A 108667-nucleotide genomic window follows, 5' to 3' on the forward strand; every position below is an offset into this window, starting at 1 on the left:
AGTCTCGCCACATCGTCCCGCGTCACCTTGGCCACGCGCGGCAGTCTACGCGGATCGACCTACCGCTTGGCAGGCCGGACCGGGGCTTCTTCGGCTGTGTCCGTCTCGGCGGACTGCTCCGAACGGGTGACCGGCTCGCCCACGGGCTCCGACGCCGCCCTGGCCTTGGCCTCCTCGGCTGAGCGGTCCACCTTCTCGGGTGTGACGAAGCGGTAGCCGACGTTGCGTACGGTGCCGATGAGCGACTCGTGCTCGGGGCCGAGCTTGGCCCGCAGCCGCCGCACGTGGACGTCGACGGTGCGGGTGCCGCCGAAGTAGTCGTACCCCCAGACCTCCTGGAGCAGTTGGGCGCGGGTGAAGACCCGGCCCGGGTGCTGCGCGAGGTACTTGAGGAGCTCGAACTCCTTGAAGGTCAGGTCGAGGACCCGGCCCTTGAGCTTGGCGCTGTACGTCGCCTCGTCGACCGAGAGGTCGCCGTTGCGGATCTCCATGGGGGAGTCGTCGGCCGTGATCTGCTGGCGGCCGGTGGCCAGCCGCAGCCTGGCCTCGACCTCGGCGGGACCCGCGGTGTCCAGCAGCACGTCGTCGATGCCCCAGTCGGCGGTGACGGCCGCGAGGCCGCCCTCCGTCACGACGAGGATCAGCGGACAGCCCGGCCCGGTGGACCGCAGGAGCTGACACAGCGAGCGCACCTGCGGGAGGTCGCGGCGGCCGTCGATGAGAATGACGTCGGCACCCGGGGTGTCGACGAGCGCGGGTCCCTCGGCGGGGGCGACCCGCACGCTGTGCAGCAGAAGGCCGAGGGCGGGGAGCACCTCCGTCGACGGTTGAAGGGCATTCGTCAGAAGCAGCAGTGAACTCATCGCCGCCCACCTGCCTGGGTCGTCGGTCGATCGTGCACGTTCAGCTCGCCCATTACGTCGGTCCTCCTCGTTCCCTGCGAGAGGGGCACTCCCGGGTCGGACCCGGGGGAGTATGCGGCACTGCTTCGTACTCCCGTACGGCCATCACCTGCGACGGCCGTCATACGGTTTTCACTGTGCGGTCCCGCGCCCCGGGGACCGCTGAGCTTGCCGAAACGCTGCCGTAACAACGCTCGGAAAGCACAAAAGGATCCGGGGGCTGCTTTGCCCGGATCCTCTTCGCAGCAGAATAGCCCACATGAGTTCGTTGTCCGAGGGCCGATTCCCGAGTTCTTCTGTTCCCTCGATCACGCGGGCGCCCCGGCGCGCCAGGTTGCTGACCGGTGACGGGGTCCTTATCGAGGCGGTGTACACCCCGTGTACGGCGGGTTCCGGGGCCCCCGGGGGCGCCGTCCCCGCCGGGACCGCCGTGGTCCTCGCGCACGGCTTCACCGGCTCCGTCGACCGGCCGGCGCTGCGGCGGGCGGCTGAGGTGTTCGCCCAGCGTGCGGCCGTGATCACGTTTTCCTTCCGTGGTCACGGAAGGTCCGGCGGACGGTCCACGGTGGGCGACCGCGAGGTGCTGGACCTGGCGGCCGCGGTCACCTGGGCGCGGTCGCTGGGACACCGGCGCGTCGTTACGGTCGGCTTCTCGATGGGCGGTTCCGTGGTGCTCCGGCACGCCGCTCTGTATACGGCGCCGGAAACCGGCGGATCCGGGATCGAGGACGAGAACGCGGGCTTGGTGGCGGGGGCCGAACGGGTGCAGCGGCGCACTGAGGCGCACAGGGCGCATGAGGGGCGCGCGGAGGCGCATTCAGGCGCGTATAACGACGCGCATACGGACGCGGTCGTCGCCGTGAGTGCACCGGCCCGCTGGTACTACCGCGGCACCGCCCCGATGCGCCGCCTGCACTGGGTCGTCACCCGGCCCACGGGCCGGCTCGTGGGCCGCTACGGCTTCCGTACGCGGATCCACCGCGAGGACTGGGACCCCGTGCCGCTCTCGCCGGTGGAGGCCGTCCCGCTGATCACCGCACCGCTGTTGATCGTGCACGGCGACCGGGACCCGTATTTCCCCGTCGACCACCCCCGGATGCTCGCGGAGGCTTCGCGGGACGGAGCGGAACTCTGGCTGGAACACGGCATGGGGCACGCCGAGAACGCCGCTGACGGGAAACTGCTGGCCCGTATCGCCGACTGGACGGAGTCGGCGTGATCCATGATGGACAGTCGACGCACGACGAAAGGGGTGCCGCCATGGCAGCGGGGACGATCCGCTACTGGGCCGCGGCCAAGGCCGCCGCAGGGACCGCGGAGGAGCCGTACACGGCGCGGACACTCGCCGAGGCGCTCGACGGGGTGCGCGAACGGCACCCCGGTGAGCTGACGCGCGTACTGCTCCGATGCTCGTTCCTGATCGACGGGAATCCTGTGGGGACCCGTGGTCATGAGACCGTACGGCTTGCCGAGGGCGGCACGGTCGAGGTGCTCCCGCCGTTCGCAGGAGGGTGAACCGCAGACCATGAGCAACAGCGATCAGCAGTATCCGTACGACCCGGGACACGCGCAGCATCAGGGACAGCAGTCCTACGACCCGTCCCACGGGCAGCAGGAACACCGCCCCGCGCACGACGCTCGGCCCGCGCAGGACGCCGCGTACGACGGCCGGCCTCCGCAGCAGCCGGTGCACGGGCAGCAGTCCTACGACCCGGCGCACGGGCAGCAGGGGCGGTCCGGCTACGACCAGGCCGCGCAGGCCGCCGCGTACGGGCAGCCCGCTCAGCCCGCGTACGGGCAGCAGCAGCCGTACGGGCAGCAGCAGGGCCAGCAGCGGCCGTACGCCCAGCAGCAGTCGTACGGGCAGCAGCAGGGCCAGCAGCGGCCGTACGCCCAGCAGCAGTCGTACGGGCAGCAGCAGGACCAGCAGCAGCCGTACGCCCAGCAGCAGCCCGCCGTGTACCCGGAGCAGGGAGTTCCCCGGGCCCCGGCGGACCAGGGTGTGACCCAGACGTGGCAGGGCCAGACCTGGGACACCCAGTACCAGCCGACGGTCCAGCCGCAGCACCGCGCCGCGCCCGTCGCCCCTGCCGCGCCCGCAGCGCAGAGCTCCCAGGGCGCCTATCCGCTGCCACCCGAGGCCCCGGTGGCCCCGGCGGCACCGCCTGCCCCGGCGACCCCGGACGCCCGGGCGGCAGCCTCCGCCCACGCCGACTACAGCGCGCCCAGCACCCTGGGCAACAGCCGGATCACCGACGCCCAGCGGGCCCGCGCCGAGGGACGTTCGCCGATCATCGCGCCGGGGATGCAGCCCGCCGCGATCACCGCGGGCCTCGGCCTGCTCCTCGCGCTCGGCGCCGCGATCGGGGCCTACGCGCTGCTCGTCCCCCTGGTACTGCTCCAGGCCGTGACGGCCGCGGGATGGTTCCGGCTCAACGGCATGTGGCCGGCCAGGCAGGGCATCATGCTCGCGTTCGCCGGCGGTGTCGTGGCCGACGCCGCTCTGCTCGCGGCGGGCCGGAGCAACGCCCCGGCGGCCATCCTCGGCACGCTCGGTGTCTGGGTGCTGCTCACCCTCGTCCTCCAGCTGCGCAGCCGCGCCGGAGCCGACGAGCGGATGTACGGCCTGACGGCGACCGTCGCGTCGGCCGCGCTCGCCGTGCTGGCCGCCGGGCACCTGGCGGCCGTGCCGGACGCGGTGACGGTGGGCGGCGTCGCGGTCGCGGCGGCCGTGCTCGTCAGGGCCCTGCCGTTGCCCGGACCGGCTTCGGTCGTCGTGGCGCTGCTCGCCTCGGCGGGGGCGGGCCTGGCCGCCGGGGTGTTCACGGACTTCGGCGCGCAGTCCGCGTTGCTCGGGTTCGCGGCCGGCGGCTGCGCGCTGATCGGGCTGCGGGTCGCGAGCTACGACTACCCGTCCCGCTTCGTGCACATGACGGCAGGAGTCGCACTGCCGCTCACCGCCGCGGCTCCCGCCGTGTATCTGATCGGCCGTGCGATCGCCTGACGACTCCGACGCTCCCCCAACTCCCGCCCCGCAGCAGCCGGGGAACCGGCCGGGCCTTCCACTCGTCGATCACTGCGGGCACACCGCGCGGCGGCAGTAGCCTCACGTGCAACAGGGTCCGGCCGGTCCGAGTAGGGGGAACAACACACATGCGAGCACTGCGCGTACTGCTGATCATCGCCGTGGTGCTGGGCGGCGTCTTCGTCGCCGTGGACCGCGCCGCCGTGTACTTCGCGGAGTCGGAGGCCGAAGGGCGGGTCGCCTTCGGAGGCGCCGAGGCCGGTTCGACCGAGGTCTCCATCAAGGGCTTCCCCTTCCTGACCCAGGTGGCCGACTCGAAGTTCGACCGGGTGGACGTCACGGTGAAGGACATCCGCGCCAGTGCTGCCGGGCGTGAGATACGGATCAGCGAGATCCAGGCCCAGCTGCGTCAGGTCACGCTGGGCGCCGGCTACACCAGCGCGACGGCCTCCCGGGCCACGGGGACGGCCGTCCTCTCGTACGCGGCCCTCACCGAGGCGGCCGACGAAGGTGTCACGGTCGCCTACGGCGGCGACGGCAAGGTCAAGGTCACCGGCTCGGTCCGGATCCCGCTGGTGGAGCAGACGGTCACGCGCAGCGTGCTCTCCACGGTCACCCTGGTCGACGGCGACACCGTCCGGGTGCGCGCCGACGAGGTCCCCGGCGAGGGCATCCCCGGCCTGGAAGGGCTGGTCCGGAAGAAGACCGACTTCGAGCGCGGGATCGGCGGACTGCCCGACGGCCTGAAGCTGGAGAAGATCGAGGTGACACCCGGCGGCCTGGAGATATCGATGTCGGGTGCCGACATCCGGCTCGCGGGATGAAGACCTGACCTGACCTGACCTGACCTGACCTGACCCGGCCGCGGACCGCACCCGGCCGGGCGGGGGCTTCGCGCGGGGGCGGGCCGGACGGCGGATCCAGATGTTGAGACGCCTGGCCCGGCCCGCGGGAGACCGGTGTGCGCCGACCGCCGGATTCCGAGTCACCGAGGCGGTCGATCGCGTCAGCATCTCGCATGACGGACGATCGTGTCTCATCATATGACACGACGGTGACATCTCCGCCCGTACCTCCCTACGATCGGAGGCATGAAGCGACAGGCGGACCTCACGAAGCGGCGGGCAGTAGACCTGTGCCGCGTCGCCGCCATGCTCTGTCGCACCTTCTGAGCGGGACACCCTCCCGTTTCCCCCCGGCCCTTCGACGCTGTCAGGGCCGCACCCGTGCCTTCCGTACGCGTTCCGCCCGAAGCGCCTGCGCGTACACCTCGCACTCCGCTCCATCGCACCACCCCGCCGCAGACTGCCCCGGAGGAGAATCACATGAGCCGCGCAGACGTTCTGGTCGACGCCGACTGGGTCGAGGCCCACATCGACGACCCGCAGGTCGCCATCGTCGAGGTCGACGAGGACACCTCGGCGTACGAGAAGAACCACATCAAGAACGCGATCCGGATCGACTGGACCACGGACCTCCAGGACCCGGTCCGCCGTGACTTCGTCGACCAGGCCGGCTTCGAGAAGCTCCTGTCCGAGAAGGGAATCGGCAACGACACGCTGGTCGTCCTCTACGGCGGCAACAACAACTGGTTCGCCTCGTACGCGTACTGGTACTTCAAGCTCTACGGCCACGAGAACGTCAAGCTGCTCGACGGCGGCCGCAAGAAGTGGGAGCTCGACTCCCGCGACCTGACCGACGCGGTCCCGACGCGCACGGCCACGCAGTACAAGGCCAAGGCCCAGGACGAGTCGATCCGGGCCTACCGTGACGACGTCGTGGCCGCCATCGGCAGCCAGAACCTCGTCGACGTGCGGTCGCCCGACGAGTTCAGCGGCAAGCTGCTCGCCCCGGCGCACCTCCCGCAGGAGCAGTCGCAGCGCCCCGGCCACGTGCCGAGCGCCCGCAACATCCCGTGGTCGAAGAACGCCAACGACGACGGCACGTTCAAGTCGGACGAGGCGCTCAAGGCCCTGTACGAGGACGAGCAGGTGGACCTCTCCAAGGACACCATCGCGTACTGCCGCATCGGTGAGCGCTCCGCGCTCACCTGGTTCGTGCTGCACGAGCTCCTCGGCCAGGAGAACGTCAAGAACTACGACGGTTCGTGGACCGAGTACGGCTCCCTCGTGGGTGTGCCGATCGAGCTCGGCGCCAACAAGTAGTCCCCGCAGTCATTCGTACCGCAGGACCCCGACCAGAAGGACAGAACACCATGTGTGGAGCACAGGCCGGTGGCCCCGACGCTTCGACGATCAAGCCGGGCGAGACGACCATCCAGGGCAGCGTGACCCGCGACGGTGAGCCCGTCACCGGCTACGTCCGTCTGCTGGACTCGACCGGTGAGTTCACCGCCGAGGTCCCGACCTCGGCGACCGGACAGTTCCGCTTCTACGCGGCCGAGGGCACCTGGACGCTCCGCGCCCTGGTCCCGGGCGGCACCGCCGACCGTACGGTCGTGGCGCAGACCGGTGGCCTCGCCGAGGTCGCCATCGCCGTGTAGTTCACGCGCACCGACGGCCGGAGGGCCGCACCCCAGGGGGTTGGACGCCACCTGAGCGGGGTGCGGCCCTTCGTGCCGTCCACATGCGCTCCGGCGCCGGAGCGCTCTACGCTGGACACATGTACGCCCGGCGTAGGCGCGCCTATTTCCTGATGATGGGCGGATGCCTCTTCCTCTTCGTCTCCGCCTGGGCCTTCGTGCGTCTCTGGTCGATTCCGGCGGCCGTCGCGATGTGCGTGGTCGCCATGGTCATACCGCCCGTTGCGGCGATCGTCGCCAACCGCCGGGGGCCTGAGGACCGTTGGTGGGACGACCCGCCGCAGGAGTCCCGGCGCCCCTCGGACTCCCCGCCCTCCCCGTCGTCGGACTCCCCGTCCTCCCCTGAATCCCGGCCACGCTCGCCACGGGAGGAACCCACGGGCGACCCGACGTCCGACGCGTGGTGGGACGAGCTGGACGGCAGGAAGCGCCGCAGGTAGGACGGCGGGCTTCCGAGGGTCAGTAGACGAGGGCCTGGGCGCCGTCCGCCATGGCCTCCTGCACGAAGACCTGGGCCCCTGCGATCCGTACGCCCTGCAGGACGTCCTTCTCCGTGATGTCCCGTCGCGCCGCGCACTGGGTGCAGAGGGTGACCCCGCCACCGGCCAGGATCGAATCGATCAGATCGGGCAGCGGCGCCGCGTGGGGCAGTTCGAACTCGGCGGCGCGCCCCGGCAGCGCGAACCAGGCGGACTCGCCGGTCAGCCAGAGGGAGACCTCCACCCCGCTGGCGACGGCCACGGCCGCCACGGTGAAGGCCTGCGAGCAGCGTTCCGGAGCATCGGCCCCGGCGGTCACCTTGATCACTAGCTTCTTCGGCATGTGCCGAACTGTAATCCGCGGATGGGCAACCTCCCCTGTGACCTGTGGGTCAGTTGTGTGCGCAGGTAAGGGAATCTGCGCCTCAGGTCTCTTGGGGGGACCCTTTTGGAACCGAACGAACCCATTTCCGGCTCGCCGGATGATGAGCAGTCCTCCGCCCCGGGACGCCCGCGTCCACGGGGTCGTACGACCCTGTTGATCGCCGCCGCCGCACTGCTCGGGATCTCCGGCGGCACCGCGGTCGGCTACGGCATCCAGGCGGAGAGGCCGCCGACACCTCTGCCCGCCCTTTCGCAGACGGAGCTGGCGTACCCCGCGAAGGCGCTTCCCGAGGGCGAGGCCCCTGCCCCGCTGCCCGCCTCGCAGGACCGCCAGGTCCGGACCGACGGCGATCTGCGAGAACTGCTGATCGACCGCCCGGCGGGATGGAGCGAGAACGAGAAGGCCGAATGGCTGGACGACGGCTGGATGAGCGTCGGCGCCCTCGCTCATTGGTTCGAAAACGAAGGCGACACGTTCGAGTACTTCCTGGAGTCCGACGTGCGTCGCATCGCAGGGGCTGCCTGGAAGAAGGGCTCGGACCGTGAAGCTACGATCCAGCTCGTCCAGTTCGCCTCCGGGGTGGACAACGCGGCAGCCGAGTTCGCCGACGGTCAGCGCTGGTACGCGTCCGAGACGGAGGGGGGCGGCGGCAACGAGGGCGACCTGGTCAAGGGGAGCGGAGAGGGCCGCTACTACGTCTACGACGTGAACCGGCAGCAGCCCGGCCTCCCGCTCCTCTACCAGGCCAAGGCTGTCATGCACCGCGGCGACATCATGATCGACATCAATCTGTTCGACACCAGGCCGATCAGCAAGAAGGACATCCGGACGCTGGCCGAGCAACAGCTGGAGCGCCTGTGAACGACATCTCCCCTCCCGGGACCTCCGAGGCGGCCCCGCTTCCGGAGACGGCGGACGTCCCGGAGGCGTCCGGCTCTCAGGACGCCCCCGCGCGTCCCGGGCGCGTCCGGCGGAAACTGCTCACGGCCCTTCCCGCCGTGCTGGTGCTCGGCGCCGTCGGCGTCGCCGCCGGTTACACGCACGCCACGGTCGACGAGGCCGACCGCAGCGTGGAGACGACCGTGTGGAGGGTGTCCGCGCGTGAGCCGGGCAAGGACCCCGCGCGGGACACCAGTCGCGGCAAGGCGGACACCGCGCTCAGCAGGCTGATGCTGCCCGTGCCCGCCGGCTACCGGCTCGGCCCGGACGACGGTGAGCACGGCAACGACGGCGAGATGGACGGTAAGCGGGCCGTCGCCGCGATGAAGGAGGGCAACCGCGGGCTCGCGGGCAAGGAACGCCGGGATTACGACAAGCGGATCGACAAGCTGCGGGTGCAGGGTCTCGCCGTCCGTTCGTACACCACCCAGGAGAACGACCTGGAGGTGCACGCCCAGGTCATGCGGATGAAGGACACGAAGGCCGTGCGGAGCTTCTACACCTTCCGGACGGAGCTGTTCGACATCCTGGGGACCTTCCGGAAGGGCCCTGAGATCAAGGGCCACACTCGAAACGCGACCTGCTATCTGCAGCCCGAGGGCGACAGCGAGATCGAGGACATGGTGTGCGCGGCGTACGACGGGGAGCTGAGCATCAGCGTCTCGGCAACCGGCGTCAAGCCCGTCGACAAGGCGGCCGTCGCCGAGCTGCTGAAGGACCAGCTGGAGCACATCAAGTCCCCGGGGGAGTACGTATGACCGAGCAGACGGCCGAACCGGTCGACAAGGCCGCCCCCGAACCGGCGCCCGCAGCGGCCACCCTCCTCCCCCCGGTCCCGCCGCAGATCCCACCGGTCCCTGCACAGGCACCCGCACCCACCACGCCGAGGCCGCCGCGCCGCGTCCTGCGGGCGGCGCTCCGGTGGACGGCCGCCGTGCTGGTGCTCGGCGGGCTCGGCGCGGGGACGGCCGTGGGCATCGCGTCGATGGAGCGCACCGACGTCCCGGGACTCGGCACGCGCGACGACGGGCGCTGGGACTACCCGGAGCTGAGCCTCCCCGCCCTGCCCTCCGGTGCGCCCCGCCCGTTCAGCGACTTCAACACCGCCGAGGTCCACCACGCCGACCTGCGGCGCCTGCTGCTGCCCGCGCCCGCCGGTGCCACCGTGGACAAGAAGCTCGACGGCGGCTGGGTGGACATCGCGCGGTACGCCGCCGAGTACGACAAGGACGAGCGGGCCGCAATGACCCAGCGCCTGGGGGACTCCGCCCTGCGGCACATAGCGGCCCGCGGCTGGACCATGCCGGACGGCACGTCGTCCCGGATCTATCTGCTCCGGTTCAACTCCGTGGCGTACTCCACCGCGTTCCGTGACGAGCTCCTCGAGGACGCCTCCCGGCCGCTTCCGCTCGCCGGGGCGGCCGAGTCCTCCCTCGACGAGGACTGGAGTGTCGTGGACGGGCCCGAATTCACCACGGCGCGGTCCTTCGTCGAGAACGAGGACTACGGGTCCGAGCACGTCCGTCACGCCTATGTGCTGGCCGGGGACACGGTCGCCCTGGTCGTTCAGGCACGCAAGGGTGCGGACGGCACGGAGGCCGTTCCGTTCCACCAGACCGTCGTCCTGCAGAACCAGCTCCTGGGCTGACGCGACCGGCCCGGGAAACCCCGGGCCGCCGTGCCGGGCCCCCACCCATTAGGCTGGGGGCCCGGCCGCCTGCTGCCGTCATGTCGTTCGTTCCGAGGAGCTCCCGTGCTTGAGGCTTTCTTCTCCGCCCTGCTGGTGCTGGTCTGCGTCGGCGTGCTCGCCTTCGCCGCCGTGACCGTGAAGAAGCTGTACCAGGGCCAGCGCTGACCCTCGCCGAACACCTTCCGTACACCCTCACAGATCGTCTGAGCCGCTCATGATCGAGATTCCGTCCGACCTCCACCCGGACCTCGTACCGCTGGCCTTCCTCCTCGGCAACTGGGCGGGCGCCGGCGTCTCCGACTTCCCCGGCGCCGAGAAGTGCAACTTCGGCCAGGAGGTCACCTTCAGCCACGACGGCCGCGACTTCCTCGAATACGTCTCGCACTCCTGGGTGCTGGACGCCGAGGGCAACCAGGTCAAGCCGCTCGAGTCCGAGTCCGGCTACTGGCGCATCGACAAGGACCGCAAGGTCGAGATCGTCATGGTGCGTGACCAGGGCATCGTCGAGGTCTGGTACGGCGAGCTGGCGAAGCAGAAGCCGCAGATCGACATCGTCACGGACGCCGTGGCCCGCACCGCCGCCTCCGGTCCGTACAGCGGTGGCAAGCGCCTCTACGGCTATGTGCACAGCGACCTGATGTGGGTCGGCGAGAAGGCCACCCCCGACGTGGAGCTGCGGCCGTACATGTCGGCGCACCTGAAGAAGGTCGTCACCCCCGAAGAGGTCGCCGCCATGGCGAAGAGCCTCGGGGACATGCCGGACGACGGCATCGCGTTCTTCAAGTAGCCGGTCCGGGCCGCCGCCCGTCCTGCCTGAGCCCTTGGCAACCTTCCCGGTGCCAGGGGCTTTCGCGTGCCCGCGGTGGGGACGAACCCGGTGCCAGCCGGACGGGTGGGGGTTAACAGATATACGTGCACTGCAATGCGCTTGCATCGCCGGGCGGTGCTCGCTACGGTAGGAACACCGCTGCGGAGCCCGTTATCCGGTCTCCCCGGACAACGCGGAACCCCCAGTCGCATTGCGCGCGACTGGGGGTTCCGTAAGCCGTGCTTCGGGCGGCGTGTAAACAGAGGCGGACCCAAAGCGTTCGTCGCCCACCGTACCACGATGGGTGGCGACGCAGTCCAGAGGTGCGCGGCGACAATCCACGGCAGGGGCCGGGAAACAGGGGGGCATCATGGCGGACGCGTGGCCGGAATGGATGGGGCGGGCGTTCTCGGAGCCGAGGATGGAGCCGTACCGGGACGCCTGTGGCGGCGATGCCTCGCGGGCCCTTCGGCTGTACTGGTGGAACGTCGAGGCGTGTGCGGCGCTCTACGGACCGCTCCACTGCCTGGAGCTCGCTCTGCGTAACGCCCTGAACGTGGTGCTGACCGAGCACTACGGGAGGGCGGACTGGTGGGAGGCCGCGCCCCTCAACGCGCAGGGCATGAGGCTCGTGGCCAAGGCCCGCGCGAAGTGCGCCGGCCGCCGGGGCCGCGGACGGCGTCACGTGGGGACGGACAGCGTGGTGGCGGAACTCTCCTTCGGCTTCTGGGCCGCACTGCTCAGCGGCGGCTCCGGCTACGACCGTACGTTCTGGGTGCCGGTGGTCCACAAGGCGTTCCCCCACTACGGAGGGCGACGTGACACCCTGTACGACGAGCTGTGGTCCCTGGTGCTCCTGCGTAACCGGGTCATGCACCATGAGCCGGTGTACATGCGGCACCTCGCTGCGGACCACGCCAAGATCTACCGCCTCCTCGGGTACCTGAGCCCCGCTCTCGTCCCGGAGGCGCGGGCGATGGACCGGTTTCCCGCTGTGCTGCGCCACCGTGGGGCGACCTGTGACGGCAGCCGCCGTCCCCGGTTCTGAGCGACCGGTCCGACCGCACCCGACCGCTCCGGGTTCACCCCGGGGCCACACTGGAGGACTTCGTGGCGCCCACCACCGGACCCCTGGTCACGCGCGCGGACATCGCCCGCCGCACGGCGGTGCGCCGCCCGGCCGTCAGTAACTGGCAGCGCCGTTACGCCGACTTCCCCGAAGCGGTGTCACGGAGCGACGAGGACGTCGAGCTGTTTCCCGAAGCCGAGGTGCAGACCTGGCTGGACCGCCGGATGATCCCCGCCAACGCCCGCCGGGCGGGGGAGGGAGCCGGGGCGACCTACGGTGACCGCTTCCGGCGGAAGGACGCCACGGAGGGGTTCGTCGCCGCGGTCCGCGCGCTGGCGGGAGATCCGCGGCACTTCGGTGACCACATCCCGCACGATCACTACCTGCTGTTCCTGATGGCCCTCGTCCATGTGCGTCAACTGCGTCCGGAGGTGTGGCGCGGCTGTGCGGACCGGCCGGGGGACGTGGTCGGCGCGGTGCGGCACGTCCTGTGGGAAGACGGCGCGTACCGCCTGGCGGACCTCCTCGGCCGGTCGCTCGACAGGTGCCCGCCACACCTGGTCGGGGAACTCGTGGCCGCTCTCGGCACCGCGGCACCGACCGGTGCCTCCGCGCCGGAGGCCGAGGCCGGCGCGGAGGCGTTCGACCTGCTGCTGGCCGCTTACGGCGACGTGGCCGGCGGAACTGCCGGTGAGCTGCCGACCCCCCCGTCGGTGGCCCGCGCGGTGGCCGGGATGCTGATGGCCGGACCGCCCTTCGACGACGGCCCGCCCGTGCGCCTGCACGACCCCTACTGCCGGGCCGGGGAGATGCTGGCCGCTTCGGTCGACGCCGTGCGAGCCTCCGCCCCCGTACCCCCGTCTCTGTCCGTCAGCGGTGCCGGGACGCAGGCCGTGCCGTGCGAGCTGGCGGGCATGAATCTGGCGCAGCGGCACCAGCCGGCCGACCTGCGCACGGAGCGGGGCGCGGACACGGGGAGCCGGTTCGACCGTGTCCTGACGAACCCCCCGTTCAACGCCCGGCTCACCAGGGGCTCCGGGCACGTCGCCCCGCACTGGAGCTACGGGGAACCGCCGGCCCACAACGCCAACTACGACTGGCTCCAGTCCGTGGTCCACAGCCTCTCCGAGCGGGGCCGGGCCTGTGTGGTGATGCCCACCAACGCGGCTTCCTCCGCGCACTCCGGTGAACGGAGGATCAGGCGGGGCATGATCGAGGACGGCGCGGTCGAGGCCCTGGTCGCCCTGCCGCCGCAGCTCTTCCCCGCCACCGCCGTCGCCGTGAGCGTGTGGATCCTGAAGCGTCCGACCGGCAGCTGCCGGGACGTCTTCTTCCTCGACGCGACGGGCCTGGGATCCATGGCGTCCCGCACCCGCCGTGTGCTCGCGACCGAGGACACCGACCTGCTGGTCCGGATCACCGGGTCCCGGGAGGAGCGGAAGGGTCTCAGCCGCGTCGTCGGCATCGACGAGATCCGGGCGCACGGACACTCGCTGAGCGCGACCGCCTACCTGACCACCCTGGCCACCGAGCCGTCCCGGGAGGCGACCGGCGGCCAGGTGCGGGCGCTGGCCGGACGCCTGGCGGAGCTCGGCGACCGTGCACGCGACGTCGACCGGCACATCGAGGCCCTGTTCAAGGAGTACGGACTGTGACCACGGACATCGAGGAGGGCCTGCCTCAGGGCTGGAGGGTCGTCCCCCTGTCGCAGTTGTGCGAGCTGCGGTCCGCCGGGGCCCCGGTGAACGTACTGAAGGAGGTGGAGCCGGGCGCGGTGCCGTTGGTGAGGCCCGCCGATCTGCGGGAGCGCCGGATCGTCCACTCAGGCACCGCCTTCGTCGGCGCCGAGCAGGCCGAGGGGCTGACCCGCGGACGCGTCCGCGCGGGGGACGTCCTCGTCACGCGCACCGGCACGGTGGGGCGCGTCGCCCTGGTCACCGATGCGGAGACCGGGTGGTTCCACAACACCCACGTGCTCTGTCTGCGGCCGGCCGACACGGCGTCCGCACCCTACCTGGCGGGCTTCCTGGCCGGACCCGGAGCCGCGGCCTGGATGAACGGCCACGCTGCCGGAAGTGCCATCCGCTCGATCACCGTCGGCACGCTGGCCGGTCTGCCGGTCGTGCTCCCCCCGCCCGGTGAGCAGCGGCGGATCGGCGCCGTGCTCGGCGCTCTGGACGAGAAGATCCGTGTGCACGAGGAGATCGCGCGTACGACGGGACTGCTGCGCGAGTCCCTCGCCGGTCTGCTGATGGGCGGGAACCCGTCCGTGCCCCCGAAGTGAGCTCGACTCCGCCCTACACTGGGCCTGTGGTGAGCACCGACTGGAAGACCGATCTTCGGCAGCGCGGCTACCGGCTGACGCCGCAGCGTCAGCTTGTCCTGGAAGCCGTCGACACCCTGGAGCACGCGACACCCGACGACATCCTCTGCGAGGTGCGCAGGACGGCGTCGGGCGTGAACATCTCCACCGTCTACCGGACCCTGGAGCTTCTGGAGGAGCTCGGGCTGGTCAGCCACGCCCACCTCGGGCACGGCGCCCCGACGTACCACCTGGCCGACCGCCACCACCACATCCACCTCGTCTGCCGGGACTGCACGAACGTCATCGAGGCCGACGTCGACGTGGTCGCCGACTTCACCGCGAAGCTGCGGGGTGCCTTCGGCTTCGAGACCGACATGAAGCACTTCGCGATCTTCGGGCGCTGCGCCGACTGCACGGCGAAGGCGGCAGAGGCCGGGCCGGCGGAAGGACCCGGGAGCGCGCGGTAGACACGGGCGCCCGGGTCGTACGCTGGTCGCATGAAGAGCCCACTGCTGTCCCTGCCCGGCGCCGTCCCCGCCGAGGGGCGCGACGAAGGCGTCGCCGCGCACTACGGCGACCTGTTCCGTGAGCAACGCGCACTCGCCGACGGCAGCGGTCTCGTCGACCTCTCGCACCGGTCGGTCGTCACGGTCACCGGTGACGACCGGCTGAGCTGGCTGCATCTGCTGCTCACCCAGCACGTCAGCGACCTCGCGCCGCACCAGGCGACGGAGGCGCTGATCCTCTCCGCCAACGGGCACATCGAGCACGCCCTCTATCTGGTCGACGACGGCACGACGGTGTGGATGCACGCCGAGCCGGAGACCAGGGGCGAGCTGATCGCGTACCTGGAGTCGATGAAGTTCTTCTACCGGGTCGAGGTCGCCGACCGTACGGAGGACTTCGCCGTCGTGCACCTTCCGGCCGGTTCCATCGCCGAGGTCCCGGACGGTGCGGCCGTGCGGGAGACGGCGCACGGCCGTGACCTCTTCCTGCCCCGGGCCGACCTGGAGGAGTATGCCGCCGAGCACGGACCCGTGGCCGGGATCCTGGCGTACGAGGCGCTGCGCGTGGAGGCGCACCGCCCGCGGCTCGGCTTCGAGACCGACCACCGCACCATCCCGCACGAGCTGGGCTGGATCGGTACCGCCGTGCACCTGCAGAAGGGCTGCTACCGGGGCCAGGAGACGGTGGCCCGTGTCCACAACCTGGGGAAGCCGCCGCGTCGCCTCGTCTTCCTGCACCTCGACGGCAGCGAGGTCCATCTACCCGGCCACGGGACGCCGGTCCGGCTCGCGGCCGACGGTGAGGAGGGCCGCCAGCTCGGCTTCGTCACCACCTCGGCCCGCCACCACGAACTGGGACCGATCGCCCTGGCACTGGTGAAGCGGAACGTAGCGGTGGACGCGGAGCTGATCGTGGGGGACACCGCGGCGGCGCAGGAGACGGTCGTCGAGCCGTAGGGGGAGCCGCGCGTGGTGCACCCCGCCACCACACCTCCCCGCCGCTGCACCTCGACAGGGGTGCGCCCCGCCGCTACACCTCGACCAGCACGGTGAACGGGCCGTGGTTCGTGAGCGAGACCCGCATCTCCGCCCCGAACCGGCCCGTCTCCACCTGCGCGCCGAGGGCGCGCAGTCGTGCCACCACCTCGTCGACCAGCGGCTCGGCGATCTCGCCGGGCGCGGCGGCGTTCCAGGTGGGCCTGCGTCCCTTCCTGGCGTCCCCGTAGAGCGTGAATTGCGAGATGACGAGAAGGGGCGCGTTCACGTCCGAGCAGGACTTCTCGCCCTCCAGGATCCGCAGGGTCCACAGCTTGCGGGCGAGCTGCGCCGCCTTCTCCGCGGTGTCGCCGTGAGTGACCCCCACCAGCACACACAGGCCCTCGCCCACGATCTCGCCGACCGTCCCGGTCCCCGACGGATCGTCCGCCGCGCCCGCGACGGTGACGCTCGCACCGTCCACTCTCTGTATCACTGCACGCATACAGACCAACCTATCTTGGGCCGAACGGGTACAGAGCACCTGCATGAACACCGTGCGTAGTGGCACCATGCACGATGTCGGTGTGCCGACGCACCGGTCGAGGGGACGGAACAACATGACGACACGTGGAACCGGGCCATCACCCGGTGCCGTACCAGTGACACGGGCGGCCGCCGGCCGGCGGTCCCCGGTGCAGCGGACCGGTGAAGCCCCCGGCCAGCCGGCCGCGCCCCCCGCGCAGGTGCCGGGATCGGTTTCCGTGCCCGGGCAGACCGCGGGCGGTGCGGTCGAAGGGCTGGCCTCCGTGCGTCCCCAGCCGGAGTTCGGCGGGCTGCGGCTGCCGGACCTGCGCACGCTGCGCCGTGACGCCCAGCGCGACGAGGCGGACCTCAGCTACGTACGCCGTCTGGTCCAGGGCCGCATCGACATCCTCCGGGCCGAGCTCGCCCGCCGGGCGGGCCCCGAGTCGCCCGTGGTGGACCGGCTCTCGGAGATCCTCGCCGACACCCCGTCCGTCCACCGCTCCTCGGTCCGGCACGTCACCCTCACGACGCCGCGCAGCGACGAGTACCGGCAGCTGGCGGCGGACACGCTGGCGGAGGTCGAGCTGTCCGACCTCGGTGCCCGGACGGACGAGGAACTGCTCACCGCCATGGGGCGGCTCGTCCGCTACGAGCGGCAGGTGTCCCGGCGCCGTCACCGGCTCCAGCGGACCGTCGACGATTGCAGCGCGGAGATCGCCCGCAGGTACCGTGACGGGGAAGCACAAGTAGAGGACCTGCTCGCCTGAAGCGACCCTTCCGGGGGCGGGTCACGCCCGCCCCCGGAAGGCCGCCCACCCCATGACCTCCTCCATAGCCCCGTCCTCGTCCTCGCCCTCCGTGCATCCGGTCCTGGCCGAGGTCGTGCGGTCCGGTTTCACCGAGGGCAGCCACCGGGGGTCGCTGGTCGTCCTCGCCGCCGACGGGAGCGTGGAGCTCGCGCTCGGCGATCCGGCGGCCCCGGTCTTCCCCCGTTCGTCGAACAAGCCGATGCAGGCCGCCGCGATCCTGCGGGCCGGTCTCGACCTCTCGGGGGAGCGGCTGGCACTGGCCGCCGCGAGCCATTCGGGGGAGCCCTTCCACCTCGACCTGGTGCGCACGATGCTCGCCGAGCACGGGCTCGACGCCGATGACCTGCAGACGCCGCCCGATCTTCCGCTGGACCCGGTCGAGGCCGAGGCGTACCTCGCCGCCGGGGGTGTGCGGGAGCCGATCACCATGAACTGCTCCGGCAAGCACACGGCGATGCTGGCCGTCTGCCTGCGCAACGGATGGGACACGGCGACCTATCTCGATCCGTCCCATCCGCTGCAGCGCCTGGTCGGCGAGGTCGTCGCGGAGGCGGCGGGCGAACCCGTCGCGGCGATCGGCACCGACGGCTGCGGCGCCCCGCTGATGGCGATCGGGCTGGTGGGGCTGGCCCGCGCGTTCCGGGCGTTCGTGCTGGCGGAGCCGGGCACGGCGGAGCGCCGGGTCGCGGACGCGATGCGGGCGCACCCGGAGTACGTCGCCGGCACGCGGCGGCCGGACACCTGGCTGATGCGGGAGGTGCCGGGCGCGCTCTCCAAGATGGGCGCGGAGGCGGTCCAGGCGGTGGCGCTGCCGGACGGACGGGCGCTGGCCTTCAAGATCGACGACGGTTCCACCCGCGCCCTGGGACCGGTCCTGGCCCGTTCCCTCGAGCTGCTGGGTGTCGACGCCCCGGTGGTGTCCCGCATCGGGCGGGCGCCGCTGCTGGGCGGTGCCGTGGAGGTGGGCGGGATCCGGGCGGCGTTCTGAGCGACGCCGGGGCTGCGGAAATGCGGGCGACATTCCGAACTCGCTGCGCCTAGCGTGGGCGGCATGAGCCTTGATCCACGCATCGTCTCCGCAGCCGAATTCCCCGACTGGCTGCGCGCCGTGGGGACCGGTTTCGTCAGGGCGTCGGCCGGGGTGCCCGGTGAGGAGGAGGTCGCGTTGCGCCTGGCCCATACCGATCTCGACCGTGTCCAGGGCGTGTTCGACGCCGGGCGCTGTGTGGCGACGTTCCGGTCCTTCGCGCAGGAGCTGACCGTCGTCGGCGGGGCGAGGGTGCCGGCCGACGCCGTCACCGCCGTGACCGTGACCCCCACGCACCGCCGCCGGGGGCTGCTCAACCGGATGATGGCCGCGGACCTGGCGTCGGCGAAGGAGCGCGGCGACGTCTTCGCCTCGCTGATCGCGGCGGAGTACCCGATCTACGGGCGGTACGGCTTCGGTCCGGCCGCGTGGATCACCGAGTGGGAGATCGACGTTCCCCGGGCGGGCCTGGATCCGCGCGCGCCGGTCCCGTCCGAGGCGGACGGCGGCCGGATCGAGCTGGTGGACGGAGCCGACGTGCGCAAGCTGGGCCCCGAACTCCACGGCCGCGTCGCCGCCCGGCAGCACGGCGTGGTCTCCCGCGACGAGCGCTGGTGGCAGCGCAACACCGGCGTGGACGTCCCGGAACACGAGACGTGGAGCGAGCCGTTCTACGCGGTGTACCGGTCGCCCGACGGGGAGGTGGACGGCCTGGTCGTCTACCGTGCCGACGACCACTGGGGCGACCGGAAGCAGCCGCTCGAGACGGCGAAGGTGAGCAGCCTGATCGCGGCGACCCCGGCGGCGGAACGGTCCCTGTGGCGGTTCGTGTGCTCCATCGACTGGATCACCACGGTCCGTACCGGCTACCGGGCCCCCGACGACCTGCTCCCGCTCCTCCTCCCGGACCCGCGCGCCGCCCGCGTCGTGACCCAGGCGGACCGGTTGTGGCTGCGCGTCCTTGACGTCCCAGCGGCACTGGAGGCGCGTACGTACACGACCGGCAGCGCCCTGGTCCTGGACGTCCATGACGCCGCGGGCCTTGCGGGCGGCCGGTTCCTGCTGGAGGTCTCACCGTCCGGCGCGTCCTGCGTCCCCACGGCACGGAACGCCGACCTCACGCTGGACGTGGCGGAGCTGGGCGCGCTCTGCCTGGGCGACGAGTCGCCGGTGCGGCTTGCCGCACTGGGCCGGCTCGACGAACACCGCGCGGGCGCGGCAGCCGAGGCGGACGTGGTGTTCCGGGCGCCACGGCGTGCGTGGTGCCCGGACGTGTTCTGACGGGCAGGCTCCTGCGGGGCGGTGCTCCTCAGGGGCGTCACCGACTCCACCCACGTCAGGGCCGCGGTGCGTTCCTGACCCGCCTGGAGCGGCACGCGCTTCCCCGGGTGGTGCGACGGGCCCGGCCGGCGCCGGCCGCCGCGCAGGAGATGCCGGGGATGCCGGCCGCCCCCACGCTCCGGCAGGTCGCGGGTGCCTACGCGCAATGGTTCAGGAGGCGTCCGGGGATCACCGCGTCCGCACCCTGAACAGCACCCTCGACAGGGCCAGGGCGACCACCAGGATCCCGGCCGCCCAGGCGAGCGCGGTCCAGGGCGCGTCGCCCACCGGCTGGTCCAGCAGGAGACCCCGGAGCGATTCGATGGCCGGAGTGACCGGCTGGTGGTCGGCGAAGCCGTGGAGCCAGCCCGGCATGCTGTCGACCGGGACGAAGGCACTGCTCGGGTAGGGCAGGAACGACATGAAGAAGGTGAACCCGCCGGCGGCTTCGGGGGTACGGGCGAGCAGGCCGATCGCGGCGGAGATCCAGGACAGGGCCACGATGTAGGCGAGCAGTACGGCGGTGACGGCCAGCCAGCCCGCAGGGGTGGCGGCGGGGCGGAAGCCGATGAGCAGGGCGACGGCGAACACCAGCGTGGTCGAGACCAGGTTGCGTACCGTGCTCGCCACGACATGGCCGGCCAGGATCGGCATCCCGCCGATGTCCAGGGAGCGGAAGCGGTCGATGATTCCGCCCTTCATGTCCTCGCTCACCGCCACCGCGGTGGTGGCCGAGCCGAAGCCGGCGCAGAGGAACAGGACGCCGGGGACGACGTACATGACGTACGAGTCGTATGCCGTGCCCGTGTCGATCGCGCCGCCGAAGAAGTAGACGAAGATCAGCATCAGCATGATCGGCAGCATCATCGACGTGATGACGGCGTCGACGTTGCGACGGCTGATGAGCAGGCTGCGGCCGGTCATGACCGTGGCGTGGGTCAGGGCTCCGGGTGCGTCAGACATGGGCCGGTGCCTCCGTCCTGTCGGCGGTGAGGGCGAGGAAGACGTCGTCGAGGGTCGCGCTGTGCACGGAGAAGCGGTCGATGTCGGTGCGGTGCGGGTCGATCTCGTCGAGCAGGGTGCGGGCGTGGGTCGCGGACCCGTCCGTGGGGATGCCCACGGTGAGGGTCTCGGGGGAGTGGTGGACGGCGCGGGTGGCCAGCCGGAGGTAGGCCTCGCGGCTGCTGAGGACGAGGTCGAGACGGTGTCCGGCGACCCGTGATTTCAGGGTCTCCGGGGTGCCTTCGGCGACGGCGCGGCCCTTGTCGAGGACGGTGATCCGGTCGGCCAGCTGATCGGCCTCCTCCAGGTACTGGGTGGTGAGCAGGACGGCGGCGCCCCGGCCCGCGAGGTCGCGGACCACCTGCCAGAGCTCGCGGCGGCTGCGCGGGTCGAGGCCGGTGGTGGGCTCGTCGAGGAAGAAGACGCCGGGCTCGGGCGAGCCGACCAGCCCTGCGGCGAGGTCCAGGCGGCGTCGCATCCCGCCGGAGTACGTACGGGCCTGGCGGCGGGCCGCTTCGGTGAGGCCGAAGCGGACGAGTAGTTCCTCGGCGCGCCGACGGGCCTGGCCGCGGGTCAGGCCGGAGAGGCGCGCCATCATCCGCAGGTTCTCCTCGCCGGTCAGGGTCTCGTCGACGGCGGCGAACTGCCCGGTCAGGCTGATGGCTCGGCGTACCAGGCGTCGGTCGGCGACGACGTCGTACCCGGCGACACGTGCCGTGCCGGAGTCGGCGGTGGCGAGGGTCGCGAGGATCCGCACGGTGGTGGTCTTGCCCGCGCCGTTGGGGCCGAGCAGTGCGTGGATCCCGGCGCGGGCGACCCGGAGGCCGACGCCGTCGAGGACCCGGACCCGGGTGCCTGGCCTTCCGTAGGACTTGGTCAGGCCGTGCGCCTCGATCATGACGTCGTTCATGGCCGTACTCATGACGATCCCCCTTCTGCGTATGTCGTACGCGTTACTGCGTAAGCATTACGCAAACCTAGGATGGTGGCAAGCCAGTACCGGGAAAGGCGGCTTCGGGTGACGGAGAACAGCAGTGCGTCGTCGGGCGGTACCGGCCTGCCGGCCAGCATCGAGGCCGCGTGGGGACTGCGCGAACGTCCGGTCAAGGGCCCCAAGCCCGGCCTGACGCTGGACCGCATCGTGGCCGCGGCGGTGTCGGTGGCCGCGGCGGAGGGCCTTCCGGCCGTTTCGATGGGCAGGGTCGCCAAGGAACTCGGCGCCTCCACGATGTCGCTCTACCGCTACGTCTCCGCCAAGGAGGAGCTGTACGTCCTCATGCAGGAGGCGGCGATGGGCGCCCCCGAGCCCCTGGCCGCGCTGGAGGAGGGGGCGGGCTGGCGGGAGGGGCTGCGTCAGTGGGCGTGGGCCCAGCGCCGGATGTTCCGGCGCAACCTGTGGTCCCTGCGCATCCCGATCGCGGGGCCGCCGGTCAGTCCGCACTCGGTCGCCTGGTGGGAACAGGGCCTGCAGGTGCTGGAGGGCAGTGGGCTGCGCGAGGGGGACAAGATCTCCGTCATCCTCCTCGTCTCAGGATTCGTACGGAACGAGGCCCTGCTCATGAGTGATATCGCCGCCGCCGTCGCGGCGAAGGGCGCCTCGGCCGAGGAGGTGATGGCGCAGTGGGAGCGGACGGTGCAACGGCTCATCGACCCCGTCCGCCATCCGGCGCTGTCGAGGCTCCTGTCCTCCGGTGCCATGGGTGAGCCGGACGAACCCGACTACGACTTCGTGTTCGGTCTCGAGCGGGTGCTTGACGGCGTCGAGGTGCTCATCGAGAGGGGCGTGGACCAGTGAGCACAGGGGATCTGGGACCGCGCGAGCGCATGAGCGGCATGTCGCCGAGCCGCTTCCGGCGCGGTGGCGCCGGCCGGACCCGTCTGCGTGTCGGCAAGTTCGCTGGTCACCGCCCGGACGAGGAGACCCCGCGGTCAGCCGGGCCGGGGTAGCCCAGCCCGGACGAGGGCGTGCGCGAACGGCTCTCCGGTGCGCTGGGCGTGCGCCATCCGCTCCTTCACCTCGCGCAGCGTGCGCGGCCGGTAGCCCGGGCCCCCGCCGCAGCAGTTCTTGTGGAAGCGGACGCCGGCGTGCAGCAGCACCGACAGCGCACGCCACGCCGCGGTGTCCCGGCGGCGTGGCGCCGCGAAGGCCGACCCGACGTGGATCAGCGCCCCTGTGCAGCGGGGACAGGCGCGGTCCGCCCTCTCCCTGCCGTAGGGCTGCTTGTACGAGGCGCGGCACGGCAGGCAGACGTACGAGGTCCTGGGCTCCGGCATGCGGCAAGGGTAGGCCGCGGGCCCGGGCTGTTCGATCGGGTTTCACGCGGCACCGCCCCGGGCGTCCGCGCCACGGACGCCCGACCTGGCGTGGCGGTCCGGGACGTCCGCACCGCGGGCGTTCCTGCGGATACGACGTCCGTCGTCGCGCCGCCGTCACGCGTTCCGGTCGGCTTCGCGCGCCGCGTGTTCGAGCCGGCTCCGATGACCCTCCCAGTAGGCCGCGTCGCCCGGCGGCAGGCTGCCGTTGTCCTCACGCATTCCCGCGGCGCCGTCGATGAGTTCCCGGAGGATGTCGGCGTGCCCGGCGTGCCGGTGCGTGTCGGTGATCACGCGAACCACGGCGTGATGCAGCGTCACCTCGGCCTGGTGGGAGGGCCACCACGGCACCGTGCCGACCGTGTCGAGGGGCAGCGCCTCGATCGTGGCGTCCGCGTGCGCCCAGGCCCGGCGGTAGAGCCCCACGACCTGCTCACGCGACTCGTCGGCGGTGGCCCACATGTCGGCATTGGCGTCGGCCTCGTCATCGATCCACGGCAGCGGCTCGCCGGACGGCCGTGCGAAGGTGTCGCCGAGATAGCCCAGTTCCACACCGGCCACGTGCTTGACCAGGCCCAGGAGGTTCGTGCCGGTCGGGGTCAGCGGGCGCCGTGCGTCGTACTCCGAGAGCCCTTCGAGCTTCCACAGCAGGGCGTCGCGAGCCGACTGCAGATAGAGGCGGAGATCGGCCTTGGCATCGGGGGCGGTCATGGGACCAGTCTGCCCGTGGACTCCGAGCGCGGGAGCGCCGGTGGGGCGGCTCGTGCGAACCCGTTCGCTTCACGCCGCGCCCCGGCGGGAAACCGGGAGCGGTCAGCCGTTGTCCATTCCAGAAGATCTGGATCGAGGAGCGGTCTTTGACCTCGGCCTTGTCAGTTCGGGTGGATCTCAGCCCGTAGGGCGTCGTACGTCGAGAACGGTGTACGGATCAGTCATGCGCGTGCCGTTGCTGTGCTCGATCGTCGTTGTCCGTGGTGCTGCGATGTGGAAAGCCCCGAACCCGCCCTCACCGCTTCGGATCTGCACGTGGTGATGTGCTGTGCGATGTGCACCTTTACCTGTACGCCGTGCTGAGCTGCACTGTTGATGGGGAGTCGAACCCCCGCGTTGCTCTTCACGCGCCAGGAGTGGGCTGGAAAACCGCCGGCCCTCGGTGTGTGCACGCCTCCGAAGCTGCTACCTGCTCCACATCGTCTCCGCCCGCTGGACCACTCAGTCCAGCAGATCCACCTCCCAGTTGGTGCGCTGGATCCGCACGTCGATCTCGCGGTTCTCCCGCGCGAGCACATCTGCCTGACCGCGCAGTTCCGCGACCGGAAGCGCGGAAAGCATCATCAGCTCGGACCGGAGTTGCCGGCCGTACCCCCGCTCGCTGCTACCCGCCGCCGCGTCCGCCGCCGCGGTGACGACGGAGTGGCGCAACCGCAGGACATCCCGGCGGGCGAGGGCATCGGTGAGCGTGCCGTCGGGATCCATCTCCACGGTGGCGTTGGTCCGGTTGATCCGCCGGATCAACGTTTCCAGAGCGCTCAGCACCTCACCGGCGTCAGCCAGCAACTGGGCGGCATCCTCGGCGGGTGTCTCCCCTTCCTGGTACCGCGCACTGCTGACGACGCGCGCTCGCAACTGCTCTACGCGGCGCGTCGCCTCCGCACGTTCTGCCAGTGCCTCAGCAAGTTTCACCGTCTCTACCTCCCCCTCCGTGGACTCGTACAAGTATACGAATGCGAACCAGCTCACATGCACCTGGTTTTGACCCCAGGAGTCCTGGCCGGCCACTGGGGCGAGAGCGGACAGCCGCTCGGAGCGCTGCGAACGCGGGGGGACGGACGGCCGTCGTGCACGGGCCCAGTTCACCGGGCGGGTGGCGCGGAACACTTTTGCAAGCAGCCGCTTGCAAAAGTTAGCAAGGGTGGTGCACCATCGAGCCATGGCATCACTCAACGTCGGCAATCTCGGCGAGTACCTGCGTGAGCAGCGGCGTACCGCGCAGCTCTCCCTGCGGCAGCTCGCCGACGCCGCCGGGGTGTCCAATCCGTATCTCAGCCAGATCGAACGCGGTCTGCGCAAGCCGAGCGCCGAGGTGCTGCAGCAGGTCGCCAAGGCCCTGCGGATCTCGGCCGAGACGCTTTATGTGCGGGCCGGAATCCTCGATGAGCGGGAGCGGGAGGAGCTGGAGACGCGAGCGGTCATATTGGCCGATCCGTCGATCAACGAGCGCCAGAAGAGCGTGCTCCTGCAGATCTACGACTCCTTCCGCCGGGAGAACGGTTTCGAGGTCGCGCCCGACACCGGCAGCGAGTTCCACGGAGCCGCCGATGCGGAGAGCAGAATCGGTGCCGACGCGGAAAGCGGTGCCGGAGAAGCGAACGGCGCCGGTCCGGATGCCCGCGGCCCCCGCACGGCCGGCGGCAGTGATGCAGACCCACAAGCGAACTGACTTCTGATGATCCGGGAGGACCACAGTCATGGCCATCACCGATGACCTGCGCAAGACCCTCACCGACCCCACCCCCCTCTACTTCGCGGCCGGCACGGCGGACCTCGCCGTGGAGCAGGCGCGCAAGGTCCCGGGCCTGATCGAGCAGCTGCGGGCCGAGGCGCCCGAGCGGATCGAGGCCGTGCGCAACACCGACCCGAAGGCCGTACAGGAGCGGGTCACCACGCAGGCCAAGGAGGCCCAGGCCACCGTGCAGGCGAAGGTGACCGAGGTCTTCGGGACGCTGGACACCGACCTGAAGAAGTGGGGCGAGACGGCCCAGGACCTGGCGCTGCGGAGCGTGGGTGTCGCCGCCGAGTACGCGGTCCGGGCCCGGGAGACGTACGAGAAGGTCGCCGAGCGCGGCGAGCAGAGCGTACGGACCTGGCGCGGCGAGACGGCCGAGGAGATCGTCGAGATCGCCGCCGTCGTGGAGGCGGAGCCGAAGTCCGTGCCGAAGCAGAAGTCCGATGCGGCGGCGAAGCCCGTGACTCCCGCCAGGCCCGCGGGCTCGGTGAAGCCGGCTACCGGCGCGAAGCCGGTCGCCCCCGCCGCCAAGAAGCCCACGCCGAAGGCGGCCGAGTCCAAGGCCGCGCCCGGCGCGACGGCGAAGAAGTCGGCGCCCGTGCGCAAGCCGGTGGCGAAGAAGACGACCCCGCCGTCCGCGAAGTAGACGCAAGCGGTTCCGGGACCGCGGAAGCGGTCCGGGATTGCGGGGGAGCGACCCGGGCACCTTTGGGGGTGCCCGGGTCGTTGTCCCGGTACCTTTGCCGCGAGGCGCTCATCCACTGACTAGGCGGTGCTCACCGTGTTGCTCGAAGCATTCGGCTCGTTCCTCCAGCTGCTGTACCTGGCCATGCTCGTCCTGGCCGTGGTCGCGCTGATCTTCGCCGTGACGGCGCGCGAGGACGCCTACCGGGCCGCGGACAAGCAGAAGAAGTCCTTCTGGCTGATCATCCTCGGGGTCACCGTCTTCGTGAACCTCGTCATTCCGATCCTGTTCCTGCAGATCGCGGGCGTGATCGCGTCCATCGTCTTCATGGTGGACGTGAGGCCGGCGATCAAGGCCGTATCGGGCGGCAGCGGCGGCCGTCGCGGAGGTTCCAGCAGCGACGGACCGTACGGCCCCTACAACGGCGGGCGCTGAGCCCCCGCCGACGAGGCGGCATTGGGGCGGGAACGCGATGCGTTCCTGCCCCTGCGGTGTATCCGGGCCTCGTCGCGCTCCAGCAGCAGTACGGCCACGTCGTCGGTCAGCTCGCCGCCGTTCAGCTCCTGCACCTGCGTGACCGCGGCCTCCAGCAGGGCCTCGCCGCCGAGACCCTGGTCCAGCCGCCCGTTGATCATCGAGACCATGCCGTCCTGTCCCAGTCGCCGGGTCCCGTCGGGTCCGACACGACCCTCGATCAGACCGTCGGTGTACATCATCAGGCTCCAGGAACCACCCAGCTCGACCTGTCGGCGCGGCCACCGGGCGTGCGGCAGCAGGCCGAGGGCGGGCCCGCCGTCCTCGTACGGGAGCAGGTGCGCGGCCCGTCCATGGCGGGCGATCAGCGGCGCGGGATGGCCCGCGATGCACAGGCCCGCGCGGCGTCCGTCGGGGGCGATGTCGACGGTGCAGAGCGTCGCGAAGATCTCCTCGCTCTGCCGCTCGTGCTCGAGGACCTGCTGCAGCGTGGACAGCAGGGCGTCGCCGCAGAGCCCGGCCAGGGTGAGCGCCCGCCAGGCGATCCGCAGCTCGACGCCGAGCGCAGCCTCGTCCGGGCCGTGCCCGCACACGTCGCCGATCATCGCGTGGACCGTGCCGTCGGGCGTGCGCACCGTGTCGTAGAAGTCCCCGCCGAGCAGGGCGCGGCTACGGCCCGGCCGGTAGTGGGCCGCGAAGGCGAGGTCGGAGCCGTCGAGGAGCGGGGTGGGCAGCAGCCCGCGTTCCAGCCGTGCGTTCTCCTGGGCACGCAGCCGCGACTCGGTCAGCTGGTGCTGGGCGGTGTCGGCGCGCTTGCGCTCCACGGCGTACCGGATGGCGCGACTGAGGAGGCGCCCGTCCAGCTCGCCGCGGAAGAGGTAGTCCTGGGCTCCGACGCGTACGGCCTCGGCGGCCCGCTCGGCGTCGTCCTCCGCAGTGAGGGCGAGTACCGCGTGGCGCGGCGCGATGCGCAGGACGTGCTTGAGGGTGGCGAGGTCGTCGGGGAGGGCCGCCTCGCCTTCGGGCCGGGCGCCGGCGGGCAGTGAGGCCGCCGCCAGGTCGAGGTCGAGCAGGATGCAGTCGACGTCGTCGGTGAGCAGCCGGCCGGCCTCGGTGAGGTTGCGGGCGGTGCGGACGCGGATCCGCGCTCCGGTGGTGGACGAAAGCTCGGGAACGGCGAAGGTGCCCGCAGGGTCGTCCTCGATCACCAGGAGGGTGAGGTCGGCGCCATGAGTGGTTTCCGCAGCGGGAACGGCACGTTGCTGCGGTACGGGTACGGGCATCGGTTTCGGGTTTCCTTCCCTCCCCCGAGGGCGCGGCGGGACGACGGACGACGAACCGCCGACGGGGACGATAGCGGTCTGCGGCAGGGGAACGGAATGGCGCCTGGCGATCATCCTCAGCCATTCGGGCGGCCATAAGCCGCGTCCCACCACGGATCCGGCGTGATCGACGCGCATGAAACGGACATGAGGTCATGACGAACATCACGCGCTCGCCACGCGTTGCGCACATGTGCCGCGCCGGTCTCCGGCACGGGGTGCGGCGCGCGTCACCTGCCGCTCTCCACGGGGCGTCACGCGCCGTCCTCGGCCGGGCGTCGTGTGCCGCTCTCCACAGGCCGTCACCCGCCGCACCGCGGAGGGCGTCACGTGCCGTCCGTCACGGCTACCGCCACGCTCCCGGTGCCTACTTGTCCGGACGGACCACGCCCAGGATCCGCATCGTTCCCGCGCCCGTCAGCGTGACGTGCCGGCCGGGCCGGGGGGCGTGCACGATCGAGCCGTCGCCGACGTACATCCCGACGTGGCTGGCGTCGCTGTGGTAGATGATCAGGTCGCCGGGGCGCATGTCCTGGAGGGGAATGCGGGGCAGCTGCCGCCACTGTTCCTGCGACGTCCGGGGAATCGGCTGCTTCGCCGCGGCCCAGGCCTGTGACGTCAGCCCCGAGCAGTCGTACGAACCGGGTCCCTCGGCTCCCCATACGTAGGGCTTGCCTATCTGGGCGGTCGCGAACGCCACCGCCCGCTTGCCGGCGGCGCTCGCCTCGCGGTTGATGTCCTTGAGCGCGCCGGAGGAGAGCCAGGCCGCCTGCGCCGTGGACGCGGCGTTCCGCTCCAGCTGGAGGAGCCTGGTGCGCTCCTCCTTGGCCAGCTGCGATTCGATCTTCTCCGCCGCCGCGATCTGGGCGTCGATGCTCTTCTTGGACTTGGCCTGCTTGACGCGGTTGGCCTCGATCTTCTCCCAGTTGAGGCTCGCGTCCTTGGTGTAGGTCTCCAAGTCCTCCTGGGCCTGCTCCAGTTCCTTCAGCATGCCCTTGGTGGCCTGCTGCCCCTGCCTGGCCTGGTTGACGCCGTCCATGAAGAGGTCCGGGCTGCCGCTCAGCATGAGCTGGGCGCCCGGGGGGAGCCCGCCGGTGCGGTACTGCTCGCGGGCCTGCGCGCCGGCCTGGTCCTTCAGCTCGGCGATCTTCGCCTCGCCGTCGGCGATCGCCTTGGTCAGCCGGACGATCTCGCCGGACTGCTTCTCGGCCTGCTCCTCGGCGAGGTTGTACGCGTCCGTGGCGGCCCCGGCCTTGCGGTAGAGGGTGTCGATCTCCTCGCGGACCTCCTCGAGGCTCTTCCCGCCGGCGGCGGGCGCGGTGGCGGCCGGGCCGGGCTCGGGCACCGGGGCGGCCATGGCCTGGACCGGCGCTGTCAGCAGGGCCATTGCGCAGACCAGGGTGATCGCGGCAGCGGCACAGTGGCGTCGGTTCACAAGCTCCCCCTCCGGGCGAATGGCAACGAAAGCCGTATCGCACACATCTGACTTACCGTCAGTAACCTTCGCGTGACGACGCGATCGTGCCATGTTGTCCCGTAAAGCAACAGAGGTCCGCGCCCCTCTGCCCGTCACACAGGGGACGAACGGTGCCCCGTCGGCGTTCCCGCATCCGGTCAGGTCCCCCCGATCGATACCGCGTGGTGCAGCTCATCACGCCGCGGGCCGCAGCGCGGACCAGCGGACCGTGATCTCGCCCTGCCGCCAGCGCCGTACGCCGTCCGTCAGGGGCCAGTCGGCGGAGACCGCCCGGACCGCGGCGATCCAGCGCTGCCGCGCGCCCAGCGAGGCGTACGGGGAGGCCGTGGCCCAGGCGCGGTCGAGGTCCCGCAGGAAGGCGTGCACGGGTTCGCCCGGCACGTTGCGGTGGATCAGGGCCTTCGGCAGGCGTTCCGCGAGGTCCGAGGGGCGATCCAGGGAGCCGAGCCGGGTCGCGAAGGTGACGGTGCGCGGCCCTTCCGGTCCGAGGGCGACCCATACGTGCCGGCGGCCGATCTCGTCGCAGGTTCCCTCGACCAGCAGCCCCCCGGGGGCGAGCCGGGCGCACAGCCGTTGCCAGACCTCGGCGACCTCGTCCTCGTCGTACTGGCGCAGCACGTTCGCGGCCCGGATGAGGACCGGCCGGCCGGACACGGGGACCTCGAAGCCGCCGTGCGTGAAGGTGAGGCCCTCGCGCTCGTACGGCTTCGCCGCCGCGACCCGCGCCTGGTCGATCTCGACGCCCACGACGGCCGTACGCGGTTCGGCGGTGCGCAGCCGCTCCAGCAGTTCGACGGCGGTCCAGGGCGCGGCACCGTAGCCGAGGTCGACCGCGACGGGCGCCTCGCTGCGGCGGAGGGCGGGGCCGTGGGTGGCGGCGATCCAGCGGTCCATGCGGCGCAGCCGGTTGGGGTTGGTCGTCCCGCGGGTCGCGGTGCCGATGGGGCGCTGGTGCATGAGAGGGAGCGTATGCGAAGCGCCGACGGGCACACGCGGACCACCCGGGCGCCCTCCGGCGCACCGAGGTATCGCAATGATTTGGCAAAGTGGAAATGAAAGGCCGGGTTCCACTGTTCTGGCCTGTCGTGGGGCCCGTGCGCCCTGTACGTGCCATGCCCCGAGCGAGGAGGAGCGGACCTGTGAGCCAGTACGTCTCCCGGCTCGGCAGCAGTCTTGCGGCGCCCCGCATCCGCTTCCCGGGCGGCTTCGCCGGGCACCGCAAGCCACGCCGCGTCGCGATGCTCTCCGTGCACACCTCTCCCCTGCACCAGCCGGGCACCGGCGACGCCGGCGGCATGAACGTCTACATCGTGGAGCTGGCCCGGCGCCTCGCCGCGATCGGTGTCGAGGTCGAGATATTCACCCGGGCCACCACCGGCGGGCTGCCCCCGACGGTCGACATGGCGCCCGGGGTCCTGGTCCGGCACGTCGACGCGGGGCCGTACGAAGGCCTCGCCAAGGAGGAGCTGCCCGCGCAGCTCTGCGCCTTCACCCACGGCGTGATGCAGGCCTGGGCCGGGCAGCGCCCCGGCTACTACGACCTTGTCCACTCCCACTACTGGCTCTCCGGGCAGGTCGGCTGGCTCGCCGCCCAGCGCTGGGGCGTGCCCCTCGTCCACGCCATGCACACCATGGCGAAGGTCAAGAACGCCGCGCTCGCCGAGGGCGACGCCCCCGAGCCCGCCGCTCGTGTCATCGGCGAGACCCAGATCGTGAACGCCTCCGACCGGCTCATCGCGAACACGGCCGGTGAGGCGGACGAACTCATCCGCTTCTACGACGCCGACCCGGCGGCGGTCGCCGTCGTGCACCCCGGGGTCAATCTGGACCGGTTCCGCCCCGGCGACGGCCGCGCGGCGGCCCGCGCCCGTCTGGGGCTGCCCCAGGACGCACTGATCCCGTTGTTCGCGGGCCGCATCCAGCCGCTCAAGGCCCCGGACGTGCTGCTGCGCGCCGTCGCCGTGCTCCTGGACCGCGACCCCTCGTTGCGCTCGCGCATCGTCGTACCGGTCGTCGGAGGGCCGAGCGGCAGTGGACTGGCCAAGCCGGAGGGCCTGCAGAAGCTGGCCGCGCGCCTGGGGATCGCCGACGTCGTGCGGTTCCACCCCCCGGTCGGCCAGGACCAGCTCGCGGACTGGTTCCGGGCGGCGTCCGTGCTGGTCATGCCCTCGTACAGCGAGTCCTTCGGGCTCGTCGCCATCGAGGCCCAGGCCGCCGGCACACCCGTCGTCGCGGCGGCGGTGGGCGGACTTCCCGTCGCGGTGCGGGACGGCGTCAGCGGCTTCCTGATCCCCGGCCACGATCCGGAGGCGTACGCACAGGCGCTCGGCCGGTTCGCGGACAGCGCCGAGCTGGCGGGCCGGATGGGCGAGGCCGCGGCCTCGCACGCCCAGTCGTTCGGCTGGGACACGGCCGCGGCGGCCACCGCCGACGTGTACACGGCGGCCATGCACGACCACCGGCGCCGCGCCCGTTCGCACCACGGCTGAGCACCGGGGCGCGTTGTCGTACGCTCGCAGCATGGCTGACGTATCCGACGAGGCAGCAGCGGCGCAGGTCATCGAGACGACGCTGAACGACGCGGAGCTCGAATGGGAGAGCCCCGAGCCCGGCACCTACGTCGTGAAGCTGCCCGGTACGCGCAAGCTGTCCACGACCTGTTCGCTGCGTGTCGGGCAGCACTCCCTTTCCCTGAACGCGTTCGTCATCCGGCATCCGGACGAGAACGACGCGGCGGTGCACCGCTGGCTCCTGGAGCACAACCTGCGCCTCTTCGGCGTGAGTTACGCCATCGACCAGCTCGGCGACGTCTATCTCGTCGGCAGGCTCCCGCTGTCGGTCGTCACGCCCGAGGAGCTCGACCGGCTGCTGGGCGCGGTTCTGGAGGCGGCGGACGGGGCGTTCAACCCGCTGCTCGAACTGGGCTTCGCGAGCGCGATCCGCAAGGAGTACGCCTGGCGGGTGGAGCGCGGCGAATCGACCCGCAATCTGGACGCCTTCACGCATCTGACGCAGCGCCCGTCGTGAGCGGGCGGCCGTCCCGACAGCGCCGCGCGCAGTCGGCTACAGCCCTTCGAGCGCCGCGACGAGCCGCGGCGCCACCGCCTCCCACGTTTCCGCCGCGGCCTTGTAGAAGGTGACCTCGTTGACGAGCAGGTGCCGTTCGTAGCTCAGGCCGGTGCTGTGTGCCGGAGGGATCTTGACCACCCAGCCCGTGCCGTCCTCGAACGTCACACGGGTGACGGCGTTGTACGTGCCCCCGGAGAGGGGCGCGAGGGACGCAGGCTGCTGGACACCGACGTCTTGCAGTACGGCTGTTGTCGCGTCGACGGACACGGCGGGGCCCCCGAGGCTCGACTGCGGGGACGACCGCCACACAGGGGCTTCACAGAGTGATCACAGCGGAGTCACGATCACATCCCGTGACCGTCGGGGCGATCATCGGACAGGTGTCCGATCGTAGAGTGTGCGCATCGCGAGAGCCCTCCCGCTCCGTCACGCATCACTCGACGGGGAGAGGCTGTTGCTCCTTCGGACGGAGAGTTGAACGAACCATGCGCGCCACCCTCGCACGCCGCACCGCACTCGCCACCGCCGTGGCTTCCCTGACCCTGCTCGCCACCGCCTGCGGCGGCTCCGACTCGGACGCCAAGGGCGCCGACACTGCCTCGGCGGGGAAGGACGACTCCTCCTCCAAGCCCGCCGCGGTCAAGGCGCTGACATCGGCCGAGCTGGAGAAGGTGTCGCTGGAGCAGGGCGACGTAGCGGGCTACAAGGTCTCGAAGACCGGCCCCGAGGACATCGCGCAGCCCGGAGACGTCACCGTCGACAAGAAGGAGTGCGAGCCCATCGGCTTCGCCTTCTACGGGGTGAAGCGGGGGGACCCGGTCGGGAACGCCGGGCGCAAGGTCGTCCAGGAGCCCAAGAAGGACGAGTCGGCCGACCCCGAGGACCTGCTCGCGGGCATGCTCGACGTGACGTCGTCGCTGGTCACGCTTGCCTCCTACGACGGTGACGGCGCGGCGAAGAACTTCGCCGAGCTCCGCGCCTCCGCTGCCGAGTGCGCGAGCGGTGGGTTCACCATGGACATGAAGGGCTCGAAGCAGAAGATCACGAAGCTGACCGAGGAGAAGGTGACCGGCGGCGAGGAGGCACTCGCGTGGCGGGTGCAGATGGGTGAGGGCGACGAGGCGGCCCCCTTCAAGCTCGTGAGCGTGCGTCAGGGCGGCACGATCGCCACGTTCTTCACCCTCAACCTCGGCAAGACGGGTGCGGACGCCGACTTCGAGCGGCCGACCGCGGTGATCGACGCCCAGGTCGAGAAGCTCGGCTGAGACACCCGTCGCCTCTCCGGGTCACGGCAGCGGTACGAGCCTGACCACGGTGACCGTCAGCACGGACCCGGAGACGTAGTAGAGGACGATGGCGGCGGACACCGTCGCCTCGCGCCGGTCGCGTTCGCGCTTCACGGCGGTCGATGCGTGTCCGTAGGGGTCCAGGGCCAGGGTGCGCGCCATCTCGTCCCGGAACGAGTCGCCGTCGCGCATCTTGGCCAGGCTGTCGTCGGCGGGCGGTGCGAAGGAGATACGGAAGCTCAAGCGACGTTCCGCCTCTCGGCCTCGTCCTGCGCCAGCCGGTCCAGGATCTGCTCGGCCTCGGGATCGGGTACCGCCTCGAGCATCCAGTGCCGCATCACGGCCTGGATCTCGTGCACACCGGCCTCGTTGATCGCGTGGTCGAACTCCTCGCGTCTCTCCTCGGGCAGCGCGGCACGGATCGCCGGAATGCTGTTGGGCACCTCGACCTCGGTGCCGCCGACGAAGGTCTTCAGAGACTCGCCCATGACCGCTCTCCCCGATCTCCTTGCTTCCCGAGCCCGTCCGCCCGCCCCGCCGGGGCTGTGCACCCCGGGTAACGGGCGGGTGTGAAGGCCACGTTAGCCGGTGGCCCGATCCGGCCGGGTGCCCCTCCGAGCGGTGATCCGGGCGAGGTACGGACGGAAACGCGCGCCCCGCCCCGGCAGCGGAGTGCTGGGGCTCGCCCAACAGGCGCTTGATGGGACGTCGTTGGAGACGCAGGCGGCCGACGCCGTCGCTGCGGCCACTCGGTCCGTCGAACAGAGCGCCTCAACAGTGCTGTTGTCCGTACGCCAGCACAGTCCGCCGCCCGATCCTCGGCGGGGTGGGAGTATCCGTTGAGCTGTTGGAGAGAGTCGGCACGGAGGTCCGTACATGCCCGGTGCGCCGTAGATTCGTTTCCAGGGGACGGTGAGACATCCCCTCGGCCACTTCCCGGGGGTCTTCGTCATGGCCAACGAACTGGCGCGCCAGGGCAGGCTGTCCGAGGACCAGTACCGCTTCTGGCGCACGGACAACGACTGGTACGACACCAACTACACCAACCCGGCCCACGTCGACCCCGCAGTCTACGACCGTGAGCTCCACCCCGGCGCCGTGGCCTGGTTCAAGTCCTCCGCACACGATCTCGTCGAGCGGGTGGACGGGTATCGGGAGCTGCTCGCCGCACACGGCGTCGACTGCCAACGGCTGGAATCGGCGAGTCCCGGGCGGGTCATCTACGAGGACGAACACCAGGTCGTCGTCATGCCGCACGAGGAGCCGGGCGGGCGTACGCCCTGAGGAGAAGGCCTGCCGGAGCCGACCAGGCAGCTTGACGCTGAAGGCGTGCGCGCACCTCGTGCCGTGCGGCTGTGCCCGAGTCCGGAAAGCACTCGGGCAGGCACTCCGGCCGCCGCAGAATCCACCACGGTGGGCCCAGCCCGCGAAAATGCCCCCGCCCCGCGCCGTAAGCGCAGTCGGGGGCATGATCGTGAAGGCTATTTCTTCTTGCCCTGGGTCTTGCGGTAGATGTCGACGACCAGGGTTTTCGCAGGTTGGGACGCTGATCGACTCGGCGTGAGCAGTCGCCATTGGTCGTCATCGGGTGCCCTTGAGCAACCTCGGACGGCCCAGAGACGGCCCAGGAGCGGCCCGTCCTCCGCTCGCCGGGATCGTTACTGACGACCGATGGGGACCTCGTAAACGATCTCGCACAGCGCTGCGGGAAGCACGATGTCCGCCGTCTCCACCGGCCGCCCTGTGTCGCTGTAGTAGGTCCGCTCGATGTGCGTGACAAGAGCGGCTTTCTGAATACCCAGGAGCGACGCTTCCTCGGCGGTCGCCAACCGCGGCTCTGGCTGCTCCACGGCGTGGCTGACCGTGATGCCGATCTCGGCCATGCGGTTTACGACGCCTGCTCCCGCGTGTGGGCCTCCCTCGGGGAGGACGATGAGTGTGCCGGCGGTGAGGTCGTACGGCTCCCAGCTCGTCGACAACTGCACCGGCCTGCCGTCCGCCAGGAACTCGTACGTCGTGCGTACGCATAGCTCGCCCTCGTCGACCCCGAGCCGAGTCGCGATGTCTGCGGGGGCTGGCACCTTTGCATCCGTCCGGCTCTCCCAATCGCTTTGTCTGCCCACGGCCGTCATGTCGGCCCGAAAGGGCGACCCGGTCGGTTGCTCGCGTGCCGACGATCGCACCACCCGCACGCGCGGTCGGGGCTCGGCAACGTAAGTACCCGACCCGGCGCGGCCCTCCAGCACACCCTGGGAGATCAGCAACTCCTGTGCCCGGCGGACCACGTTCTCGCCTACGCCACACTCCTTGCCGATCTGGGCGCGGGAGGGCAGGCGGTCTCCCGGTTCCCACATGTGCTCCTTGACCCGCTGCCGGAGTTCATCGGCGACGCGGAGATAAGGCGGCTGCTCAGGCATATGGAAAATCTAGTCCACTAGCTCTAATCTAGTTAACTAGCTTCACTGAAAGTGATCGCTGGTGACGGAGGCCTGCCCTGTGCCCGCTTCGGGAGTGACCGCGGCGGCCATCGCCGCCCGGCTGTCCGCCCTCGGGCTGCCCACGCGAATGGAGGAACACCGCCGGCACACGTCGGTGGAAGCGGAGGTGCCTGAAGCGCTCTCCGCCGAGTCATGGCGGGAGGTCCTTGACGTGGTGGCTGAGGCCGATCGATTCGGGCTCCTCGCCACCAGCTTGAACGGGCGCACCTTATGGGCGGTCGTACACAAAGCGGTCCCCACGACGGGCGATGTCGGGGGACCGAGCTATCAGAGATAGGAGCTGAACAGCGTGCTTAACCGTATCCGCCGCGCCTTTACCCTCACCAGGGCGCGGAACTCCTCAAGTGGCAGACACCGAAGGGTGTTAACGCCCTCCTGCCCTCCAGCGTCCCCTGCCGCCTCCCATGAATCCGTTGGCGTGCCGACTCTTTTCCTGGGCCGGGCAGTCTCTGGTGCGGCGACCCACCGAAACCCGCTCTCGGGGGAGGACGTCGCACTAGTCCGCCCGTACGTGCTGGCGTCAGAAAGACGTGTTCGCGCACGTGCGATGGTCATCGCTCCTCACCTGCCATCGGTTGCCTGGTCGTTCCTAGCTGGGGGCCACTGATGCCGGCTCATCGGCAACTGCACATCTCGGAAGCCTCGGCCGTCCCCTACCGCTCGACCGCTTGCAGAATCGGGACACACTCCTCCTGCACGGAATCTTCCCCGGTCCCGATACCAGCTGACCTCCCGGTGATCCGCGAAGCGTGTGACTGCCCGTGCCACTCATCTGCCGACCCGTCCCTGCCCACGGAGGTGACGCAGTGAGCGCCTGGATCCCCGGCGGCGCGCTGGCTTCTAGCGTTGAGATCACCGCGGCCACCGTGCAACGCGGCGACGTCATCCAACTCGGCGGCCATGCCTGCCGGGTGGTAGACCTCTTCCAGCTTCCTCAGGGAGCGAAGCAATTGGTCTTCGAGTCGGGCGAGCTGCTGACCATGCACGCGCGTACCCGGTTCGTTGCCGTGCGCATGCCGAGACGGCGGTGACCGACTCGATGCGCTCACGTCACCACGATATTGCCGACGACCTCCGGCAGCAGATCACCACGAGCGGTCTTCAACCTGGCGAACGCCTTCCGTCCGAAGCGGACCTTGCCGAACGGTACAAGGTCAGCACGGTGACCTTGAGGAAAGCTCTCGCCGTACTCCAGGGTGAAGGCCTCGTTGCGAAGATGCACGGGAAAGGCAACTTCGTTAGTCGCCCTCACCGCAAGATCTTGTACGTCGGCGGCTGGGGCACCCTGGACCCGTGGGCCGCTGCTGAGCCGGCATTGCGCGTCACGGTCCGCAGCACCATCGTCCCGGCCCAAGCGCACCTCACGAAGCTGCTGAAGGTGCCCACGGGCAGCCCCATCGTGGAGACCACCTGCCTCAGCCACGAAGGTGAGTCGCCGCACGGCTTGGCCCACATCTACACGCCGCGGGACCTGGTCCCGGCCGGAGTACTCGATGAGGAATCCACGTGCCGAAATGCCGTTAAGAGATTCGCAGTGCTCGGCCCGCCGCCGGCCGCTCTCCGAGAGACGGTGCGGGCTCGCCCCCCGACACCGGACGAAGCATCGGCCCTCCGGATCGGCCACACGTCGGTTGTCCTCTCTATCACCCGCATTGCCACCGACCGCACCGGCCGAGTCGTCGAAGCCACGCTCCTGGCGTTTCCCGGAGACCGCGTGGACGCCGTCTTCACTACGCATCACGTGATCGATGAGAGGGAGACCCAAGGATGACAATGCCAAACGAACTGCGGCTCCTCCCGTGGGCGGGGCAAGATGGCAGGCCCTGCTACCTGAGCACCAGCGACCGGGGCGGCTACGTGTCCCGGCTGGCGGACAACACCGAAGCGGTCCAACTTGACACGGCCGCCGAGCTGTTGCAAAACGCCTCGGAATCTTTCACAGACTGGGACCTAGATCCCGACGAGATGCGGCGCCTGACGAAGGAACTGGCCGGGGCTCTGCGGGACGTCCTACGCGTCGCGACAAGCCGCGGTCACCAAGTGACCGCGAGTGAATCGCACGGGGTCTGAGGGATGTGACGCGAAACAGCTCCTTCTGAGGACAACCTCTTCCCACAGGGAGGGGATCCCAGGCACCCACCTGGGATCCCCTCCCTGTCGCGTGGCGGCCGGTCCACCACGCGTTTGCAGCGAGGAACTGCGGGCGACGTGGGATCCGTAGAGCCCTAGATCATGCGAAGCAACGCACACGACTCCGGAGGCCGATTGAGAATCCCGCTTCGCTGCTGGTCAAGGCCTCTGCGCTACGTAGGAGAGCTTGTTGGGTCCACACCTGGTCCACGGCCCACCGTCAGGCTCGCGAGTCCTAGGCGGCTTGTTCTGCCTGCTAAAGACGCGCCTCAATCCATCAATTTCCTTCACGTTCGGCGCCTTTTTCTTCCACTCGTGGCCATGAGCGGGGCGGTCAGCATAAGGTAGTTCGCGAAGAGGGCTTCCTGTCGCTCCAGCAGGTGAGGGCTGCTGCTCCGGATACCGAAGGCTCGGTCAATGAGCGAGTCCAATTTCTCGTGTGCACGCCGAACCTCGGGGTATGTACCGCCCGGCTTGTAGTGGTCTTCCAGTGACCATTCCTCCTCGAGCCTCCGCGCTTCGAGGATTCCGTGGCCCGCCTCGACGATTTTGTCTTTGGCCGCTGCTTCAAGTGCGGGTAGCGGAAAATTATTCCAAGTGATGGTGCTGGAGAAAGACGGATCGGACTTGAGGCGCCCGCCTACTGTCAGCATCCACGTAAGGAACATACTCGAGGAAGCAACGGCGAAGATGAGACCACTTGGGTCTACGGCACCGTAGACCTTGTTACTGATGATGGTTCCGGCTTCGAGGTATCCCACTGGGAGGTATTCACGATTTTCGCTGGAGACTTCGGGGATGCAGACGAAGGATGTGTCAGGCGCGACGCCAAACTGTCGGAAAAGATGGTGGTGCGGATAATTGCGCGTCGTCAAAGCCGTGCTGTCGAGGCGCGATTTTCGAACAGCGGCGATTCGGCGACGCAATTCTGCGCTCTCAGCCAACTCGGATGGTTTGGCATCCACAAGCCAAAGGCACCACCGCTTCCTACCTTTGATAAGTTCTTTCGATCCGACATAGGGCCGCAGGAAACGCACGGCAATCGGGTCTGCTGCAACCGCCTCGTACTGTTCTGGAGTGACCACGAGGTTTCCGCCGTCGGTGGGCATGGAACCTTTGGCAACCTCGGGAAGGTTTACCGAGATGGGACTTGTCCGCTTGTCCACCAGGACGTTGGGGCCATCGACAAGGTAAGCGTTGATAACGGAGACAGTTCGTTCTTCCGGCGCAGCTCGCAGAGAGGCATAGTCAAACAGGCGAGGTTTCTGAACGAGTTGGCGAGCAAAGCCAATGATTACACAGTGAACCGCTGCGGCCCCGGCTGCCTCCGACGTCCAAGCAAACGTTCGGTGTGCGAACTTGACATGCCACCCCGCGTGGAAAAGCTCCGAGAAGAGCCGATGCACTTGATCGCCCTGCGTGATGGAGTTAGTCGTGACAAATGCCCAGACTCCATCGTGTTTCGCGAAGTAACGGAGCGCTTTGGCATGCCAGCCGGTGACGTAGTCCATTCGGCTGATGGTCTTGTTTCCGCCCCACACGTTTTGTAGCTCGGCGAGTTGTTCCTGAGTGCGCGTATGGTCCCCGAGGAACGGCGGATTGCCGGCCACGACGACATTTTCGCTGGGCGGGCACACGGTAGCCCAGTCTAGTTTGAGGGCGCTGACACCGCTCCGGATGCTGGCATGTTCTTGAATTGGGAGGCGGTCCGGGGCCCAGCCGAGCCTTTCGGTGAGTTTGAGGTCACACTGTCGGTCAATGAGAAACATTGCAGTTTCGGCGATACGGGCTGGCCATTCGTCGATTTCGATCCCATAAAAGTGGTCGAGGCTGACTTTGAGGCCGACATTGGCGAGCAACATGGGGTCGTCGCCGCTAATCTCTTGGAGGCGTTCCATGATCGCCAACTCTAGGTCGCGCAATTCGCGATAGGCGACGATTATGAAGTTGCCACAGCCGCATGCGGGATCCATGTAGCGAATCCTGCCGAGCTTCTCTCGAAGCTTACGAAGTCTGTCTGCCTCGTATTTTCCGAGAGTTTTAATGTGCTCATATTCGGCGCGCAGTTCGTCAAGAAAAAGAGGATTGAGGGTCTTAAGGATATTCTCTTCAGAGGTGTAATGCTCGCCGAGTTCTCGCCGAGTTTTGGCGTCCCTTACAGATTGGAACATGGAGCCAAAGATTGCAGGGCTGATCGTCGCCCAATCCCGTTCGCATGCTTCGAGGATCACCGTGCGGAATTCTGCGTTTATCACAGGAAAGGTAAGATGTTCATGGAAGATGCCACCATTGACGTACCTAAAGCCCTCGAATCCGACTGGTACCGTTCCTCTCCGGGTCGGTGGAGTGTCGAGGTAATCAAACAGCCTTGTAAGGCGGTCACCTATATCCGAACCGTCCGGGGCGGTGTGCTGGTGGATGTAGTCGCGGAATAGGCTTTGTGGCCACATGTCGGTGTCATCGCCGAACATCAGGAAAAGGATTCGCGCGAGGGTGACGGAGATCTCGTGGTCACGCGTTTTCCGATTGTAATCGGAAGGGTATGCCTTTTCCATGGCGGTATACATGCGCGCCATCAGCTTCGAGGCGTGCTTGGTCTCGTTCTGCACTTCAACATCGAACGCAGATCGGACCTTCGCAAGGACTGTGTTTGTGTCGAGGGTGAAGTCCAAAGGAAGGCGGATTGCGTCGAGCTTTGCGGCAAACTTGGGGTTGAGATCGCCGGTGCGGTGCTGGTGTCGGCTCAACCTGGTTGTGGTGGCGGTTCCAGTGGCTCGACGAACGGGCCATCGCCAGGCCTGTTCCGCGTCGTCGTGAAAGATGACAAGGCGGTCTGTTGAAGTCTTGGAGATGAGCTGGTCGAGGGCAGCTTCGAGCTTGGAGCCGGGTTTCTGATCGCACACCCAAACGCGCAGTCCCTTGTAGGAGGAGACGTTGGTAGCGGTGAGAGTGTGCCCGTCCACGCTGTATGTAATCGGGGGATGGTCGGGCCGGGACCAGTTCAGCTCGTGAATAAACAACTTCTGGTAATCGTGCTGCTCAGCGCGGGCGATCAAGGGGTCGTTCATGCCTTCTGGACTCCTAGCGAGCAGACGATCTTAACGGTGTCGGCGTCTGTGGATTTGATGACGAGTCGGTCATCTGTATGCAGTTGGGCGATGAGGTCCGCAAGGTCGTCGAGTCCGTAGCGATTCCGTCTCGCTTGGCTGAGGCGCATGGTGGCGTGCTCGGTCAGCGGTCGCTCGTGCAGAGCACTGAGCGCATCAGCGGCGTGTTCTCCGTAGAGAGTGCCGCCGAGGCGCTGCCAGGCCCACTTGCGCACGCCCTTGAGGTTGCCCGCAGCGATTGTCTCAGTTCTGAGTGGGCCCTGGACAAGCGCCCTTTCCTTCGTGAAGTGGTCATGGCGCAATAGTGCGGTGGGGGTCTCGGGGTCAGCTCGGAATGTGCGTAGCGCTTCCAGTGGAGTGAGTAGCTGTTCGATGACTCCCTGAGGGGTTTCGATAGAGGTGGCGAAAGCGTCAACGCCGGAGGCAGTCGCGATGTAGCAAGTGACGCTGCCGTGATCCTCGTGAAGGTGCTGCTCGCGGGTGCTGTGCACCATGTCCTGCATGGTCAGGACTCGGTTGCAGGTTTCGGGGTGTTGCTCCTGGGCGTTGGACCACACCAACCAGGCTTCGCTGACGGCGTCGGCCTCCCCTTCCGCTTCGTCAGTATCATCGATGATTCGTCCGTTGTAGAGGTCGTCCAGAATTTTGATTTCTTGCTCGCCGCCGAAAAATTGTTCGTCGGAGCCGAATGCTTCGGCTGCGGCGCCAAGCCGAGCTTTGATGCGCTGCCGAAGGCGGATCTGCTGCTCGACCCTCTCATGGGTGATCAAGTAAACGTGGACAGTGTCGGACTTTTGCCCCAATCGGTCAACGCGGCCGGCGCGTTGGATGATCCGAATGATCGCCCAGGGCAGGTCGTAGTTGACGACGATGTGGGAGTCCTGCAGGTTCTGTCCTTCAGAGAGCACATCGGTAGCGACGAGCACATCAATGGGGTCGGCGAGGGCTTTCGGGTCTGGCTCGTCCTGTCCGGGGAGTTTATTCGAGGCCGGTGAGAACCGACGGGCGAGGCCGGCGGGGTCGTCAGTGCCGCCAGAGGCCAGGCCCACGTGTTCGATTCCCGCTGCTTCGAGCGCGCCAGCAACGTACGTCGCGGTGTCGACGTATTCGGTGAAGACGAGAACCTTTTCGTTGGGATGCTGGTCGCGCAACAGGTCGACGAGAGCGTTGATCTTCGAGTCGCGCGTTGAGTCCCAGCTGCCGAATCGATCGAGCAGTATGGTGATGACACGGTTGTCCTGCATCAGATCTTTGCGCAGTGAGGACTTGAAAACGGTGCTGTTGACCCACTTGGTCCTGGCTGGCAGGGAGGCGGCGAGCGCTTGGTAGCGTGTGGCGATAGTTCCGTGCACATCAGCGTCTCCTTCAACGTCCTCGTCGTTGATTGTGATCTGCTTGTCGCTGAAAGAGCCGAGTGGGATGGGTAGCTGATTATCGATGGCGTGCAGGAATAGTTCATTGCGAGCTCGCTGCCGCTGCAGTGAAAGGATAAATGAGTGTCCTGACGAGGACAGTCGCTTGAATAGCCCGACCCTGACGAAGCCACTGACGTTTCCACGACCGGAGCGGATGTCGTCTAGGTTACGCTTGTCGATCTCAGTGTGTGATGCCCTAGGATTGTCGTAATCGGCTAGCCGGTAGCGCGGCAGAATCAGGTTCTGAATGGCGTCGAGTGTGGTGTCGTCCTCCATCAACGTGGCTGCGTCGTCGGCGCTGAAGGCATGGCTGACAGGCGTGGCGATCCGGGTGGGGAAGAAGAACTTCTTCCCGTTGGCGAACGTCATATATTCCCGCTCGACTTGGCTGCCGTCTGATCTTGTAAATAGAGTGGTTTTAGCCGTGCGTTTAATGAAAGAGCGGGTGCGTCGTACGAGGTGGTCGCTCATTAGCCGCTTCCAGTCCTCAGGCTCCTCAGAGCGGCGGAACGCGGCCAGAGTGTTGATCTTGCCGTCGACCTTAGCAGTCAGGCCGGGATCCGCCCGGAGGGCTGCGGTTGGGACGATACCCAAGTCCTCGTCTTCGTCTATGTATAGGCCAATTTGGTTGGCGACATCTGTGAACGCGAGATTGTACGGGGTTGCCGTTAGCAGGAGAACCTTGGAGTTGTTAGCTCGGACGTACTGGTGGATCGCATCATGGGTGACGGAGTTATTGTTGCGCAGGTTGTGCGACTCGTCGCAGATGACAAGGTTGAAGCGTTTGAGCTCGGGCAGGACCTTGTCAACCATTGAGTACGGCACGACGCGACCGTTAATGTCGTATGCGTCCAAGTGCTCAACCCACATTGCCTTGAGATTCTTTGGGCAGAGCACGAGGGTGGAGTAGTCCTCTGCGGATTGCAGCATCAGTGCGGTAGCGACTGCCGTCAAGGTTTTGCCAAGGCCAACGACGTCGCCGAGCATTGTGCCGCCGCGTCGGACGATGCGACGTGCGAGGGTGCGGACTGCACTTTCCTGATAGTCCAGCAGCAGAGTGCTCATCGATTTTGGCAGCACGTAACCCATCCCATCGCGAGCGTCCTGCGCGAGGGAGTGGCAGACTTTCAGGTACACCTCGAATGGAGTGGGTTGTTGTTCGTCAGCCCATGAGTCGCCGATGAGGTCGATAATTTCTGCCGTGATCGGCAACGAAAACGAGTCGTTCCACCGTTCGTCGAACCAAGTGGCAAGCTTGTTGGTGGCGTCGGAGTCCTGAACATCGATATTAAGTTCGAGGTTGCGGCTTAGGCCAGCGCCGGTGAGGTTGGATGAGCCGACATAGCCCCAACGAGCGCCGTGCTTCTTATCGGGCGCGTGAAAGATATAGGTCTTGCCATGTAGCGGTTTTTCAGTAAAGACCTTCATCGCTACGGAGCCCTGGCGCAGCTGCCGTTTGAGGGTTTGCAGAGTGCGCTGCCCCTCGGGCGTCGCAAGACCGCGCATCAGCTGGGTACGCAGATGCTTGACGAGCTGGTCACGCCGGGCGAGGGCACGTTCTCGGTCATGGAGGTCGGCGCCGTATTCGGGGGGCTGGATCTGCTCCTGCAATAGATCTAGCAGCTGCTCGGAATCTGATGGCGCGACCATGCCGATCAGTACCCGTGCCGTGGCGCGGCCCCCGGGCGCTGGGCTCGCCTTTGTGTCGAGGATGTCGGCGAAGTGAGACCAGCCACGCAGGTCGAGATAGCCGGTGGCCACATCGACGGTGTCGAAGTCCTTGAGGGACTCGCGTAGGGCCAGCCCGAGACGGGTTTCGTCGGTGATGTTGTCGAAAATGTTTGGCACGGGCTGGTTCTTTCTGTTCAGGTTAGCGACGGGGCACGGGGCCGGTAGTCAGTGGTGGCACAGGCTGGGGCGGTGAGGATCGGCCTTACCTGCGGACCCGGCGTTGCCTCGCGGTGTGCCGTGGCGGGTGGGTCGTCCCGTAGGCGCTAGTCCCCCAAGAATCGGTCTCCCGGCAGTCGGGTTCGACTAGTGCGGCGTCATCGGACGCATCACGGCAGTCTCGCCGCACCAGCTGGCGGATGCGGGTCTCTTCGTCCGGCGCTTCCCAATCGGGGAACCAAGGCGCCCCCCCAGACACCACTCCGCTCGCAGTAGAGTCGACCCCCGCGATCATCCCGCGGGCTGCAAGGTTGCGCGCAGCCGTCTTGTTGCTCGCACTCATGCACAAGAGCATGGCACTAGCGACTAAAGAATGAGAAGGGTTAGTGAAGGTCGCCATCAGTCGTTGGTGGCGGTCCAGCTCCAACTTGGTGGGTAGGCAACTTTCACAGGGCCGTTGGGTGTAGTTGGAGCGACCTCTTGCTAGTGGCCTACCTGGCTGAGGGCGTGGCATGCAGTGCCGCACGATCTCCGCGAATCGAACAGGATCGTTTCCTGCCCGCAGTCGTACTTCGGAGTGATTCGCTGTCAGGTCGGCGGAACGGGTTTGGCCGGTGGCCTGCCCGGTTTGGGGTCGAGCATGATCAGGGGGCCGTACGCTGGCCGGCAACTCGGGCAGGCTGTGATCCTGCCCGGAATTTGAACGAGTGGTCCCCTGGTCTTGCTCGACGCGGGACCCGAACCGGGGAGGTGGCTAAAGCCGTGGAGCCGACCGCCCCAGCCACAGCGGGGTTCCCCACCTCCTACCCGCAGCACGTAGCGCGCCGCCTGGCGCGGCCAGCCGGGGCGAAGACAGAGGCAGGCCGCGCCGCTGAGGCGGCGCGCGCCCGCGCCGTGCGCGGGTCTTGATGAAGTAGAGAAAGTTCTATCGCGCCGACGTCAGGCGCTTGCCGTCATGGCTCCGCACGTGGGGCCCGTTCCCGTCGAGTGCGTCCAGCAGCCGGACCGCGTAGACCTCGGACATCCACTCGGTGACCTCGTCCGGCGTGAGCCAGCCAACCGCGGTCGATTCGCTGGACGTGCGCTCGCTTCCGCCGGCGGGCTTGCATCGGAAGACCAGGGCCACGATGCCGCGCATGGTGTTCTTGTAGACCCCTGTGAGCTCGTCCACCTCGACATAGATACCCGTCTCCTCCAGGACCTCGCGCTGAACGCCCGCCTCCGGGGTCTCGTCGAGTTCGAGTACACCGCCGGGGAGCTCCCAAGTGCCGTTGTCGGCACGGCGGATCGCCAGGAGTCGCCCGTCCTCGCGCACGACCACTCCGGCTACGGACACGGAGTGGAGCGGCGTTGACGTGCCTTCCTGCGCACTGTTACTCATGTACAGGAGCATAGGAGGAAGAGAAGGACTATGGAAACAGCGGTAGGAGGTGGGAAGTCCGTACCTCGGTACGTGCAGATCGCCGAGGAGATCGTTCAGCAGATTCGCGCCGGAATCCTCAAGCCCGGTGACATGGTGCCCAGTGAATCGGAGCTCGTGGAGCGCTACGGCGTCTCGGGAGGCACCATTCGCAAGGCCATGGTGGAGGTCCGCGCCAGTGACCTAGTGGAGACCCGCCAGGGCAAGGGGTCCACGGTGAAGGCTCGGCCCCCGGTACGGCACCGGTCCTCGGACCGCTTCAAGCGCTCCCACCGACAGGGCGGCAAGGCCGCGTACCTTGCCGAGTCGGAGCAGTCCGGCGCCAAGGCTGGCGTCAGCGTTCTCTACATCGGTCCGACGGATGCACCGAACGACATCGCGGAGCGGCTCGGCGTCCCGGCCGGCGCGCAGGTGCTCGCCCGGCGCCGCCTCTACTTCCGCAACGAGACCCCCGTGGAGACGGCCACGTCCTACCTCCCGTGGGACGTTGCAAAGGACATCCCCGAGTTGTTCGCGAAGAACCCCGGCGGTGGTGGCATCTACGCCCGCCTCGAAGACCATGGGCACGAGTTCGCGGAGTTCGTCGAGACGCTGCAAGCCCGACTGGCGACCAAGGCGGAAGCCTCCGAACTGGCCCTGAGCCCCGGTGCTTCGGTGGTTCACCTGATCCGTGAGGCACGAACGACGGAGGATCGCGTCGTAGAGGTGTGCGACACGCTCATGGCCGCTGACCAGTTCGTCTTCAGCTACCGGATCCCCGCCTCCGACTGACGCGCGCTCAACTCAGCTCAGCCCGCCGCGACTTCTTCGTCTCGGCGGGTTGACTCATGTATAGGAGTGATGCACTCTTCTTTATGTCACTCATGTACATGAGTGGCTGAGTCAAGCACATATATAGGAGTGATCTTCTGTGCGTACGATCCCCGTCGACACCTCCGCCGCGTCCGTGATGGTCGCCAAGCCCCCGCAGATCAAGGTCAAGGACCGCCGGACCGGCGAGATCGCCATGGACGTCGAGAGCGGCGCGAAGCTCATGACCGTGGATGTGATGTTCGCGGCGAACGAGGAGGTGGAGATCCTTTCGGTCACCGTCCCCGAGCCTGGCATCTCCGGTGAGCTGATGATGGGCACGCCCGTCGCCGTCACCGGACTGATCGCCCGGCCGTGGGAGAACGAGTTCAACGGGCAGAAGCGACACGGCATCGCCTTCCGCGCGGTGGCGGTAACCTCGCTCGTCGCCGCTGCCGAGAAGCCCAAGGCGGCCTGATCATGACCGGGTGCCTGGTCACGCTGCTGCTGGTCGTCGTCACCGCACTGATCCTGCGGTGGCGGCGTCCCGCCTGGTACTGGATGACCTTCGGGGTCACCCTTGCCGCGTTGCGAGTAGCTGTCCGATACGCCTCGGTCATGGACGCCTGCGGGCTCACCGTTCCGCCCGCCCGTTGGCGTCTCTCCCTCGCCCGGATGACGAACCGTCCCGTTCCTGAGTCGAGGGCCCCGCGCATTCTCCGGCTTCGGCCTACTCGTACCGGGCTGGTCCTGCGGATCAAGCTCCGTCCCGGTCAGGATGCCTTCGACGTTGCTTCGGCCACCGACCGCCTCCGGCACTCCTTCGGGATGTACGGAGTCACCTCCCGCGAACTTCGCTCGGGAATCGTGGAGTTACGGATGACGGGATACGACGTCCTTCGGCGGGTGCAGATGCCCGCCGAAACCGGCCCCGCGCCGATGCGTATCCCCGTCGCGCTGCGCGAGGACGGATCCGTCCACTACCGCGACTACCGGGCTGTGCCCCACGGGCTGACGCTCGGCGCGACCGAGTCGGGGAAGTCCGTCTACCAGCGCAACCTGGTCGCCGGCCTCGCGGCGCACGACGTCGCGCTCGTCGGGATCGACTGCAAACAGGGCGTCGAGCTCTTTCCGCTCGCCCGGCGCTTCTCCGCCCTCGCCGACAACCCGGACACCGCCCTCGAACTCCTCGAAGCACTCGTGCGGCACATGGAGGACGTCTACCAGCTCATCCGTTCCGCTCAGCGCATCACCGTCGACGTTCCTGACGCCGACATAGCTGCCGATATCTGGGACCTGCCGGCCGACATACGCCCGACTCCGGTCGTGGTCCTGGTCGACGAGGTTGCCGAGCTGGCGCTGTTCGCCACCAAGGACGAAGAGAAGCGCCGCGACCGGATCGTCACTGCTCTGGTCCGCCTCGCCCAGCTCGGCCGTGCCGCAGGGATCTACCTGGAGATCTGTGGCCAGCGCTTCGGTTCCGAACTCGGCAAGGGCATCACGATGCTCCGTGCCCAACTCACGGGTCGGACGGCCCACCGCGTCAACGACGAGTCCAGCGCCAACATGGCCTTCGGAGACATCGCTCCGGACGCCGTCCTTGCCGCGATCCAGATTCCCACCGACGTCCCCGGTATCGCGGTCTCGGGTGACTCGACTGGTGGATGGACCCGCATCCGAGCACCGCACACCTCGCTGCGCCAAGCCGTGAACATCTGCAACCGGCACGCCGACCGTACTCCGGATGTGCCCGCCCTCGCGGCCTTCCGGCCCGCCGTCACACCCCTGGCCTCGGCCTCCGCGCCGCTAACCAAAGCCGCGCCCACCACCGCTTGACCTCCCGCTCACCGGTCGGCGTGACCATTCCTGCGCCAAGTCCCTACCCGCCCCATGCCGAAATGGAGAAGTCCGATGGCCCGTCCCTCCGTGCGCGTGGACGCCGTACTGATCCAAGCCGTTATCGCTGGCGCGCTCTCCTTCGCCCACCTCCACGACCTCGCCGCCGCCGCGGGCCAGGACGGCTGGAAGGCATGGGCCTACCCGATCAGCGTTGATCTGCTCCTGGTCGCTGCCTGGCGGCGGCTACGCAAGGACGGCCCGTCCCGGCTCGCCTGGTGCTGGTTCCTGATCGCGCTCGTCGCTTCGCTCGGTGCCAACGTCGCCACCGCAGGATTCCTCGATCTCGCGCACCCTCCGGCCTGGTTGCGCTTCGGCATTGCTGGATGGCCCGCGCTCGCCTTCCTCGGCGGGACGCTCCTCGCCCACACAGAGACCTCGGTTGAGGACGGGACGCTCGTTCCGGCGGTGCCTACGGCTGATTCCTCAGCGCCGGAGCTCGTCACCGAGGAACAGGCCCCGGAGCTGGAACCAGCGCCGATTCCTGCCGCTGAGGAGTCTCCGGTCCTGCCTCCCGTCGACACATCTCCGCCCGTGCCGGCCGCGCTTGTCGACCACGCCCGGAAGGTCGCCGACGAACACCGCGCCCGTACCGGTTCAACGATCGACACCGACACGCTCCGCGCCCGCCTCGGAGTTCCGACCCAACTCGCCGCCGCGATCGCCGCTCAGCTCGCCTGACCCGAGAGGAGACCCACCATGCCCGCCCGCGACCACTTCCACTCCGTGATGCGGATCGGACCGGTGCAGATCGGTACCCACCGCGACCGGCACGGCCGCACTCAGCACGCCGCCGTGTGCACCGCCGACCGCTGCGGTTGGTCGTCCGACTTCAGCAGCCGATCCGCCGCCCAGCTCGCCGCCCGCACCCACCGCTGCAAGGTCCGATGAAGGGGACCCGCCATGGACGTACCGCTCTGGCTCGCCCTGATCGTCGTCGGCTGGCTCGGCGTGAAGCTGATCCGCCCGCCCTGGTGGCTCGTGCTCGTGCTGCTGCTCGGCGGATATCTCCTCGCCGACAGCCTCCTGACCCCTGTGATCGACACCGCCGTCAAGTAACCCCCACCGAAGGGAGAACCGCCATGCTCAGCCCGAAGATCCCCACCAACCCGTTGCCGACCGGAATCGTCACCGGAACCGCCCGGAGCGACGTCCCCGCCGTGCCCCACCAGAGCCCGGCCCCAGCCCCTACGGCTCCCGCACGCCCCACGGTTCAGCTCACGCCCGGTTCCGTCGTGGCCGTCATCGGTGGCGGCACCGCCGTGGTGCTGGTCGTCGGTGCGGTCCTGGTCTCCATGCTCCTCGCGGTCGCCGTCACCGCCGCGTCGCTCGCCATCAGCGCCCTGGTCATTCGGTCGCTCGTGGCGTCGCAGAACCATCGCTGACCGGCTTCCGGGCGGCCTCGATACCGCCAAGCATCCGCCGCCCGGAAGCCGTGCTCCTGCCCGAACCACAGATCCGGAAGGAAGCACCATCATGACCGACCGCACCGCCCGCCTCCGGGGGAGTGCACATGCCTGAATCGCAGCTCGACCGGCTCACCCTCGGTGACCTGCTGAGGGTGGCCTCGGCCCCCGAGTTCCACCGCTGGGAGGACCAGATCCGCCGCACTGGTGGCTGCTCCGACCCGATCCACCTGACCGGTTGGACCCTCACCAAGGACCAGACCACCGGCGTGACCCTTCACCACTACTCGACCGAGACCGAGCCCGGCGGACGTCTCCGCCTCGCCTGCGGCAACCGGCGCGCTTCCCGCTGCCCCTCTTGCGCCTGGACGTACGCCGGAGACACCTACCACCTGATCCGCGCGGGCCTGGCCGGAGACGACCGCCGCGATGTCCCTGCCACGGTGCGGGATCACCCCCGGGTCTTCGCCACCCTTACCGCCCCTTCCTTCGGCCCGGTCCACAACCGTCCCGAACGTGGCACTTGTCGATGCGGTAGTCGGCACTCGGCAGATGCATCCGAGCTCGGTACCGCCCTGGACCCTGAGACGTACGACTACGCCGGATCGGTCCTGTTCAACAACCACGCCGGCGACCTCTGGATGCGGTTCACCACACGCCTCCGACGGGAGATCGCGGCCCGCGCCGGACTCACGCAGGTGGAACTGAAGGAATCTGCCCGGCTCTCGTACGGCAAAGTCGCGGAGTTTCAGAGGCGTGGGGCGATCCACTTCCACACCGTGATGCGGATCGACGGACCGGACGGGCCCGGCACGCCACCTCCGTCCTGGGCCACCGTCGACCTGCTCACCGATGCGATACACGCAGCCGCTCAGCACAACTACACCTCGGTGTCCGCACCCGCCGTTGACGATCAGCACGCTCGTATCTTCCGCTGGGGCACACAACTCGACGTCCGCCCGGTTGTTGCCTTCGGCGACGGCTCCGATGTCACCGAACAGGCTGTGGCGTCCTACGTCGCGAAGTACGCCACCAAGGCGGCGGAGAACACCGGCACTCTGGACCGCCGCATCGGTGAACTCTCCGAACTCGATCGCCACGGCGTCCCTGACCACGCCCGCCGCCTCATCGCCGCGTGTCACCTTCTCGATCCGCTCTACCCCGAACGTCGGTTGTGGGCCTGGGCGCACATGCTCGGGTTCCGCGGTCACTTCTCCTCGAAGTCCCGCCGCTACTCGACCACCCTCGGCGAGCTCCGCCAGGCCCGCGCCGACTTCCGTGCCGCGCCGGAACGGCAGTCCCTCGGCCTGGAGGACGGCGTCCCGGACACGGTGCTCGTCCTGGCCGACTGGCAGTACGCCGGCCACGGTCACTCGCCCGGCGAATCCGTCCTCGCCGCGACCATTGCCCGTGGTCTCCAGCTCAACCGCGAAACCGCCCGTGCAGCCATGGCGGAGCTGGTCGACGAGGGGGAGTGGTGACCATGGCGCTCCCTCTGCCGAGTCGCTATCTGACGCCTGACGATCTGGTCGAGATGTTCGAGCTACCCAGCATCGAGACGGTCTACCAGTGGCGCCGGAAGCGGACCGGCCCCCGCGGCTTCCGTGTCGGCCGGCACCTCCGCTTCGACCCCGACGACGTACGGGCCTGGGTCGACTCCCGCCGGAGCGAGGCGGCTGCCTGATGGCCGGACACATTCAGGACCGCTGGTTCGTGACCGTGACCGGCCCTGACGGTAAGCCGCGCAAGGTGAAGTCGGATCGCTACGGAGTGGGGTCCCGCTACCGTGCGCGCTACGTCGGGCCGGACGGCACGGAGAAGTCGAAGAGCTTTCCAGACCGACAGAAGCGGCTCGCCGATCAGTGGCTGGCTCATACCGAAGCGGACATGGCGCGGGGACAGTTCATCGATCCCCGCGCGGCCCGAACCACCTTCCAGCAGTACGCGGAGGGCTGGGTGTCCACCCAAGGGGCGGACCCCAACACGCAAGCCTCGATGGAGTCGCAGCTCCGGCTGCACGCGTTCCCGCACCTCGGCACGCGTCCACTCGGTTCGTTCCAGCCGGCGCACATCCGCGACTGGGTGCAGCAGCTCCAGGCGAACGGTGTGCGTGGCTCGTACGCCCGGACGATCTACTCCAACGTTCGGGCGGCTCTCAGCGCGGCCGTGGATGACGGGCACCTTCCACGGAATCCTTGCGCTGCCCGCTCGGTACGGCCGCCGACCGTGGACACGAAGCGCGTCACGCCCTGGACGACGGAACGGCTCTTCGCGGTGCGTGCGGGCATGCCAGAGCGGTATCAGGCGATGGTCGACCTGGGAGGCGGCTGCGGCCTACGGCAGGGCGAGATCCTGGGCGTCGCGGTGGACGCGCTCGACTTCCGCTCGGACACGCTGCACGTCGTCCAGCAGCTCAAGCTGAGCCGCAGCAAGCCCGTCTTCGCCCCTCCCAAGGGCGGCAAGCTGCGAGACGTGCCGCTCCCCGGCCCGGTCGCTGAGGCACTTCGGGCCCACCTGAAGCAATTCCCGCCGGTCGAGATCACGTTGCCGTGGAAGGTCGCGGGCGGACCGCTGGTGACCAAGCAGCTCGTCTTCATGGGTCCGCGGGGTGGTCACGTCTGGCGAACCTCGCTGAACGAGGAGGCGTGGAAACCGGCCCTGGCCTCGGCTGGAGTAATCCCGACACCGGCGGCCGGCGCTCCGCACGCCGAGTCACGCGAGAACGGCATGCACGCCATGCGGCACTTCTACGCATCGGTGCTGCTGGACGCTGGGGAGAACATCAAGGCGCTTGCCGAGTACCTCGGGCACTCGGACCCTGGCCTGACGCTGCGGGTGTATGCGCACCTGATGCCGTCGAGCCAGGAGCGGACTCGAAATGCAGTCGCTGCTGCTTACTCAACGTCCACTCCGTTCTCTGTCAGCCCATAAAGCAGCGTCAAGGGACTTTTCGGCAAGCTGGTCGACGTTCCACTCATGGATGGTTCGTACCGCCCGTGGGTGGAACGTATCTGTCACGCAAGCAATTCTTTCTGTCGTGACAGAAAGCTAGCTAGGAAGCTCGCTGAAATCTCCCAGCAGAGGGCACCGAAACGTACTGGCTCCTCCCACCTGCGGGCCCACCACCTCCCACCCGGGACCACCACCCCACCTGACCCCGTCCCGCTGCTGGGATGATTCGTCCACAGCGCTGGACAGCAAGGGCAGCACCTTTCGCACGCATGCCGTTATGCATGTACAACTCGAAGGCTCCGCACGGTTTTTCTCCGTAGCGCCGCCAGCAAGCTGGGAGTTTGTCGCCGGAGCAATCTTCATGGGAAAGTCTCAGCGGCATAAGAATGCCGCCCGGCCAGGGGCGGCATTCGCCTCCGTGCCGCTTTTCAGTCATGACCTTGATCCGGTGTAACCGAAGCACAGCAGGAGAACTTCATGGTCCCACGTACGGGCATGAGCATCGACGTCCACCCACGTGATCTACCGATTGTTCTGATCGGCACGGGTGGCGGGGCACTCGCGCTGTGGGCAGACGCATCCCCTGAGATCGCCATCCCGGCGGCGCTACTGATCGTGCTCGACATCCGCGTGCGCTTCTGGCGCGGTCAAGTCTGACGGCCCACAGACGGCCCAGCGCACGAAGAAGCCCCCCACCACGCGGAGAACCCGCAGGTGGGGGGCTTCTTCAGCTCTGCTTACTTCTTCTTGCCCTGGTTCTTCACGGCCTCGATCGCGGCCTTCGCCGCGTCCGGGTCGAGGTAGGTCCCGCCCGGCTTCAGGGGGCGGAAGTCGGCGTCCAGCTCGTAGGCGAGCGGGATGCCGGTCGGGATGTTGAGGCCCGAGATGGCGTCGTCGGAGATGCCGTCCAGGTGCTTCACCAGGCCGCGCAGGCTGTTGCCGTGGGCGGCGACCAGGACGGTCTTGCCGTCGAGGAGGTCCGGGACGATGCCGTCGTACCAGTACGGCAGCATGCGGATGACGACGTCCTTGAGGCACTCCGTGCGCGGGCGCAGCTCCGGCGGGATCGTCGCGTAGCGCGGGTCGGCGCTCTGCGAGAACTCGGTGCCGTCCTCGAGGGCGGGCGGCGGGGTGTCGTACGAACGGCGCCAGAGCATGAACTGCTCCTCGCCGAACTCGGCGAGCGTCTGGGCCTTGTCCTTGCCCTGGAGGGCGCCGTAGTGGCGCTCGTTCAGCCGCCAGGAGCGGTGCACGGGGATCCAGTGGCGGTCGGCGGCTTCCAGCCCGAGCTGGGCCGTGCGGATCGCGCGCTTCTGGAGGGAGGTGTGCACGACGTCGGGGAGCAGGCCGGCGTCCTTGAGCAGCTCACCGCCGCGTACCGCCTCCTTCTCGCCCTTGTCGGTGAGGTCTACGTCCACCCAACCGGTGAACAGGTTCTTGGCGTTCCATTCGCTCTCGCCGTGGCGGAGGAGGATCAGCTTGTACGGTGCGTCGGCCATGCGTCCGAGCGTAATCGAATGCGTGCGGCCTCCGCTCGCCCGGTCACAGGGCGGACCGACGGCGGGTGGGGGACATGACGATTGACGGGGGGCGTCAATTGAGTGGCGGCCGCGGATTCCGCGTTCGGCTACTGGCTGCTGATGCGGAACCTGAGCCTCGCGGAACCGGCCCCCGCCGGTGCGGCGGCCCCCGTCGCACCGGAAGACACGGCCACCGTGCCGCCCCTGCCGGTCGCTCCGCCCCTGCCGGTCGCTCCGACCACGGCCACCGAGCGGGCCGAGTCCGAACCGGCGGTCTGACGGGGCGGGGGTCGGAGGGGCGGGCGGTCTCAGGACGAGGCCGTCCGAGGCGCGGGCCGCAACGGCACCCCCGCGGCGGACCCACGTCCGCCGCGGGGGTGCAAGCAGGTGCCCGGGCTCGCGCGGCCGCTACTCAGCCACCGCACTGGCACGGCGCGCCGGACTGGCAGCCGCACCCGCAGCCGGAGCCGCAGCCGCAGGCCCCCAGCACGGTCAGATGCACGACGTCGGTCGGCGTCTCGTGCCGGGGTTCGGTCACGGGGGTATCGGCCATGGTCCCTCCTCAGGGGTTCGGCAGGGGGACGACTCGACGTCGCACGCGCATGCGTACGACGGGTCTACGGCATGGCACGCCGCCCCCGCACCCCTTGCATGCCCAGCACGGAGGGCGCATCAACGGCGCACGAGTGCGGGAACAGAGGTACGACCGCCGTGACGGACCGCGCCCCCTACGCCCCCTCCACCGGCGCCGCGGCCTGGATCTCGTCCGCGTGCTCACCCGTGACCAGGTAGACCACTCGCTTGGCGACCGACACGGCGTGGTCGGCGAAGCGCTCGTAGTAACGGCCGAGCAGGGTGACGTCGACGGCGGTCTCGATGCCGTGCTTCCAGCGGTCGTCCATCAGGTGCTGGAACAGCGTGCGGTGCAGCAGGTCCATCTCGTCGTCGTCCTGCTCCAGCTGGAGCGCCAGGTCGACGTCCTTCGTGATGATCACCTCGGCGGCCTTCGCCATCAGCCGCTGGGCGAGCTGCCCCATCTCCAGGATGGTCGCGTGCAGGTCGTGCGGCACCGCCGACGCCGGGAAGCGCAGCCGCGCCAGCTTGGCGACGTGCTGGGCGAGGTCGCCCGAGCGCTCCAGGTCCGCGCTCATCCGCAGCGAGGTGACCACGATCCGAAGGTCGGTGGCGACCGGCTGCTGGCGGGCCAGCAGCGCGATGGCGCGGGCCTCCAGGTCGTGCTGGAGGTCGTCGACCTTCTGGTCCGCGGCGATCACGCTCTCGGCGAGCTTGAGATCGGCGTCGAGCATGGACGTCGTGGCCCGACCGATCGCCGAGCCGACGAGCCGGGCCATCTCGACCAGGCCCTCGCCGATCGAATCGAGTTCCTCGTGATAAGCGTCGCGCATGGAAGTCCCTCTCCAGATCCTGAGGCCGGGGTCTTGGGGCCGACCCCCACGCTGCCACGGTGCGGGGCGAACGCGTCGGGATCCGGCCGCCTAAGTGAACCGTCACTATCCCCTTGGTGAACTCTGGGCGACGAGTGTTCGAGATGGCACCCGGATGGCTGGGAGAGAGTCGGCGAGCCCGCATAACCTTGAGACATGGACGTGAACGCGGCGGTCGCCGCAGCTGCCGCGATCGCCGGGCTGTGTACCGGTGTGATCGCCATGCTGGCGTTCCGCTGGAGCGAACGCGAGCAGAAGCGCCCCACGCGTACGTCCCTGCGGCCCGACGGCAACGCGGCGCTTCCCCCGGGGGTCGACACGGTCCTCTCCGTGCTCAGCTCCTCCGCGGTCGTGCTCGACGAGAGTGACGGCGTGGTCAAGGCCAGCTCCGCCGCGTACGCGCTGGGCCTGGTCAGGGGCGGACGGCTGGCGGTCGAGCCGATGCTCCACATGGCCAGGGACACCCGGCGCGACGGCGAGATACGGCAGGTGGAGCTGGATCTGCCACGGCGCGGTACGGGCCGTGGCGAGGCGCTCGCCGTCTCGGCCCGGGTCGCCCCACTGGGCTCGCGCCTGGTCCTGCTGCTCGTCGAGGACCTCACGGAGGCCCGCCGCATAGAAGCGGTACGGCGCGACTTCGTCGCCAACGTCAGCCATGAGCTCAAGACCCCGGTCGGCGCGCTCTCGCTGCTCTCCGAAGCCGTCATGGACGCCTCCGACGATCCGGAGGCGGTGGAGCGGTTCGCCGGCCGCATGCAGATCGAGGCGACCCGGCTCACCAACCTCGTGCAGGAGCTCATCGACCTCTCCCGGGTGCAGAACGACGACCCGCTCGAGGACGCCGAACCCGTACGGGTGGAGGAGCTGGTCGCCGAGGCCGTGGACCGGTGCCGCCAGCAGGCCGGTTCGAAGCAGATCACCATGGCATCGGGCGGCGCCGCGGACCTCTCCGTCTGGGGGAACCGGAGCCAGCTCGCGGCCGCACTCGGCAATCTCGTGGAGAATGCCGTCAACTACAGCCCCGCCCGCACACGCGTCGGCATCGCCGCCCGGAAGCTGGCCGCGCCCGGCGGGGATCTGATCGAGATAGCCGTGACCGACCAGGGTCTCGGCATCTCCGAGAAGGACCGTGAGCGTGTCTTCGAGCGGTTCTACCGCGTCGACCCGGCCCGCTCACGGGCCACCGGTGGCACCGGTCTCGGCCTCGCCATCGTCAAGCACGTGGCCGCCTCGCACGGCGGGGAGGTCACCGTATGGAGCTCCGAGGGACAGGGCTCCACGTTCACCCTGCGACTGCCCGAGTCGGGCGTCGTACGGGGTCGTACCACCGGCGGACCTCTCGTCGTCAACGGTGCTGTTGACGACGACGGGCCCTACGAGACCGATTCCTACGCACCATTTCCCGCCCCGGAGGCTCTTCCGTGACCCGAGTGCTTGTCGTCGAGGATGAGGAATCCTTCAGCGACGCCCTGTCCTACATGCTCCGCAAGGAAGGCTTCGAGGTGGCCATCGCGGCCACCGGCCCGGACGGCCTCGACGAGTTCGAGCGCAACGGCGCCGACCTCGTACTGCTCGACCTGATGCTGCCGGGCCTGCCCGGTACGGAGGTCTGCCGGCAGCTGCGCGTCCGTTCCAACGTTCCGGTGATCATGGTCACCGCGAAGGACAGCGAGATCGACAAGGTCGTCGGCCTGGAAATAGGAGCCGACGACTACGTGACCAAGCCCTTCTCCTCGCGAGAGCTGGTGGCCCGCATCCGTGCGGTGCTGCGCCGCCGCGGCGAGCCGGAGGAGGTCACTCCGGCGGCCCTGGAAGCCGGCCCCGTCCGCATGGACGTGGACCGTCACGTCGTCACGGTCTCCGGTGGCAAGGTCGACCTCCCGCTGAAGGAGTTCGACCTGCTCGAGATGCTCCTGCGCAACGCGGGGCGGGTGCTGACGCGCATGCAGCTGATCGACCGCGTGTGGGGTGCGGACTACGTGGGCGACACGAAGACCCTGGACGTCCACGTCAAGCGGCTCCGCGCCAAGATCGAGCCCGACCCCGGGGCGCCGCGTTATCTGGTGACGGTGCGGGGCCTGGGTTACAAGTTCGAGCCGTAGACCGCGGTCCGCGGGCCGTGCGGGGGTGTCTCCGAGGGGAGGCACCCCCACACGCGGTTCAGAGGGGAGGCGGCCCACACACGGTCAGGGGGAGGCACCCCTCCGGACACACCCGGCCGGGGAGGCCTCCCCCACACGCGCTCCGGTCAGTCGGTGGCGGATGCCTCGTCCGTCGGCGTCGACGTGTCGGTCGCGGTGCCTGAGGGGCTTTCGGAGGTGCCGTCCGACGGCGCGCCCGGCGTCTCGGACGCTGCGTCCGAGGGGGTGGGCGCGGGCTTCGTGGACGGCAGCGCGTTCGGGCCGAAGTCCGTGAAGAAACCGGTCGCCGGGACGATGGCGGCGCCGAGCTGGATGTCACCCGTCTCGCTGAACGTGAAGGCGACGTTCTGGACGTTGCCGTCGGCGCCTGCCTGGCGGCCGTTCTCGATCACGGCCGAGGCGTTGCCCTTCCCACCGATGATCACCCGTCCGCCGGCCGGGACGACGAGCGGTCCCGTGCCCTTGGCGGCCTGCAGCTTCACCGCGGCGCCGGTGCCGGGCAGGGTGATCTTCTCCACCACCTCCCGCTTCGTGCCGTCGTTGAAGAGGGTGGCGGCGATGACCGCCGGGCCCTCGGCGTCCGGCTCGGGCTGGGTGATGATGTTCAGGTTCTGGATCTTGATGTTGTCGACAGCGGTGGCTGCGTTGTCCGGCCTGACCTGAAGCGTCTGCGCGTTGTTGCCCGCACCGCACGCGGTCAGCGCACCGATCGAGACGACGAGGGCAGTGGCGGCGAGAGCGCCGTGTCGAAGGCTGCGGCTCACGGCGGCGGCAACTCCTTGAACGTTTCGGACTGCGGACTTTCGGACTCTGCGGACAGGAGGCCCGAGCGGCCGTGAAGCCGCCCTAAGTGTGTGTCAGCGGGCCCAGGTTACCGAGCCGCCGTCCCGGGCCCGCACCCGACCCGCCCCTAGGGGCGTCCGACCTCTCCACCGGCGCTCCCGGTTGTGGCGCGGACGTCGTGCGGCGGCCTTCTTCGGGGCGGTGGGGATTCGCGCGGCGTTCACAAAACACGGGTGACCAGTGCGTTGACCGGGCCGATGATCGATTTCCGGGCGGTGGCCCATTTCCCCCGCATAATCGACCCCTCCTCGGACCGTTGATCAATTTCATTGGCCACCGACACTAAGGGCCGTACGGGTGATCGAGGTCCGAACGGAGTACAGAAAGTTCACCATCCAGAATCCGACAAAACGGGATGTTCCGCCCCTTCTTGAGGCCTTCCGCCGCGTGTGACGGGCGTGTTTCAGCTCGGCCGCACGCCCGCTCCGACCTGCGAATATCGCACTCCGGAAGGCTTCCGCAGCACGTTCGTGTTGCAGTTGTCAAGCCCCGAGATATGCCCTGACCTGCGAAAACGCCATTCAGGAGAAGCAGTTCTCGTGTTACTCTGGATAGCCACGGAAGGGGTACCTGTCACATGACGTTCAAGGTTGGCGACACCGTGGTCTATCCCCATCACGGGGCCGCGCTGATCGAGGCTATCGAAACTCGCCAGATCAAAGGCGTGGACAAGACCTACTTGGTGCTCAAGGTCGCCCAGGGCGACTTGACGGTTCGTGTGCCGGCGGACAATGCGGAGTTCGTCGGTGTGCGTGACGTAGTCGGGCAGGAGGGGCTGGACCGGGTCTTCGAGGTGCTGCGCGCGCCGTACGCCGAAGAGCCGACGAACTGGTCCCGACGCTACAAGGCAAACCTCGAGAAGCTCGCCTCCGGCGATGTCATCAAGGTCGCCGAAGTGGTGCGTGACCTGTGGCGTCGCGAGCGCGAGCGTGGTCTCTCCGCAGGTGAGAAGCGCATGCTCGCCAAGGCCCGCCAGATCCTGGTGAGCGAGCTCGCCCTCGCGGAGAACACGAACGAGGACAAGGCCGAGGCCCTGCTCGACGAGGTTCTCGCGTCCTGAACCGGATGACTCGGTGACCGGTATGACGCCGGCGAACTGAATCCGGTCTTATGAAAATATGCCGCGGTGCCCGCTGACCAGCCGTCCAGACGGCGAGTCGTCGGGCGCTGAGGCATGTTCGGACCCGAAAGCCCGAAAAAAGAGCCTGTCCGGCGGTCGAAACCCCCTGCGTGCCCTCGTGCCGCCCCCTCAGCTCCATCCGCCGGGCCCGTAGCGGCTCGTCCTCCCCGGGGTTCACGGAAGGGTCCCGGTCAGGTCGAGGCGTCGCGCCCGGCTCGATGTGCCCCTACCCACGTGTGCCGTGGAAACAAACCTGCCGAAGCTTCGGAGTGCAACCGATGTCATCGATGTCACCGACGCCCGCTGAAACGAGCCCCTCCCGCACCGCGGCGGTGATCCCCGCGGCGGGCCGTGGTGTCCGGCTGGGCCCGGGTACCCCGAAGGCGCTGCGCGCGCTCGGCGGTACCCCCATGCTGATCCACGCCGTACGGGCGATGGCGGCGTCCCGCGCCGTCACCCTCGTCGTCGTGGTGGCGCCCCCGGACGGCGCGCCCGAGGTCAAGAACCTCATCGCCGAACACTCCCTCCCCGAGCGCACCGACTACCTCGTCGTCCCCGGCGGGGCGACACGCCAGGAGTCCGTGCGGCGCGGCCTCGACGCCCTGCCCGATGACGTCACGGTCGTGCTCGTCCACGACGCGGCCCGCCCCCTGGTGCCCGTCGACACCGTGGACGCGGTCATCGAGGCCGTACGGGACGGGGCGCCGGCCGTGGTCCCCGCGATGCCGCTCGCCGACACGGTCAAGGAAGTCGAGCCGGGTGCGCCCGGCGAGCCCGAGCCCGTCCTCTCGACCCCGGTGAGGGCCAGGCTGCGCGCCGTCCAGACCCCACAGGGCTTCGACCGCGACACGCTCCTCCAAGCACACAAGGCCGTGGCCGTCGACGGCGAGGGGGCGACCGACGACGCCGGCATGGTGGAACGCCTCGGCGCGTCCGTCGTGGTCGTACCCGGGCACGAAGAGGCGTTCAAGGTGACCCGGCCGCTGGACCTGGTCCTGGCCGAAGCCGTTCTCGCACGCCGGAGGGCGAACGATGGGTTCTGAGTACGTGCGGCAGCAGGTTCCCGCGCCCGTGATTCCGCTTGTCGGCATCGGGACGGACATCCACGCCTTCGAGGAGGGCCGCGAGCTCTGGTGCGCCGGGCTGCTGTGGGAGGGCGAGGGTCCCGGCCTGGCCGGGCACTCCGACGCCGACGTCGTGGCGCACGCCGCCTGCAACGCGCTGTTCTCGGCCGCCGGGCTCGGTGATCTGGGGCAGCACTTCGGTACCGGGCGCCCCGAGTGGTCGGGCGCGTCCGGCGTCACCCTGCTCACCGAGGCCGCCCGGATCGTGCGCGCCGAGGGCTTCGGGATCGGCAACGTCGCCGTGCAGGTCGTCGGCCTCCGACCGAAGATCGGCAAGCGGCGCGAGGAGGCCCAGAAGGTGCTGTCCGACGCTGTGGGTGCCCCCGTGTCGCTCTCCGCCGCCACCTCCGACGGCCTCGGCTTCACCGGCCGGGGCGAGGGGATCGCGGGCATCGCGACCGCTCTGGTCTACCGCGTCCAGGACTGACGTCCGGCCCGCGGGCAGGCGCGCACCCTTCGTCCGTGCGATGAGCCGCCGGGAACCCCGGCGGCTTATTGCACATGGCTTGCACGTACGCTGGTACGGCAGGTGATGTGTGCGGGCCGAGGCAGGGATGGGCGTCAGTGGTGAGTGCGACAGCCGGGGCGACGAGGGTGCCGGACGCGTCGGCCGGTGCCGATGGATACGTCCTGCGGACCGCCACCGCGAAGGACGTCGGCGGCGCCCGGGCCGTCATGCTGGACACCGTCTACCGCGATCTGCGCTCGGGCTACGTGCCCCGCTGGCACGCCGACATCATCGACCTGGAGGGCGCGTACCTGCGCCCCTCGCGCTGCACGCTCCTGGTCGTCGTGCGCGGCGACGAGGTCGTGGCCACGGGTGCGGTGCGGGACCGGGGCCCGCAGGCGCCGCCGAACCCGCAGTGGGTCGCGGACCGTTTTCCGTCCGGCGCGACCGCCCAGCTCTGCCGGATCTACGTACGCCCCGAACACCGCAGGCAGGGCCTGGCCCGCATGCTGGTGCGGGAGCTCGGGGACTTCGCCGCGCGGGTGGGCGGTTACACGTCGCTCTATCTGCACACCGATCCGGCCGTGCCGGGCGCCGAGCCGTTCTGGCGCTCCCTCGCCCACGAGGTCTGTGACGAACGCGTACTGCCGGACGGAGGTCAGGGCATCGTCCACTTCGAGCTGCCGATGCCCGTTCCCGAAGGATTGACCGTCCCGAATATCAGATGATAATCGTTTTCATATAGGGTTTCCGTCATGCCTACGACCCGAAACCGGCGCTTCCCGCTGCCGGTCCTCGCCACTGTCGCCCTGCTGCTCCCCCTCGCCGCCTGTTCCTCGTCGAGCGGCTCCGGAGTGTCAGGCGACGCCCAGCGGCTCCGGGTCGTCATGGCCTTCCCGCCCGCCCAGGCCATGTCGCCGTACGGGGACGACGCGGTCACCCTCAGCCGTCTCGCCGTCGTCGAGGGCCTCACGACCCTGGACAGGAACGGTGCCGCCGTGCCCGCCCTCGCCGCGTCCTGGAAGCAGGACGACCCCACCACGTGGACGTTCACCCTCCGCGACGCCGTCTTCCAGGACGGCGCGAAGGTCGACGCGGACGCCGTCGTCCGCTCCCTCACCGCCGCGGGCAAGGCGTCCCCGCTGCCCCGGGTGCTGTCCGACACCCCCCTGACGGCCACGGCCACGGGCGCCGACACCGTACGGATCGTCACGAAGGCCGAGGACCCCCTGCTCCCGCAGCGGCTCGCCAACCCCTCCCTCACCATCCTGTCCGCCGGCGCGTACAAGGACGGGAAGACGAACCCCGCCGGGCACGCCACCGGACCGTTCACCCTGACCGGCGTCAAGGGCGCCGTCTCCGCGACCCTCGAGCGCAACACCGACTACTGGGGCGACAAGGCGAAGGCCCCGGGCGTCGACGTCACCTTCGCCGCGGACGGCACCGCCCGCGCCAACGCGCTGCGCACGAAGGCCGTCGACGTCGCGGAGTACGTGCCGATCGCGCAGGCGTCCCTGCTCGGCGACTCGTACGTCCACGAATTCCCGTCCGCTCGGACCAACGGCCTCTCGCTGAACACCGGCAAGGGCGTCTTCGCAGACCCCGCCATGCGCGCCGCCGCCCGTGAGGCCATCGACTCCGAGGCCCTGGTCGACGGGGTGTACGAGGGCCGGGCGGACACCGCGAAGGGGCTCCTCGGCCCCGGCATCCCGTGGGCCGCCGAGAAGCGCACCGCGCCCGCCGGCCGGACCCCCGCGGCGAGCCGCGACGAGGTGGCGAGGACGAAGGAGATCGTCCTCGCCACCTACACCAACCGGCCCGAACTCCCCGAGGTCGCCACGCTCGTCCAGCAGCAGCTCGAGAAGCGCGGTTTCACCGTCAGGCAGGTCGTCCGCGACTACGCGCAGATGGAGGCCGACGCACTCGCCGGGAAGTACGACGGGTTCATCCAGGCGCGCAACACCCTGCTGGACACCGCGGACCCCGTCTCCTACCTCGCCTCCGACTTCACCTGCGACGGCAGCTTCAACATCTCCCAGCTGTGCGACGGGAACGTCGACGCTGCCGTGGACAAGGCCGCCTCGCTGTCCGGCACCGACGCCCGCCACCGGGCCGAGATGACCGCCGAGGCCGCGGTCCTCGGTGCCGACGCGCTCGTACCGCTCGTCCACGAGCGCTTCGTCCAGGGCTACGACGACGCCCGGGTCGAAGGCGTCGCCCTCGACCCGATGGAACGCACCCTCATCACCGCCGACACCCGCGTCGGGTGACCGGGTGAAGTACCTGGCCGGACGGCTCGGCGCGCTCCTGGCCGTCGTGGCCGTCATCGGCCTGCTGCCCAGGCTGACCCGCACCGATCCGGCGCTGACCATCCTGCACGCGCGCTACGCGGACCGTCCGCCCACGCCGGCCGTGCTCGACGCGATCCGGGCGGAGACGGGACTCGACGGCGGCCCACTGCACGTCCTCGGCGCCTGGGCGGCCGGACTGCCGCGCGGTGACCTGGGGGAGTCCTGGGTCTCCGGGCAGCCGGTCGGCCCCGACGTGACCTCCGCGCTCGGCGTCTCGCTCACCCTCATGGGCGCCTCGCTCGCCGTCGCCGTCCTCCTGGCCCTCGCGCTCGTCGCGGGAACGCTCCGGCGCGGTGCCCACCGCCGGCTCGTCACCACCCGGGCGGGCGTCGGCGCCGCCGTGCTCGCCGCCCTGCCGGAGTTCCTCATCGCCGCCGTGCTGGCCACCGTCCTCGCCGTACAGCTGGGCTGGTTCCCCGCACTCGGCTGGGGCGGGCCCGAACAGCTCGTCCTGCCCGCCCTGGCCATGGGCGTCCCCGCCGGCGCCCTGCTCGGGCGGCTCCTCGACGACGCGCTGCCCGCCGCGTTCGCCGAACCCTGGTCGCGCGCCGCCACCGCCCACGGGACGCCCGCCCGGCGGATCGCCGCCCACGCAATGCGCCGCGCCCTGCCCGCACTGCTGCCCCAGCTCGGCCTCGTCGTCGTCGGGCTGACCGGCGGTGCGGTCGCCGTCGAGACGCTCTACACCATCCCCGGGCTCGGCGGCACGGCCTTGTCCGCCGCCCTGGCCCAGGACCTGCCGGTCCTCCAGGCGTGCGTGCTGCTCCTGCTCCTCCTGGGCGTCGCCGCCGGACTCGCGTCCAGGCTCGCCGCCAGGGCCCTGCTCGGCCCCGCACGGGACGACGGCGCGCTGCCCCCTCTCGTCGCGCCGAAGCTCCCGGCGCGCCGCACCGTGGCCGCCGGAGCGGTGCTGCTGGGAGCCCTCCTCGTCGCCGTCGTCCTCACCGGCCTGCTGCGTGATCCCCTGTACGCCGACGCCGCGGCGCGGCTCGGGTCACCCTCGGCGGCCCATCCGCTGGGCACCGACTCGCTGGGGCGCGACGTCCTCGCCCGCCTCGGCCACGGGGCCGCCGGAACCGTGCTCACCGCCCTCGCCGTCGGCGCCGTCACCCTGCTCCTGGGGCTGCTCGCCGGGGCCGCCCGCGCCGGGGCCCTGACCGAGACGGCCAACGCGCTGCCCGCGGTCCTGGCCGGCCTCGTCGTCGCGGGGATCGTGGGCCCCGGCACCTGGGGCGCCGCCGCGGCCGTCGCCGCCGTCGCGTGGGCCCCGCTCGCCGCCCACACCTCCGCGCTGTACGCCCAGGAACGCGCCGCCCCGCACGTCACCGCCGCCCTCGCCCTCGGCGCCGGGCCGTGGCACCTGCTGCGCCGCCACATCGGACCGGGCGTCGTGCCCCCGGTCGTACGCCACGCCGTCCTGCGCGTCCCGGCCGTCGCTCTGGCGCTGGCCTCCCTCGGCTTCCTCGGCCTGGGGACCCCGGCCCCGGCGCCGGAGTGGGGCCGCATGCTCTCGGAGAACATGCCCTACGCCGAGCGCGCCCCCTGGGCCGTCCTCGCCCCCGCCGCCGCCCTCGCCGCCCTCGGCGCGCTCGCGGTACTGAGCGCGGCGGCCGTACGCGGCCGGGGACGCCGATGAGGACGGTCACCGAGGACACCGGCGCCGACCCGGAGCTCAGGCCCTACCTCCGGCTGCTGACCGCCACCCAGTTCGCCTTCAACACCGGCTTCTACGCCGTCCTGCCCTACCTCGCCACGCACCTCGGCGACGGACTCGGCATGGCGGGATGGCTCGTGGGACTCGTGCTCGGGCTGCGCACCTTCAGCCAGCAGGGCCTCTTCGTCGTCGGCGGCGCACTCACCGACCGCTACGGCCCGCGGCCCGTCGTCCTCACCGGCTGCGTCCTGCGCATCGCCGGATTCTGCTGGCTCGCCCAGGCCGGTACCACCCCTGGCGTCATCGGCGCCGTCCTTCTCATCGGCTTCGCCGCCGCCCTCTTCTCACCCGCCGTCGAATCCGAGACCGCCAGGGCCGCCGTCGCCCACGAGACCGCGACCGGCACGCCGCGCGCCCAGGTGCTGGCCGTGTTCTCTGCCGCCGGCCAGGCCGGAGCGTTCCTCGGCCCCCTCATCGGGAGCCTGCTGCTGCTCCTGGGAGGCGACTTCCGGACCGCCTGCCTTGCAGGGGCGCTGGTCTTCGTCGGCGTACTCGCAGGGCACGCCCGCCTCATGCCCCGCCGGTCGCGCCGCGTCCGGCCCTTGGGAACGCGGTCCATACTTTCCCGGGAGGTCTTCGCCAACCGGCCCTTCCTCATCCTCTGCCTCGTGTACAGCAGTTACCTCGTCTCCTACAACCAGCTCTACCTCGCCCTGCCGCAGGAGGTGGAGCGTGCCACCGGGTCCCAGAGCGCGCTCGGCGGACTCTTCGCCCTCTCCTCCCTGCTCGTCGTCGTCGCGCAGCTGCCGCTGACCCGCTGGTCCGCGCGCCGCGTCGCGCCCCGCACCGCCCTCGTCGCCGGGCTCGCGGTCGTCGCCGCCGGATTCGTGGCCGTGCCCCTCGCGCCCGACGGACCCGCCGGGCTGCTCCCCGGCGCCGCGCTCGTCGTCCTGCTCACGCTCGGCCAGATGCTGCTGGTCCCCGCCGCCCGGGGGCTCGTGCCCGACCTCGTCGACGACGACCGGCTCGGGCTCGCCACAGGTGCCCTGTCCTCCGTGTCGGGCCTCGCCGTCCTGGTGGGCAGCGCCGCCACCGGAACCCTCCTCGGCACACCCGGACCCGTCCTGTGGGCGGTACTCGCCGCAGTCCCCCTGGCGGGGGCGGTGCTCGCCCTGACCCTGTCCGCGGGACGGCGCGCGACGGTGACCGGTGTCACCGTCACCGGTCAGTTGTGACACGTTTTCCACAGGGGGCGCCGGGCACTGGTGCGGGCCCACTACCCTTGAGGGGTGACTATTCGCCTGCATGACACCAACGCCCGGCAGATCCGTGACTTCGTCCCGCTCACCGCGGGCTGTGTCTCGATCTACCTCTGTGGCGCGACTGTCCAGGCCGCCCCGCACATCGGGCACATCAGGTCCGGACTGAACTTCGACATCATGCGCCGCTGGTTCGAATACCGCGGCTACGACGTGACGTTCATCCGGAATGTCACCGACATCGACGACAAGATCATCAAGAAGTCGGCCGATCACAACCGCCCCTGGTGGTCCATCGGCTACGAGAACGAACGCGCCTTCAACGACGGCTACGACGCCCTGGGCTGCCTCCCGCCCACGTACGAACCGCGCGCCACCGGCCACATCACCGAGATGGTCGAGATGATGCGCGGCCTCATCGAGCGCGGCCACGCCTACGAGGCCGACGGCAACGTCTACTTCGACGTCCGCTCGTACGAGGGATACCTGGAGCTCTCCAACCAGGACCTCGACGACCTGCGCCAGCCCTCCGGCGACGGCGAGACCGGCAAGCGCGACCAGCGTGACTTCGCCATGTGGAAGTCGGCCAAGCCCGGCGAGCCCAGCTGGGAGACCCCGTGGGGCCGCGGCCGTCCCGGCTGGCACCTCGAGTGCTCCGCGATGGCCCACAAGTACCTCGGCACCGCCTTCGACATCCACGGCGGCGGCATCGACCTGATCTTCCCGCACCACGAGAACGAGATCGCGCAGGCCAAGGCCTTCGGCGACGACTTCGCGAAGTACTGGGTGCACAACGGCTGGGTCACCCTGTCCGGCGAGAAGATGTCGAAGTCCCTGGGCAACTCAGTGCTGGTCAGCGAGATGGTGAAGGCGTGGCGCCCCATCGTCCTGCGCTATTACCTCGGCACCCCGCACTACCGCTCCATGATCGAGTACAGCGAGGAGGCCCTGCGCGAGGCGGAGTCCGCCTTCGCGCGGATCGAGGGCTTCGTCCAGCGTGTGGTGGAGAAGGCCGGGGGACCGGTCGAGCCCGCCGCCGAGGTGCCGCCCGTGTTCGCCGAGGCCATGGACGACGACCTCGGCGTCCCGCAGGCGCTCGCGATCGTCCACACCACCGTCCGGCAGGGCAACTCCGCCCTCGCCGCGGACGACAAGGAAGCCGCGGTCGCCCGTCTCGCCGAGGTGCGCGCGATGCTCGGAGTCCTCGGCCTGGACCCGCTCGACCCCCACTGGGCGGGCGAGAGCGACCGGGGCGAGGATCTGCACGGCGTCGTCGACACCCTCGTACGGCTCGTCCTCGACCAGCGCCAGTCGGCCCGCGAGCGCAAGGACTGGCCCGCGGCCGACGCCATCCGCGACCAGCTCAACCAGTCCGGCCTCGTCATCGAGGACAGCCCCAGCGGACCCCGGTGGACACTCGGACCGCGCTGAGCGGACCTTCGCACCATGCGTGAGCAGCGCAAATGTGCCGCCCGGCCGTCCGGGCGGCACACTTTCACTTGACGACGTTTTCTGAAGCAACGAAACAGGTAGGTCATGGCCGGGAACAGCGAGCGCAGGAACCGCCGCACGTCCAACAAGAAGGGCATGCAGGTCGGCAGCGGCGGTAACCGACGCCGTGCTCTCGAAGGCAAGGGACCGACGCCGCCCGCCTCCGCCCGCAAGGGACACAAGAAGAACAGGGTGGCGAACGCCCAGGCCAAGCAGGCCGCCGCCCGTCGCCCCGCCCCGCGCCGCGGTGGCGCCAAGGGCACGTCGGAGATGGTCGTCGGCCGTAACCCGGTCTTCGAGGCGCTGCGCGACGGCGTTCCCGCGACCACCCTCTACGTCCAGCAGTACATCGACAACGACGAGCGGGTCCGCGAGGCGCTCCAGCTCGCCGGTGAGCGCGGCAACATCCACCTCATGGAGGCCCCGCGCCCCGAGCTCGACCGGATGACGAACGGCCTGAACCACCAGGGCCTCGTTCTCCAGGTCCCGCCGTACGAGTACGCGCACCCGGAGGACCTCACCGCCGCCGCGTACGACAACAACGAGGACCCGCTGATCGTCGCCCTCGACGGCGTCACCGACCCCCGCAACCTCGGCGCGATCGTCCGCTCCGTCTCCGCCTTCGGCGGCCACGGCGTGGTCGTCCCCGAGCGCCGGGCGGCCGGCATGACGGCCGGGGCCTGGAAGTCCTCGGCCGGCACCGCGGCCCGTACGCCCGTCTCGCGCGTCACCAACCTGACCCGCGCCCTGGAGGGCTACCAGAAGGCCGGCCTCACCGTGGTCGGCCTCGCCGCCGACGGCGAGCACACCGTCGAGGACCTCGAGGCCCTGGGGGGCCCCGTCGTCATCGTCATCGGCAGTGAGGGCAAGGGGCTTGGCCGACTCGTCGGCGAGACCTGCGACTACCGGGTCCGGATCTCCATGCCGGGCGGCGCCGAATCCCTGAACGCCGGTGTCGCCGCGGGCATCGTGCTCTACGAGGTGGCGCGCCGCAGGGCGTGACGCCCGGGAGGTCGCAGGGGCCCATGACCGGGTCCCCGCGCCGCTCCGCAGGGACGTCCGCGGCGGGGTGGCCGGGCAGGTGCCCGGCAGACCCGGCACCCCGACCCCACCCGGGTCCGTCTCCGGACGCGGCGCGCCTACGCGGAATCCACTACGCCGAACTGCCGACCGGCCGGGCGGAGTACGCCATCTGTCCGCCCAGGGCGCGCGGGCGGGAACAGTCGGCCCCGTGCCATCGCACCGACGTACGGACGTGAGCACGTCCCGGCCCAGGGCTCCCGCCGCGGCGGGGACACGGCAACCGCCCCTGGGATCACAGTCTCGCGCCGCGCGCGGAGCCGCCCCGGCGGGCACACCTCCCGCGCACGCCGCGAGTCCGGCGAACGCGGACGCACCCGACGCCGAAAACTGTTGACGGGTCTCGGACACTTCGGACGAGTCAAGGCAGTGTCCTAATCACACATCACTCGGTTAGATGAGTGTGGACACCAGAACGCCTCGGTTCGACGACCAACCCGCCCTGAGCATGACGAAGGTGGACAGCGACCCCGCCCAGGTCATCGTCAGCCACGCCAGCTTCCGGGTGCAGCTCGCCCCGGGGCAGCGCACCCGTCTGCGCCCCGTGGGCTCCGCCGGACCCAGGATCCCCGCCATGAGCGGCGCGGGCGGCCGCAGGCGGGCTCCCGTCGTCTGGAGCGGCAGGTCCGCGCCGGGCGACCCCGGAGCGACCGGGCTCCTCCAGGCCGTACGCAACTCCACCGCGGGGCACCTCGACACCCGCCCCGGCGGCTACGACGGCGGGGGAGGCACCCAGGTCATCCCGCGCCTCGACGAGACACAGCCCAACCCCGTCGTTCCCGCACCCCACCGGCCCGGCGGCGGTCGGAACGGCCCGCTCCTGCCGCCCATGCGGCAGGCCGTCGGCGCGTACGACGCCATGGAGACGCAGCCCCGCGACGCGTACGACGTCACCGACGACGACGCCGAGGGCCGGAGCGGCACCTCCGCCGAGGAACGACGCCCGTCGGGCGACACCGTCCGGCACGCCTACTACCCGGGCCGCCGGATGAACCTCGGCGTCGTCCTCCTCCCGCTGCGCGTCATCCTCGGCTTCTTCTCGATCTACGCCGGTATGGGCAAGCTCTGCGACCCCGCCTACTTCGACGACGGCGACCGCGGGTCCATGGTCAAGTGGCTGACCTCGCTGCAGCCCTGGTCCGCCGCCGAGCCGTTGCGCGACGTCGCGCTGTCCCACCCCGTGGCCGCCGGGCTCACCGTCGCCTTCCTCCAGGTCGTCGTCGGCGTCCTCACCGTCCTCGGGCTGTGGCAGCGCGTCGCGGCCGCCTTCGGCGCGCTGCTCTCCGCCGCCGTCCTGGTCACGGTCAGCTGGCGCAGTGCCGCCGCGTACGACACCCCCGACATCATCCTGCTGGCCGCGTGGAGCCCCCTCGTCATCGCCGGTGCGCCCGTCTACTCGCTCGACGGGCGCCTGGCCGGGGAGGCCTGGCGCACGCTCGGCCCGCGGTCGGCGATCTGGGACCTCCGCCGCCGGGTACTGCGCCGCGGCACCGTGGTCGCCACCGTCGTCGTCGGCCTGACCCTGCTGGTCGGCTCGATGCTCGGCGGCGCCGTACGCTCCACCGAGGTCGTCACCGTGCCGGGCCCCGACAGCTACCCGACCAACCAGTTGCCCGGCTCCCCGCTCCCCGAGGAGTCCACGGGCAAGGAGGACGGGCCCTCCAGGACCCCGGACAACCGCGCCCCCGAGACCGCGCCCTCCAGCGCCCCCGGCACCCCGTCGGCGAAGGAGTCCACCCCGGGCTCCGCGGCCGGACGCGAAGCCGGACCGACGGCAGGGGCGAGCACGGGTCAGCCCAGCCAGACCCAGGGCACCGGCCAGACACCCCCGCAGGAGCCGGCCCCGCAGGAGCCCCCGACGGGCGACCCTGGTCCCAGCTCCTCCGGTTCGGACGGTTCCGGCGGCACGACCGGCGGTTCCGACGAGGGTGGTTCCACGGGCGGTTCCGACGGCGGCTCCTCCGGAGGCGCGGGCCAGAACCCCATCGGCGGCCTGCTCGGCTGACGCAGGTACCGCGACACCGCGAGGGCGGTCACCGGGCACCCGGTGACCGCCCTCGCGCACGTACGGATCTCCGCCCGGCCAGTCCCGCGCCGGGCCGGACACGGCGTGGCACAACGCCCGTGCGGTCGGCTGCGCCCGTGTGGTCAGCCGCCCGCGTGGGCGCCCAGTTCCTTCGCGGCCTCCGTGAGGTCCTTCGCGGTGTCGATGGCCCGCCAGTAGGCCCCGTGCGGCAGCGGGAACCCGGCCAGCCGGCGTTCCCGGGCCAGCCGGGGGAAGGTCGTCCGCTCGTGGTCGCCGCGGTCCGGCAGCATCGAGGTGAACGCGGGCGCGAAGACGTACACGCCCGCGTTGATCAGATACGGCGACGGCGGCGATTCGATGAAGTCGGTGATGTGACCGAACGCGTCGGTCTCCACGGCGCCCCACGGGATCCGCGGACGGGCGAGCGCCAGCGTCGCGGTGGCGTCACGCTCGGCGTGGAACGCGGCCATCTCCCGCAGCGAGAAGCGCGTCCAGATGTCGCCGTTGGTCGCGTACCAGGGCTCCGACGGATGGGGCAGCCTCGCCGCGGCATGCCTGAGACCGCCGCCCCGGCCCAAGGGCTCGGTCTCGACGACGGTCGTGACGCGCAACGGAAGATCGGCCGAGACCAGCCACTCCTGCAGCACATCGGCAAGATGGCCGCACGAGATCACGGCGTCGGTGACGCCCTCGGCGGCCAGCCAGGACAGCTGATGGCCGATGATCGGGGTCCCGGTGCCCGGGATCTCGACCATCGGCTTGGGGCGGTCATCGGTGTACGGGCGCAGCCGCGAGCCCTGACCACCCGCCAGGATCACGGCCTGCGTCGGATACGTATGCATGCCAGGCACGATATGCCGTGCCCGGGCCCCCCCGGCTCAGCTGAACTGGGCGACGCCCGAGGCGAACGAGGTGTCGCAGACGGGACGGGAGAAGCGGTGGGCACGCGTCGGGCCGTACTGGTCGACCGCGGCCTTGCCGAGCGCCTTGGCGATCGACATGCAGTGCTTCGCCAGGGAGGGCCGCCCCTCGACGGTGCGCTGGAGGCTCGTCAGCGCGACACCCGGATCCTTCTCCCGGAGCTCCAGCAGGAGCTTGTCCCGCAGGACGTCATGAGGGGCCCGGGCCTTCGCCTGCTTGGCTACGGTCTCCGAGGCGGCGGTCAGCAGCTGGGTCTCGGTGTCCTGCCCCGACCACTGCACGCGGGTGACCGCGAGGGTCCCGGACAGAACCATGACGACGGGCAGTACGAGAGCTAGGGTTCGGCCGATTCGGCGCGCGGTGTGGGTCACGCAGGCGAGCGTAGCGGTCGGTGATGACTTGGCGACATTTCGTCACCCCTGCGGGGGATGGTTCGAGAGGCCTTTTCGAATCAAACGTTGACGTGCTGGGATGAATTGACCGCTGTGCCAGGGTATTTGACCCCATGGGAGACCAAACCCGAATCCGTCCCGCGACACGCGAACGGCCCCGTGTCCTCGAAGGGACGCGGGGCCGTGTCGCAGGATCGGACGGATCAGGCGGTCAGGCGCTCACCGGTCGACGTGGCGAAGACGTGCAGCTCGTCCGGACGAGGCACGACGTGGAGCTCGGTGCCCTTCTCCGGAACGGCGCGGCCGCCGACGCGGACGACCAGGTCCTTGTGCTCGCCACCGACCTGCGCGGCACCGTAGACGAAGCCGTCGGCGCCGAGCTCCTCGACGACGTTGACGGAGACGGCCAGACCGGCCGGGGCGTCGGAGGAGGCCTTGGAGAGACCGGTCGCGGCGGCGCCACCGTGCTCGACGATGTCGAAGTGCTCCGGGCGGATGCCGACCGTGACGGTGGTGTCACCGCGGTTCGCGGCGGCGGTGAGCGCCTCGCGGGAGACCGGGACGACGCTGTTGCCGAACTTCACACCGCCGTCGGTGATCGGGACCTCGACGAGGTTCATCGCGGGGGAGCCGATGAAGCCGGCGACGAAGAGGTTCGCCGGGCGGTCGTACATGTTGCGCGGCGAGTCGACCTGCTGGAGCAGACCGTCCTTGAGGACCGCGACGCGGTCGCCCATGGTGAGGGCCTCGACCTGGTCGTGGGTGACGTACACGGTGGTGATGCCGAGGCGGCGCTGCAGCGAGGCGATCTGCGTACGGGTCGACACACGGAGCTTGGCGTCGAGGTTCGACAGCGGCTCGTCCATGAGGAAGACCTGCGGCTCACGCACGATCGCGCGGCCCATTGCCACACGCTGACGCTGACCACCGGAGAGCGCCTTCGGCTTGCGGTCGAGGTAGTCGGTGAGGTCCAGCATCTTGGCGGCCTCTTCGACCTTCGCCCGGATCTCGGTCTTGTTCACACCGGCGATCTTGAGGGCGAAGCCCATGTTGTCCGCGACGGACATGTGCGGGTAGAGCGCGTAGTTCTGGAACACCATGGCGATGTCCCGGTCCTTCGGGGGCAGGTGCGTGACGTCGCGGTCACCGATGCGGATCGCGCCGCCGTTGACGTCCTCGAGACCCGCGAGCATGCGCAGGGAGGTCGACTTGCCACAACCGGAAGGACCGACGAGGACGAGGAACTCGCCGTCCTCGATGTCGATCTCGAGCTGGTCCACAGCCGGCTTCGTGGAGCCGGGGTAGACGCGGGACGCCTTGTCGAACGTGACACTGGCCATGGCGATTCTTCTCCTCCACCGGCAGGAACGTGCCGGACGATCCGAGTAAGGGAGTGGTGTGGTCCACTGGAGTGAACCTGAGGTGACGCTACCTGGCGTTTTCGGATCTGTCAGTAGTCCGAGGTTCCGAATATCGAGCGGGTTCCGGTCCCGGCGTTGGTTACACTGCTCTCGCACGCCTCCTTAGCTCAGTCCGGCCAGAGCAACGCACTTGTAATGCGTAGGTCATCGGTTCGAATCCGATAGGGGGCTCAGCGGAAAGCCCAGCTCAGATGCACTCTGAGCTGGGCTTTCCTTTGCTCGGTGGACGGGTCGGTCAGCGGGTCGGTGGCATGGGCGGGCGCGGGTCGCGCGGTCGCCGGGTGTCTCAGGTGCCGGGAGATCCGTCCTCGTCGCCGGGGGCCCGGTCGAAGTCCTCCTCCGCCCGCCGCTGGATCTCGTCGGCGTCCGCCAGGAGCCGGTCGACCCGTTCCGCGCCGCCGGGTACGGGCGGGGGCACGTCGGTGAGGGTGTCGTACAGGTAGAGGCACGCCTCCGTCTCGGTGCCGAAGCGCGCGATGATGCTGTCCTGGCCCCGCTGGCGCAGAAGCACGGGCCACGCGCCCCCCTCGGGACGCAGGACGTAGTAGGCGTCCAGCTGCACGGGGACGCCGTGGACGCCAGGAATGTCGTACAGCGCGTCCGGGACTCCCTCACGGCGGAGGCGCTCGGTGAGTGCTGTCCTGTCCATCGCGCTGTTTCCCTTCTCCAACAGCCCGGGCGGGCCCCGGCCGTGCCGGAACCCGCCCGGGAGAGTGCGGTCGCGATCAGTTCAGTGCTTCGAGCTTCTGGGCGGTGACCAGTTCCGAGACCCGCTTGTCCGTCATGTACTGGATCCCCAGACCGGGCTGGCCGAACCACGGCCGGATGCGGCCGGCCTGCACGGTGAACGCTTCCTTGACCTTGTACAGGTGGTAGCTGTACGGGTAGTCGTCGGTGTACCTGACGAGGTTGCTCGGCGGGATGGCGCGCTTGGCGTACGGCGTTCCGGCGGGGGCGAGGAAGTTGCCGCGCCCGCTGCCGAAGAGGTCGACCAGCTGCCCCACACGGAGGGTCAGAGCCTTCTGTACCGGGTTGCCCGCGCGGTCGAGGACGAAGCCGTCGTGGTCCGGATACCACCAACCGGACTCGCCGTTCGTCGGGTCGGTCTGCCAGTAGCAGCCGAGGAACCAGTACGCCGATGTCGGGCCCGTGCGGTGGTAGCCCCGCAGCATCGTGCCGATGGCGCCGGTCCTCGGGAGCACCTGGGGGCCGAGCCGCCAGTCGTCGAGGTAGTACTGCTCCAGCGCCGGGGCGGGCGCTCCGTTCATACCTCGGGTTCTGCCGTCGGTCGGGCAGTGGGCTCCCGGGCGGCCCTTGTCGCCGTTGTCGGCGTGGGCGGCCGTCGGTGACAGCCCGACGAGGAGGAGCAGCGAGGCGATCGCGCTCCAGACGATGTTCCGCAGCACCCGCATACAGGTGGTCCCTTCTCAGTGCCCGCGTCGGCCGGAGAGCGCGGGTGTCGAGGTCGCGCGAGGGCGCTCCGAGGAGCGCCGCCATGTGGTGACGCCCAGTCAAGTGCGCTGCCACGCATGAGAGGGGACCGCGATCCGCGGCGTCACCCGCACGGCGCCGCGGGTTCTCCTGATCGGCCTAGAGCCGTGGTTCGGATCAGGCCGGGTCAGGGAGCGGCGCGAGGGAACGCGAACCCGGCGTGATCGGGACGGGAGGCCCCGAGCAGCCTGTGCCTGGCCGGGTGCGGGGAGCCGTCCGGGGTCAGTGGCGCCCGGAGACGCGGTCCGCCAGTTTCGCGAGACGGTCGGTGCCGAGGTGCGGTGACGCCGCCTCCCGGCGGTCCGCCGTGCGGTAGGCGGCGTAGAGGGCGTGGACGCCGAGCCAGCGGAGGGGTTCGGGTTCCCAGCGGCGGACCTTGTGGTTGACCCAGGGCAGGGCGGTCAGGTCGGTGGGGCCCGCCTGGCCGGAGTCCTGCTGGATCAGGTCGCGCAGGGTACGGGCCGCGAGGTTGGCGGTGGCGACGCCTGAGCCGACGTAGCCGCCGGCCCAGCCGAGGCCGGTGCTGCGGTCCAGAGTGACGGTGGCGCACCAGTCGCGGGGGACACCGAGCACGCCGGACCAGGCGTGGTCGATGCGAGCGCCCGCGGTGCTGGGGAAGAAGCGGACGAGCAGGTCGCGCAGGGCCTCGATCGTGGCGGGCTGCGTGCGGGCCGTTCCGTTGACGTGGGCGGCGGCCGAGCCGTAGCGGTAGGGGACGCCGCGGCCGCCGAGGGCGATGCGGTCGTCGGCGGTGCGCTGGGCGTACATGTAGGCGTGGGCCATGTCGCCGAGGGTTTCGCAGCCGTCCCAGCCGATGGTCTCCCAGAGGGACTTGGGCAGGGGCTCGGTGACGATCATGGAGGAGTTCATGGGGAGCCAGGTACGGCGGTGGTTCTTGAGGCTCGCGGTGTATCCCTCCGTGCAGCGCAGTACGTAGGGGGCGCGGACCGTGCCGTACGGGGTGACGGCGTGCTTGGGCTTGATCTCGGTGACGGGCGTCGACTCGTGGATCGTGACGCCGAGGGCCTCCACCGCGTCGGCGAGGCCCTTGACCAGTTTGGCGGGGTGCAGGCGCGCGCCGTGCGGGGTCCAGCTGGAGCCGACGGCTCCGGAGACGCGGATGCGTTCGGCGGTCTCGCGGGCGCCGCGCAGGACGCGGTCGGTCTCGCCGAAGGCGATCTCGACGGAGTGGAAGTCCTTGAGACGGGCGAGCTGGGAGGGGGTGTGGGCGACCTCCAGGACGCCCCCGTGGTGGATGTCGGCGTCGATGTTCTCCTCGCCGGCGACGCGTATCACCTCGCCGACGGTGTCGTTCATGGCGCGCTGGAGGCGGACCGCGGCGTCGTGGCCGTGCAGTTCGGCGTAGCGGTCGCGGCCGGCGACGCCGTTGTAGAGCCAGCCGCCGTTGCGTCCGGAGGCGCCGTAGCCGCAGAACTTGGCTTCCAGGACGGTGATGTTGAGGAAGGGGACGGCCTTCTTGAGGTAGTACGCCGTCCAGAGGCCGGTGTAGCCGCCGCCGACGATGCAGACGTCGGCGCCCGTGTCGCCGGGCAGGGGTTCGCGCGGGGCGGGTGTGCCTTCCTTCGCGTACCAGAAGGAGATGCCGCCGTTGACGGTACTGACGGTGTTCATGTGTCCCCTGCTTGTCCGTGTGCAGCCCAGTCGCTGGAGGGACGGTACCCCTAGGCTCGCGGTGTGATCGACGTACCGGATGACCTGGCCGTGAATCTGAGTGCCCACAGCGGTGCGGCGGGGCGGGCGTTCGCCGCCTCGTTGCCGGGGCTGGCCGCGAGATACCTGGACGAGTGGGGGCTGCGGCTCGACGGTGGCGCCATGAGCGGGATGTGTGCGCTGGTGCTCCCGGTGGTGCGGGAGGCGGATGGCCGCCGTGCGGCGCTGAAGCTCCAGTCGGTGGACGAGGAGACGGCGGGCGAGCCCGTGGCGCTACGGGTCTGGGGAGTGGCGGGCGCGGGGGCTGTGGGCCTTCTCGAGCACGACGCGGCGACCGGGGCGATGCTGCTGGAACGGCTCGACGAGCAGCGCCCGTTGACCGGGGTGGGGGATGCGCGGTCGGCGGTGCGGGTGCTCGCGGATTCGTTGGCACGGCTGGTCCGGGTGCCGGCTCCGCCGGGGATGCGGCGGCTGGAGGACGTGGCCGCACGGATGCTGGAGGCCGCGCCTGGGGCGGCTCCGGGTCTGGTGGACGAGGGCGAGCGCCGGTTGCTGCTGGACTGTGCGGCCGCCGTGCGTGAGGTGGCCGGGGAGCCGGGGGACCGCCTGCTGCACTGGGACCTGCACTACGACAACATCCTGGCCGGGTGCGCGGAGGAGGGCCGGGCGGGGGAGTGGGTCGCGCTGGATCCGAAGCCGCTCGCCGGTGATCCGGGGTTCGAGCTGTTCCCGGCGCTGCACAACAGGTTCGACGCGTCCGAGGTGCTGTGGAGGTTCGATCTGCTGGCCGGGGTGCTGGAACTGGAGCGGGAGAACGCACGGGCGTGGACGCTGGGGCGGGTGCTGCAGACCGGTCTGTGGGCTACCGGGGACGGCGAGCGGCGGCTGCCGGCGGAGCATGCGGAGATCGCCCGGCAGTTGCTGGGACGGGACTGAACGGCAGGGGGTCCGCCCGCCTGTCTAGGCTGCGTCCATGATCCGCGTAGCCACTCTTGAAGATGTCCCTGCCGTCCACGCCATGGTCCGTGAGCTCGCCGAGTACGAGAAGGCGCTCGACGAGGCGAACGCCACCGTCGAGCAGTTGCGTGAGGCCCTGTTCGGCGAGCGGCCCGCCGCGTACGCGCACGTCGCGGTGTCGGACGACGACGGCGAAGTGGTCGGGTTCGCGCTGTGGTTCCTCAACTTCTCGACGTGGCGCGGGGTGCACGGCGTGTATCTGGAGGACCTGTACGTGCGTCCCGAGCGGCGCGGCGGAGGCTACGGCAAGGCGCTGCTGAGGGAGCTGGCGCGCATCTGTGTGGAGCGCGGGTACGGGCGCCTGGAGTGGTCGGTGCTGGACTGGAACGCCCCGTCCATCGCGTTCTACGAGTCGCTGGGCGCGCGTCCCCAGAGCGAGTGGACGGTGTACCGGCTCCATGGCGGGGCGCTGGCGGAGCTCGGAGCGGTCTGAGGGGACGGTGAGCCGGCCTCGGGTCATGGAGTTCCCGCCGGGCGGGGGACGTCCGGTGCCGTGCCGCCGAGGAGCCGGATCGCGAGGACCGCGGCTTCGATGCCGCTGTTGAACGCGACCTCGCTGAGGAGTCCCGGGGCGGCGACCTGGTCGCCGGCGAGCAGGATCCCGTCGCCGCGGTCGACGGCGGGCCGGTCGCGCCAGGTCGTGCCGGGCCTGTCGACGGCTCCGGTGCGGCCGGACGCGAGTGCTTCGCGGCGCCAGGTGGTGCGGTCGCGCCAGCCGGGGAAGCCGAGGTCGAGCAGGTCCTCGGCGCGGCGGAGGGCGTCGGCGCGCGGTGTGCCGGGGGCGAGGGGGATCTGGGCCTGGATGAGCTGTTCGCCCGATGGGGTGAGGGTCGGGTCCTGGGCGGTGAACCGTTCGACCCAGCCGGGGGCGTCGAGGTCACAGACGATGAAGGGGTCGCCCCGCCGGGTCCTCAGGGCCAGGTCGAGCAGAGCGGTCCGGCCGCTGTCCCAGGTCAGGGTGGGGTCCTCCAGCAGAGCGCGGGCGGAGTCCAGGTGGGTGGCGACGATCACCGGCCCGCTCCGCCGGAGCGCGGCCAGGTCGTGGGGGCCGACGCGTTCGGCGGTCTCGATGCGTACGCCGAGGTTCCAGGCGTGGGTGGCCATCCGGTCGACGAGCTGGGTCCAGCCGCCGACGGGGTAGCGGGCCTCGGGCGGCAGTGCGGTCGCGCGGCGCAGCCGTTCCTGGACGAAGGCGGCGGAGAGCGAACCGGGATCGTGGTGGAAGAGGGCCACGCCCATGTAGTGGGCCGCCGCGCGGGCGCCCTCCTCGCCGACCTGTCCGGTGGCCCAGCTGAGGAAGTCGGTCTCGACGGGGGCCCGGCGGTGGCCGCGGCGGGCGAGGCGGAGCAGGGCGAGCGGCGGGGTCCTGCGCAGGGCGCCGTCCCGTCGGAAGAGGAAGCGGGTGCCTTCGAGGGGCGGGACGGAGGCGATCGGGCCGAGGAGCCCCCGCTGTGCGAGCCAGGTCCAGTGCGGTCCGCGGTGGTAGAGGGCGTGTGGCCCCTCGTTGGTGAGGTAGGGGCCTTCAGCGGTCCTGGCCCGTCCCCCGAGGGTGTGGTGGGCCTCGTGGAGGGTCACCGGAACCCGGGATTCGGCGGCGGTGACGGCGGCGGCCAGTCCGGCGAGTCCGCCGCCGATGATGTGGATGCGCTGCATGGCTGGGTCTCCTCGCGGTGGGCGCTTCTGTACGGAGGACGGTTCGGCCGGTCGATTCTGTGACATCGGGGCGGCGGCCGTGTCGGGATGGCTGTCAGTGGTGTGCGTCACGATGGGGGGCATGGCACGTACAGGCAACAGGAGCAGCAGGAGCGCGAGCGCGCAGGGCGGGGTGGACCGGGCGCGGCTGCCGGAGGTCCGGCTGCCGTCACTCGCGCCGTACGGAGCGGAGGGGCTGGAGCCCGACGGGGACTACGACGGGGTGCTGTTCGAGGAGACGGATCTGGCGGACGCGTCGGGCCCCGGAGCGCGGTTCCTGGACTGCGAGCTGCGCGGTTGCGCTCTGGACCGCGCGGAGCTGACGCGGTCCAGGTTCATCGACTCGGTGCTGAAGGGCGTCCGGGGTGTGGGTACCGATCTGGCGGGGGCGTCGCTGCGGGACGTCGAGGTCCTGGACGCACGGCTCGGCGGGGTGCAGCTGCACGGTGCCGTGCTGGAGCGGGTGCTGGTGCGGGGCGGGAAGATCGACTATCTGAATCTGCGCAAGGCGCGGCTGAAGGACGTCGTGTTCGAGGGGTGTGTGCTCTCGGAGCCGGATTTCGGGGAGGCGCAGCTGGTGCGGGTGGAGTTCCGGGACTGTGTGCTCAAGCGCGCGGACTTCAGTGCCGTGCGGATGGAGTCCGTCGATCTGCGCACGGTCGCCGAGCTGGACATCGCGCGGGGCGTGGAGCGTTTGGCGGGTGCGGTGATCAGCCCGTCCCAGCTCATGGAGCTGGCTCCGGCGTTCGCGGCGCAGATCGGGGTGCGGGTGGAGGCGTGAGCGCGGGCCCGCTCAGAGGCGGGGGAAGCGGGCCTGGAGGTCCCAGACGACGGGGTTGTCGGCGAGACCTTCGTGCATGTCGGCCAGATCGGCGATCAGGTCGTGCAGGAAATCGCGGGCCTCGCGGCGCAGCAGGGAGTGACTGAAGGTGAGCGGGGGCTCGTCGCCGGGCATCCAGTCGGCCTCGACGTCCACCCAGCCGAAGCGTCGCTCGAAGAGCATGCGGTCGGACGATTCGGTGAAGTCGAGCTCGGCGTACTGCTGACGGTGCGAGCGGTTGCCCCTGGGGTCGCGGTCGATCTGTTCGACGATGTCGCAGAGTGCCCAGGCGAAGTCGAGCACGGGTACCCATCCCCAGGCTGTGGACACTTCCCGGTCGGCCTTGGTGTCGGCGAGGTAGACGTCCCCGGAGAACAGGTCGTGCCGCAGGGCGCGGACGTCCGCGCGGCGGTAGTCGGTCTGCGGGGGGTCCGGGAAGCGCCGGGAGAGGGAGTAGCCGATGTCGAGCACGGTCCGATGGTGTCATGCCGCGTGGACGTCCCGCGCCGGGCTGCGGCCACGGGGCGTGACCCGGCCGTGCCGCGTGAACGCGCCCCCTCCGCCCGGTGGCGCCGGGTCACGGCAGCAGGCGTTGTTCCTTGGCGACGGAGACCGCTCCCGCCCGGGTGTCGACACCGAGCTTCTCGTAGATCCGGCTCAGGTGGGTCTTGACGGTGGCCTCGCTGATGAAGAGGGCTCGTGCGATGTCACGGTTGCCGAGGCCCTGTGACAGCTGGCCCAGGATGTCGAGTTCGCGTTCGGTCAGGGTGGGGCCGGGGCTGCGCATCCGGGCCATGACGCGGCTGGCGACCGGCGGTGAGAGCGTGGTGCGGCCCTGGGCGGCGGCGCGGATCGCGGCGAAGAGTTCTTCCGGGCGTTCGGCCTTCAGCAGGTAGCCGGTGGCCCCCGCCCCGATGGCGCGGGTGATGTCGGCGTCGGTGTCGTAGGTCGTGAGGACGAGCACGTTGGCGGTGCCGGTTCCGGCGGCTGAGATCCGGCGGGTGGCTTCGACGCCGTCGATGCCGGGGCCCAGCTGGAGGTCTATCAGGACGACGTCGGGGGTGAGCCTGGCGGCGAGTGCGACGGCCTCCTCGCCGGTGCCCGCCTCGCCCACGACCTCGATGTCGGGTTCGCCTCCGAGGAGGGCGAGCAGTCCGGCCCGTACGACGGCGTGGTCGTCGCAGAGCAGGATGCGTACGGGGCGTACGGGCGGGGTCATGCGCGTTCCTCCGAGGTCGGCGGGGCGGTCTGGGGCAGGGGTACGGCCGCGGACAGGACCGTGCCCTCGCCGGGCGCCGATTCGACGGTCAGGGTGCCGCCGAGCTGCTGCACCCGGGCCCGCATCGCTGGCAGCCCGTGGCCGCGTACGTCCTCGGGCGGGCGCGGAGCAGGCCGGTCCGGGCCGAAGCCCCGGCCGTCGTCGGCGATGTCGAGGACGATCCGGTCGTCGAGGTGGGTCAGGGTGAGCGCGGCGACGGTGGCCTCCGCGTGCTCGGTGACGTTCGCGAGGGCGCCCTGTGCGATCCGCAGCAGCGCCGACTGCACCCGGTCCGGGAGCGGGGCGGCCGGAGAGCCCTCCACATGGCAGCGGACGGTGAGGCTTCCGCCGGACCGTTCGGTCTCCCGGGTGGCGAGCGCGTGCAGCGCGGCCTCCAGCCCGCCGCCCTCCGCCAGGTCGGCGGGGGCGAGGTCGTGCACGAAGCGGCGGGCCTCGGCGAGATTGCGCTCCGCGATGCCGGTCGCGGTCAGGACGTGTCGGCGTGCGGTGGCCGGGTCGGTGTCCCAGGAGCGGTCGGCGGCCTGGAGCAGCATCTGCTGGCTGGAGAGGCCCTGGGCCAGGGTGTCGTGGATCTCCATGGACAGTCGCTGACGTTCGGCGAGGGTCCCCTCGCGGCGTTCGGTGGCTGCCAGTTCCCGCCGGGTGCGCAGCAGGTCGTCGATCAGCTCACGCTGACGTACGGAAAGGTCGCGCTGGCGTACGGCCTGGCGCCGCATGTGGACGAAGACGGCGGTCGCGACGGCGGCGACGGCGGGCGGGGCCAGGACGAGATTCGGGTCGAAACCTGTGGCGAGCCGCAGCTGTGCGGCGACGACGAAGACGGTGAGCAGGGCGACGAGCGCCAGGGCGGCGCGCGGCGGCAGGATCCGCAGGCCCGTGTAGAAGAGCGGTACGGCGCACCACGCGAAGCTCGGCGCGAGGACGACCAGGACCATCCACACCACGACGAGGGCGCCGAGCCAGGTCAGACGGCGAGGTGTGGGCCGGGAGCCGAGCACGGGACCGAGGAGGTACAGCACGGCGAGCACGGCGGACAGGGCGATGATCCAGGGGGTGCGGGTCTCGCCGGGGTGCCGCATGAGGAAGCGCGCGAGCGAGGCGCCGAGCAGCAGGAAGAACGCGGCGTGCATGAGGAGGGCCAGCCACCGGGCGTCCGGGTCGTCCGCCCGGCCGGTCCGGTGTGCCGTGTCCGGCTCGGTTGCGTTCCGCCGCACCTCGTACCCCGTGCTCCCTCGATCGTGGCCGTGCCCCGCGCTGTCGCATCACCGGCCTGCGCGGTCACCTCATGGTCACCCCCGGGGGCCGCCCTCGCATCAACCGATCGGCTGACGGGACCGTCAGCCGGTGCGGGTGCGGCTTCCAGCCGGTACGTCGACCGTGCGGGCCCGGATCCGGCCGGAGGATCGGTAGCAGGAAGCCGGACGGTTCGAGACGGAGCCGCCACCAGCAGAGGAGACCCCCATGAAGAAGATGTCGCTGCGCACCCGAGTCCTGACCGGTGCCGTCGCCGCGGGCGCCTTGGGCGCCGGAACCTTCGGCGCGATGTCCGCGAACGCGTCCACCCCCGCCGCCGCGCCGGCCGCCGCCGTGAAGGCCGATGCCTCCGACCGGAATCTCCGGCAGTCCACGCACCTGACCGTCGCCGCCGCCACCAAGGCCGCACAGGCGGCCCTGGACGCCGCGAAGAAGGAGAACCAGCGGGTCTCGGTGGCCGTCGTCGACCGTGACGGCAACACCGTGGTCACCCTGCGCGGCGACGGCGCGGGCCCGCAGTCCCCCGAGTCCGCCGTGAAGAAGGCGTACACCGCCGTCTCCTGGAACGCGCCCACCTCCGAGCTGGCCAAGCGCCTGGAGCAGGCCCCGAACCTCGAGGACATCCCCGGCACCCTGTTCCTGGCGGGCGGCGCGCCCGTACAGGCCAAGGGCGCCCCGGTGGCAGGCGTCGGAGTCGCGGGCGCCCCGAGCGGCGACCTGGACGAGAAGTTCGCCGCGGCGGGCGTCGCCGCGCTCGGCCGCTGACGGCCGGCCCGGCGAGCGCGGCAGCCGTCCGCTCAGTCGCAGGCGAGTGCTTTGCGGGCGGCGGCGGTGAAGCGGTCCCATACCTGGGACTTGGGAAAGAAGGAGGCTGCGGCGCGTTCCTCCTCGGTCTCCGGGGAGGCCCATTCGAAGGTGAGGCTGTCCGCCGCGAAGTAGGTTTCCTTGCCGCCGCAGACGGCATGCTCGAATCCCCGCTCCTTCGCGGCGGGCAGCAGTGCGGGGTTCCGGATGATCGCGAGGCGGGCGAAGGGGCCGACGCGGGGAGCCGGTCCGCCCGAGGCGGACCGGCTCCCGGAGTGCGCTGGTGCTACTTGACGTTGACACCGGCCCAGGCGGCCTGGACGGCCGTCAGTTCGGCGGAGTCGGCCCCGAACAGGTCGGTGGCCGCCTTCTCGGTCGCCTCGCGGGCGCCCGCGTAGTCGGTGCTCGACGTCATGTAGACGGAGAGCGCCTTGTACCAGATCTGGTAGGCCTTCTGGCGGCCGATGCCCGTGACGGTGGAGCCGTCGGCGGTCGGGGAGTCGTAGTCGACGCCGTCGATGGTCTTGGCGCCGCTGCCCTCGGCCAGCAGGTAGAAGAAGTGGTTGGCGACGCCGGACGAGTAGTGCACGTCGAGGTCGCCGACGCCGGCGTCCCAGTAGTCCGCCGAGCCGCCGTCCTTGCTCGGCTTGTCCATGTAGCGCAGCGGGGTTCCGTCGCCGTTGATGTCGATCTTCTCGCCGATGAGGTAGTCCCCGGCGTCGGTGCTGTTGTCGGCGAAGAACTCGACCGAGGAGCCGAGGATGTCGCTGGTCGCCTCGTTGAGTCCGCCCGACTCGCCCGCGTAGTCGAGGTTGGCGGTGGCCGCGGTCAGGCCGTGGCTCATCTCGTGGCCCGCGACGTCGATCGCGGTGAGCGCGCTCTTGTCGTCGGCACCGTCGCCGTAGGTCATGCAGAAGCAGCTGTCGTCCCAGAAGGCGTTGACGTAGCCGGTGCCGAAGTGGACGCGGGAGTACGCGGCCTTGCCGTCCCCGGCTATGCCGTCGCGGCCCAGCTCGGACTTGTAGAAGTCCCAGGTCTTCGCCGCGCCGTAGTGGGCGTCGACGGCCGCGGTCTGGCGGTCGTCGCCGGTGCCGTCCCCCCAGGTGTCGTCGGCGTCGGTGACGAGGTCTCCGGTGCCGGTCTGGCCCTGGTTGAGGTCGTACGTCTTGTGGCCGCCCCGGTCGCCGTCGGTCAGCTCGAAGCCCGAACCGCCCTTGGTGGTCGAGAGCGTGACCTCACCGCTGTACTGGCTGTTCCCGGTGCCGGTCTCGACGGCCTCGAAGCTGTGCAGCTTCTTGCCGGTCGTGGCGTCCGTGATGGTGTGGACCCGGCTGGGCGTGCCGTCCTTCTGCACTCCGGTCTTCACGGTCTCGAAGGCGAGGGCGGGCTTGCCGTCGCCCGCCCAGACGACCTTGCGTGCGCTGGCCGCGGACTTCATCTCCGGCTGCGTCGACGGGACGGAGATGCGGGCGTCGGTGGCCTTGTCCACGCCCTTGGACCTGCCGTCGGCCGCGGTGTGGGTGACGAGGTCGCCGCCGAGGACCGGCAGTCCGGCGTAGGTGCGTTCGTAGCGGGTGTGCACGGTGCCGTCGGCGTCCTTGATCACATCACGGGCGATCAGTTTCTCCTGGCTTCCCAGCCCGAGGGACTCGGCGGCGGCCGAGGCGTCGGCCTGCGCGGTCCGCAGGGCGATGCCCCGTCGGCTCGCTGTGTTCACGCCGAGGGTGGTGGCTCCGGCGGTGGCGCGGGCGGAAGAGGCGTCGTCGCTCCTGGTGTTGGAGCCGGCCGAGGCTGTGCCTGTCTGGACGCCGACGACGACCATCGCGGCAACTGCGGTCAGGGCGGCGGCGCGACGGGTGTTCATGTGGGGGGTCATGCCTTCTCCGTTGCTCGTACCTGTGGGGGGTTACGAGCCGAGAGCGTGCCACCGAATGAACACTTTTGACGGAGTGCCGACAATTACCTCACAAGTTTTTGACCAGTTCTTGTCCGACTGAGGCGCTCTTGTGTCCGCTATGTGACGCGGACGCGCGGGAGCCCCCGTCCGACCGAAGTCGGACGGGGGCTCCCGTGAAAAGCCGTTACGTCAGAGGTTGACGCCGAAGTCCTGGGCGATGCCGCGCAGGCCCGAGGCGTAACCCTGGCCGACCGCGCGGAACTTCCACTCGGCGCCGTTGCGGTAGAGCTCGCCGAAGACCATGGCGGTCTCGGTCGCGGCGTCCTCGCTCAGGTCGTAGCGGGCGATCTCGGTGCCGCCGGCCTGGTTGATGATGCGGATGAAGGCGTTCCGCACCTGGCCGAAGTTCTGGCTGCGGGCCTCGGCGTCGTAGATGGAGACCGGGAAGACGATCTTGTCGATGTCCGCCGGAAGGCCCGCGAGGTTGACGTTGATCTGCTCGTCGTCGCCCTCGCCCTGGCCCGTGACGTTGTCACCGGTGTGGACGATGGTCTGGTCCGGCGTCGCCTTGTTGTTGAAGAAGACGAAGTGGCCGTCGGAGTAGACCTTGCCGGCGGTGTTGACGGCGATCGCCGAGGCGTCGAGGTCGAAGTCGGTGCCGGTGGTGGTGCGGACGTCCCAGCCGAGGCCGACCGTGACGGCGGTCAGGCCCGGGGCCTCCTTGGTGAGCGAGACGTTGCCGCCCTTGGACAGGCTTACAGCCATGGGAAGTCCCTTTCCTCGTCGTGTGCGGGCTTCGTGCCATCACGAAAGCTACCGTCACCCGTCCTAACGCAGACAAGAGACCACGAGGTTCCTGCTCGCTTTACTTTCTTTGCCGAACTTCTGGCCGAACGCTCGCAAAACAAGGTGACGGGCGGGTCGCACTCCGGGGAACATGGGTGTCATGTCCGGGCCCTATGTCATCCGCGGTTCGGTCTCCCTTCCGGAGGCCGAACTCATGTGGCGTTTCTCGCGGTCCTCGGGGCCCGGCGGGCAGCACGTCAACACCAGCGACTCCCAGGTGGAGCTCCGCTTCGATCTCGCGGCCACCGAGTCGCTCCCCGAGGTCTGGAAGGCCCGCGCGCTCGAACGCCTCGCGAGCCGGCTGGTGGGCGGGGTCGTGTCCGTGCGTGCCTCGGAGCACCGCTCCCAGTGGCGCAACCGGGAGACGGCCGCCGTGCGGCTCGCCGCGCTCCTGGCGGAGGCCACGGCGCCGCCGCCCAAGCCGCGCCTCAAGAAGAAGATCCCGCGCGGCATCAACGAGCGCCGGCTGCGGGAGAAGAAGCAGCGGGGGGACACGAAGCGCGGGCGTTCCGGCCGCGACTGGTAGGAGGCGCGGGGTCCCGCCCCGGCCGCCGCGCCGGTCAGCCCAGCTGCCGGTAGCGGCCCTTGAAGTAGGCCAGGGGCTCGCCGTCCGCACTCGGCAGTGACGCCGTCAGTACCCGGCCGATCACCAGCGTGTGGTCACCGGCGAGGACGCGCTGCTCCGTGCGGCACTCGAGGGTGGCCAGCGCCCCGCCCACCAGGGGCGCTCCCGCGATCTCGCCCCGTATGTACGGGATGTCCTCGAACAGCAGCCGGTCGCTGATCCGGCCCTTCATGGCGAACCGCCCGGCGATGTGCCGTTGGCTCTCCGCGAGTACCGACACCGCCCACAGGGGCTGCTCGGCCAGCAGGTCGTCCATCCGTGAGTCGTTGCGCAGGCTCACCATGACGAGCGGCGGGTCCAGCGAGACCGACATGAAGGCGGTCGCCGTCATCCCGACGTCCTCGCCCCGGCCGTGCGCGTCGAGCGGCGGCTCCTGGGCGGTGATCAGCACCACGCCTGCGGCCAGGCGGGAGAGGGCGGCGCGGAATTCGTCGTTGGTCACCCCTTCAGCATGGGGGACGGCTTGCGGGCGCGGGGCGGGGGAGGTCTTCTGCGGCACACGGGCACGCTAGTGCCGCCGGACGGGCCGCCGCATCGGGCCGAGGGACCAGCGGGGTCCTAGGACTCCGGAACGATGTGCGTTCGGGAAGGGATGTGCGTTCGGGAACAACGGTGGTCCCCGCAGGCGCATAGGCAACCCTTACCATTTGCTGTGACTTGAGTCACAGAGAGCAATATTTGTTGACCCTGTGTACCGGGTGCACAGCTCAGTGTGATTCAGTGGCCGTGACACTGCGATAAGTACGTCGATATGAAGCCTGGAGTTGCTGTCGAGGTCTCAGGGAGTGCGAGCGATGGAGGCCGAGTCGGAGCCGTACGTCCGTCTTGCGACGATGCGGCAGTTGCATCAGGCCGTCGCTGATCTCAACACGGCGCGAAGCCTGGCGGACACGCTGCAGTCCGTGGCCGACGGCATCGTCACCGGCCTCGGCTACGAACTGGGCTGCGTGAACCTCGTCCGCCCCGACGGCGATCTCGTCGTCGCCGCATTCGCCGGCAACAGCGCGGCGGAATCCCTGATCACCGGCCGTGTGGGGTCCCGCGAGTCCTGGGAGCGCAGGCTGTCGATGGGCGAGGCGTGGGACGAGCTCCGGTTCATACCCCACACCGAGGGCTGGGTGCTCCTCGACGACGACGTACCGCAGTGGCACACCGAGGGGCCTGAGCCCCGTTTCGAGGACGAGTGGCACCCCCTGGACCGTCTCTACGCCCCCATGTACGCCTCCGGCGGAGGTCTGGACCTCCTGGGGGTCATCTCGGTCGACAGGCCGCGCAACGGCCGCCGCCCCGGCGCCTGGGGCCGGGAGGCCCTCCAGATGTACGCCTCCCAGGCGGCGATTGCGATCAGTAACGCCAGGCTGCGAGCAAACATGCAACGCGCCCTGGTCAGGCTCGAACGCGAGCAGCAGGCACTCCGGGCCAGCGAGGAATCCTTCCGCCAGGCGTTCGAGTACGCCCCCAGTGGCATGGCCATCGCCGAGATGGGCGGTGACCAGCACGGCAGGCTGCTGCGCACCAACGACGCGCTCTGCCGGCTCATGGGCCGCCCCGCGTCCGTCCTGCGCCGCTACTCCTTCGCCGACCTGGTCCATCCCGAGGACATCGGCACCCTGCTCCGCACGTCCGCCGAGGGCGGGCGGGCCGAGCTGCGGCTCGGGCGCAGGGACGGCACCTACCTCTGGGTCTCGCTGCGCAACTCCGTCGTCGCCGACACCACCGACGGTCCGCGCTTCCTGCTCACGCACGTCGAGGACATCGAGGAGCGCAAGCGCAACGAGCTGCACCTCGCGCACCGCGCCTCGCACGACGCCCTCACCGGCCTGCCCAACAGTGCCGAACTGCGCTCCCGGCTCGGCGCGCGGCTGTGTGAGAGGCCTCACTCGGTCACCTCGTCCGCGATCGAGGCGCTGGACGCCGCCTACGGCGACGTCGAGAGCTCGATGCACGGTTACCGGGCGGACGGCTACGAGGGGGAGGTCGCGCCGGGCGTCGGCCCCTACGACCACCATGTGCACGTCGTGGCGCCCGACGCGGAGCGGGACGACGGGACCAAGGGGCTCGCCGTGCTCTTCTGCGACCTCGACGGCTTCAAGTCCATCAACGACCGCTTCGGACACCACGCGGGTGACGCGGTTCTCATCGAGGTCGCCCGCCGCCTCACCACCTGCGTACGGGACGGTGACACCGTCGCGCGGCTCGGGGGTGACGAATTCGTCGTCCTCGCGGACGGCCTCGGGGCGGCAGATGCCGCAGATCTGGCCGTACGCTTGCGTAACGCCATCATTCCGCCCATCCGGGTGGACGGCCGGGCAGTCAGGGTCGGGGCGAGTTTCGGTATCGGCTGGGCCGAGTGCGGCATGACCGAGGAAGAGGTCCTGCACTCCGCCGACCAGCGGATGTACGTGGAGAAGCGGTCCCGATCGAAGGTTCACCGTAGAGCCGGCTGACGTTCACGCCTTGGCTGTCCCCGTGCACCGCCCGGTTTTCCGGGGGACCGAGGGCAATTCGACGCTTGCTCCGTTCGGGGTAGGCTCGGCCGGTCGGCGACGGCTGGCGAAATGGTGAGGAGTGACCCAGGGATGACGGCCGGGAACAACGGCGCGAGCAAACCCGAGGACGACGATCCGTTCGGCTATCTGTACGAGGACGGCCGGGCGGCGGGAGCACAGCCGCCCGGGCAGGGTGGTTACGGCTACCCGGGTCCGGCGGCTCAGCCCGGCGTGCCCAGAACGTCGTACAACCAGGTGCGGACGGTCGGTGAGCGCCAGTACGGGCAGGTCCCGCCGCAGTACGGCCAGCAGCCCCAGCAGTACGGCGGCCCGAACCCGCAGTACGCGGCGCCGGAGACCTACCCCGGTGGTGCGGTCACCGCGCAGCACGGAGCGGTTCCGCACGGCGGCGGTGGCGGCAGGAACGCCGGCCCCGGCCGTGGCGGCCCGAACACGAAGGCGCTGCTGATCGCGGCCGTCGCCGTGGTCGCGGTGGTGCTCGTCGGGATCGGCGCGGCGCTGATGACGGGCGAGGACAGCGACGCCAAGAAGAACGACGCCGGTTCGTCGGCGGGTCCGGCCGACGAGGTCGAGGACTCCCCGAAGCCGGAGAAGTCCACGAAGCCGTCCGAGGAGCCCGTCGAGCTGCCCGAGCAGGACGCGGCGACGCTGACGCTCGGTGGCACGGCTTCCCTGGACAACACGGTCAAGGGCGCCAAGAGCGCCAACGGCCAGTACATCAGCCTCAACGAGGTCGGCCGGTCGGCCACCTGGACGGTCGATGTGCCGGAGAGCGGTCCGTACACGCTCTTCGTGACCTACGGCGTGCCGGGCAGGGACGCGAAGACGTCGCTCACGGTCAACGACGGGGACCCCCGGTCGATCAACATGGAGAACTTCGCGCACGCCGCGGAGGGCGACCTGGAGAAGGGCTGGACGAGGACGTACGCGTACGTCCAGCTCGAGAAGGGGTCGAACAAGCTGATGCTGTCGTGCAACGAGGGCGACTCCTGCGACGCGAACCTCGACCAGCTGTCGCTGAAGTCGGGCCAGACCAAGGGCTAGCCCTCCGCCGTCGTGGTCCGGTGTCCACTGCCACCGTCGTCCCGGTCGTCGCCCCGAGCGAGCCGGGACGACGTGTTTTCCGGGTCGGGTCTCAGGCGGCCGCCGCGTGCTGTTCGACGGTGACGCGGGTCAGCAGGTCCTCGTAGGCGGCGGGGTCGAACTCGCCGGCCGCCGGGGCCAGCACGGTCGCCGTCGACAGGGCCACCGCACGGGTCAGCCGGTCCTGCCAGCCCAGGCCCTCGGCGAGCGCGGACAGGAGTCCGGCCACGGCGGAGTCGCCCGCTCCCGTCGGGTTGCCCGTTACGGCGGACGGGGGCGCGGCCCGCCAGATGCCGTCGGGTGTGACGGCGAGGAGTCCCTCGGGGCCGAGTGACGTGACGACGCTGCGCGCGCCCCGGCGGCGGGCGTCGCGGGTGGCGCGCAGGGGTTCCCGGGCGCCGGTGAGCTGGGCGAGTTCGTCGGCGTTCGGCTTGACGAGGTCGGGGCGGGCGGCGATGCCGCGGCGCAGCGGTTCGCCGCCGGTGTCCAGGAGGGTGGGTACCCCCGCGGCCCGGGCGAGCCGGATCAGGTCCGCGTACGCGCCGACGTGTATGCCCGGCGGCAGGCTGCCGCAGAGGGCTACGGCGTCGGCTCCCGGGAGCAGTTCCCCGTAGGTCCGCAGGAAGGCCGTCCACTCGTCGCTGCCGATGTGCGGGCCGGGTTCGTTGAGCTGGGTGGTGTCCCCGGTGGAGCCGTCGACGACGGCGATGGTGCGGCGGGTGTTCCCCGCGACCGGGACCAGCGCGTCGGCGGGTCCGTGGGGGAGGGCGCCGAGCAGGTCGCGCAGGACGGCACCGGTGGCGCCGCCCGCGAAGCCGGTGACCACCGTGTCGTGCCCCAGTGCGGACAGCACCCGGGCGACGTTGAGGCCTTTGCCGCCGGGGCGTTCGGTGACGTCGCCGACGCGGTGGCTGGAGTGCGGGACGAGCGCGGGGACGGCGTAGGTCAGGTCGAGTGCGGTGTTCAGCGTGACGGTCAGTATCACCTGCACCGGCCCCCGGTTCCTTGGTCGTCCGTTCCTCGGCGCCGCTGTCTACGGCGCTGACCTGGCGATCATGCCAAAGAGGCGGCGGCCGTCCCAGGTGTGCGGGACAACCGCCGTCTCTTCGTTACGTGTTGAGCCGGGTGCCGGACGGTGGCGCACCGTCACCCGACACGGGGTTCGACGATCCACTCGCCGCGGCGCATGACGCCCTTGAGGGCGAAGTCCGCGTCCAGGACCACCAGGTCGGCGTCCTTGCCCGGGTCGAGCGAGCCGACCCTGTCGTACAGACCGAGGAGCCGGGCCGGGTTGGCGGAGATGGACCGGACGACGTCGTCGACGGGAATCCTGTCGACCGTCACGGCCCGGCGGAACGCGGTGTCCAGGGTGAGGGTGGAGCCGGCGATCGAGCCGCCCTCCACCAGGCGCGCGACGCCGTCCTTGACCTCGACGGCGAGCGGGCCGAGCTCGTAGTGGCCGTCGCCCGCACCGGCCGCGTCCATGGCGTCCGTGATCAGTGCGACCCGGTCGGCGCCCGCGTGGTGGTAGGCGAACTGCAGGGCGGCGGGGTGCAGATGCGTACCGTCGTTGATCAGTTCGACCGTGATCCGCTCGTCCTCCAGGAGGGCCGCGATCGGGCCCGGCGTGCGGTGTCCGAGGACGGGCATCGCGTTGTAGAGGTGCGTGGCGACGGTGGCGCCCGCGTCGATGGCCTCGACGGTCTGCTCGTACGTCGCGTCCGTGTGGCCGACGGCGGCGATCACTCCGTGCTCGGCGAGCAGCCGCACGGACTCGATGCCGCCGGGGAGTTCGGTGGCGAGGGTGACCATCCTCGCGCTGCCTCGGGCCGCGTCGAGCAGCTTGCGGACCTCGGAGGGGTCGGGGTCGCGGAGCAGGCCCTCGCTGTGGGCGCCCTTGCGGCACGGTGAGATGAAGGGGCCCTCGAAGTGGATCCCGGCGAGCTCGCTCTGCTCGACCAGCTCGGAGAGCATGCCGGCCTGGCGGGCCAGGAAGTCCATCTCGCCGGTGACGGTGGACGCGACCACGGTCGTCGTGCCGTGTTCGCGGTGTGCTCGCACCCCGGTCAGGACGTCCTCGGCGGTGCCGGTGGCGAAGGACGCGCCGCCGCCGCCGTGGTTGTGGATGTCCACGAATCCGGGGACCACCCAGTGGCCGGAGAGATCGACGGTCCGGGCGCCCTCCTGCGTGCTGCCGGCGATCCGGGTGCCCTCGACGATCACCCGGCCGTTCTCGACGGTCCCGGTGGGAAGCACCACGCGGGCACCTGCGAGAACCGTGCTGTCTGCGCGTCCGGCCATCAGGCGGAAACCTCCGTGGAGAGTAGATCCCAGGCGAGCAGCCCCGCGCCCAGGCATCCGGCGGTGTCCCCGAGGGCCGCCGGGACGATGTGGGGCAGCTTCTGGAACGTGACCCGTTCCTCGACGGCCGCACGCAGTGGTGTGAACAAGGTTTCCCCCGCCTCGGCGAGACCGCCACCGATGATGAGCGTGCGGGGGTCCAGCAGAGTGAGCGCGGTGACCAGTCCGGCGGCGAGCGCGTCGACGGCGTCCTGCCACACGCGCAGGGCCGCCGGGTCGCCCGAGGCGACCGCCTTCGCACAGTCGGCGGCGTCCGCGTCCGGGTCGCCCGACGCGGCGGCCCAGGCCCGGGAGACGGCGGCGGCCGAGGCGAGGGTCTCCAGACAGCCGCGCTGCCCGCAGCCGCAGTCGGGGCCGTCGGGGCGGACCACGATGTGGCCGATCTCGCCCGCGTAGCCGTGGGCTCCGGCCTCGATGGTGCCCGCGATGCCGATCGCGCCGGCGATCCCGGTGCCCAGGGGCACGAAGAGGAAGCGGTCCGCGCCGCGGCCGGCGCCGATCCGCCCCTCGGCGAGCCCCCCGGTCCGGACGTCGTGTCCGAGCGCGACGGGTATGCCGCCGAGCCGTTCACCGACCAGTTTCCGCAGGGGCAGGTCGCGCCAGCCCAGGTTGGCGGCGTACACGGCGATCCCGTGTTCCGCGTCGACGATGCCGGGCACGGCGACCCCCGCGGCGACCGCGCCCTCACCGAGGTGCTCCTCGCCGTAGGCGTACAGATCCGCTGCGAAGGCGAGGATCGTCTCCACGACGGCTTCGGCACCGCGGTTCCTGCCGGTGGCCCGGCGCGCCTCGTGGAGGAGGGCGCCGTCGGCCCCGACCAGAGCGGCCTTCATTCCTGTGCCGCCCACATCGAGGGCGATGACGTGTCTCACGGAAGACAGTTTCGCTCGCCGACCCCTAAAAGGTCTAGTCCACTAGCCCCGTTTGTTGAGCACCCATACAAAACGGTCCTGCTAGATTGCCGGGTTGGTGCACAGGTGGTGTAGACCTCCGTGTGCACGTGAGGCAGGATCGCGGGTCGTCGTCGGAGTGGTGACGTCCGCGCAGAGCGATTCGAAGGATGGACAGGGCTGTGCAGCGGCGCTTTGTGGGTCTGACCGCGGTAGTGGCCGCACTCGGTATGACGGCGGCGCTGTCGGGGTGCGGTTCGGACACCGGAGGCGGCGACGTCACCCTGCGGCTGGTCGCCGCCGACTACGGCACAGGTGCTGAGAACAGCTCCCAGAAGTACTGGGACGACGTCGCCGGGAAGTTCGAGAAGGCCAACCCCGGCATCGGCGTCGAGGTCAGCGTCTACTCCTGGAAGGACGTCGACCGCAAGGTCGCCGAGATGGTGAAGGCCGGCAAGGCCCCCGACATCGCGCAGATCGGGGCGTACGCCGACTACGCCGAGGCGGGCAAGCTCTACGCCGCCGACGAGATGATCGCCATCCGCACCGGTTCCAACTTCCTGCCCTCGCTCACCGACGCGGGCGAGGCCAACGGCAGTCTGTACGGCCTCCCGTTCGTGGCCAGCACCCGGCTGCTCTTCTACAACAAGGGCCTGTTCGCCAAGGCGGGCCTCGGGGCCCCGCAGACCTGGGACGACATCCAGAGCGACGCGGCCGCGCTCAAGCAGCGCGGCGTGACCTACCCCTTCGCCCTGCCGCTCGGCCAGGAGGAGTCCCAGGCCGAGACCCTGATGTGGCTGCTCAGCGGGGGCGGTGGCTACACGGACGAGGTCGGCAACTACGCCATCGACTCCCCGGCCAACGTGGCGACTTTCCAGTGGCTGAAGAACAACCTCGTCGGCAAGGGCCTCACCGGCCCCGTCGCCCCCGGGAAGCTCGACCGGGCGAAGGCCTTCGACGCGTTCACCAAGGGTGAGGTGGGCATGCTCAACGGCCACCCGACCCTGATGCAGGAGGCCGAGAAGAAGGGCGTCGAGGTCGGCATGGTCCCGCTCCCCGGGATCGAGGGACCCACCAAGGGCTCGATGGGCGTGGCCGACTGGATGATGGGCTTCAAGCAGAACGGACACCGGGCGGAGATAGGCAAGTTCCTCGACTTCGCCTACACGGACGAGAACGTGCTGGCCTTCGCCGACCAGTACGACCTGCTGCCCGTGACCAGCAGCGCGTCCGCCGCCATGGAGGCGGACAGCAAGCACAAGTCGCTGCACGAGTTCCTGTCCGCGCTGCCGAACTCGCAGCTCTACCCGTTCGGCAAGACGTCGTGGGCGCAGGCCAGCGAGACGATCAAGGAGAGGATCGGCTCCGCGGTCGAACCCGGCGGCAGCCCGGAGAGCGTGCTCGTGGAGATCGCCGCCCAGGCCAGGCAGGCGGAGAGCGCGGGCGTGGGAAGCAGGTAGGTAGGTTGGTTCATATGACCGCCGACCCCGCTGACCCGCTCTCCGTCCAGGAACGCGCGGTGCTGGCCCTGGAGCGGCGCTCCTGGGCCGGCCCCGGAGCCAAGGAACGGGCGGTCCGGGAAGAGCTTGGCATCTCACCGGTCCACTACTACCAGCTGCTCAACGCGCTCCTGGACGACCGCCGCGCGCTGGAGGAGGACCCGGTCACGGTGAACCGCCTGCGCCGGGTCCGGGAGGCGAGGCGCGGCCGCCGCTGAGGGATCGGCCGGCCACCGGCGCGGCTGGGTCCGGACCACGCCGCAGACCCCTGGTCACCGCTACGCTCGGACCATGGGTAACCCGGCACGCTCCCTCCCGACCCCGTCCACCCAGGCCGGCCGCGAAGGCCTCGCCGCACTCCTCGCCCGCCCCGCCCGCGCGGTCGTCGCGCTGGACTTCGACGGCACACTCGCCGACATCGTCCCGAACCCCGAGCAGTCCCGCGCCCACCCCTTTGTCGTCCCGGCGCTCTCCGCGCTCGCGCCCCGGGTCGCCGCCGTCGCCGTGATCACCGGACGCCCGGCGGACACCGCAGTGCGGTACGGCGGCTTCGCCGGAGCGCCGGGCCTGGACCACCTCGTCGTCCTCGGGCACTACGGCGCCGAACGCTGGGACGCCGCCACCGGGTCCGTCAGCGCCCCCGCCCCGGACCCCGGCGTCGAGGCCGTCCGGGCGGAGCTCCCCGCGGTACTGGAGGAGCTGGGTGCCGGTACGGACAGCGGCACCTGGATCGAGGAGAAGGGCGGGCGCGCCGTCGCCGTGCACACCCGTCGCGCAACCGACCCGCAGGCCGTGTTCGAGGCCCTGCGCGTCCCGCTGTCCGCCCTCGCCGCCCGCAACGGCCTGATCGTCGAACCGGGCCGCCTGGTGCTGGAGTTGCGGCCGCCGGGCATGGACAAGGGCGTGGCGCTGGAGGAGTACGTGAAGGAGGCCGGCGCCGAGGCGGTGCTCTACGCCGGCGACGACCTCGGCGACCTCGCCGCGTACGCCGCCGTGGAGAAGCTCCGTGCCCGGGGTGTGCCCGGACTGCTGGTGTGCAGCGGCACCGAGGTCCCCGAACTGGCCGAGCGGGCGGACGTGTTGCTGCCGGGTCCGGCAGCGGTGGCGGAGCTGCTCGGGGACCTGGCTGGGCAGCTCATCCCTTAGCCGGTGTCGTCGGTCGGCATGGCTCCGCCGCGGCGCCCCTAGCTCCGCAGCGCGTCCAGCTGGTCCAGGAACCAGCGCTGCGGCGGTAGCGCCGTCGCGGCGGTGGCCAGCCGCTTCGAGCGGGCGCCGCGCTCGTCGGGGTCCATCGTGAGCGCCTCGTGCAGCGCCGTCGCCGTGGCCGACACGTCGTACGGGTTGACCACGATCGCGTCCTCGCCCAGCTCCTCGTACGCCCCGGCCTCCCGGGAGAGCACGAGCGCGCAGCCGTGGTCCGAGACGACCGGGACCTCCTTGGCGACCAGGTTCATGCCGTCGCGGATCGGGTTGACCAGGGCCACGTCCGCCAGCCGGTACGCCGCCAGCGAGCGGGCGAAGTCGTCGTCGACCTGGAGCAGGACGGGGGTCCAGCCCTCCGTGCCGAAGTCCGCGTTGATCGTGTCGGCGACCCGCTGGACCTCCGCCGTGTAGTCGCGGTAGACAGCGAGGTCCTGCCGCGAGGGGTAGGCGAAGGCGATGTGCACCACGCGTTCCCGCCATTCGGGGCGCTCCTCCAGCAGCGCCCGGTAGGCGTGCAGCCCTCGGACGATGTTCTTGGAGAGCTCCGTGCGGTCCACCCGCACGATCGTGCGCCGGTCCGCGCCCACCTGCTCCCGCAGGACCTCCATGCGTTCGTCCACGTCCGTCTCGCGGGAGCGGCGGCGCAGGAAGTCCGCGTCGGCGCCCAGTCCGTGCACCCCGACGCGGGTGTGGCCGGTGCCGCCGAGGACCTCCGTGCAGCAGCCGATGAAGGCGTCCGCCCAGCGGCGCGTCAGGAAGGCGGCGCGGTCGGCACCCAGGATGCCCTTGAGCAGTTGTTCGCCGATGTCGTCGGGCAGCAGCCGGAAGTAGTCCACCGGCGCCCAGGGGGTGTGCGAGAAGTGCCCGATCCGCAGGTCGGGGCGAAGCTCGCGCAGTATGCCGGGGACCAGCGAGAGGTGGTAGTCCTGCACCAGGACGGCGGCGCCCTCGCCCGCCTCCTCGGCGAGGGCCTGGGCGAAGGCCCGGTTGTACGCCTCGTAGGAGGCCCACTGCCGGCGGAACTCCGCGTCGAAGACGGGCTCCACCGGGGTCTGGTAGATCATGTGGTGGACGAACCAGAGCACCGAGTTGGCGATGCCGTTGTACGCGTCGGCGTGGACGCCCGCGTCGATGTCGAGCATCCGGACGCCGGGCTCGGACACACCGCGCCGGACCGCCTCGCGGTCACCGTCGCTCAGTGCGGCGCACACCCACAGCTTGTCGTCGACGGCGCTGAGGCCGGAGACCAGCCCGCCCCCGCCGCGTTTCGAGTCGAGCGTGCCGTCCTCCCGCAGTGCGTACGACACCGGGCCGCGGTTGGACGCGACGAGGACCTGGGCAGCGTGCTCGGAGACCATGTACCCGAACCTAGCCCGTTCGGGAACCCTCCAAACGTGGAGCGAGGGCCGAGCCCGGCGCGAGGAACCGTTACGCCGCGTCGCGGGCCGCGTACTCCGCAACGTCCCGCATCGGTGGCCGTTCCTCGGTGTCCACCGCATGGGTGCGCGGGACGAACCCGTCGGGCCCGCGCTCGAACTGGGTGATCTCCGGCCGCACGAGGGGCCCGCGGGAGAGCCGCAGCTGCGCCGTGCGGTAGATCGTGGCCGCCATCCGGCCGAGGGCCTGGCCGTCCTGGTGGCGGTGCCTGCGCACGCCGACGTCGACCTGTGCCAGCGCGTCCAGGCCGACCGTGTGCAGCGCGTCGACGAGCAGTCCCAGCTCCACTCCGTAACCGACGGGGAAGGGGAGCCGCTCCAGCAGGGAGCGCCGCACCGCGTATTCGCCGCCGAGCGGCTGGACGAATCCGGCCAGCCGCGGCCAGTGCAGGTTGAGCAGCGGGCGGGCCACCAGTTCCGTCACCCGGCCGCCCTGTCCTGCGGTGTCGCCCAGCGGCCGGTCGTACATGGCCTTGACGAACTGCACCTGGGGGTCGGTCAGCAGCGGGCCGACGATCCCGGACACGAAGTCCGCGGAGAAGTCCTTCAGATCGGCGTCGACGAAGCAGACGATCTCCCCCGTGGTCACCAGCAGTGACCGCCAGAGGACCTCGCCCTTGCCGGGGAGGGCGGGGATCCTGGGGAGTATCGCGTCCCGGTGCACGACCCGGGCGCCGGCCCGCCGGGCCTCCTCGGCGGTCCCGTCGGTGGATCCGGAGTCGATCACCACCAGCTCGTCGACGAGCCTGACCTTCTCCATCAGCTCGCGGCGGATCTCCGCGACGATCGCGCCGACCGTCGCCTCCTCGTTCAGCGCGGGCAGGACGACGCTCACGCGCGAGCGGTGCGGATCCCTCGCCCGCGCGGCGGTGAGCCGGTCGAGCGGGCGGTCGGCAGCTGACCAGGAACGCCTGGTCAGCCAGCGTTCCACCTCTTCCAGCACGGTCGATACTCCCTGTATGTGATCCATCTCGCGGTTCGGACGACTATCTCAACCGTCCAGTGCTTCGGTTACAGTCTTGAACAACGCGGATGACCCTCGCATGTCGGGGTCGGTCCGCGAATAAACGCCCGGATCCATGGTCCGGTGCCATAGCGCTCATCCAGAGGGACTGAGGGAACGGCCCGTTGAAGTCCCGGCAACCCTCCTGCCGACCGCGAGGTCACGGTGGGGAAGGTGCCAATTCCGTCTTGCGGCGAAATACGTCGCGAGGAAGATGAGGAGAAAGGGCCTCCGCCATCATGGCCGTGCAGACAGTTGCAGAGAACACCGATTCTTCCGCCGTGGACCTCGGTCCCGCCGCTGCGCTTTCGTGCCGCGAATGCGGCGAGCGTTTCGAGCTCGGTCCCATTTTCGCCTGCGTGTCCTGTTTCGGGCCGCTCGAAGTGGCGTACGACCTGCCGAGCGGCTCCCCCGAAGAGCTGAAGAAGCGCATCGCCGAGGGCCCGGACAACATCTGGCGCTACGCGCCGCTGCTGCCCGTCCCCTCCGACGTCGCGGACAAGCCCAACATCAACCCCGGTTTCACGAAGCTGGTCAAGGCCGACAACCTCGCCCGTGAGCTGGGCGTGACCGGCGGCCTGTACGTCAAGGACGACTCCGGCAACCCGACGCACTCCTTCAAGGACCGTGTCGTCGCGATCGCCGTCGAGGCCGCCCGCGCCTTCGGGTTCACCACGCTCTCCTGCTCGTCCACCGGCAACCTCGCCGGTGCGGTGGGAGCCGCCGCCGCCCGCGCCGGCTTCCGCTCGTGCGTGTTCATCCCGCACGACCTGGAGCAGGGCAAGGTCGTCATGGCCGCGGTGTACGGCGGTGAACTGGTCGGCATCGAGGGCAACTACGACGACGTCAACCGCTTCTGCTCGGAGCTCATCGGCGACCCGCTCGGCGAGGGCTGGGGCTTCGTCAACGTCAATCTGCGGCCGTACTACGGCGAGGGCTCCAAGACCCTGGCGTACGAGATCTGCGAGCAGCTCGGCTGGCGGCTGCCCGACCAGCTCGTCATCCCGATCGCGTCCGGCTCGCAGCTCACGAAGATCGACAAGGGGCTGCAGGAGCTGATCAGGCTCGGCCTCGTCGAGGACAAGCCGTACAAGATCTTCGGTGCCCAGGCCGAGGGCTGCTCCCCGGTCTCCACCGCCTTCAAGGCCGGCCATGACGTGGTGCGCCCGCAGAAGCCGAAGACGATCGCCAAGTCCCTCGCGATCGGGAACCCGGCCGACGGCCCGTACGTCCTGGACATCGCCCGGCGCACCGGTGGCGCCGTGGAGGACGTGAACGACGAGCAGGTCGTCGACGCGATCAAGCTGCTGGCCCGCACCGAGGGCATCTTCGCGGAGACCGCGGGCGGGGTGACGGTCGGTGTGACGAAGAAGCTGATCGACGCCGGTCTGCTCGACCCGGCCCTGACGACCGTCGTCCTGAACACCGGCGACGGGCTGAAGACACTGGACGCGGTCGCTCCCACGACCGGCCTGTCGGCGACGATCCGGCCCAGCCTGGACGCGTTCCGCGACGCGGGCCTCGCCGCCGCCAACTGACCACCCGAGACCGAAGGAAGGCACGCACATGAGCGTCAAGGTCCGCATCCCCACCATCCTCCGCACCTACACGGGCGGTCAGGCCGAGGTCCCGGCGGAAGGGGCGGTCCTCTCCGAGGTCATCGCCTCCCTGGAGCAGAACCACCCGGGCATCGCGGCCCGCGTCCTGGACGACCAGGGCAAACTCCGACGCTTCGTCAACGTGTACGTGAACGACGACGACGTGCGCTTCGAGGGCGGCCTGGAAGCGGTCACCCCGGACGGCGCCGGCGTCTCGATCATCCCGGCCGTCGCCGGAGGCTGATCACCGCACGGTCGCGGGCCCGGCCGCCCGACCGCACTGCGTGAGCACAGTGGCCCTCTCCGCAAGAGAAGCGGAGGGGGCCATTCCGCATGGTTGAGCGCGGTACAGTTGGGGAAGCCACCGCCGCTTCCCGTGCCGCCCGCATATGAGAATGCGCCCGGCCGCGGCAAGAAGTAGCCAAAGTGTGTGTACCTCTTGAGGCATAAGTGGCCTTTGTCAGGCCCGACTTGCCCTGGAATCCAGCGAATTCGCCCCTTGCGTGCGGTCACCTGTGCCCAGATTTCTCGTCCGATTGACCTGTTGCAGAGGGCAGTTGGGCAGATACATTCGGCCGCGGTCGACGCGTTCCGGCGCACGCCACCCTCTCCTGTCGGAGGGTGACTTCTGACCCGGGCCCGCGAAGTGCGGTCTCGTGCAAGGGCCAGTAATAGGGGAGTTGGGCATGGCTCAGGGCACCGTCAAGTGGTTCAACGCGGAGAAGGGGTACGGCTTCATCGCGGTCGACGGTGGTGCGGATGTTTTCGTCCACTACAGCGCGATCCAGATGGACGGGTACCGCACCCTCGAAGAGGGTCAGCGAGTTGAATTCGAGATCTCGCAGGGTCAGAAGGGGCCGCAGGCGGACATGGTCAAGCTCGCCGTCGGCTGAGCTCGGCGCAGTCGGCCAACGACACCACTCGCGCACGTGAGGCCCGTACCCCCGCCGGGGTGCGGGCCTCACGTGCGTCCCCGCTCCCCCCGTCGCGGCACCTGGTGATCCCCCCGCTGTTGTCCACATCCCGAGGGGGACGCTTGCGCCCGCCCGTCGCCCGACCGACCACCACCCCTCAGCGAGCCTTCTTCGAAGGCGCTTGCACTCCAAGGGGTCGAGTGCTAATCATTGGCGTTAGCACTCTCCAGGTGAGAGTGACAGAAACTTGGACCGGGCCGGTGAGGCCCGCAGGCTCCGTGGGGCAAGGAACCACAGAGCACGCTGGCCGTCCGTCGCGGGCGCCTCTCGGTCCGGAGAAATCCACCCCTGTCCGGGAGGACCACTTCACATGGCCAAGATCATCGCGTTCGACGAGGAGGCACGGCGCGGTCTCGAGCGCGGGATGAACCAGCTCGCCGACGCCGTCAAGGTCACCCTCGGCCCCAAGGGCCGTAACGTCGTCCTCGAGAAGAAGTGGGGCGCGCCCACGATCACCAACGATGGTGTTTCCATCGCCAAGGAGATCGAGCTCGAGGACCCGTACGAGAAGATCGGTGCGGAGCTGGTCAAGGAGGTCGCCAAGAAGACGGACGACGTCGCCGGCGACGGTACGACCACCGCCACCGTTCTCGCCCAGGCGCTCGTCCGCGAGGGCCTGCGCAACGTCGCCGCGGGTGCCAACCCGATGGCTCTGAAGCGTGGCATCGAGAAGGCCGTCGAGGCCGTCTCCGCCGCTCTGCTGGAGCAGGCGAAGGACGTGGAGACCAAGGAGCAGATCGCTTCGACGGCTTCCATCTCCGCTGCCGACACCGAGATCGGCGCCAAGATCGCCGAGGCGATGGACAAGGTCGGCAAGGAAGGCGTCATCACCGTCGAGGAGTCCCAGACCTTCGGTCTGGAGCTCGAGCTCACCGAGGGTATGCGCTTCGACAAGGGCTACATCTCGGCGTACTTCGCCACCGACATGGAGCGTATGGAGACGTCGTTCGACGACCCGTACATCCTGATCGTCAACTCCAAGATCAGCAACGTGAAGGACCTCCTTCCGCTGCTCGAGAAGGTCATGCAGTCGGGTAAGCCCCTGCTGATCATCGCGGAGGACGTCGAGGGCGAGGCCCTGTCGACCCTGGTCGTCAACAAGATCCGTGGCACCTTCAAGTCCGTCGCCGTCAAGGCTCCGGGCTTCGGTGACCGCCGCAAGGCCATGCTCGGCGACATCGCCATCCTCACCGGTGGCACCGTCATCTCCGAGGAGGTCGGTCTCAAGCTGGAGAACGCCGGCGTCGACCTGCTCGGCACCGCACGCAAGGTCGTCATCACCAAGGACGAGACGACCATCGTCGACGGTGGCGGTGACAGCGACCAGGTCCAGGGTCGCGTCAAGCAGATCCGTGCCGAGATCGAGAACTCCGACTCGGACTACGACCGCGAGAAGCTCCAGGAGCGCCTCGCGAAGCTGGCCGGCGGCGTGGCCGTCATCAAGGCCGGCGCCGCCACCGAGGTGGAGCTCAAGGAGCGCAAGCACCGCATCGAGGACGCGGTGCGCAACGCCAAGGCCGCTGTCGAGGAGGGCATCGTCGCCGGTGGTGGCGTGGCTCTGCTCCAGGCCTCGGCCGTCTTCGAGAAGCTCGACCTGACCGGTGACGAGGCCACGGGCGCCAACGCCGTGAAGCTCGCGCTGGAGGCCCCGCTCAAGCAGATCGCCGTCAACGGTGGTCTCGAGGGTGGCGTCATCGTCGAGAAGGTGCGCAACCTGCCGATCGGTCACGGCCTGAACGCCGCGACCGGCGAGTACGTCGACATGATCGCCGAGGGCATCATCGACCCGGCGAAGGTCACGCGCTCCGCCCTGCAGAACGCCGCGTCCATCGCCGCGCTCTTCCTCACCACCGAGGCCGTCATCGCCGACAAGCCGGAGAAGGCCTCTGCGGCCGCTCCGGGCGGCATGCCGGGCGGTGACATGGACTTCTGATCCTCGGATCAGCAGTTCGAGCGGTACCCGCAGTATCCGTACGACGTCGGCCCCCGGGATTCCTTCCCGGGGGCCGGCGTCGTACGTGGTGGTGGGCATGGGCGGGTTCAGGTCCGGTGTCCGGTCCGCGGAAGAGTCAGGTCCGGCCCTCGCCGGACGGACCGGAGAACTCGACCTCGGCGATGGCCACCACTTGTCCGAGGACGCGGAGTGCGCCGGCTCGACGGTGAACCGCGCCCCGACGGCCTCGCCGTCGCCGAATGCGCGTCGCAGGCAGCCCGTGCCCTGGTCCGGGCGAGTCGGCGGGGCGCGGTGCTGCCGTCCAGCGTGATCGTCGACTCCACCCGGCGTGGAAGGGAGGCTTCGCCGATCGGAACGGGGCGCTTGGACAAGCCCGGAGTGGTTCTCACGTCCAGCACACGGGTCGACCGGTCGAGGCGGGCCTCGATCCAGTTGCCCTCGCCGTCCTGCGAAACACCGCGCACCCCGACCGGGACGCACTTCGCGATGTGGTCCCGAGTGGCTTGGACGCCCTCGGGGAGATATTTCACGCCCAGGACGAGCAGGGTGGTGACGACCGTGACCCGTGGGCCGATGCGGATCGACAGGCGCGTCGGGCGCGGGGCCGGTCGCCGGCCCACCGGATCTCGCGGGTGCGTCCTGTGAGGCGGTGCCACCGTGCGGCGCCACGTCGACACGTTCGGCCTGTGCCCCTCCTTCCGGCTGCCGACCCGGCCGGGGCGTTTCGGCTCCCACCGGGCCCGGGAACTGATGTGAGCGGTAAGTCCCCTGTCAGACCCGGCGCATAGCGTAGGCGGTGAGGGCACGCTGTGCGCCGGACAGCCCGCAGCACCGCCGATCCTGCTCACCGAGAGAGAAGTCCATTGAAGAGCCTGCCGCAGACGGACGACAGCCTGCTGATCCGCACCGACTATTCCGACCAGTCAGCTTGGGAAGCCCTCCACACGGCGATCACGACGCCGAACAGGGACGGCTTCCTCGCGAATGTGCACATAGTGGATGACCCTGACTACAGCGACCTGACGACCGAACAGGTCCTCGCGCTGGCCCTCGCCAGCGGTAACAGTGGTTCCCTGTTGATAGTGGCGGACACGACCTCCCTCTTCGCGCCTGAGATGCCGCTACTCGCTGTCCCGCCCTCCGACGAGGACGACGAGGACGACGAGGACTACGAGGACGACGAGGACGCGGAGCAGGAGCACGGCGAACTGCGAGTCACAGCCGCAGAACTGTGGTCGATCGAGAACAACATCGACCTCGGCAACATGGACTGGGAGGACTTCGTCAACGCGGCGGGCGACGACGGCGTCTTCCGGGGCTTCCGCTAGACGCGGTCCGGCCCCCGCCCGGTCCGCCGGTGCCTGTCCGCGCAGCGCCTGGTGTCCAGAAGCGAGGCGCGGACATCGGTACCGAGCCCTCGGACGGCGGCGGTGACCGTCATGCGGGGGATTCGAGGAGCGTGATGCGTACCGGTTGAACTCCTCGGCCACCGCTTCGTGTACGTACTTCCCGCCTGGAGTTACTTCCCTCGCAACCGCAGGATCTCACCCTCCAGGTGTCCGCGATCAAGGGGCAACGCCATCCCGGTTCCCACCCTCGACCACCTGCGCCCAGAACATTCGGCCGACTTCGCACCAGCCGTCCTGAACGCACGGCAGCGTGTTGGACAGTTGACGAAGCCGCATAAGGAAACTACTTTCCTTACAGGAAACAGGGCCAGGTGTGCCCCTCCCTCGACTCATGGAGGTATCGATGTCTGAGCATCCGAACCCGACACCGGACGAGGCCGCACGTACTCTGCGGGATGTCGAGCAGCGCCGGATACAGGCTGCCGAGGGCAGCGGGGGTGCGAGGTGGGTGTACGTCGTCCTCGGTCTGGCGGCCTTCCTGCTGCTGGCCGCGCCCGACTGGGTCGGCGATGACGCGCAGGCCTGGGTGTCCATCGGATACGCGGTGCTTGCGGTGGCCTACGTCATGCTGTTGCGCACGCGGAGGGGCTCGGCTCTGCTTGGCCACCGCACAGGCCGGCGCAAGGAGGAACTGGACGGGGCGTTCCTGCGTCGGAGGCGGCTCACACTGCTCGCGGTCATCGCGCTCGGTCTGGTGGTCTCGGTGCTGGGATCCCGCGTATCGCTCGACGTGCCGTACTGGCGCTCCGGTGTCGGGGCACTGCTGGGTGCCGCCGTGATCTTCCTGGGGCCGGTATGGGACCAGGCGGTGAGGACCCGCGCGGTGCGTGGCGCGCAATCGGTGACGGAGGAGCCAGGTGCCGCGCGCTGAATTCGATTCGGTGCTTCTCGACTCCACACGGCTGACCATCGTGTCACTGCTGGCAGGCACCCAGTGGGCGGAGTGGTCCTGGGTCAGAGAGGCGGCGGAGGTCTCGGCCTCCGCCCTCTCGAAGCAGGTCAGCACTCTGGAGGGCCACGGCTACGTCGACGTCAAGAAGGGCTACGTCGGCAAGCGCCCCCGCACCTGGGTGGCCCTGAGTGAGGCCGGGCGCGCCGCACTGGAGAAACACGCCGCGGCCCTGCAGCAGATCGTGGACTCGTCCCGCCGTGCGACGGGGCAACAGTCGAGCGCGGAGCAACCGCAGGACCCGTGACGGATTCGCCTGCGTGAGCGGCCACCCTGATCCTGTGCGTGTTCGGCGGCTCGGCACGGACAGCGGCCCGCACCACATGCCCGCCCGCGTGACTGGAGTGGAGCAGGTCAGCCAGGCGCCCGCCGGGGCTCGACGCGGGAAGGCATCCGTCAGATCGCCCCGCCTCCTGCCCGCCCGCATCGACGACCCCCGGCGTGGTCCTAGGCGAGCTTGAGGCCGGTGACGAATGTGGCCCAAGCGGCGCTCCGGAACACGAGCGCCGGGCCGTCGGTGAGCTTGGAGTCGCGGACGGGGACGAGGCCGGGGTTGCCGTCGGCTACTTCCACGCAGTTCCCCCCGTCTCCACCGCTGTATGAGGACTTGTGCCAGATGGCTGTAGCCAGGTCGTGGTCAGAGCTGCTGATCTTCATGGACGCAATCCTCCGCCGCTGACTCGATCAAGGCCAGTGATGCTTCCGGTGACAGGGCGCCGGCACTCAGCAGATGGTAAGTCAGTTCGTACCGGGCGACACCTGCGGGATCGTCCTGAAGTCGCCCCGTGCCCAGGCCGTCCACGTATGCGAGCGGGGGTGCGTCAGGGAACGACATCAGCTTCAAGCTTCCGTCCAGGGCGGCATGTGCGCCTGCGGAGAACGGCAGAACTTGGATGATCAGCCGGTGCCGCCTGGCCAGTTCGGCCACATGCCGCAGAGCCTCCGCCATCACAGGCGGTCCGCCCACCTGACGACGTAGAACCGCCTCGTCCAACACGACCCACAACAGAGGCGTAGTTGGATCGGTCAGTAACCGTGCCCGTTCCAGTCGCACCGACACGAGTTCATCGATCACTTCCTCCGCAGCAGTCGGCTGATATGCCCGGAACACCGCTCGGGCATACGCCTCCGTCTGAAGTAGCCCAGGAATCAGGAGGGGTGCGTATTCGCGGATCGTGGTCGCCAGACGCTCCGCCTCCGCCGCCTCCGCGAAGTGGTCCGGGTACTTCGACTGCTTCAGTGCGACGCAGTTCCGAGCGAAGAAGCCGCCCCCGCCCAGCACTTCGTCCAGCCTCTGGGCCTGGTCGGCCTGCATCCGTCGCGTACCCGCCTCCAGTTGTCCGATGAAGGATCCGCTGACGAACAGGGGCGCTCCCAGGTCGTCCTGCGAAAGGCCCGCGGCCTCCCTGCGGTGGCGGAGTTCGGCGCCCAGGAGGGCCCGGGGCGACGAGGACGGGTCGAGCTTCTTCGGTCCGGGCAAGGCGACTCCCTGAGCACACGTGCGGGTGTTGGACCAGCACCTCTTCCACGGTAGCGAGGAATTGGCCACGCTGAGTATGCATAGCAACTACTCAGCGTGGAAATGGGGAAGATCATGACGACGGCTACGGAACGGCGCGAAGAGGCAGCGGGCAGAGTGCGGGCGGCAGAGGACGCGGTGGCACGGCTGCGGGCAGGGCTCGCGGGGGTCGGCGTGAAGCTGCCGTCGCTGCGGATCGACCCGGTGTCGTGCGCGGGCGACGAGCCGGCAGCGCTGGTGGACCTCGGCCGGTGCTCGATCGAGACGGCGCTGCGGCTGAGCGAGCGACTCGAAGCGAAGGCCGCACATGACAGTTGAAGGACTGGAGCCGTGTATGCCGGAGCCCGGGACGTTCGCGGTCGACGGCCGGGACGGCCGGGTGGGCCGGGTGATGGGCCGCGTCGGGCCGTATCTGCAGCTGCGTCCGCCGGGCGGCGGCGCGGAGTGGGACTGCCCGCCGGAAGCCGTCCGGCCGGCTCCACCGGGGCTCGTGCTGCGGGCCCGGGTGACGGAGATCAACCGCGAGGGACGACTGCCGTCATGAGCGTGAAGCGTCTGCCGTGAGGGTCGTCCGGGCGGTCACGCCCGGGTGACCGACGTGCCCGCCGCCTGCCGCTCCCCGGTCCCGGCGAGTCGCTTGTGGAGTATCACCAGGGTGGTCTGCGCCAACGGAAGGAGCAGGGCGCCGGTGAGCAGCAGGGCGA

At 69.9% G+C, this 108667-nt stretch carries 119 protein-coding genes, 1 tRNA gene and 1 riboswitch (2 of these 121 running past the window's edge); of the genes, 76 read left to right on the top strand and 44 right to left on the bottom strand.

The window, feature by feature from the left end; all coding sequences use genetic code 11:
* Together JOC24_RS00285 and JOC24_RS00290 are read right to left on the bottom strand one after the other, a co-directional pair.
* On the bottom strand, positions 1-35 hold the 5' portion of the coding sequence (locus JOC24_RS00285; protein ID WP_205018039.1) for a LacI family DNA-binding transcriptional regulator. The gene continues 1009 nt to the left of window position 1, outside the view; 35 of the gene's 1044 nt are visible here — the first part of the coding sequence; it begins with the start codon at positions 33-35; its stop codon lies off the left edge, out of view.
* A gap of 24 nt (positions 36-59) precedes the next feature.
* Positions 60-863 carry a response regulator transcription factor gene (locus JOC24_RS00290; RefSeq protein ID WP_205018040.1) on the bottom strand — a complete coding sequence of 268 codons (804 nt, stop codon included), beginning with the start codon at positions 861-863 and terminating at the stop codon, positions 60-62.
* Between the two features lie 298 nt (positions 864-1161).
* On the opposite strand from JOC24_RS00290, the gene JOC24_RS00295 reads away from it, so the two are divergent.
* From JOC24_RS00295 to JOC24_RS00325, 8 genes are all read left to right on the top strand, one after another.
* Positions 1162-2121, top strand: coding sequence for an alpha/beta hydrolase (locus JOC24_RS00295; RefSeq protein ID WP_205018041.1), 960 nt, complete (start codon positions 1162-1164; stop codon positions 2119-2121).
* A gap of 41 nt (positions 2122-2162) precedes the next feature.
* Positions 2163-2417, top strand: a complete 255-nt coding sequence (locus tag JOC24_RS00300; RefSeq protein ID WP_205018042.1) for a MoaD/ThiS family protein — start codon at positions 2163-2165, stop codon at positions 2415-2417.
* A 10-nt stretch (positions 2418-2427) separates the two neighbouring features.
* Positions 2428-3906, top strand: a complete 1479-nt coding sequence (locus JOC24_RS00305; protein ID WP_205018043.1) for a hypothetical protein — start codon at positions 2428-2430, stop codon at positions 3904-3906.
* A gap of 149 nt (positions 3907-4055) precedes the next feature.
* Complete coding sequence (locus JOC24_RS00310) at positions 4056-4751, top strand: LmeA family phospholipid-binding protein (RefSeq protein ID WP_205018044.1); 696 nt, start codon at positions 4056-4058, stop codon at positions 4749-4751.
* Positions 4752-5018: 267 nt separating this feature from the next.
* Positions 5019-5099, top strand: a complete 81-nt coding sequence (locus JOC24_RS34135; protein WP_350310325.1) for a putative leader peptide — start codon at positions 5019-5021, stop codon at positions 5097-5099.
* Positions 5100-5252: 153 nt separating this feature from the next.
* A complete protein-coding gene (locus tag JOC24_RS00315; protein WP_205018045.1) occupies positions 5253-6092 on the top strand; it encodes a sulfurtransferase in 840 nt (279 codons plus the stop codon).
* Positions 6093-6142: 50 nt separating this feature from the next.
* Positions 6143-6430: a DUF1416 domain-containing protein gene (locus JOC24_RS00320; protein ID WP_014154938.1), complete on the top strand. Its 288-nt coding sequence runs from the start codon at positions 6143-6145 to the stop codon at positions 6428-6430.
* Between the two features lie 119 nt (positions 6431-6549).
* Positions 6550-6909 carry a DUF3099 domain-containing protein gene (locus JOC24_RS00325; RefSeq protein ID WP_205018046.1) on the top strand — a complete coding sequence of 120 codons (360 nt, stop codon included), beginning with the start codon at positions 6550-6552 and terminating at the stop codon, positions 6907-6909.
* A gap of 19 nt (positions 6910-6928) precedes the next feature.
* Here the strand turns inward: JOC24_RS00325 and JOC24_RS00330 are convergent, their stop codons facing one another.
* Entirely contained in the window at positions 6929-7291 is a 363-nt protein-coding gene (locus JOC24_RS00330) for a DsrE family protein (RefSeq protein WP_205018047.1), read from the bottom strand.
* A gap of 195 nt (positions 7292-7486) precedes the next feature.
* Between JOC24_RS00330 and JOC24_RS00335 the strand changes: the two genes are divergently transcribed.
* From JOC24_RS00335 to JOC24_RS00375, 9 genes are all read left to right on the top strand, one after another.
* Positions 7487-8194: a hypothetical protein gene (locus JOC24_RS00335; protein WP_307792607.1), complete on the top strand. Its 708-nt coding sequence runs from the start codon at positions 7487-7489 to the stop codon at positions 8192-8194.
* Entirely contained in the window at positions 8191-9030 is an 840-nt protein-coding gene (locus JOC24_RS00340) for a hypothetical protein (RefSeq protein ID WP_205018049.1), read from the top strand. The genes JOC24_RS00335 and JOC24_RS00340 overlap by 4 nt, the downstream gene beginning before the upstream one ends.
* Entirely contained in the window at positions 9027-9920 is an 894-nt protein-coding gene (locus JOC24_RS00345) for a hypothetical protein (RefSeq protein WP_205018050.1), read from the top strand. The genes JOC24_RS00340 and JOC24_RS00345 overlap by 4 nt, the downstream gene beginning before the upstream one ends.
* A gap of 256 nt (positions 9921-10176) precedes the next feature.
* Positions 10177-10749, top strand: a complete 573-nt coding sequence (locus JOC24_RS00350) for a heme-binding beta-barrel domain-containing protein (RefSeq protein WP_205018051.1) — start codon at positions 10177-10179, stop codon at positions 10747-10749.
* A gap of 391 nt (positions 10750-11140) precedes the next feature.
* On the top strand, positions 11141-11818 hold the full coding sequence (locus JOC24_RS00355; protein ID WP_205018052.1) for a hypothetical protein: 678 nt from the start codon (positions 11141-11143) through the stop codon (positions 11816-11818).
* A gap of 62 nt (positions 11819-11880) precedes the next feature.
* The gene (locus JOC24_RS00360) at positions 11881-13494 is read left to right on the top strand and encodes an N-6 DNA methylase (protein ID WP_205018053.1); all 1614 of its coding nucleotides are present in this window, start codon (positions 11881-11883) and stop codon (positions 13492-13494) included.
* Entirely contained in the window at positions 13491-14123 is a 633-nt protein-coding gene (locus tag JOC24_RS00365) for a restriction endonuclease subunit S (RefSeq protein WP_205018054.1), read from the top strand. Before JOC24_RS00360 ends, JOC24_RS00365 begins: the two co-directional genes overlap by 4 nt.
* A 26-nt stretch (positions 14124-14149) precedes the next feature.
* Positions 14150-14611 carry a Fur family transcriptional regulator gene (locus JOC24_RS00370; protein ID WP_205018055.1) on the top strand — a complete coding sequence of 154 codons (462 nt, stop codon included), beginning with the start codon at positions 14150-14152 and terminating at the stop codon, positions 14609-14611.
* 30 nt (positions 14612-14641) lie between these two features.
* Positions 14642-15607 carry a CAF17-like 4Fe-4S cluster assembly/insertion protein YgfZ gene (locus tag JOC24_RS00375; protein WP_205018056.1) on the top strand — a complete coding sequence of 322 codons (966 nt, stop codon included), beginning with the start codon at positions 14642-14644 and terminating at the stop codon, positions 15605-15607.
* Positions 15608-15680: 73 nt separating this feature from the next.
* On the opposite strand, the gene dtd is transcribed toward JOC24_RS00375, so the two are convergent.
* A complete protein-coding gene (gene dtd / locus JOC24_RS00380; protein ID WP_205018057.1) occupies positions 15681-16130 on the bottom strand; it encodes a D-aminoacyl-tRNA deacylase in 450 nt (149 codons plus the stop codon).
* A 115-nt stretch (positions 16131-16245) separates the two neighbouring features.
* On the opposite strand from dtd, the gene JOC24_RS00385 reads away from it, so the two are divergent.
* The 3 genes from JOC24_RS00385 to JOC24_RS00395 all read left to right on the top strand — a co-directional run bounded on the left by JOC24_RS00385 (position 16246) and on the right by JOC24_RS00395 (position 19270).
* Positions 16246-16920 carry an RsiG family protein gene (locus JOC24_RS00385; protein ID WP_205018058.1) on the top strand — a complete coding sequence of 225 codons (675 nt, stop codon included), beginning with the start codon at positions 16246-16248 and terminating at the stop codon, positions 16918-16920.
* Between the two features lie 52 nt (positions 16921-16972).
* Entirely contained in the window at positions 16973-17950 is a 978-nt protein-coding gene (locus tag JOC24_RS00390; protein ID WP_205018059.1) for an asparaginase, read from the top strand.
* A gap of 63 nt (positions 17951-18013) precedes the next feature.
* The gene (locus tag JOC24_RS00395) at positions 18014-19270 is read left to right on the top strand and encodes a GNAT family N-acetyltransferase (protein ID WP_205018060.1); all 1257 of its coding nucleotides are present in this window, start codon (positions 18014-18016) and stop codon (positions 19268-19270) included.
* A gap of 228 nt (positions 19271-19498) precedes the next feature.
* Here JOC24_RS00395 and JOC24_RS00400 read toward each other — a convergent pair whose 3' ends face one another.
* Both JOC24_RS00400 and JOC24_RS00405 read right to left on the bottom strand, forming a co-directional pair.
* A complete protein-coding gene (locus tag JOC24_RS00400) occupies positions 19499-20272 on the bottom strand; it encodes an ABC transporter permease (protein ID WP_205018061.1) in 774 nt (257 codons plus the stop codon).
* On the bottom strand, positions 20265-21233 hold the full coding sequence (locus tag JOC24_RS00405) for an ATP-binding cassette domain-containing protein (protein ID WP_205018062.1): 969 nt from the start codon (positions 21231-21233) through the stop codon (positions 20265-20267). The genes JOC24_RS00400 and JOC24_RS00405 overlap by 8 nt, the downstream gene beginning before the upstream one ends.
* Positions 21234-21329: 96 nt before the next feature.
* On the opposite strand from JOC24_RS00405, the gene JOC24_RS00410 reads away from it, so the two are divergent.
* Positions 21330-22106: a TetR/AcrR family transcriptional regulator gene (locus JOC24_RS00410; RefSeq protein WP_205018063.1), complete on the top strand. Its 777-nt coding sequence runs from the start codon at positions 21330-21332 to the stop codon at positions 22104-22106.
* Between the two features lie 134 nt (positions 22107-22240).
* Here JOC24_RS00410 and JOC24_RS00415 read toward each other — a convergent pair whose 3' ends face one another.
* From JOC24_RS00415 to JOC24_RS00425, 3 genes are all read right to left on the bottom strand, one after another.
* Positions 22241-22585 (bottom strand): deoxyxylulose-5-phosphate synthase, encoded by a 345-nt coding sequence (locus JOC24_RS00415; RefSeq protein WP_205018064.1) that lies wholly within the window; start codon positions 22583-22585, stop codon positions 22241-22243.
* 156 nt (positions 22586-22741) lie between these two features.
* Positions 22742-23335 carry a DinB family protein gene (locus tag JOC24_RS00420; RefSeq protein WP_205018065.1) on the bottom strand — a complete coding sequence of 198 codons (594 nt, stop codon included), beginning with the start codon at positions 23333-23335 and terminating at the stop codon, positions 22742-22744.
* 501 nt (positions 23336-23836) lie between these two features.
* Entirely contained in the window at positions 23837-24307 is a 471-nt protein-coding gene (locus tag JOC24_RS00425) for a DIP1984 family protein (RefSeq protein WP_205018066.1), read from the bottom strand.
* A gap of 247 nt (positions 24308-24554) precedes the next feature.
* Between JOC24_RS00425 and JOC24_RS00430 the strand changes: the two genes are divergently transcribed.
* The 3 genes from JOC24_RS00430 to JOC24_RS00440 all read left to right on the top strand — a co-directional run bounded on the left by JOC24_RS00430 (position 24555) and on the right by JOC24_RS00440 (position 26250).
* Complete coding sequence (locus JOC24_RS00430; RefSeq protein WP_205018067.1) at positions 24555-25064, top strand: helix-turn-helix domain-containing protein; 510 nt, start codon at positions 24555-24557, stop codon at positions 25062-25064.
* Between the two features lie 28 nt (positions 25065-25092).
* Positions 25093-25776, top strand: coding sequence for a hypothetical protein (locus tag JOC24_RS00435; RefSeq protein WP_205018068.1), 684 nt, complete (start codon positions 25093-25095; stop codon positions 25774-25776).
* Between the two features lie 135 nt (positions 25777-25911).
* On the top strand, positions 25912-26250 hold the full coding sequence (locus JOC24_RS00440) for a DUF2516 family protein (protein ID WP_205018069.1): 339 nt from the start codon (positions 25912-25914) through the stop codon (positions 26248-26250).
* Here JOC24_RS00440 and JOC24_RS00445 read toward each other — a convergent pair.
* The 3 genes from JOC24_RS00445 to JOC24_RS00455 all read right to left on the bottom strand — a co-directional run bounded on the left by JOC24_RS00445 (position 26232) and on the right by JOC24_RS00455 (position 30045).
* Positions 26232-27572, bottom strand: a complete 1341-nt coding sequence (locus JOC24_RS00445) for a PP2C family protein-serine/threonine phosphatase (RefSeq protein WP_205018070.1) — start codon at positions 27570-27572, stop codon at positions 26232-26234. The two genes, JOC24_RS00440 and JOC24_RS00445, sit on opposite strands and share 19 nt — an antisense overlap.
* Before the next feature lie 406 nt (positions 27573-27978).
* Positions 27979-29046, bottom strand: coding sequence for a C40 family peptidase (locus tag JOC24_RS00450; protein WP_205018071.1), 1068 nt, complete (start codon positions 29044-29046; stop codon positions 27979-27981).
* A 216-nt stretch (positions 29047-29262) separates the two neighbouring features.
* Positions 29263-30045, bottom strand: coding sequence for a class I SAM-dependent methyltransferase (locus JOC24_RS00455; RefSeq protein WP_205018072.1), 783 nt, complete (start codon positions 30043-30045; stop codon positions 29263-29265).
* A 182-nt stretch (positions 30046-30227) separates the two neighbouring features.
* Between JOC24_RS00455 and mshA the strand changes: the two genes are divergently transcribed.
* Both mshA and JOC24_RS00465 read left to right on the top strand, forming a co-directional pair.
* Positions 30228-31577, top strand: coding sequence for a D-inositol-3-phosphate glycosyltransferase (gene mshA / locus JOC24_RS00460; RefSeq protein ID WP_205018073.1), 1350 nt, complete (start codon positions 30228-30230; stop codon positions 31575-31577).
* A 31-nt stretch (positions 31578-31608) separates the two neighbouring features.
* On the top strand, positions 31609-32115 hold the full coding sequence (locus JOC24_RS00465; RefSeq protein WP_205018074.1) for a type III secretion system chaperone family protein: 507 nt from the start codon (positions 31609-31611) through the stop codon (positions 32113-32115).
* 36 nt (positions 32116-32151) lie between these two features.
* On the opposite strand, the gene JOC24_RS32975 is transcribed toward JOC24_RS00465, so the two are convergent.
* The gene (locus tag JOC24_RS32975) at positions 32152-32424 is read right to left on the bottom strand and encodes a phosphotransferase family protein (RefSeq protein WP_239579323.1); all 273 of its coding nucleotides are present in this window, start codon (positions 32422-32424) and stop codon (positions 32152-32154) included.
* Between the two features lie 218 nt (positions 32425-32642).
* On the opposite strand from JOC24_RS32975, the gene JOC24_RS00475 reads away from it, so the two are divergent.
* Complete coding sequence (locus JOC24_RS00475; RefSeq protein ID WP_205018075.1) at positions 32643-33422, top strand: hypothetical protein; 780 nt, start codon at positions 32643-32645, stop codon at positions 33420-33422.
* 21 nt (positions 33423-33443) lie between these two features.
* On the opposite strand, the gene JOC24_RS00480 is transcribed toward JOC24_RS00475, so the two are convergent.
* Together JOC24_RS00480 and JOC24_RS00485 are read right to left on the bottom strand one after the other, a co-directional pair.
* Entirely contained in the window at positions 33444-33686 is a 243-nt protein-coding gene (locus JOC24_RS00480; RefSeq protein ID WP_205018076.1) for a hypothetical protein, read from the bottom strand.
* Positions 33683-33931, bottom strand: a complete 249-nt coding sequence (locus JOC24_RS00485; protein ID WP_205018077.1) for a hypothetical protein — start codon at positions 33929-33931, stop codon at positions 33683-33685. The genes JOC24_RS00480 and JOC24_RS00485 overlap by 4 nt, the downstream gene beginning before the upstream one ends.
* 463 nt (positions 33932-34394) lie before the next feature.
* Here JOC24_RS00485 and JOC24_RS00490 point away from each other — a divergent pair, with 463 nt between their 5' ends.
* Positions 34395-34727 carry a hypothetical protein gene (locus JOC24_RS00490; RefSeq protein WP_239579469.1) on the top strand — a complete coding sequence of 111 codons (333 nt, stop codon included), beginning with the start codon at positions 34395-34397 and terminating at the stop codon, positions 34725-34727.
* Between the two features lie 374 nt (positions 34728-35101).
* Here the strand turns inward: JOC24_RS00490 and JOC24_RS00495 are convergent, their stop codons facing one another.
* Positions 35102-35860 carry a GntR family transcriptional regulator gene (locus JOC24_RS00495; protein ID WP_205018078.1) on the bottom strand — a complete coding sequence of 253 codons (759 nt, stop codon included), beginning with the start codon at positions 35858-35860 and terminating at the stop codon, positions 35102-35104.
* A gap of 79 nt (positions 35861-35939) precedes the next feature.
* Between JOC24_RS00495 and JOC24_RS32980 the strand changes: the two genes are divergently transcribed.
* The 4 genes from JOC24_RS32980 (at position 35940) to JOC24_RS32985 (ending at position 38011) form a co-directional block, all read left to right on the top strand.
* Positions 35940-36218, top strand: a complete 279-nt coding sequence (locus JOC24_RS32980; protein WP_307792609.1) for a hypothetical protein — start codon at positions 35940-35942, stop codon at positions 36216-36218.
* A 529-nt stretch (positions 36219-36747) separates the two neighbouring features.
* Positions 36748-36972, top strand: a complete 225-nt coding sequence (locus JOC24_RS00500; RefSeq protein WP_205018079.1) for a hypothetical protein — start codon at positions 36748-36750, stop codon at positions 36970-36972.
* Positions 36973-36980: 8 nt separating this feature from the next.
* The gene (locus JOC24_RS00505) at positions 36981-37712 is read left to right on the top strand and encodes a GntR family transcriptional regulator (protein ID WP_205018731.1); all 732 of its coding nucleotides are present in this window, start codon (positions 36981-36983) and stop codon (positions 37710-37712) included.
* The gene (locus JOC24_RS32985) at positions 37709-38011 is read left to right on the top strand and encodes a hypothetical protein (protein WP_239579324.1); all 303 of its coding nucleotides are present in this window, start codon (positions 37709-37711) and stop codon (positions 38009-38011) included. The genes JOC24_RS00505 and JOC24_RS32985 overlap by 4 nt, the downstream gene beginning before the upstream one ends.
* Before the next feature lie 347 nt (positions 38012-38358).
* Here the strand turns inward: JOC24_RS32985 and JOC24_RS00510 are convergent, their stop codons facing one another.
* The 3 genes from JOC24_RS00510 to JOC24_RS00520 all read right to left on the bottom strand — a co-directional run bounded on the left by JOC24_RS00510 (position 38359) and on the right by JOC24_RS00520 (position 45873).
* Positions 38359-41139 carry a class I SAM-dependent DNA methyltransferase gene (locus JOC24_RS00510; RefSeq protein ID WP_205018080.1) on the bottom strand — a complete coding sequence of 927 codons (2781 nt, stop codon included), beginning with the start codon at positions 41137-41139 and terminating at the stop codon, positions 38359-38361.
* Positions 41136-44441 (bottom strand): helicase-related protein, encoded by a 3306-nt coding sequence (locus JOC24_RS00515; RefSeq protein ID WP_205018081.1) that lies wholly within the window; start codon positions 44439-44441, stop codon positions 41136-41138. Before JOC24_RS00515 ends, JOC24_RS00510 begins: the two co-directional genes overlap by 4 nt.
* A gap of 964 nt (positions 44442-45405) precedes the next feature.
* Positions 45406-45873 (bottom strand): NUDIX hydrolase, encoded by a 468-nt coding sequence (locus tag JOC24_RS00520; RefSeq protein WP_205018082.1) that lies wholly within the window; start codon positions 45871-45873, stop codon positions 45406-45408.
* A gap of 18 nt (positions 45874-45891) precedes the next feature.
* Between JOC24_RS00520 and JOC24_RS00525 the strand changes: the two genes are divergently transcribed.
* From JOC24_RS00525 to JOC24_RS00575, 11 genes are all read left to right on the top strand, one after another.
* A complete protein-coding gene (locus JOC24_RS00525) occupies positions 45892-46671 on the top strand; it encodes a GntR family transcriptional regulator (RefSeq protein WP_205018083.1) in 780 nt (259 codons plus the stop codon).
* Positions 46672-46810: 139 nt separating this feature from the next.
* Positions 46811-47167 (top strand): SCO3933 family regulatory protein, encoded by a 357-nt coding sequence (locus JOC24_RS00530; RefSeq protein ID WP_205018084.1) that lies wholly within the window; start codon positions 46811-46813, stop codon positions 47165-47167.
* A 2-nt stretch (positions 47168-47169) separates the two neighbouring features.
* A complete protein-coding gene (locus JOC24_RS00535; RefSeq protein ID WP_205018085.1) occupies positions 47170-48525 on the top strand; it encodes an FtsK/SpoIIIE domain-containing protein in 1356 nt (451 codons plus the stop codon).
* A 75-nt stretch (positions 48526-48600) separates the two neighbouring features.
* A complete protein-coding gene (locus JOC24_RS00540) occupies positions 48601-49266 on the top strand; it encodes a DUF2637 domain-containing protein (RefSeq protein ID WP_205018086.1) in 666 nt (221 codons plus the stop codon).
* Positions 49267-49284: 18 nt separating this feature from the next.
* Positions 49285-49476 carry a mobile element transfer protein gene (locus tag JOC24_RS00545; protein WP_014047488.1) on the top strand — a complete coding sequence of 64 codons (192 nt, stop codon included), beginning with the start codon at positions 49285-49287 and terminating at the stop codon, positions 49474-49476.
* 12 nt (positions 49477-49488) lie between these two features.
* Positions 49489-49644, top strand: coding sequence for a hypothetical protein (locus JOC24_RS00550; protein ID WP_106972203.1), 156 nt, complete (start codon positions 49489-49491; stop codon positions 49642-49644).
* Positions 49645-49667: 23 nt separating this feature from the next.
* On the top strand, positions 49668-49970 hold the full coding sequence (locus JOC24_RS00555; protein WP_205018087.1) for a SpdD-like protein: 303 nt from the start codon (positions 49668-49670) through the stop codon (positions 49968-49970).
* Positions 49971-50098: 128 nt separating this feature from the next.
* Positions 50099-51472: a replication initiator protein RepSA gene (gene repSA, locus JOC24_RS00560; protein ID WP_205018088.1), complete on the top strand. Its 1374-nt coding sequence runs from the start codon at positions 50099-50101 to the stop codon at positions 51470-51472.
* Positions 51473-51474: 2 nt separating this feature from the next.
* Positions 51475-51675, top strand: a complete 201-nt coding sequence (locus JOC24_RS00565) for a helix-turn-helix transcriptional regulator (protein ID WP_205018089.1) — start codon at positions 51475-51477, stop codon at positions 51673-51675.
* Entirely contained in the window at positions 51675-52922 is a 1248-nt protein-coding gene (locus tag JOC24_RS00570; protein ID WP_205018090.1) for a tyrosine-type recombinase/integrase, read from the top strand. Before JOC24_RS00565 ends, JOC24_RS00570 begins: the two co-directional genes overlap by 1 nt.
* A 516-nt stretch (positions 52923-53438) precedes the next feature.
* A complete protein-coding gene (locus JOC24_RS00575; protein ID WP_239579326.1) occupies positions 53439-53600 on the top strand; it encodes a hypothetical protein in 162 nt (53 codons plus the stop codon).
* A gap of 80 nt (positions 53601-53680) precedes the next feature.
* Here the strand turns inward: JOC24_RS00575 and JOC24_RS00580 are convergent, their stop codons facing one another.
* Positions 53681-54442, bottom strand: coding sequence for a phosphoglyceromutase (locus JOC24_RS00580; RefSeq protein ID WP_014154899.1), 762 nt, complete (start codon positions 54440-54442; stop codon positions 53681-53683).
* A gap of 102 nt (positions 54443-54544) precedes the next feature.
* Between JOC24_RS00580 and JOC24_RS00585 the strand changes: the two genes are divergently transcribed.
* Entirely contained in the window at positions 54545-54742 is a 198-nt protein-coding gene (locus JOC24_RS00585) for a hypothetical protein (RefSeq protein ID WP_205018092.1), read from the top strand.
* Between the two features lie 133 nt (positions 54743-54875).
* Here JOC24_RS00585 and JOC24_RS00590 read toward each other — a convergent pair whose 3' ends face one another.
* Both JOC24_RS00590 and phoU read right to left on the bottom strand, forming a co-directional pair.
* Complete coding sequence (locus JOC24_RS00590; RefSeq protein ID WP_205018093.1) at positions 54876-55016, bottom strand: hypothetical protein; 141 nt, start codon at positions 55014-55016, stop codon at positions 54876-54878.
* Positions 55017-55191: 175 nt separating this feature from the next.
* Positions 55192-55869 carry a phosphate signaling complex protein PhoU gene (gene phoU / locus JOC24_RS00595; protein WP_031093478.1) on the bottom strand — a complete coding sequence of 226 codons (678 nt, stop codon included), beginning with the start codon at positions 55867-55869 and terminating at the stop codon, positions 55192-55194.
* A gap of 195 nt (positions 55870-56064) precedes the next feature.
* On the opposite strand from phoU, the gene JOC24_RS00600 reads away from it, so the two are divergent.
* Both JOC24_RS00600 and JOC24_RS00605 read left to right on the top strand, forming a co-directional pair.
* Entirely contained in the window at positions 56065-57333 is a 1269-nt protein-coding gene (locus tag JOC24_RS00600; protein ID WP_205018094.1) for a sensor histidine kinase, read from the top strand.
* Positions 57330-58010 carry a response regulator transcription factor gene (locus JOC24_RS00605; RefSeq protein WP_014047499.1) on the top strand — a complete coding sequence of 227 codons (681 nt, stop codon included), beginning with the start codon at positions 57330-57332 and terminating at the stop codon, positions 58008-58010. The genes JOC24_RS00600 and JOC24_RS00605 overlap by 4 nt, the downstream gene beginning before the upstream one ends.
* A gap of 146 nt (positions 58011-58156) precedes the next feature.
* Here JOC24_RS00605 and JOC24_RS00610 read toward each other — a convergent pair whose 3' ends face one another.
* A complete protein-coding gene (locus tag JOC24_RS00610) occupies positions 58157-58813 on the bottom strand; it encodes a DUF461 domain-containing protein (RefSeq protein WP_205018095.1) in 657 nt (218 codons plus the stop codon).
* Between the two features lie 656 nt (positions 58814-59469).
* Here JOC24_RS00610 and JOC24_RS00615 point away from each other — a divergent pair.
* The 10 genes from JOC24_RS00615 (at position 59470) to JOC24_RS00660 (ending at position 71424) form a co-directional block, all read left to right on the top strand.
* Complete coding sequence (locus JOC24_RS00615) at positions 59470-59952, top strand: CarD family transcriptional regulator (protein ID WP_006380568.1); 483 nt, start codon at positions 59470-59472, stop codon at positions 59950-59952.
* Between the two features lie 338 nt (positions 59953-60290).
* Entirely contained in the window at positions 60291-61055 is a 765-nt protein-coding gene (gene ispD, locus JOC24_RS00620; RefSeq protein ID WP_205018096.1) for a 2-C-methyl-D-erythritol 4-phosphate cytidylyltransferase, read from the top strand.
* Positions 61045-61563 carry a 2-C-methyl-D-erythritol 2,4-cyclodiphosphate synthase gene (ispF, locus tag JOC24_RS00625; protein WP_205018097.1) on the top strand — a complete coding sequence of 173 codons (519 nt, stop codon included), beginning with the start codon at positions 61045-61047 and terminating at the stop codon, positions 61561-61563. Before ispD ends, ispF begins: the two co-directional genes overlap by 11 nt.
* A gap of 137 nt (positions 61564-61700) precedes the next feature.
* Positions 61701-62312, top strand: coding sequence for a GNAT family N-acetyltransferase (locus JOC24_RS00630; RefSeq protein ID WP_205018098.1), 612 nt, complete (start codon positions 61701-61703; stop codon positions 62310-62312).
* 27 nt (positions 62313-62339) lie between these two features.
* Complete coding sequence (locus JOC24_RS00635; RefSeq protein WP_205018099.1) at positions 62340-63854, top strand: ABC transporter substrate-binding protein; 1515 nt, start codon at positions 62340-62342, stop codon at positions 63852-63854.
* Between the two features lie 4 nt (positions 63855-63858).
* Positions 63859-65571 (top strand): ABC transporter permease subunit, encoded by a 1713-nt coding sequence (locus JOC24_RS00640; RefSeq protein WP_205018100.1) that lies wholly within the window; start codon positions 63859-63861, stop codon positions 65569-65571.
* Positions 65568-66824 carry an MFS transporter gene (locus JOC24_RS00645; protein WP_205018101.1) on the top strand — a complete coding sequence of 419 codons (1257 nt, stop codon included), beginning with the start codon at positions 65568-65570 and terminating at the stop codon, positions 66822-66824. The genes JOC24_RS00640 and JOC24_RS00645 overlap by 4 nt, the downstream gene beginning before the upstream one ends.
* Before the next feature lie 54 nt (positions 66825-66878).
* A complete protein-coding gene (gene cysS, locus JOC24_RS00650) occupies positions 66879-68279 on the top strand; it encodes a cysteine--tRNA ligase (RefSeq protein ID WP_205018102.1) in 1401 nt (466 codons plus the stop codon).
* 105 nt (positions 68280-68384) lie between these two features.
* Complete coding sequence (gene rlmB / locus JOC24_RS00655; RefSeq protein WP_205018103.1) at positions 68385-69341, top strand: 23S rRNA (guanosine(2251)-2'-O)-methyltransferase RlmB; 957 nt, start codon at positions 68385-68387, stop codon at positions 69339-69341.
* A gap of 475 nt (positions 69342-69816) precedes the next feature.
* Positions 69817-71424, top strand: coding sequence for a DoxX family membrane protein (locus tag JOC24_RS00660; RefSeq protein WP_205018104.1), 1608 nt, complete (start codon positions 69817-69819; stop codon positions 71422-71424).
* Positions 71425-71567: 143 nt separating this feature from the next.
* On the opposite strand, the gene JOC24_RS00665 is transcribed toward JOC24_RS00660, so the two are convergent.
* The 3 genes from JOC24_RS00665 to JOC24_RS00675 all read right to left on the bottom strand — a co-directional run bounded on the left by JOC24_RS00665 (position 71568) and on the right by JOC24_RS00675 (position 74098).
* Positions 71568-72287, bottom strand: a complete 720-nt coding sequence (locus tag JOC24_RS00665) for a nucleotidyltransferase family protein (RefSeq protein ID WP_205018105.1) — start codon at positions 72285-72287, stop codon at positions 71568-71570.
* A gap of 36 nt (positions 72288-72323) precedes the next feature.
* A complete protein-coding gene (locus tag JOC24_RS00670) occupies positions 72324-72737 on the bottom strand; it encodes a hypothetical protein (protein WP_205018106.1) in 414 nt (137 codons plus the stop codon).
* 224 nt (positions 72738-72961) lie between these two features.
* The gene (locus tag JOC24_RS00675; RefSeq protein WP_073743645.1) at positions 72962-74098 is read right to left on the bottom strand and encodes an ABC transporter ATP-binding protein; all 1137 of its coding nucleotides are present in this window, start codon (positions 74096-74098) and stop codon (positions 72962-72964) included.
* A gap of 177 nt (positions 74099-74275) precedes the next feature.
* Between JOC24_RS00675 and JOC24_RS00680 the strand changes: the two genes are divergently transcribed.
* Positions 74276-74350: transfer RNA gene (locus JOC24_RS00680), tRNA-Thr, on the top strand.
* 115 nt (positions 74351-74465) lie between these two features.
* Here JOC24_RS00680 and JOC24_RS00685 read toward each other — a convergent pair.
* From JOC24_RS00685 to JOC24_RS00695, 3 genes are all read right to left on the bottom strand, one after another.
* A complete protein-coding gene (locus JOC24_RS00685) occupies positions 74466-74828 on the bottom strand; it encodes a hypothetical protein (RefSeq protein ID WP_205018107.1) in 363 nt (120 codons plus the stop codon).
* Positions 74829-74904: 76 nt separating this feature from the next.
* Positions 74905-75591: a TNT domain-containing protein gene (locus JOC24_RS00690; protein ID WP_205018108.1), complete on the bottom strand. Its 687-nt coding sequence runs from the start codon at positions 75589-75591 to the stop codon at positions 74905-74907.
* 301 nt (positions 75592-75892) lie between these two features.
* Entirely contained in the window at positions 75893-77302 is a 1410-nt protein-coding gene (locus JOC24_RS00695; protein ID WP_205018109.1) for an NAD(P)/FAD-dependent oxidoreductase, read from the bottom strand.
* Between the two features lie 63 nt (positions 77303-77365).
* Between JOC24_RS00695 and JOC24_RS00700 the strand changes: the two genes are divergently transcribed.
* Positions 77366-78277, top strand: a complete 912-nt coding sequence (locus JOC24_RS00700; RefSeq protein ID WP_205018110.1) for an aminoglycoside phosphotransferase family protein — start codon at positions 77366-77368, stop codon at positions 78275-78277.
* A gap of 37 nt (positions 78278-78314) precedes the next feature.
* Positions 78315-78791, top strand: a complete 477-nt coding sequence (locus JOC24_RS00705) for a GNAT family N-acetyltransferase (protein ID WP_205018111.1) — start codon at positions 78315-78317, stop codon at positions 78789-78791.
* A 23-nt stretch (positions 78792-78814) separates the two neighbouring features.
* Here JOC24_RS00705 and JOC24_RS00710 read toward each other — a convergent pair whose 3' ends face one another.
* Positions 78815-80011, bottom strand: coding sequence for an FAD-dependent oxidoreductase (locus JOC24_RS00710; RefSeq protein WP_205018112.1), 1197 nt, complete (start codon positions 80009-80011; stop codon positions 78815-78817).
* Between the two features lie 121 nt (positions 80012-80132).
* Between JOC24_RS00710 and JOC24_RS00715 the strand changes: the two genes are divergently transcribed.
* Positions 80133-80831, top strand: coding sequence for a pentapeptide repeat-containing protein (locus JOC24_RS00715; RefSeq protein WP_205018113.1), 699 nt, complete (start codon positions 80133-80135; stop codon positions 80829-80831).
* Between the two features lie 12 nt (positions 80832-80843).
* Here the strand turns inward: JOC24_RS00715 and JOC24_RS00720 are convergent, their stop codons facing one another.
* From JOC24_RS00720 to JOC24_RS00730, 3 genes are all read right to left on the bottom strand, one after another.
* Complete coding sequence (locus JOC24_RS00720; protein ID WP_031093423.1) at positions 80844-81341, bottom strand: hypothetical protein; 498 nt, start codon at positions 81339-81341, stop codon at positions 80844-80846.
* Between the two features lie 106 nt (positions 81342-81447).
* A complete protein-coding gene (locus JOC24_RS00725; protein ID WP_205018114.1) occupies positions 81448-82089 on the bottom strand; it encodes a response regulator in 642 nt (213 codons plus the stop codon).
* Positions 82086-83363: a sensor histidine kinase gene (locus JOC24_RS00730; RefSeq protein ID WP_205018115.1), complete on the bottom strand. Its 1278-nt coding sequence runs from the start codon at positions 83361-83363 to the stop codon at positions 82086-82088. The genes JOC24_RS00725 and JOC24_RS00730 overlap by 4 nt, the downstream gene beginning before the upstream one ends.
* 247 nt (positions 83364-83610) lie before the next feature.
* Between JOC24_RS00730 and JOC24_RS00735 the strand changes: the two genes are divergently transcribed.
* On the top strand, positions 83611-84168 hold the full coding sequence (locus JOC24_RS00735; RefSeq protein WP_205018116.1) for a GlcG/HbpS family heme-binding protein: 558 nt from the start codon (positions 83611-83613) through the stop codon (positions 84166-84168).
* A 325-nt stretch (positions 84169-84493) separates the two neighbouring features.
* Here JOC24_RS00735 and JOC24_RS00740 read toward each other — a convergent pair whose 3' ends face one another.
* Together JOC24_RS00740 and JOC24_RS00745 are read right to left on the bottom strand one after the other, a co-directional pair.
* A complete protein-coding gene (locus tag JOC24_RS00740; RefSeq protein ID WP_205018117.1) occupies positions 84494-86083 on the bottom strand; it encodes a M4 family metallopeptidase in 1590 nt (529 codons plus the stop codon).
* Between the two features lie 210 nt (positions 86084-86293).
* Positions 86294-86869, bottom strand: coding sequence for a TerD family protein (locus tag JOC24_RS00745; protein ID WP_031093417.1), 576 nt, complete (start codon positions 86867-86869; stop codon positions 86294-86296).
* 172 nt (positions 86870-87041) lie between these two features.
* Between JOC24_RS00745 and arfB the strand changes: the two genes are divergently transcribed.
* Positions 87042-87476 (top strand): alternative ribosome rescue aminoacyl-tRNA hydrolase ArfB, encoded by a 435-nt coding sequence (arfB, locus tag JOC24_RS00750; RefSeq protein WP_205018118.1) that lies wholly within the window; start codon positions 87042-87044, stop codon positions 87474-87476.
* 34 nt (positions 87477-87510) lie between these two features.
* Here arfB and JOC24_RS00755 read toward each other — a convergent pair whose 3' ends face one another.
* Positions 87511-88017, bottom strand: a complete 507-nt coding sequence (locus tag JOC24_RS00755; RefSeq protein ID WP_205018119.1) for a flavin reductase family protein — start codon at positions 88015-88017, stop codon at positions 87511-87513.
* Between the two features lie 352 nt (positions 88018-88369).
* Here JOC24_RS00755 and cdgB point away from each other — a divergent pair, with 352 nt between their 5' ends.
* Both cdgB and JOC24_RS00765 read left to right on the top strand, forming a co-directional pair.
* Positions 88370-90022, top strand: a complete 1653-nt coding sequence (gene cdgB, locus JOC24_RS00760) for a diguanylate cyclase CdgB (RefSeq protein WP_205018120.1) — start codon at positions 88370-88372, stop codon at positions 90020-90022.
* A 132-nt stretch (positions 90023-90154) separates the two neighbouring features.
* Entirely contained in the window at positions 90155-91129 is a 975-nt protein-coding gene (locus JOC24_RS00765) for a carbohydrate-binding protein (protein ID WP_205018121.1), read from the top strand.
* 91 nt (positions 91130-91220) lie between these two features.
* Here the strand turns inward: JOC24_RS00765 and JOC24_RS00770 are convergent, their stop codons facing one another.
* The 3 genes from JOC24_RS00770 to JOC24_RS00780 form a co-directional block, all read right to left on the bottom strand.
* A complete protein-coding gene (locus JOC24_RS00770; protein WP_205018732.1) occupies positions 91221-92153 on the bottom strand; it encodes a 1-phosphofructokinase family hexose kinase in 933 nt (310 codons plus the stop codon).
* 161 nt (positions 92154-92314) lie between these two features.
* Positions 92315-93469, bottom strand: a complete 1155-nt coding sequence (gene nagA, locus JOC24_RS00775; RefSeq protein WP_205018122.1) for an N-acetylglucosamine-6-phosphate deacetylase — start codon at positions 93467-93469, stop codon at positions 92315-92317.
* Positions 93469-94362: an ROK family protein gene (locus tag JOC24_RS00780; protein WP_239579492.1), complete on the bottom strand. Its 894-nt coding sequence runs from the start codon at positions 94360-94362 to the stop codon at positions 93469-93471. Before JOC24_RS00780 ends, nagA begins: the two co-directional genes overlap by 1 nt.
* A gap of 227 nt (positions 94363-94589) precedes the next feature.
* On the opposite strand from JOC24_RS00780, the gene JOC24_RS00785 reads away from it, so the two are divergent.
* The 3 genes from JOC24_RS00785 to otsB all read left to right on the top strand — a co-directional run bounded on the left by JOC24_RS00785 (position 94590) and on the right by otsB (position 97064).
* Positions 94590-95879, top strand: coding sequence for an ABC transporter substrate-binding protein (locus JOC24_RS00785; protein ID WP_205018124.1), 1290 nt, complete (start codon positions 94590-94592; stop codon positions 95877-95879).
* 14 nt (positions 95880-95893) lie between these two features.
* Positions 95894-96136, top strand: coding sequence for a DUF3263 domain-containing protein (locus JOC24_RS00790; protein ID WP_205018125.1), 243 nt, complete (start codon positions 95894-95896; stop codon positions 96134-96136).
* Between the two features lie 73 nt (positions 96137-96209).
* Positions 96210-97064 (top strand): trehalose-phosphatase, encoded by an 855-nt coding sequence (gene otsB, locus JOC24_RS00795; RefSeq protein WP_205018126.1) that lies wholly within the window; start codon positions 96210-96212, stop codon positions 97062-97064.
* A 38-nt stretch (positions 97065-97102) separates the two neighbouring features.
* Here the strand turns inward: otsB and JOC24_RS00800 are convergent, their stop codons facing one another.
* Positions 97103-98479: an alpha,alpha-trehalose-phosphate synthase (UDP-forming) gene (locus JOC24_RS00800; RefSeq protein ID WP_205018127.1), complete on the bottom strand. Its 1377-nt coding sequence runs from the start codon at positions 98477-98479 to the stop codon at positions 97103-97105.
* Between the two features lie 70 nt (positions 98480-98549).
* Positions 98550-99500: a glucosyl-3-phosphoglycerate synthase gene (locus JOC24_RS00805; RefSeq protein ID WP_205018733.1), complete on the bottom strand. Its 951-nt coding sequence runs from the start codon at positions 99498-99500 to the stop codon at positions 98550-98552.
* Positions 99501-99653: 153 nt separating this feature from the next.
* Positions 99654-99781, top strand: a riboswitch (SAM riboswitch).
* A gap of 18 nt (positions 99782-99799) precedes the next feature.
* Here JOC24_RS00805 and thrC point away from each other — a divergent pair.
* The 7 genes from thrC (at position 99800) to JOC24_RS00840 (ending at position 106691) form a co-directional block, all read left to right on the top strand.
* On the top strand, positions 99800-101098 hold the full coding sequence (gene thrC / locus JOC24_RS00810) for a threonine synthase (protein ID WP_205018128.1): 1299 nt from the start codon (positions 99800-99802) through the stop codon (positions 101096-101098).
* A gap of 28 nt (positions 101099-101126) precedes the next feature.
* Positions 101127-101402 (top strand): MoaD/ThiS family protein, encoded by a 276-nt coding sequence (locus tag JOC24_RS00815; RefSeq protein WP_205018129.1) that lies wholly within the window; start codon positions 101127-101129, stop codon positions 101400-101402.
* A gap of 442 nt (positions 101403-101844) precedes the next feature.
* Positions 101845-102051, top strand: a complete 207-nt coding sequence (locus tag JOC24_RS00820; protein ID WP_003967346.1) for a cold-shock protein — start codon at positions 101845-101847, stop codon at positions 102049-102051.
* A gap of 391 nt (positions 102052-102442) precedes the next feature.
* A complete protein-coding gene (gene groL / locus JOC24_RS00825) occupies positions 102443-104065 on the top strand; it encodes a chaperonin GroEL (RefSeq protein ID WP_033297197.1) in 1623 nt (540 codons plus the stop codon).
* An 884-nt stretch (positions 104066-104949) separates the two neighbouring features.
* The gene (locus JOC24_RS00830) at positions 104950-105414 is read left to right on the top strand and encodes a DUF6924 domain-containing protein (protein WP_205018130.1); all 465 of its coding nucleotides are present in this window, start codon (positions 104950-104952) and stop codon (positions 105412-105414) included.
* A 424-nt stretch (positions 105415-105838) separates the two neighbouring features.
* Positions 105839-106366, top strand: a complete 528-nt coding sequence (locus tag JOC24_RS00835) for a hypothetical protein (protein ID WP_205018131.1) — start codon at positions 105839-105841, stop codon at positions 106364-106366.
* Complete coding sequence (locus JOC24_RS00840; protein ID WP_205018132.1) at positions 106353-106691, top strand: transcriptional regulator; 339 nt, start codon at positions 106353-106355, stop codon at positions 106689-106691. Before JOC24_RS00835 ends, JOC24_RS00840 begins: the two co-directional genes overlap by 14 nt.
* A gap of 200 nt (positions 106692-106891) precedes the next feature.
* On the opposite strand, the gene JOC24_RS00845 is transcribed toward JOC24_RS00840, so the two are convergent.
* Both JOC24_RS00845 and JOC24_RS00850 read right to left on the bottom strand, forming a co-directional pair.
* Positions 106892-107101, bottom strand: coding sequence for a DUF397 domain-containing protein (locus JOC24_RS00845; protein ID WP_205018133.1), 210 nt, complete (start codon positions 107099-107101; stop codon positions 106892-106894).
* On the bottom strand, positions 107082-107924 hold the full coding sequence (locus JOC24_RS00850; RefSeq protein WP_205018134.1) for a helix-turn-helix domain-containing protein: 843 nt from the start codon (positions 107922-107924) through the stop codon (positions 107082-107084). Before JOC24_RS00850 ends, JOC24_RS00845 begins: the two co-directional genes overlap by 20 nt.
* Positions 107925-108038: 114 nt before the next feature.
* Here JOC24_RS00850 and JOC24_RS00855 point away from each other — a divergent pair, with 114 nt between their 5' ends.
* Together JOC24_RS00855 and JOC24_RS00860 are read left to right on the top strand one after the other, a co-directional pair.
* Positions 108039-108281, top strand: coding sequence for a hypothetical protein (locus JOC24_RS00855; RefSeq protein ID WP_205018135.1), 243 nt, complete (start codon positions 108039-108041; stop codon positions 108279-108281).
* Positions 108282-108297: 16 nt separating this feature from the next.
* Positions 108298-108507: a hypothetical protein gene (locus JOC24_RS00860; protein ID WP_374104464.1), complete on the top strand. Its 210-nt coding sequence runs from the start codon at positions 108298-108300 to the stop codon at positions 108505-108507.
* A gap of 35 nt (positions 108508-108542) precedes the next feature.
* Here JOC24_RS00860 and JOC24_RS00865 read toward each other — a convergent pair whose 3' ends face one another.
* Positions 108543-108667, bottom strand: the final stretch of a protein-coding gene (locus tag JOC24_RS00865) for a hypothetical protein (RefSeq protein WP_205018137.1). It continues 919 nt past the right edge of the window; the window shows 125 of its 1044 coding nt (coding positions 920-1044); the start codon falls outside the window, past its right edge; its stop codon occupies positions 108543-108545.

Source organism: Streptomyces sp. HB132, assembly GCF_016909575.1.
GTDB lineage: Bacteria > Actinomycetota > Actinomycetes > Streptomycetales > Streptomycetaceae > Streptomyces.

Excerpts from the sequence above, each read along its gene's own strand:
- thrC (WP_205018128.1), top strand. The coding sequence starts at position 99,800 with ATGGCCGTGCAGACAGTTGCAGAGAACACCGATTCTTCCGCCGTGGAC.
- JOC24_RS00290 (WP_205018040.1), bottom strand. The coding sequence starts at position 863 with ATGAGTTCACTGCTGCTTCTGACGAATGCCCTTCAACCGTCGACGGAG.
- JOC24_RS00525 (WP_205018083.1), top strand. The coding sequence starts at position 45,892 with ATGGAAACAGCGGTAGGAGGTGGGAAGTCCGTACCTCGGTACGTGCAG.
- JOC24_RS00395 (WP_205018060.1), top strand. The coding sequence starts at position 18,014 with ATGAGCCTTGATCCACGCATCGTCTCCGCAGCCGAATTCCCCGACTGG.
- ispF (WP_205018097.1), top strand. The coding sequence starts at position 61,045 with ATGGGTTCTGAGTACGTGCGGCAGCAGGTTCCCGCGCCCGTGATTCCG.
- phoU (WP_031093478.1), bottom strand. The coding sequence starts at position 55,869 with ATGCGCGACGCTTATCACGAGGAACTCGATTCGATCGGCGAGGGCCTG.
- JOC24_RS00815 (WP_205018129.1), top strand. The coding sequence starts at position 101,127 with ATGAGCGTCAAGGTCCGCATCCCCACCATCCTCCGCACCTACACGGGC.
- JOC24_RS00600 (WP_205018094.1), top strand. The coding sequence starts at position 56,065 with ATGGACGTGAACGCGGCGGTCGCCGCAGCTGCCGCGATCGCCGGGCTG.
- JOC24_RS00845 (WP_205018133.1), bottom strand. The coding sequence starts at position 107,101 with ATGAAGATCAGCAGCTCTGACCACGACCTGGCTACAGCCATCTGGCAC.
- repSA (WP_205018088.1), top strand. The coding sequence starts at position 50,099 with ATGCCTGAATCGCAGCTCGACCGGCTCACCCTCGGTGACCTGCTGAGG.
- JOC24_RS00355 (WP_205018052.1), top strand. The coding sequence starts at position 11,141 with ATGGCGGACGCGTGGCCGGAATGGATGGGGCGGGCGTTCTCGGAGCCG.
- JOC24_RS00405 (WP_205018062.1), bottom strand. The coding sequence starts at position 21,233 with ATGAGTACGGCCATGAACGACGTCATGATCGAGGCGCACGGCCTGACC.
- JOC24_RS00375 (WP_205018056.1), top strand. The coding sequence starts at position 14,642 with ATGAAGAGCCCACTGCTGTCCCTGCCCGGCGCCGTCCCCGCCGAGGGG.
- JOC24_RS00535 (WP_205018085.1), top strand. The coding sequence starts at position 47,170 with ATGACCGGGTGCCTGGTCACGCTGCTGCTGGTCGTCGTCACCGCACTG.
- JOC24_RS00635 (WP_205018099.1), top strand. The coding sequence starts at position 62,340 with ATGCCTACGACCCGAAACCGGCGCTTCCCGCTGCCGGTCCTCGCCACT.
- JOC24_RS00575 (WP_239579326.1), top strand. The coding sequence starts at position 53,439 with ATGAGCATCGACGTCCACCCACGTGATCTACCGATTGTTCTGATCGGC.
- JOC24_RS00300 (WP_205018042.1), top strand. The coding sequence starts at position 2,163 with ATGGCAGCGGGGACGATCCGCTACTGGGCCGCGGCCAAGGCCGCCGCA.
- JOC24_RS00765 (WP_205018121.1), top strand. The coding sequence starts at position 90,155 with ATGACGGCCGGGAACAACGGCGCGAGCAAACCCGAGGACGACGATCCG.
- JOC24_RS00580 (WP_014154899.1), bottom strand. The coding sequence starts at position 54,442 with ATGGCCGACGCACCGTACAAGCTGATCCTCCTCCGCCACGGCGAGAGC.
- JOC24_RS00330 (WP_205018047.1), bottom strand. The coding sequence starts at position 7,291 with ATGCCGAAGAAGCTAGTGATCAAGGTGACCGCCGGGGCCGATGCTCCG.
- JOC24_RS00390 (WP_205018059.1), top strand. The coding sequence starts at position 16,973 with ATGACCTCCTCCATAGCCCCGTCCTCGTCCTCGCCCTCCGTGCATCCG.
- JOC24_RS00860 (WP_374104464.1), top strand. The coding sequence starts at position 108,298 with ATGCCGGAGCCCGGGACGTTCGCGGTCGACGGCCGGGACGGCCGGGTG.
- JOC24_RS00350 (WP_205018051.1), top strand. The coding sequence starts at position 10,177 with ATGATCGAGATTCCGTCCGACCTCCACCCGGACCTCGTACCGCTGGCC.
- JOC24_RS00665 (WP_205018105.1), bottom strand. The coding sequence starts at position 72,287 with ATGCATACGTATCCGACGCAGGCCGTGATCCTGGCGGGTGGTCAGGGC.
- JOC24_RS00520 (WP_205018082.1), bottom strand. The coding sequence starts at position 45,873 with ATGCTCCTGTACATGAGTAACAGTGCGCAGGAAGGCACGTCAACGCCG.
- JOC24_RS00660 (WP_205018104.1), top strand. The coding sequence starts at position 69,817 with ATGAGTGTGGACACCAGAACGCCTCGGTTCGACGACCAACCCGCCCTG.
- groL (WP_033297197.1), top strand. The coding sequence starts at position 102,443 with ATGGCCAAGATCATCGCGTTCGACGAGGAGGCACGGCGCGGTCTCGAG.
- JOC24_RS00855 (WP_205018135.1), top strand. The coding sequence starts at position 108,039 with ATGACGACGGCTACGGAACGGCGCGAAGAGGCAGCGGGCAGAGTGCGG.
- JOC24_RS00685 (WP_205018107.1), bottom strand. The coding sequence starts at position 74,828 with ATGGACAGGACAGCACTCACCGAGCGCCTCCGCCGTGAGGGAGTCCCG.
- JOC24_RS00715 (WP_205018113.1), top strand. The coding sequence starts at position 80,133 with ATGGCACGTACAGGCAACAGGAGCAGCAGGAGCGCGAGCGCGCAGGGC.
- JOC24_RS00740 (WP_205018117.1), bottom strand. The coding sequence starts at position 86,083 with ATGACCCCCCACATGAACACCCGTCGCGCCGCCGCCCTGACCGCAGTT.
- JOC24_RS00415 (WP_205018064.1), bottom strand. The coding sequence starts at position 22,585 with ATGCCGGAGCCCAGGACCTCGTACGTCTGCCTGCCGTGCCGCGCCTCG.
- ispD (WP_205018096.1), top strand. The coding sequence starts at position 60,291 with ATGTCATCGATGTCACCGACGCCCGCTGAAACGAGCCCCTCCCGCACC.
- JOC24_RS00325 (WP_205018046.1), top strand. The coding sequence starts at position 6,550 with ATGTACGCCCGGCGTAGGCGCGCCTATTTCCTGATGATGGGCGGATGC.
- JOC24_RS32985 (WP_239579324.1), top strand. The coding sequence starts at position 37,709 with ATGACAATGCCAAACGAACTGCGGCTCCTCCCGTGGGCGGGGCAAGAT.
- JOC24_RS00310 (WP_205018044.1), top strand. The coding sequence starts at position 4,056 with ATGCGAGCACTGCGCGTACTGCTGATCATCGCCGTGGTGCTGGGCGGC.
- JOC24_RS00385 (WP_205018058.1), top strand. The coding sequence starts at position 16,246 with ATGACGACACGTGGAACCGGGCCATCACCCGGTGCCGTACCAGTGACA.
- JOC24_RS00510 (WP_205018080.1), bottom strand. The coding sequence starts at position 41,139 with ATGAACGACCCCTTGATCGCCCGCGCTGAGCAGCACGATTACCAGAAG.
- JOC24_RS00550 (WP_106972203.1), top strand. The coding sequence starts at position 49,489 with ATGGACGTACCGCTCTGGCTCGCCCTGATCGTCGTCGGCTGGCTCGGC.
- JOC24_RS00570 (WP_205018090.1), top strand. The coding sequence starts at position 51,675 with ATGGCCGGACACATTCAGGACCGCTGGTTCGTGACCGTGACCGGCCCT.
- JOC24_RS00725 (WP_205018114.1), bottom strand. The coding sequence starts at position 82,089 with ATGACCCCGCCCGTACGCCCCGTACGCATCCTGCTCTGCGACGACCAC.
- JOC24_RS00465 (WP_205018074.1), top strand. The coding sequence starts at position 31,609 with ATGGCTGACGTATCCGACGAGGCAGCAGCGGCGCAGGTCATCGAGACG.
- JOC24_RS00505 (WP_205018731.1), top strand. The coding sequence starts at position 36,981 with ATGCGCTCACGTCACCACGATATTGCCGACGACCTCCGGCAGCAGATC.
- JOC24_RS00485 (WP_205018077.1), bottom strand. The coding sequence starts at position 33,931 with ATGGGCGAGTCTCTGAAGACCTTCGTCGGCGGCACCGAGGTCGAGGTG.
- rlmB (WP_205018103.1), top strand. The coding sequence starts at position 68,385 with ATGGCCGGGAACAGCGAGCGCAGGAACCGCCGCACGTCCAACAAGAAG.
- JOC24_RS00345 (WP_205018050.1), top strand. The coding sequence starts at position 9,027 with ATGACCGAGCAGACGGCCGAACCGGTCGACAAGGCCGCCCCCGAACCG.
- JOC24_RS34135 (WP_350310325.1), top strand. The coding sequence starts at position 5,019 with ATGAAGCGACAGGCGGACCTCACGAAGCGGCGGGCAGTAGACCTGTGC.
- JOC24_RS00400 (WP_205018061.1), bottom strand. The coding sequence starts at position 20,272 with ATGTCTGACGCACCCGGAGCCCTGACCCACGCCACGGTCATGACCGGC.
- JOC24_RS00820 (WP_003967346.1), top strand. The coding sequence starts at position 101,845 with ATGGCTCAGGGCACCGTCAAGTGGTTCAACGCGGAGAAGGGGTACGGC.
- JOC24_RS00315 (WP_205018045.1), top strand. The coding sequence starts at position 5,253 with ATGAGCCGCGCAGACGTTCTGGTCGACGCCGACTGGGTCGAGGCCCAC.
- JOC24_RS00455 (WP_205018072.1), bottom strand. The coding sequence starts at position 30,045 with ATGCACCAGCGCCCCATCGGCACCGCGACCCGCGGGACGACCAACCCC.
- JOC24_RS00490 (WP_239579469.1), top strand. The coding sequence starts at position 34,395 with ATGGCCAACGAACTGGCGCGCCAGGGCAGGCTGTCCGAGGACCAGTAC.
- JOC24_RS00705 (WP_205018111.1), top strand. The coding sequence starts at position 78,315 with ATGATCCGCGTAGCCACTCTTGAAGATGTCCCTGCCGTCCACGCCATG.
- JOC24_RS00430 (WP_205018067.1), top strand. The coding sequence starts at position 24,555 with ATGGCATCACTCAACGTCGGCAATCTCGGCGAGTACCTGCGTGAGCAG.
- JOC24_RS00780 (WP_239579492.1), bottom strand. The coding sequence starts at position 94,362 with ATGAAGGCCGCTCTGGTCGGGGCCGACGGCGCCCTCCTCCACGAGGCG.
- otsB (WP_205018126.1), top strand. The coding sequence starts at position 96,210 with ATGGGTAACCCGGCACGCTCCCTCCCGACCCCGTCCACCCAGGCCGGC.
- JOC24_RS00710 (WP_205018112.1), bottom strand. The coding sequence starts at position 80,011 with ATGCAGCGCATCCACATCATCGGCGGCGGACTCGCCGGACTGGCCGCC.
- JOC24_RS00565 (WP_205018089.1), top strand. The coding sequence starts at position 51,475 with ATGGCGCTCCCTCTGCCGAGTCGCTATCTGACGCCTGACGATCTGGTC.
- arfB (WP_205018118.1), top strand. The coding sequence starts at position 87,042 with ATGGGTGTCATGTCCGGGCCCTATGTCATCCGCGGTTCGGTCTCCCTT.
- JOC24_RS00690 (WP_205018108.1), bottom strand. The coding sequence starts at position 75,591 with ATGCGGGTGCTGCGGAACATCGTCTGGAGCGCGATCGCCTCGCTGCTC.
- JOC24_RS00785 (WP_205018124.1), top strand. The coding sequence starts at position 94,590 with ATGGACAGGGCTGTGCAGCGGCGCTTTGTGGGTCTGACCGCGGTAGTG.
- dtd (WP_205018057.1), bottom strand. The coding sequence starts at position 16,130 with ATGCGTGCAGTGATACAGAGAGTGGACGGTGCGAGCGTCACCGTCGCG.
- JOC24_RS00420 (WP_205018065.1), bottom strand. The coding sequence starts at position 23,335 with ATGACCGCCCCCGATGCCAAGGCCGATCTCCGCCTCTATCTGCAGTCG.
- JOC24_RS00295 (WP_205018041.1), top strand. The coding sequence starts at position 1,162 with ATGAGTTCGTTGTCCGAGGGCCGATTCCCGAGTTCTTCTGTTCCCTCG.
- JOC24_RS00555 (WP_205018087.1), top strand. The coding sequence starts at position 49,668 with ATGCTCAGCCCGAAGATCCCCACCAACCCGTTGCCGACCGGAATCGTC.
- JOC24_RS00835 (WP_205018131.1), top strand. The coding sequence starts at position 105,839 with ATGTCTGAGCATCCGAACCCGACACCGGACGAGGCCGCACGTACTCTG.
- JOC24_RS00790 (WP_205018125.1), top strand. The coding sequence starts at position 95,894 with ATGACCGCCGACCCCGCTGACCCGCTCTCCGTCCAGGAACGCGCGGTG.
- JOC24_RS00445 (WP_205018070.1), bottom strand. The coding sequence starts at position 27,572 with ATGCCCGTACCCGTACCGCAGCAACGTGCCGTTCCCGCTGCGGAAACC.
- JOC24_RS00475 (WP_205018075.1), top strand. The coding sequence starts at position 32,643 with ATGCGCGCCACCCTCGCACGCCGCACCGCACTCGCCACCGCCGTGGCT.
- JOC24_RS00305 (WP_205018043.1), top strand. The coding sequence starts at position 2,428 with ATGAGCAACAGCGATCAGCAGTATCCGTACGACCCGGGACACGCGCAG.
- JOC24_RS00590 (WP_205018093.1), bottom strand. The coding sequence starts at position 55,016 with ATGGCCGATACCCCCGTGACCGAACCCCGGCACGAGACGCCGACCGAC.
- JOC24_RS00645 (WP_205018101.1), top strand. The coding sequence starts at position 65,568 with ATGAGGACGGTCACCGAGGACACCGGCGCCGACCCGGAGCTCAGGCCC.
- JOC24_RS00615 (WP_006380568.1), top strand. The coding sequence starts at position 59,470 with ATGACGTTCAAGGTTGGCGACACCGTGGTCTATCCCCATCACGGGGCC.
- JOC24_RS00435 (WP_205018068.1), top strand. The coding sequence starts at position 25,093 with ATGGCCATCACCGATGACCTGCGCAAGACCCTCACCGACCCCACCCCC.
- JOC24_RS00695 (WP_205018109.1), bottom strand. The coding sequence starts at position 77,302 with ATGAACACCGTCAGTACCGTCAACGGCGGCATCTCCTTCTGGTACGCG.
- JOC24_RS00320 (WP_014154938.1), top strand. The coding sequence starts at position 6,143 with ATGTGTGGAGCACAGGCCGGTGGCCCCGACGCTTCGACGATCAAGCCG.
- JOC24_RS00735 (WP_205018116.1), top strand. The coding sequence starts at position 83,611 with ATGAAGAAGATGTCGCTGCGCACCCGAGTCCTGACCGGTGCCGTCGCC.
- JOC24_RS00545 (WP_014047488.1), top strand. The coding sequence starts at position 49,285 with ATGCCCGCCCGCGACCACTTCCACTCCGTGATGCGGATCGGACCGGTG.
- JOC24_RS00495 (WP_205018078.1), bottom strand. The coding sequence starts at position 35,860 with ATGCCTGAGCAGCCGCCTTATCTCCGCGTCGCCGATGAACTCCGGCAG.
- JOC24_RS00540 (WP_205018086.1), top strand. The coding sequence starts at position 48,601 with ATGGCCCGTCCCTCCGTGCGCGTGGACGCCGTACTGATCCAAGCCGTT.
- cdgB (WP_205018120.1), top strand. The coding sequence starts at position 88,370 with ATGGAGGCCGAGTCGGAGCCGTACGTCCGTCTTGCGACGATGCGGCAG.
- JOC24_RS00800 (WP_205018127.1), bottom strand. The coding sequence starts at position 98,479 with ATGGTCTCCGAGCACGCTGCCCAGGTCCTCGTCGCGTCCAACCGCGGC.
- JOC24_RS00675 (WP_073743645.1), bottom strand. The coding sequence starts at position 74,098 with ATGGCCAGTGTCACGTTCGACAAGGCGTCCCGCGTCTACCCCGGCTCC.
- nagA (WP_205018122.1), bottom strand. The coding sequence starts at position 93,469 with ATGGCCGGACGCGCAGACAGCACGGTTCTCGCAGGTGCCCGCGTGGTG.
- JOC24_RS00745 (WP_031093417.1), bottom strand. The coding sequence starts at position 86,869 with ATGGCTGTAAGCCTGTCCAAGGGCGGCAACGTCTCGCTCACCAAGGAG.